The 115343-nt window shown below is 67.7% G+C and carries 99 protein-coding genes, 1 tRNA gene, 1 pseudogene and 2 riboswitches (1 of these 103 only partly in view); of the genes and pseudogenes, 65 read left to right on the plus strand and 36 right to left on the minus strand.

Translation table 11 applies throughout. The features are described from left to right. Positions 1-61: 61 nt before the first annotated feature. The 4 genes from paaG to GH266_RS22720 all read left to right on the plus strand — a co-directional run bounded on the left by paaG (position 62) and on the right by GH266_RS22720 (position 3477). On the plus strand, positions 62-931 hold the full coding sequence (gene paaG / locus GH266_RS22705) for a 2-(1,2-epoxy-1,2-dihydrophenyl)acetyl-CoA isomerase PaaG (RefSeq protein ID WP_158195877.1): 870 nt from the start codon (positions 62-64) through the stop codon (positions 929-931). A gap of 2 nt (positions 932-933) precedes the next feature. Then, on the plus strand, positions 934-1398 hold the full coding sequence (gene paaI / locus GH266_RS22710; protein WP_209001508.1) for a hydroxyphenylacetyl-CoA thioesterase PaaI: 465 nt from the start codon (positions 934-936) through the stop codon (positions 1396-1398). Between the two features lie 89 nt (positions 1399-1487). Further along, positions 1488-2798, plus strand: coding sequence for a phenylacetate--CoA ligase PaaK (gene paaK, locus GH266_RS22715; protein WP_158195878.1), 1311 nt, complete (start codon positions 1488-1490; stop codon positions 2796-2798). A gap of 76 nt (positions 2799-2874) precedes the next feature. Continuing rightward, positions 2875-3477: a TetR/AcrR family transcriptional regulator gene (locus GH266_RS22720; protein ID WP_158195879.1), complete on the plus strand. Its 603-nt coding sequence runs from the start codon at positions 2875-2877 to the stop codon at positions 3475-3477. Between the two features lie 42 nt (positions 3478-3519). On the opposite strand, the gene GH266_RS22725 is transcribed toward GH266_RS22720, so the two are convergent. Further along, positions 3520-5013, minus strand: a complete 1494-nt coding sequence (locus GH266_RS22725) for a LysM peptidoglycan-binding domain-containing protein (protein ID WP_158195880.1) — start codon at positions 5011-5013, stop codon at positions 3520-3522. A 210-nt stretch (positions 5014-5223) separates the two neighbouring features. Here GH266_RS22725 and GH266_RS22730 point away from each other — a divergent pair, with 210 nt between their 5' ends. Continuing rightward, positions 5224-5850 carry an LOG family protein gene (locus GH266_RS22730; RefSeq protein WP_158195881.1) on the plus strand — a complete coding sequence of 209 codons (627 nt, stop codon included), beginning with the start codon at positions 5224-5226 and terminating at the stop codon, positions 5848-5850. Between the two features lie 77 nt (positions 5851-5927). On the opposite strand, the gene GH266_RS23540 is transcribed toward GH266_RS22730, so the two are convergent. From GH266_RS23540 to GH266_RS22745, 3 genes are read right to left on the minus strand one after another with little or no spacing between them, the layout of a single operon-like run. Then, complete coding sequence (locus GH266_RS23540) at positions 5928-9539, minus strand: efflux RND transporter permease subunit (RefSeq protein WP_158195882.1); 3612 nt, start codon at positions 9537-9539, stop codon at positions 5928-5930. Further along, the gene (locus GH266_RS22740; RefSeq protein ID WP_158195883.1) at positions 9536-10639 is read right to left on the minus strand and encodes an efflux RND transporter periplasmic adaptor subunit; all 1104 of its coding nucleotides are present in this window, start codon (positions 10637-10639) and stop codon (positions 9536-9538) included. Before GH266_RS22740 ends, GH266_RS23540 begins: the two co-directional genes overlap by 4 nt. A gap of 26 nt (positions 10640-10665) precedes the next feature. Continuing rightward, positions 10666-11220: a PadR family transcriptional regulator gene (locus tag GH266_RS22745; RefSeq protein WP_158195884.1), complete on the minus strand. Its 555-nt coding sequence runs from the start codon at positions 11218-11220 to the stop codon at positions 10666-10668. A 445-nt stretch (positions 11221-11665) separates the two neighbouring features. Here GH266_RS22745 and GH266_RS22750 point away from each other — a divergent pair, with 445 nt between their 5' ends. The 9 genes and pseudogenes from GH266_RS22750 (at position 11666) to GH266_RS22790 (ending at position 18608) form a co-directional block, all read left to right on the plus strand. After that, positions 11666-12046, plus strand: coding sequence for a hypothetical protein (locus GH266_RS22750; RefSeq protein WP_158195885.1), 381 nt, complete (start codon positions 11666-11668; stop codon positions 12044-12046). A 95-nt stretch (positions 12047-12141) separates the two neighbouring features. Then, positions 12142-13041 (plus strand): annotated as a pseudogene (gene puuE / locus GH266_RS22755) (allantoinase PuuE); the annotation flags it as partial. After that, on the plus strand, positions 13031-13996 hold the full coding sequence (locus tag GH266_RS22760; protein WP_158195887.1) for a PaaX family transcriptional regulator: 966 nt from the start codon (positions 13031-13033) through the stop codon (positions 13994-13996). The pseudogene puuE and the gene GH266_RS22760, both read left to right, overlap by 11 nt. Before the next feature lie 164 nt (positions 13997-14160). Then, a complete protein-coding gene (gene paaA, locus GH266_RS22765; protein WP_158195888.1) occupies positions 14161-15162 on the plus strand; it encodes a 1,2-phenylacetyl-CoA epoxidase subunit PaaA in 1002 nt (333 codons plus the stop codon). Between the two features lie 108 nt (positions 15163-15270). After that, positions 15271-15558, plus strand: a complete 288-nt coding sequence (paaB, locus tag GH266_RS22770; RefSeq protein ID WP_067341684.1) for a 1,2-phenylacetyl-CoA epoxidase subunit PaaB — start codon at positions 15271-15273, stop codon at positions 15556-15558. A gap of 14 nt (positions 15559-15572) precedes the next feature. Continuing rightward, positions 15573-16340, plus strand: coding sequence for a 1,2-phenylacetyl-CoA epoxidase subunit PaaC (gene paaC / locus GH266_RS22775; protein ID WP_158195889.1), 768 nt, complete (start codon positions 15573-15575; stop codon positions 16338-16340). Positions 16341-16345: 5 nt separating this feature from the next. After that, positions 16346-16858 (plus strand): 1,2-phenylacetyl-CoA epoxidase subunit PaaD, encoded by a 513-nt coding sequence (paaD, locus tag GH266_RS22780; RefSeq protein ID WP_158196369.1) that lies wholly within the window; start codon positions 16346-16348, stop codon positions 16856-16858. Positions 16859-16917: 59 nt separating this feature from the next. Continuing rightward, positions 16918-17997, plus strand: coding sequence for a 1,2-phenylacetyl-CoA epoxidase subunit PaaE (paaE, locus tag GH266_RS22785; protein WP_158195890.1), 1080 nt, complete (start codon positions 16918-16920; stop codon positions 17995-17997). A 65-nt stretch (positions 17998-18062) separates the two neighbouring features. After that, positions 18063-18608 carry an AAA family ATPase gene (locus GH266_RS22790; protein ID WP_158195891.1) on the plus strand — a complete coding sequence of 182 codons (546 nt, stop codon included), beginning with the start codon at positions 18063-18065 and terminating at the stop codon, positions 18606-18608. Positions 18609-18618: 10 nt separating this feature from the next. On the opposite strand, the gene GH266_RS22795 is transcribed toward GH266_RS22790, so the two are convergent. Next, on the minus strand, positions 18619-19638 hold the full coding sequence (locus GH266_RS22795) for a zinc-dependent alcohol dehydrogenase (protein WP_158195892.1): 1020 nt from the start codon (positions 19636-19638) through the stop codon (positions 18619-18621). Between the two features lie 185 nt (positions 19639-19823). On the opposite strand from GH266_RS22795, the gene GH266_RS22800 reads away from it, so the two are divergent. After that, a complete protein-coding gene (locus GH266_RS22800; RefSeq protein ID WP_158195893.1) occupies positions 19824-21335 on the plus strand; it encodes a diguanylate cyclase domain-containing protein in 1512 nt (503 codons plus the stop codon). A gap of 223 nt (positions 21336-21558) precedes the next feature. Here GH266_RS22800 and GH266_RS22805 read toward each other — a convergent pair whose 3' ends face one another. Further along, positions 21559-21951, minus strand: coding sequence for a VOC family protein (locus tag GH266_RS22805; protein ID WP_158195894.1), 393 nt, complete (start codon positions 21949-21951; stop codon positions 21559-21561). 199 nt (positions 21952-22150) lie between these two features. On the opposite strand from GH266_RS22805, the gene GH266_RS22810 reads away from it, so the two are divergent. Then, positions 22151-23278, plus strand: a complete 1128-nt coding sequence (locus GH266_RS22810; RefSeq protein ID WP_158195895.1) for a Fic family protein — start codon at positions 22151-22153, stop codon at positions 23276-23278. A gap of 89 nt (positions 23279-23367) precedes the next feature. Continuing rightward, a complete protein-coding gene (locus GH266_RS22815) occupies positions 23368-24216 on the plus strand; it encodes a fumarylacetoacetate hydrolase family protein (RefSeq protein ID WP_158195896.1) in 849 nt (282 codons plus the stop codon). Positions 24217-24320: 104 nt separating this feature from the next. Here the strand turns inward: GH266_RS22815 and GH266_RS22820 are convergent, their stop codons facing one another. Further along, positions 24321-25754: a DEAD/DEAH box helicase gene (locus GH266_RS22820; protein ID WP_158195897.1), complete on the minus strand. Its 1434-nt coding sequence runs from the start codon at positions 25752-25754 to the stop codon at positions 24321-24323. Positions 25755-26454: 700 nt separating this feature from the next. Between GH266_RS22820 and GH266_RS22825 the strand changes: the two genes are divergently transcribed. Genes GH266_RS22825 through iolB form a run of 4 tightly spaced genes read left to right on the plus strand, consistent with a single transcriptional unit; the run spans position 26455 to position 32014 of the window. Next, positions 26455-28392, plus strand: a complete 1938-nt coding sequence (locus GH266_RS22825) for a bifunctional 5-dehydro-2-deoxygluconokinase/5-dehydro-2-deoxyphosphogluconate aldolase (RefSeq protein ID WP_158195898.1) — start codon at positions 26455-26457, stop codon at positions 28390-28392. Continuing rightward, positions 28389-30224, plus strand: a complete 1836-nt coding sequence (gene iolD / locus GH266_RS22830; protein ID WP_158195899.1) for a 3D-(3,5/4)-trihydroxycyclohexane-1,2-dione acylhydrolase (decyclizing) — start codon at positions 28389-28391, stop codon at positions 30222-30224. The genes GH266_RS22825 and iolD overlap by 4 nt, the downstream gene beginning before the upstream one ends. A 36-nt stretch (positions 30225-30260) precedes the next feature. Further along, positions 30261-31160, plus strand: a complete 900-nt coding sequence (gene iolE / locus GH266_RS22835) for a myo-inosose-2 dehydratase (protein ID WP_158195900.1) — start codon at positions 30261-30263, stop codon at positions 31158-31160. A gap of 47 nt (positions 31161-31207) precedes the next feature. Further along, positions 31208-32014: a 5-deoxy-glucuronate isomerase gene (iolB, locus tag GH266_RS22840; RefSeq protein WP_158195901.1), complete on the plus strand. Its 807-nt coding sequence runs from the start codon at positions 31208-31210 to the stop codon at positions 32012-32014. Positions 32015-32263: 249 nt separating this feature from the next. Here iolB and GH266_RS22845 read toward each other — a convergent pair whose 3' ends face one another. The 3 genes from GH266_RS22845 to GH266_RS22855 all read right to left on the minus strand — a co-directional run bounded on the left by GH266_RS22845 (position 32264) and on the right by GH266_RS22855 (position 36919). Then, positions 32264-32881: a HupE/UreJ family protein gene (locus tag GH266_RS22845; RefSeq protein ID WP_158195902.1), complete on the minus strand. Its 618-nt coding sequence runs from the start codon at positions 32879-32881 to the stop codon at positions 32264-32266. Positions 32882-33058: 177 nt separating this feature from the next. Next, entirely contained in the window at positions 33059-33742 is a 684-nt protein-coding gene (locus GH266_RS22850; protein ID WP_158195903.1) for an energy-coupling factor ABC transporter permease, read from the minus strand. A 58-nt stretch (positions 33743-33800) separates the two neighbouring features. Further along, positions 33801-34012: riboswitch (cobalamin riboswitch) on the minus strand. 1266 nt (positions 34013-35278) lie between these two features. Further along, positions 35279-36919, minus strand: a complete 1641-nt coding sequence (locus GH266_RS22855) for a BCCT family transporter (protein ID WP_158195904.1) — start codon at positions 36917-36919, stop codon at positions 35279-35281. Between the two features lie 545 nt (positions 36920-37464). Here GH266_RS22855 and GH266_RS22860 point away from each other — a divergent pair. The 9 genes from GH266_RS22860 to gph all read left to right on the plus strand — a co-directional run bounded on the left by GH266_RS22860 (position 37465) and on the right by gph (position 46776). After that, positions 37465-38208: an HAD family hydrolase gene (locus GH266_RS22860; RefSeq protein WP_209001509.1), complete on the plus strand. Its 744-nt coding sequence runs from the start codon at positions 37465-37467 to the stop codon at positions 38206-38208. Positions 38209-38213: 5 nt separating this feature from the next. Further along, on the plus strand, positions 38214-39170 hold the full coding sequence (locus tag GH266_RS22865; RefSeq protein ID WP_158195905.1) for a sugar-binding transcriptional regulator: 957 nt from the start codon (positions 38214-38216) through the stop codon (positions 39168-39170). 254 nt (positions 39171-39424) lie between these two features. Next, complete coding sequence (locus GH266_RS22870) at positions 39425-40738, plus strand: ABC transporter substrate-binding protein (RefSeq protein WP_158195906.1); 1314 nt, start codon at positions 39425-39427, stop codon at positions 40736-40738. Positions 40739-40828: 90 nt separating this feature from the next. Further along, entirely contained in the window at positions 40829-41701 is an 873-nt protein-coding gene (locus tag GH266_RS22875; RefSeq protein ID WP_158195907.1) for a carbohydrate ABC transporter permease, read from the plus strand. A 2-nt stretch (positions 41702-41703) separates the two neighbouring features. Then, positions 41704-42534: a carbohydrate ABC transporter permease gene (locus GH266_RS22880; RefSeq protein ID WP_158195908.1), complete on the plus strand. Its 831-nt coding sequence runs from the start codon at positions 41704-41706 to the stop codon at positions 42532-42534. A gap of 11 nt (positions 42535-42545) precedes the next feature. Further along, complete coding sequence (locus GH266_RS22885) at positions 42546-43547, plus strand: ABC transporter ATP-binding protein (RefSeq protein ID WP_158195909.1); 1002 nt, start codon at positions 42546-42548, stop codon at positions 43545-43547. Next, on the plus strand, positions 43544-44317 hold the full coding sequence (locus tag GH266_RS22890; RefSeq protein WP_158195910.1) for an L-iditol 2-dehydrogenase: 774 nt from the start codon (positions 43544-43546) through the stop codon (positions 44315-44317). Before GH266_RS22885 ends, GH266_RS22890 begins: the two co-directional genes overlap by 4 nt. Positions 44318-44426: 109 nt before the next feature. After that, positions 44427-45908, plus strand: a complete 1482-nt coding sequence (locus tag GH266_RS22895; protein ID WP_244953858.1) for a mannitol dehydrogenase family protein — start codon at positions 44427-44429, stop codon at positions 45906-45908. A gap of 163 nt (positions 45909-46071) precedes the next feature. Further along, a complete protein-coding gene (gph, locus tag GH266_RS22900) occupies positions 46072-46776 on the plus strand; it encodes a phosphoglycolate phosphatase (RefSeq protein WP_158195912.1) in 705 nt (234 codons plus the stop codon). A 75-nt stretch (positions 46777-46851) separates the two neighbouring features. Here gph and GH266_RS22905 read toward each other — a convergent pair whose 3' ends face one another. Then, entirely contained in the window at positions 46852-48372 is a 1521-nt protein-coding gene (locus GH266_RS22905) for an SH3 domain-containing protein (RefSeq protein ID WP_158195913.1), read from the minus strand. Between the two features lie 174 nt (positions 48373-48546). Between GH266_RS22905 and GH266_RS22910 the strand changes: the two genes are divergently transcribed. The 8 genes from GH266_RS22910 to GH266_RS22940 all read left to right on the plus strand — a co-directional run bounded on the left by GH266_RS22910 (position 48547) and on the right by GH266_RS22940 (position 58094). Continuing rightward, the gene (locus GH266_RS22910; RefSeq protein WP_158195914.1) at positions 48547-49866 is read left to right on the plus strand and encodes a ferredoxin reductase family protein; all 1320 of its coding nucleotides are present in this window, start codon (positions 48547-48549) and stop codon (positions 49864-49866) included. Continuing rightward, the gene (locus GH266_RS23640) at positions 49859-49981 is read left to right on the plus strand and encodes a hypothetical protein (protein WP_280524813.1); all 123 of its coding nucleotides are present in this window, start codon (positions 49859-49861) and stop codon (positions 49979-49981) included. Before GH266_RS22910 ends, GH266_RS23640 begins: the two co-directional genes overlap by 8 nt. A 212-nt stretch (positions 49982-50193) precedes the next feature. Then, positions 50194-50598 carry a hypothetical protein gene (locus GH266_RS22915; protein WP_199270406.1) on the plus strand — a complete coding sequence of 135 codons (405 nt, stop codon included), beginning with the start codon at positions 50194-50196 and terminating at the stop codon, positions 50596-50598. Beyond that, a complete protein-coding gene (locus tag GH266_RS22920) occupies positions 50599-51840 on the plus strand; it encodes an HlyD family secretion protein (protein ID WP_158195916.1) in 1242 nt (413 codons plus the stop codon). A 1044-nt stretch (positions 51841-52884) separates the two neighbouring features. Next, the gene (locus GH266_RS22925; protein ID WP_158195917.1) at positions 52885-53628 is read left to right on the plus strand and encodes an ectoine synthase; all 744 of its coding nucleotides are present in this window, start codon (positions 52885-52887) and stop codon (positions 53626-53628) included. A gap of 275 nt (positions 53629-53903) precedes the next feature. Continuing rightward, entirely contained in the window at positions 53904-55265 is a 1362-nt protein-coding gene (locus GH266_RS22930) for a lysine N(6)-hydroxylase/L-ornithine N(5)-oxygenase family protein (RefSeq protein ID WP_158195918.1), read from the plus strand. Positions 55266-55289: 24 nt separating this feature from the next. After that, positions 55290-57167, plus strand: coding sequence for an IucA/IucC family protein (locus GH266_RS22935; RefSeq protein WP_244953741.1), 1878 nt, complete (start codon positions 55290-55292; stop codon positions 57165-57167). A 153-nt stretch (positions 57168-57320) separates the two neighbouring features. Then, a complete protein-coding gene (locus GH266_RS22940) occupies positions 57321-58094 on the plus strand; it encodes a 2OG-Fe(II) oxygenase (protein ID WP_158195920.1) in 774 nt (257 codons plus the stop codon). A gap of 170 nt (positions 58095-58264) precedes the next feature. On the opposite strand, the gene GH266_RS22945 is transcribed toward GH266_RS22940, so the two are convergent. The 7 genes from GH266_RS22945 to GH266_RS22975 form a co-directional block, all read right to left on the minus strand. After that, positions 58265-59839, minus strand: a complete 1575-nt coding sequence (locus GH266_RS22945; RefSeq protein ID WP_158195921.1) for an MFS transporter — start codon at positions 59837-59839, stop codon at positions 58265-58267. A gap of 235 nt (positions 59840-60074) precedes the next feature. Continuing rightward, positions 60075-61154 (minus strand): enoyl-CoA hydratase/isomerase family protein, encoded by a 1080-nt coding sequence (locus GH266_RS22950; protein WP_280524814.1) that lies wholly within the window; start codon positions 61152-61154, stop codon positions 60075-60077. Continuing rightward, positions 61151-62161 carry a 3-oxoacyl-[acyl-carrier-protein] synthase III C-terminal domain-containing protein gene (locus GH266_RS22955; protein ID WP_158195923.1) on the minus strand — a complete coding sequence of 337 codons (1011 nt, stop codon included), beginning with the start codon at positions 62159-62161 and terminating at the stop codon, positions 61151-61153. The genes GH266_RS22950 and GH266_RS22955 overlap by 4 nt, the downstream gene beginning before the upstream one ends. A gap of 14 nt (positions 62162-62175) precedes the next feature. Then, positions 62176-63180 carry a 3-oxoacyl-ACP synthase III family protein gene (locus tag GH266_RS22960; protein WP_158195924.1) on the minus strand — a complete coding sequence of 335 codons (1005 nt, stop codon included), beginning with the start codon at positions 63178-63180 and terminating at the stop codon, positions 62176-62178. A 151-nt stretch (positions 63181-63331) separates the two neighbouring features. Further along, complete coding sequence (locus GH266_RS22965) at positions 63332-65053, minus strand: B12-binding domain-containing radical SAM protein (RefSeq protein ID WP_158195925.1); 1722 nt, start codon at positions 65051-65053, stop codon at positions 63332-63334. 47 nt (positions 65054-65100) lie between these two features. Further along, positions 65101-65373, minus strand: coding sequence for an acyl carrier protein (locus tag GH266_RS22970; protein WP_158195926.1), 273 nt, complete (start codon positions 65371-65373; stop codon positions 65101-65103). A gap of 320 nt (positions 65374-65693) precedes the next feature. After that, a complete protein-coding gene (locus GH266_RS22975) occupies positions 65694-66842 on the minus strand; it encodes an acyl-CoA dehydrogenase family protein (RefSeq protein ID WP_158195927.1) in 1149 nt (382 codons plus the stop codon). A 539-nt stretch (positions 66843-67381) separates the two neighbouring features. On the opposite strand from GH266_RS22975, the gene GH266_RS22980 reads away from it, so the two are divergent. The 8 genes from GH266_RS22980 to GH266_RS23015 all read left to right on the plus strand — a co-directional run bounded on the left by GH266_RS22980 (position 67382) and on the right by GH266_RS23015 (position 78014). After that, positions 67382-68428, plus strand: coding sequence for a LysR family transcriptional regulator (locus GH266_RS22980; RefSeq protein WP_158195928.1), 1047 nt, complete (start codon positions 67382-67384; stop codon positions 68426-68428). A gap of 379 nt (positions 68429-68807) precedes the next feature. Then, positions 68808-70481, plus strand: coding sequence for a dihydroxy-acid dehydratase (gene ilvD / locus GH266_RS22985; protein ID WP_158195929.1), 1674 nt, complete (start codon positions 68808-68810; stop codon positions 70479-70481). Between the two features lie 580 nt (positions 70482-71061). Beyond that, the gene (dctP, locus tag GH266_RS22990) at positions 71062-72102 is read left to right on the plus strand and encodes a TRAP transporter substrate-binding protein DctP (RefSeq protein WP_158195930.1); all 1041 of its coding nucleotides are present in this window, start codon (positions 71062-71064) and stop codon (positions 72100-72102) included. A 118-nt stretch (positions 72103-72220) separates the two neighbouring features. Next, the gene (locus tag GH266_RS22995) at positions 72221-72934 is read left to right on the plus strand and encodes a TRAP transporter small permease (protein ID WP_158195931.1); all 714 of its coding nucleotides are present in this window, start codon (positions 72221-72223) and stop codon (positions 72932-72934) included. After that, the gene (locus GH266_RS23000) at positions 72931-74214 is read left to right on the plus strand and encodes a TRAP transporter large permease (RefSeq protein ID WP_158195932.1); all 1284 of its coding nucleotides are present in this window, start codon (positions 72931-72933) and stop codon (positions 74212-74214) included. The genes GH266_RS22995 and GH266_RS23000 overlap by 4 nt, the downstream gene beginning before the upstream one ends. 43 nt (positions 74215-74257) lie before the next feature. Continuing rightward, positions 74258-74935 carry a YggS family pyridoxal phosphate-dependent enzyme gene (locus GH266_RS23005; protein WP_158195933.1) on the plus strand — a complete coding sequence of 226 codons (678 nt, stop codon included), beginning with the start codon at positions 74258-74260 and terminating at the stop codon, positions 74933-74935. Between the two features lie 36 nt (positions 74936-74971). Then, a complete protein-coding gene (locus GH266_RS23010) occupies positions 74972-76324 on the plus strand; it encodes an SET domain-containing protein (protein WP_158195934.1) in 1353 nt (450 codons plus the stop codon). A gap of 73 nt (positions 76325-76397) precedes the next feature. After that, positions 76398-78014 (plus strand): amino acid adenylation domain-containing protein, encoded by a 1617-nt coding sequence (locus tag GH266_RS23015; protein ID WP_158195935.1) that lies wholly within the window; start codon positions 76398-76400, stop codon positions 78012-78014. Between the two features lie 83 nt (positions 78015-78097). Here GH266_RS23015 and GH266_RS23020 read toward each other — a convergent pair. Then, positions 78098-78171: transfer RNA gene (locus GH266_RS23020), tRNA-Cys, on the minus strand. Between the two features lie 145 nt (positions 78172-78316). Beyond that, positions 78317-78778, minus strand: coding sequence for an Lrp/AsnC family transcriptional regulator (locus GH266_RS23025; RefSeq protein ID WP_067222522.1), 462 nt, complete (start codon positions 78776-78778; stop codon positions 78317-78319). A gap of 137 nt (positions 78779-78915) precedes the next feature. Here GH266_RS23025 and GH266_RS23030 point away from each other — a divergent pair, with 137 nt between their 5' ends. The 5 genes from GH266_RS23030 to GH266_RS23050 are packed head-to-tail and all read left to right on the plus strand — an operon-like array spanning position 78916 to position 83495. Next, complete coding sequence (locus GH266_RS23030) at positions 78916-80085, plus strand: acetyl-CoA acetyltransferase (RefSeq protein WP_158195936.1); 1170 nt, start codon at positions 78916-78918, stop codon at positions 80083-80085. Then, positions 80082-81692 carry an acyl-CoA synthetase gene (locus GH266_RS23035; RefSeq protein ID WP_158195937.1) on the plus strand — a complete coding sequence of 537 codons (1611 nt, stop codon included), beginning with the start codon at positions 80082-80084 and terminating at the stop codon, positions 81690-81692. The genes GH266_RS23030 and GH266_RS23035 overlap by 4 nt, the downstream gene beginning before the upstream one ends. Beyond that, complete coding sequence (locus GH266_RS23040) at positions 81689-82261, plus strand: PPC domain-containing DNA-binding protein (protein ID WP_158195938.1); 573 nt, start codon at positions 81689-81691, stop codon at positions 82259-82261. The genes GH266_RS23035 and GH266_RS23040 overlap by 4 nt, the downstream gene beginning before the upstream one ends. Next, positions 82258-82719 carry a PCC domain-containing protein gene (locus GH266_RS23045; RefSeq protein WP_158195939.1) on the plus strand — a complete coding sequence of 154 codons (462 nt, stop codon included), beginning with the start codon at positions 82258-82260 and terminating at the stop codon, positions 82717-82719. Before GH266_RS23040 ends, GH266_RS23045 begins: the two co-directional genes overlap by 4 nt. Beyond that, positions 82716-83495 (plus strand): SDR family NAD(P)-dependent oxidoreductase, encoded by a 780-nt coding sequence (locus GH266_RS23050; protein WP_158195940.1) that lies wholly within the window; start codon positions 82716-82718, stop codon positions 83493-83495. The genes GH266_RS23045 and GH266_RS23050 overlap by 4 nt, the downstream gene beginning before the upstream one ends. Before the next feature lie 216 nt (positions 83496-83711). Here the strand turns inward: GH266_RS23050 and lpdA are convergent, their stop codons facing one another. The 5 genes from lpdA to GH266_RS23075 form a co-directional block, all read right to left on the minus strand. Beyond that, positions 83712-85100 carry a dihydrolipoyl dehydrogenase gene (lpdA, locus tag GH266_RS23055; RefSeq protein WP_158195941.1) on the minus strand — a complete coding sequence of 463 codons (1389 nt, stop codon included), beginning with the start codon at positions 85098-85100 and terminating at the stop codon, positions 83712-83714. Positions 85101-85104: 4 nt separating this feature from the next. Further along, positions 85105-86457, minus strand: a complete 1353-nt coding sequence (locus GH266_RS23060; RefSeq protein WP_158195942.1) for a dihydrolipoamide acetyltransferase family protein — start codon at positions 86455-86457, stop codon at positions 85105-85107. A 5-nt stretch (positions 86458-86462) separates the two neighbouring features. Next, on the minus strand, positions 86463-87476 hold the full coding sequence (locus GH266_RS23065; RefSeq protein ID WP_158195943.1) for an alpha-ketoacid dehydrogenase subunit beta: 1014 nt from the start codon (positions 87474-87476) through the stop codon (positions 86463-86465). A 1-nt stretch (position 87477) separates the two neighbouring features. Beyond that, positions 87478-88710, minus strand: a complete 1233-nt coding sequence (locus tag GH266_RS23070) for a 3-methyl-2-oxobutanoate dehydrogenase (2-methylpropanoyl-transferring) subunit alpha (RefSeq protein ID WP_158195944.1) — start codon at positions 88708-88710, stop codon at positions 87478-87480. Positions 88711-88775: 65 nt separating this feature from the next. Next, positions 88776-89927, minus strand: coding sequence for an acyl-CoA dehydrogenase family protein (locus tag GH266_RS23075; protein WP_158195945.1), 1152 nt, complete (start codon positions 89925-89927; stop codon positions 88776-88778). Between the two features lie 208 nt (positions 89928-90135). On the opposite strand from GH266_RS23075, the gene GH266_RS23080 reads away from it, so the two are divergent. After that, positions 90136-90603 carry an Lrp/AsnC family transcriptional regulator gene (locus GH266_RS23080; RefSeq protein ID WP_158195946.1) on the plus strand — a complete coding sequence of 156 codons (468 nt, stop codon included), beginning with the start codon at positions 90136-90138 and terminating at the stop codon, positions 90601-90603. A gap of 6 nt (positions 90604-90609) precedes the next feature. On the opposite strand, the gene GH266_RS23085 is transcribed toward GH266_RS23080, so the two are convergent. The 6 genes from GH266_RS23085 to znuA all read right to left on the minus strand — a co-directional run bounded on the left by GH266_RS23085 (position 90610) and on the right by znuA (position 97446). Further along, positions 90610-91587 (minus strand): FecCD family ABC transporter permease, encoded by a 978-nt coding sequence (locus GH266_RS23085; RefSeq protein ID WP_158195947.1) that lies wholly within the window; start codon positions 91585-91587, stop codon positions 90610-90612. A gap of 3 nt (positions 91588-91590) precedes the next feature. Continuing rightward, positions 91591-92553, minus strand: a complete 963-nt coding sequence (locus GH266_RS23090) for an ABC transporter substrate-binding protein (RefSeq protein WP_244953742.1) — start codon at positions 92551-92553, stop codon at positions 91591-91593. A gap of 64 nt (positions 92554-92617) precedes the next feature. Beyond that, entirely contained in the window at positions 92618-93499 is an 882-nt protein-coding gene (locus tag GH266_RS23095) for an ABC transporter ATP-binding protein (RefSeq protein WP_158195948.1), read from the minus strand. Next, positions 93496-93942, minus strand: a complete 447-nt coding sequence (locus tag GH266_RS23100) for a DUF1636 family protein (protein WP_244953743.1) — start codon at positions 93940-93942, stop codon at positions 93496-93498. The genes GH266_RS23095 and GH266_RS23100 overlap by 4 nt, the downstream gene beginning before the upstream one ends. A gap of 116 nt (positions 93943-94058) precedes the next feature. After that, positions 94059-94307, minus strand: a riboswitch (cobalamin riboswitch). Between the two features lie 316 nt (positions 94308-94623). After that, positions 94624-95829, minus strand: coding sequence for a GTP-binding protein (locus GH266_RS23105; protein ID WP_158195949.1), 1206 nt, complete (start codon positions 95827-95829; stop codon positions 94624-94626). A 597-nt stretch (positions 95830-96426) separates the two neighbouring features. Continuing rightward, positions 96427-97446, minus strand: a complete 1020-nt coding sequence (gene znuA / locus GH266_RS23110) for a zinc ABC transporter substrate-binding protein ZnuA (RefSeq protein ID WP_158195950.1) — start codon at positions 97444-97446, stop codon at positions 96427-96429. Positions 97447-97634: 188 nt separating this feature from the next. Between znuA and GH266_RS23115 the strand changes: the two genes are divergently transcribed. The 3 genes from GH266_RS23115 to GH266_RS23125 are packed head-to-tail and all read left to right on the plus strand — an operon-like array spanning position 97635 to position 99790. Further along, positions 97635-98534: an ATP-binding cassette domain-containing protein gene (locus GH266_RS23115; protein ID WP_199270408.1), complete on the plus strand. Its 900-nt coding sequence runs from the start codon at positions 97635-97637 to the stop codon at positions 98532-98534. Beyond that, positions 98527-99369, plus strand: coding sequence for a metal ABC transporter permease (locus tag GH266_RS23120; RefSeq protein ID WP_158196373.1), 843 nt, complete (start codon positions 98527-98529; stop codon positions 99367-99369). The genes GH266_RS23115 and GH266_RS23120 overlap by 8 nt, the downstream gene beginning before the upstream one ends. Before the next feature lie 13 nt (positions 99370-99382). Continuing rightward, the gene (locus GH266_RS23125; protein WP_158195951.1) at positions 99383-99790 is read left to right on the plus strand and encodes a Fur family transcriptional regulator; all 408 of its coding nucleotides are present in this window, start codon (positions 99383-99385) and stop codon (positions 99788-99790) included. A 75-nt stretch (positions 99791-99865) separates the two neighbouring features. Here GH266_RS23125 and GH266_RS23130 read toward each other — a convergent pair whose 3' ends face one another. From GH266_RS23130 to GH266_RS23145, 4 genes are read right to left on the minus strand one after another with little or no spacing between them, the layout of a single operon-like run. Continuing rightward, positions 99866-100681, minus strand: a complete 816-nt coding sequence (locus GH266_RS23130; protein WP_209001686.1) for a heme ABC transporter ATP-binding protein — start codon at positions 100679-100681, stop codon at positions 99866-99868. Between the two features lie 2 nt (positions 100682-100683). After that, positions 100684-101799, minus strand: coding sequence for a FecCD family ABC transporter permease (locus GH266_RS23135; RefSeq protein ID WP_158195953.1), 1116 nt, complete (start codon positions 101797-101799; stop codon positions 100684-100686). Positions 101800-101813: 14 nt separating this feature from the next. Continuing rightward, positions 101814-102737: a heme/hemin ABC transporter substrate-binding protein gene (locus tag GH266_RS23140; protein WP_158195954.1), complete on the minus strand. Its 924-nt coding sequence runs from the start codon at positions 102735-102737 to the stop codon at positions 101814-101816. Positions 102738-102760: 23 nt separating this feature from the next. Then, positions 102761-103822, minus strand: coding sequence for a hemin-degrading factor (locus GH266_RS23145; protein WP_199270409.1), 1062 nt, complete (start codon positions 103820-103822; stop codon positions 102761-102763). Between the two features lie 395 nt (positions 103823-104217). On the opposite strand from GH266_RS23145, the gene GH266_RS23150 reads away from it, so the two are divergent. From GH266_RS23150 to GH266_RS23175, 6 genes are read left to right on the plus strand one after another with little or no spacing between them, the layout of a single operon-like run. Next, entirely contained in the window at positions 104218-106278 is a 2061-nt protein-coding gene (locus GH266_RS23150; protein WP_158195955.1) for a TonB-dependent receptor domain-containing protein, read from the plus strand. 18 nt (positions 106279-106296) lie between these two features. Beyond that, on the plus strand, positions 106297-106752 hold the full coding sequence (locus tag GH266_RS23155) for a hypothetical protein (RefSeq protein ID WP_158195956.1): 456 nt from the start codon (positions 106297-106299) through the stop codon (positions 106750-106752). A gap of 60 nt (positions 106753-106812) precedes the next feature. After that, a complete protein-coding gene (locus tag GH266_RS23160) occupies positions 106813-107520 on the plus strand; it encodes a MotA/TolQ/ExbB proton channel family protein (RefSeq protein ID WP_158195957.1) in 708 nt (235 codons plus the stop codon). Continuing rightward, positions 107510-107899, plus strand: coding sequence for a biopolymer transporter ExbD (locus GH266_RS23165; protein ID WP_120268149.1), 390 nt, complete (start codon positions 107510-107512; stop codon positions 107897-107899). The genes GH266_RS23160 and GH266_RS23165 overlap by 11 nt, the downstream gene beginning before the upstream one ends. Next, positions 107896-108351, plus strand: coding sequence for an ExbD/TolR family protein (locus tag GH266_RS23170; protein ID WP_158195958.1), 456 nt, complete (start codon positions 107896-107898; stop codon positions 108349-108351). The genes GH266_RS23165 and GH266_RS23170 overlap by 4 nt, the downstream gene beginning before the upstream one ends. Further along, positions 108351-109460 carry an energy transducer TonB family protein gene (locus GH266_RS23175; protein WP_158195959.1) on the plus strand — a complete coding sequence of 370 codons (1110 nt, stop codon included), beginning with the start codon at positions 108351-108353 and terminating at the stop codon, positions 109458-109460. Before GH266_RS23170 ends, GH266_RS23175 begins: the two co-directional genes overlap by 1 nt. 158 nt (positions 109461-109618) lie before the next feature. Here the strand turns inward: GH266_RS23175 and GH266_RS23180 are convergent, their stop codons facing one another. Beyond that, entirely contained in the window at positions 109619-110923 is a 1305-nt protein-coding gene (locus tag GH266_RS23180) for a DUF2254 domain-containing protein (protein WP_209001510.1), read from the minus strand. Between the two features lie 391 nt (positions 110924-111314). Here GH266_RS23180 and GH266_RS23185 point away from each other — a divergent pair, with 391 nt between their 5' ends. The 4 genes from GH266_RS23185 to GH266_RS23200 form a co-directional block, all read left to right on the plus strand. Then, on the plus strand, positions 111315-111854 hold the full coding sequence (locus tag GH266_RS23185; protein WP_158195960.1) for an extensin-like domain-containing protein: 540 nt from the start codon (positions 111315-111317) through the stop codon (positions 111852-111854). 117 nt (positions 111855-111971) lie between these two features. After that, entirely contained in the window at positions 111972-113801 is a 1830-nt protein-coding gene (locus GH266_RS23190) for a PHA/PHB synthase family protein (protein WP_158195961.1), read from the plus strand. A gap of 106 nt (positions 113802-113907) precedes the next feature. Then, on the plus strand, positions 113908-114927 hold the full coding sequence (locus GH266_RS23545) for an ABC transporter substrate-binding protein (protein WP_158195962.1): 1020 nt from the start codon (positions 113908-113910) through the stop codon (positions 114925-114927). 23 nt (positions 114928-114950) lie between these two features. Beyond that, a protein-coding gene (locus tag GH266_RS23200) for a FecCD family ABC transporter permease (protein WP_483409542.1) crosses the window boundary here: on the plus strand, positions 114951-115343 show its beginning. The gene runs 615 nt beyond the window's last position; 393 of the gene's 1008 nt are visible here — the first part of the coding sequence; its start codon is at positions 114951-114953; its stop codon lies off the right edge, out of view.

Here is a 115343-nt window from a genome sequence, read left to right on the forward strand (position 1 = left end):
GGAGGGCACCTTGAGGGTGGATCCACGTCGCGGCGGCGGCACCGGCGCAACGGGAGGGCGCATGCAAACCGAGACTTCTGCAGCTCACGGCGGGGCGGAGCCCGCGCCCGTTCTGGTCAAGCGCGAGGGCGGCGTTCTCGTCGTCACGCTGAACCGGCCGGACAAGCTCAATTCCTTCAACGAGGCGATGCACGCCGCGCTGCGCGAGGCGATGGACATTGCCGAGAGCGATGCCGAAATCCGCTGCGTGCTGCTGACCGGCGCCGGCCGCGGCTTCTGCGCCGGCCAGGACCTCAGCGACCGCGTCACCGCGCCGGGCGATGCCCCGCCGGACCTCACCCGCACCATCGAGGCGAACTACAATCCGCTGCTGCGCCGGCTGAAGGCGCTGCCGAAGCCGGTCGTCTGCGCCGTCAACGGCGTTGCCGCAGGCGCCGGCGCCAATATCGCGCTGGCCTGCGACATCGTCCTGGCCGCCGAAAGCGCCAAGTTCATCCAGGCCTTCTCGAAGATTGGTCTCGTGCCCGATTCCGGCGGCACCTGGTCGCTGCCGCGCCTCGTCGGCCTTGCCCGCGCCAAGGCGCTGGCGCTTCTCGCCACCCCGGTTCCCGCCCGCCAGGCGGAAGACTGGGGCATGATCTGGAAGGCCTTGCCGGATGGCGAGCTGATGGGCGAGGCGCGCCGCCTTGCCGGCGAGCTGGCCGCCGCGCCGACCTTCGGCCTCGGCCTCGTCAAGCAGGCGCTGGAAGCCTCCTTCGGCAACGATCTCGATACCCAGCTCGACCTGGAGCGCGACCTGCAGGGGCTGGCCGGCCGCTCGCCGGACTACGCGGAAGGCGTCGCCGCCTTCATGGCCAAGCGCGCGCCTGTCTTCACCGGCCGACCGCCGAAGGGCGCGGATACGGTCGCGGATACGGGCGGGGAGGCGTGACCATGACCGATACGGGCACCGCATCCACCGCCGGGGACATGACGCCTGAAGAGCTGGCCCGCGCCTGCGCCGATGCCATGTGGGCCGGCGACAAGGCGAGCCAGGGGCTCGGCATGGAGATCCTCGAGGTGGGACCCGGCCGCGCGGTCATCGCCATGGTCGTCAAGGACTCCATGGTCAACGGTCACGGCATCTGCCACGGCGGCTACATCTTCACGCTGGCGGATTCGGCCTTCGCCTTCGCCTGCAACAGCCACAACCAGAACACGGTGGCGAGCCACTGCGCGGTGAGCTTCCTGCGGCCCGGACGCCTCGGCGAACGGCTCGTCGCGACGGCTCTCGAGCGCTGGCGCGAGGGGCGCTCGGGCATCACCGACGTGACCGTGACCAACGCGTCCGGCGAGGTTCTCGCCGAGTTCCGCGGCAATTCCCGCACCATCAAGGGCACCCACCTGCCGGTCGAGTGATCGGCAGGAACGACGGATTTCAACAAGAGCGATGACCGCGCGGGGCAGAACCCCGTGACGGTACAGGACAATCCGGGAGGATTAGACGCATGTTCGATCTGGCGCCGAAGCCGGGCGATCTCGACCCCATCGAAACCGCTTCCCGCGACGAGATCGCGGCCCTGCAGCTCGACCGGCTGAAGTGGTCGCTGCGTCACGCCTACGAGAACGTGGCCCATTACCGCAAGAGCTTCGACGAGGCCGGCGTCCATCCGGACGACCTGAAGACCCTCGCCGATCTCGGCAAGTTCCCCTTCACCTACAAGCAGACCCTGCGCGACAACTACCCCTTCGGCATGTATGCCGTGCCGCGCGAGCAGGTGGCGCGCGTCCATGCCTCCTCCGGCACGACCGGCAAGCCGACCGTGGTCGGCTACACCCGCAACGACATCAAGACCTGGGCGACCGTGATGGCCCGCTCGCTGCGCGCCGCCGGCGCCCGGCCGGGCATGATCTGCCATGTCGCCTATGGCTACGGCCTGTTCACCGGCGGTCTCGGCGCCCACTACGGGGCCGAGGAACTGGGCATGACCGTCGTGCCGATTTCCGGCGGCATGACCGAGCGCCAGGTGTCCCTGATCGAGGACTTCCGTCCCGACGTCATCATGGTGACGCCGTCCTACATGCTGGCGATCCTCGACGAGTACCGCGCGCGCGGCATCGATCCGCGCGAATCCTCGCTGAAGGTCGGCGTCTTCGGTGCCGAGCCCTGGACCAACGCCATGCGCCAGGAGATCGAGGCGGCCTTCGACATGCACGCGGTCGACATCTACGGCCTGTCCGAGGTGATGGGGCCGGGCGTTGCCAACGAGTGCGTCGAGACCAAGGACGGCCTGCACATCTGGGAAGATCATTTCTATCCCGAGATCATCGACCCGGTGACGGGCGAAGTGCTGCCGGACGGTGAGATCGGCGAGCTCGTCTTCACCTCGCTGACCAAGGAGGCGATGCCGGTCATCCGTTACCGCACCCGCGACCTGACGCGTCTGCTGCCAGGCACGGCCCGGTCGATGCGGCGGATGGAGAAGGTGACGGGCCGTTCCGACGACATGATGATCCTGCGCGGCGTCAACGTCTTCCCGACGCAGATCGAGGAGCAGCTGCTGCGCGTCGAGGGACTTGCGCCGCACTACCAGGTGGAATTGACACGCTCGGGCCGGATGGACGAAATGACCGTCCACGTCGAGGCGCTTCCCACCCATGCCGACGATGCGCAGCGCGCGGCCTCCGCCGCCGAGCTGAAGACGCATATCAAGAACGTGATCGGCATCAGCACCCGTATCGCCGTTTCCGATCCGGGCGTGCTGGAGCGCTCCATGGGCAAGGCGAAGCGGGTGATCGACAACCGGCCGAAGGCCTGATAGGCCGGCGCCCGCACAACAGCAGCAACGGCCGCGGGACCTTCCGCGGCCGCACCACTCCGGGGGACTGGACGACATGGCACGCCCGCGCGCCGAGGACTACGACGACAAGCGCAAGGCGATCCTGAAGACCTCGGCCGAACTCTTTGCCGAGCACGGGTTCGACCGCGCCTCCATGAACCAGATCGCCCTCGGCTGCGGCGTCTCCAAGGCGCTGCTCTACCACTACTATGCCAACAAGGACGCGCTGCTCTTCGACATCATCCGCGACCATCTCGACGAGCTGATCGCGGCGGTGGAGGAGGGCGCCACGCCGGACATGACCGGCGAGGAAATGCTGCACGGCTATGTGCTGGCGCTGCTCGACGCCTATCGCGACGCCAATGCCGAGCACAAGATCCAGATCAACGAGATGAAGCGGCTGCCGGCCGAGCAGCAGGAAGAGCTGAAGGCGCGCGAACGCCGCCTCGTGCAGCTGTTCGCCGGTGCGCTGTCCCAGGCGGTGCCGCAGCTCGCCGAGCCCGGCTCGACCCTGCTGAAGCCGGTGACCATGAGCCTCTTCGGCATGGTCAACTGGCACTACCTGTGGTTCCGCGAGGGCGGCGTCGTCAGCCGTGCCGACTACGCCCGCATCGCCACCCGTCTCATCCTCGACGGTGCGCGCAGCCTCGCCGGCTGAACCGCCGCGGGCCTTCCGCTTTCGATAGTCTTGGTGTCCGGCTCAGCCGCCGGTCGCGCGCGGCGCCGGCCAATTGCGGTCGCCTTCGGGGATCATGAACACCTGGCCGGGATAGATCAGGTCCGGATTGCGGATCTGGTCCTTGTTGGCCTGGTAGATCGTCGTGTAGCGAACGCCTTCGCCATAGCGGCGCTGCGAGATGGTCCAGAGGTTGTCGCCGGTGCGGATGATCACGCTCGGGATCTGGCGCGTGCCGGCATCGCCGCTGGCGCCCGAGCCTGCGCCCGCTTCGCCGGACAGCGCCACGGGGCGCAGGATCACGGCCTCCTCCGCCGACTTCTCGAAGGTCACCTCGGCGCGGGCGGTCACCGCCCCGTCGCCGGTGGTCACCTGGTCTGCGCGCACGGACACTTCGCCGGGCTTCACCTCGCCTTGCGTTTCCAGCAGCCAGCGGCCCTTGGCGTCGGTCTTGGCCTCGCCGACCAGCTGATTGTCGAGATAGACGCGCACGTCGCTGTTGGGCTCGCCGGAGCCGGCGACGAAGACCTTCTCGTCTTCTGTTTCCACCGCTTCGACGGTTACCGTCGGCGTTGCCGCATCGGCTGCCGGCACGGTGTCGGAGGGGGCGTTACCGCCGGTCGCGGCCGGCTGGTCGCTGGAGGCCGGGGCCGCGCGGGTGCCGCCGGCCTGCGGGGCCGCGGCGACCTGCTGTTCCGCCGCCGGGGCATTGTCGCCGGTGGCCTGCGGCTCGGCTTGCGCCTGGGTCTGCGGGGCCGCGTCCGTCTGCTGGCCTGCTGCAGCGGCGTCCTGGGACGCCGCTGTGTCGGTCTCCGCGGTCGCGGTGCCGCCCTGCGTGTCCGCAGGGGCGTCTGGTGCGGCAGGTGCGCCGGCATCGGCCACCTGCTGCGGGGCCGGCTGGGTGTCGCCGGCCGTGCCCGCGTCCGCCACCTGCTGCGGCTTCTGGAGGATCTGCGAGGGTGCGCCGGGCTCGTTGAGCATCACCAGGACCTCGCCCTTCGCCGGGTCTTCCGGCACGGAGACGGCCATCGACTGCTGCGATTCGTTTAGCACCTTGCCCTCGGCGTCGCGCGTTTCCAGCGTCACCGCATGGGCGCCCGGCTTCAGCGGCTGGTCCAGCACGATGGCGAATTCGCCGGCGGCATTGGCGATGCCGCGGCCGATCACCTCGCCATTGGCGAGCAGCGCGATGATGGCGCCGGCTTCCGAACGGCCGGCGACGACGGCGGAGCCGTCCGGCTCGACGCGCATCAGGTCGAAGGCAGGGACGGCGGCCAGCCGCTCCTCGACGGACTTTCCGCCGATATCCGCAGTTTCCTGCGGTGTTTCGCTCGCCTTGGGGTCTTCGGTCTTCGCGGGTGTGTCGGTTTCCGCCGTCTGCGATGCCGCATCGCCGGCCTTCGGGGCCTCGGTGGTCTGCGCGGGACCATCGCCCTTCTGCGACAGGTAGTAGCCGGCCGCTCCCGCGCCGGCGAGGCCGAGCAGGACGAGAACCTGGATGATGAGTTTCTGCGACATGAAAACCCGCGCTCCCCGCGATTCGCGCCGTGCGGTTACCCCTGCGACACAATATGTGTCAGCGCCCCCGAAATTCCACCGAATGACTATACGCTAAAGCACGAGCCGGCAAGCAAGCCCGCTGCCTTGCTGTGCGCGCGAGCCGTTGCATCCTGCCGCTTGACCCCGCCGGCCGCTGACTGCACATCTAGCCCCATGAAACAGGATCTCATGTCACCGTGCGGCGAGGGTGAACCCCGCCGCCTGAAAACCGTTTGCGTCTATTGCGGCACCGGAGAGGGGGGCGACCCCGCCTATATGGCCGCGGCAGAAGAACTCGGCCGCATGCTCGCCGCCGAAGGCCTTGGCCTCGTCTATGGCGGCGGCTCCCTCGGCCTGATGGGCGCGGTCGCGCGCTCCGCACTGGAGGCCGGCGGCCATGTCACCGGCGTCATTCCCGCCTTCCTGGAGGAGCGCGAGGTGATGATGCAGACGGTCAGCGAACTCGTCGTCACCAAGGATATGCACGAGCGCAAGCGCACCATGTTCGAGCGCGCCGACGGGTTCGTCGCACTGCCCGGCGGCATCGGCACGCTGGAAGAGGTGGTCGAGATGCTGACCTGGGGACAGCTCGGCCAGCACTGCAAGCCGGTGGTGCTGGCCGATATCGGCGGCTTCTGGCGGCCGCTGGTCGACCTGCTCGCGCATATGCGGAGCGAAGGCTTCATCCGGTCCGGCTTCGAGGTCGACTACCGGGTGGCGAACAGCGTTGCCGAGATTCTTCCTGCCCTGCGCAGGCCGGCCGCAACGGACGAAGGGGCCTTCGAGGCCGGCGTCGCGGACCTCGAACAGCTCTGAAGGCCGCGCCGCCGGAGCCTCGAACATCGCCTTGCAAGAAGGCCCGCGGGAGGTGTCTCCCGCGGGCCCTTTTCATGTCATTCCGCTGCCTGGGGCAGGGTGCCCGGCGGGACCCTCGGCGGGTCCTTGCGCGGCCCGATCGAGGTGACGGTGGCGGAGCCCGGTGCGCCGAAGGCGGCCGAAGCCGGCGTTGCCGGAGCCTCCGATGCCGCAACGTGCTGTCTCTCCCCGAACGCCGTTTCTCCGGGCGTAGTGCCGTCCGCACCGGTGCCCGCATCCGCCTTGCGGTTGCGCCGGCTGGCGAACAGCCGCATCCACACCGTCGGCAATGCCAGCATGGTCGGGATGATGATCAGCGTCAGGATCGTCGCGAAGCCGAGGCCGAAGATGATCGCCGTGGAGAGCTGCACCCACCACACCGCGGTGATCGAGCCGAGCGCGATCACCCGGTTGACGAAGTCGAGGTTGAGCTGCGTCATCATCGGCACCAGGCCGGCAATGGTGGTGATGGTGGTCAGCAGCACCGGCCGGATGCGCTGCGCCGAGGTCTTCAGCACCGCCTCCACCGGTTCGATCCCGTCTTCCCGGAAGCGGTTGTAGGTGTCGATGAGCACGATGGCGTTGTTCACCACGATGCCGGCCAGCGCCACCACGCCCGTACCCGTCATGATGATCGAGAACTTCTGCCCCATCAGCGCCATGCCGAGCAGCACGCCGAAGACCGACATGATCACCGTCGAGAGCGTCAGGAAGGTCTGGTAGAAGCTGTTGAACTGGGTCACCAGGATGATGAACATCAGGAACAGCGAGCCCACCATCGCCTTCATCAGGAATTCGCCGGACTCCTTCTGGTCCTCGTCCGCGCCGCGGAACCGGAAGAACACGGTGTCCGGCCACTGCTGCGTGTCGAGCCAGGCCTGCAGCTCCGCCACCTTGTCGTTGGCGGTCAGCGGCCGGGTGACGCCGTCGGCGGTGGTGATCGTGTCGGTCATCACCACGTTGGCCTTCACGTCCATCGCATAGAGCCCGTCGCGGCGGGTGATCGTCGTCACCTTCTGCTGCGGCGCCCGGTCGATGAAGTTGGACAGCGGCACCTGGCCCAGTTCCGTCTGCAGGCGCAGGGAATCGAACCGGTCCAGCGTGCGCTCGGCTTCCGGCAGGCGCACGCGGATGTCCACCTCGTCCTCGGAATCGTCCGGGCGGTACTTGCCGATCAGCACGCCGTTGGTGACCAGCTGCACCATCGCGCCGACCGAGCCGATGCCGGCCTGGAAGCGGCCCGCCTGTTCGCGGTCGATGGTGATCTGCCACTCGATGCCGGGCAGGGGGCGGCTGTCCTCGCGGTCCTGCAGGCTCTCCATGCTGTCGACATGTTCGCGCACCTTGGCGACGGTTTCCGTCAGCTCCTTGTAGCTGGTCGAGGTGATCTGCAGTCGCACGTCCTTGCCGGTCGGCGGGCCGCCCTCGATCTCGCGCGTCTCGACGAAGATGCCCGGCAGGTCGGCCGTGCGTTCGCGGATCTCGGCGGCGATCTGCTTCCAGTTCCGCCGGCAGCAATAGTCGGAGAACTCGAGGTTGATCTGGGCGATCACGTCGGCCGGCTTGTCCTGCACGCCCATCATGCCGCCGCCGCCACCGCCTCCGGTGGACACCGACATCACGGCATTCTTGATGCCCTTGACGTCGATCACCTCGCGCTCGACGTCGAGCGCCAGGTCCAGCGCCTCACGGGCGGAGAAGTTGCCGCGCGCCGAGACCAGAACGATGGCCGAGTTCGGCTCCTCCTCCACGAAGAACTCGACGCCTTGCGAGTTGGCCATGAAGTAGAGGAAGATGCCGCCCGACAGGGCCACGAGCGCGACCAGCGTGACGACATTGCCGAACGGGGTGCCGGCGCAAAAGCTCAGCAGTCGGACATAGATGCCGGTGGCGCCGCGGATCTTCGAGGCATCGAACTGCTCGCCCGCCGACAGGAGCTTTGCAGCCTCCTGCTCTTTGGCTGCCGCACGCTGCGCGCGGCGCCGGGAGGCGGCGACCAGCGGCTTGAGACCGAAATAGGCGAGCACACCGACGGCTAGGCCGATGGCGGCCGCGATAGGCAGCAGCAACCACTGTGGTAGCGGCAGCAGTCCGGCGACCGCCGGATTGGCGAGCAGCATGGCGACGGCGGCGCCGATCAGCAGGGCCACCAGCCATTCGGCATGGCGCCCGATCCAGGAGATCGCGCCGGTCATCGCCGCACCCGTCACCGGCAGGAACACCAGCGCGGTCAGCAGCGAGGCGCTGAGCACGATGATCACCATGATCGGCAGGTAGCTCATGAATTCGCCCGCCACGCCCGGCCACAGCAGCATGGGCAGGAAGGCGGCCAGCGTCGTCGCCGTCGACGAGGTGATCGGCCAGAACATCAGCTTGGAGGCGCGGATATAGGCCTCCTGCGCGTCCATGCCCTCGGCCATCTTGCGGTCGGCATACTCGACCATGACGATGGCGCCGTCGACCAGCATGCCGACGGTGAGCACGAGGCCGAACATCACCATCGTGTTCACGGTCATGCCGACCGATTGCAGGATCAGGAAGCCGACCATGAAGGACGCGGGAATGGCGATGCCGACCAGCAGCGCGGACTTGAAGCCGAGCGCCCAGACGATCACCACCATCACCAGGAAGATCGCGGTCAGGATCGAGGATTCCAGCGAGCCGAGGATCTCGAAGATGTCCTCCGACTTGTCGAGGATGTAGTCGACGCGGATCGTCTCCGGCCAGTCCCTGGTCGCCGCTTCCACCACCTGACGCACGGCGGCGTTGTTCTCGATGATGTTGGTGCCCTTGCGCTTGACCACGTCGATGGAGATCGCCGGATGGCCGTTGACGCGGGTGTAGCTGGTCGGGTCCTTGAAGGTGCGGCGGATTTCGGCGATGTCGCCGAGCGTCACCACGCCTTCGCCGCTCTGCTTGATCGGCAGGGAATAGACGTCTTCCGCGGTTTCGACGAGGCCGGGAACCTTGACGTTGAAGCGGCCCTGGCCGTTGTCCAGGAAGCCGGCCGGCACGAGCTGGTTGTTGTTGGACAGCGAGGTCAGCAGTTCCTGCTGGGTGACCTGGTAGGACTCCAGCTTCATGCTGTCGATGACGACCTCGAGCAGTTCCTCCCGGTGGCCGGAAAGGTCTGCGTTCAGGACCGTCGGAACCGCTTCGATCTCGTCCTTCAGCCGCCGCGCATGGCGGTAGAGCGTGCGCTCCGGAACGTCGCCGGACAGCGTCACGAAGATCGTCGGCATCAGGGCGAAATTGGTTTCGGTGATGGTCGGTTCGTCGGCTTCCGCCGGAATGTCGGCCTTGGCCTGGTCGACCTTGTCGCGGACATCGGCCAGCGCCTTGTCCTTGTCGAAGTCGACGTTGAACTCCAGCACGACGCCGACATGGCCCTCGGCGGAGACCGTGGTGATCTCCTTGAGGCCGTCGAGGCCGCGCAGGGCGGTCTCCATCGGTCTTGCGATCAGCCGTTCCGCGTCGCCGGGCGAGACGCCCTGCTGGCTGATCGAGACGTAGAAGACCGGAATGTCGATATCGGGGTCGGCCTCTTTCGGCACGCTGATATAGGCCATGATGCCGGCCGCAACCATCACCACCATCAGGGTGAGAACGGTCTTCGGCCGCCGCAGGACCGTCTCGAGCATCGAGATCATTGCGCAGCTCCTGCCATGGTGGCCACCGGTTCGACGGTCTGGCCGTCGGTCACATAGTCCTGACCGGTCACGATCAGCCGAACCGTGTCCGGCAGCCCGCCAACCCAAAGTCCGTCCTCATCGCCGCCCAGAACCGTCACGGGGTGGAAGGCGACGCGGTTCTGCTCGTCCACGGCACGGATGCCGAGCGTGCCGGCATCATTCAGCGTCAGGACGCCGGAGCTGAGCAGATGCGCGCTCTCTTCGCGAAGCGGAACCCGTGCGGTGGTGGTGACGCCGTCGCGGATCGCACCGTCCTTGTTCTCGATCTCGATCTCCACGCGGAAGGTGCGGGTGGCCGGGTCGGAGGCCGTCCCGATGTAGCGGATCTTGCCCGTCGCGTTGCCGCCGGTCACCAGCTCCACGTCGGCGTTCTGGCCGATCTCCAGCTTGCTCACGTCGCGCTCCGACACCTGGCCGATCGCCAGCACCGGGTCCGCATCGATGATGGTGGCGCACACGCCGCCCACCGCCAGCACCGTGCCGGTACTGACCATCGGGCTCTCGATGATGCCCGGGATCGGCGCCTTGATGATCGTGCGCGACAGTTCCAGCTTCTCTTCTTCGAGCCGGGCGGTTGCCGCATCCATCGCCGCCTTCAGCGCGGCGACGCGGGTCTGGGCGGTGAACCCCTTCTCGTTGAGCTGCGTTGCGGCGGTAAAGTCGAGTTCCGCCTGGGCGAGCTGGGCCCTGGCGTCGAGAACCTTGGCCTCGCGCGCGCCCTTGTCGAGCACGCAGAGCACGTCGTCCTTGGCGACCCTGTCGCCCTCCTTGACCCGGCGCTCGGCCACCCGCCCGCTGGTCTCGGCCCGCACCTCGACCTTGGCGTCGGCCTCGGTGCGGCCGCGGATCACCAGGATCGAGCGACGCGGCTGTGCCGTGATCTCGCGAACGGCGACACGGAAGGGCTTTGCCGCGGCTTCCTCGGCGCGCTGCGAGGGGGGAGGCGTTGCGTTTTCCGAGTCGGCCATGCCGCCGGCCACAAAACTGCCCGTCCACATCCAGCCCGCAACGCCGGCAACGATGCCGACTGCGAGAACGTGGGAGAAGCGGATCTTCATTCGGGGTATCTCCGGGCTGTGTTCGCTTACTCGGCCGCCTGGGGGAGGGCGGGGCGGCCGTGCGCTATCTCTTCAAGTCGGTGTCGGTTCGCTTCCAGGAAGCGGATGTCCTCGGTCATGCAGTTGCGCCCGTACTCCAGGATGAAGCTCGCGGCCGGGCGCTGGTCGCAGGGTTCGGATCCGATCGCTTCCAGCTTGGCCAGTTCCTCGCGCAGGTGCGTCAGACGCCCGTCGATGGCCTTTGCGATCACCTCCGGCCCGACCATCTCCGCGCACATGGCGACCAGCAGGAACGGCGAGCGGTAGGAGTCGGGTGCCGGCGGCCGGCTGAGGTCGCGGACGAACTCGGCGCGGCCGGCCTCGGTGAGGGAATAGACTTTGCGCGACGGCTTGCCGCTCTGGGCCTCCTCGCGCACGGTGACGAGCCCTTCGGCCTCCAGCCGGGCGAGCGCAGGGTAGATCGAGCCGAAGCTGGCATCGACGAAATAGCTGTACTTGCCTTCGGTCGAGAGCTTGCGGATCTCATAACCCGTGGCGTCTCCGAAATTGAGGATTGCAAGGCACAGTGTTCTGACGCTCATTTTCGGTTTCCTTCCGCCCTCGCCGGGAGTGTCGGCCCGTCGTCCTGCCGGTGGCGGACGATCTTGTTGTCTGGCCGCACGGGTCGCCTTCGCGCTCCGGTTTTCCTCGCATGTCCGTCCCGACCGTGCTTGCGCTTTTCCCCTTTTGAGGAAACCTGCTGGCTGCGGACAATGCCGGTTCGATATATTCTCGATTGACGATATATCGGTTCGATATACTTCCGCCTTATATAGGCGGCGGGTCCTGCTGCACAAGCGGTTCTGAGCGGTTTTTCGCAGCCTGCAGCTTTTTTCATCAACTGGAAGCGCGACGCCCCGAGCCGCCTGCGGCAGTCGACCGCGTGGACATTTTCCGCGGCTGCGCCATCTTCTCGTGAGACTGGCTTACAAAGGCGCCGGATATATGGTCCGACAGCCTTTACGCCTCGAGCGAGGGTGCGGATCCATGACCAAGCTGCAAGACAAGCATTCCTCCCCTCGGCCCGGCGGCATCTCCCGCCTGCTGGCCCAGCCGTTTTTCCGTCTTTTGGCCATCAACTGGCTGATCGGCGCCTTTGCTGCCGGGCTCGTGCTCGGCGGGCTGATGTGGCTCGACACCGGCGGCCTGCGCAGCCTGATCCTTGCCTCCGACCAGCCCTGGCTGCCTGTCGCGGTGCTGCTTGCCGGGTTGATGATCACCCTGTGCTCGGCCGCCATGGGCGCGGCGATCATGGCACTGCCGTCCGAGCCGGGCGATCACGGCGGACGACGCGCGCGCGGCGAGACCCAAGTCGCGCTGGAGCCGGCACTTGTCCCGGTTCCCGTGCGGGTGCGCGAGCGCATCTGACGCGAAGGCCTTGCATCGGCGCACGCTTTTGGGTTTCCTCCGGCCTTGAGCAGCCCGCTTCGGGCCTGGTCCCCCTCGTGCAACGGACGGTCCCCATGAGCGACACCTATCCGCGCGATCTCGTCGGTTACGGACGCGAGACGCCCAATCCGCAGTGGCCGAACGACGCCAACGTCGCCGTCCAGTTCGTCATCAACTACGAGGAGGGCGGCGAGAACTGCCTCCTCCACGGCGACAGCCATTCCGAGGCCTTCCTGTCGGAGATCGTCGGCGCCGCACCCTGGCATCGCCAGCGGCACATGAACATGGAGTCCATCTACGAATACGGCTCGCGCGCCGGGTTCTGGCGTCTGTGGCGCATGTTCACCGAGCGCTCCATGCCCGTCACCGTTTACGGTGTCGCCACCGCCCTGCAGCGCAATCCGGAGGCGGTCGCGGCCATGAACGAGGCCGGCTGGGAGATTGCCTCGCACGGGCTGAAGTGGATCGATTACAAGGACTTCTCGCGCGAAGACGAGAAGCGCCACATGGCCGAGGCGATCCGCATCCACGAGGACGTCACCGGCTCGCGTCCGCTCGGCTGGTACACTGGCCGCTCGTCGGAATTCACCCGCGACCTCGTCATGGAGGAGGGCGGGTTCCTCTACGATTCCGACAGCTATGCCGACGATCTGCCCTATTGGGTCGAGGGACCGTCCGGCCCGCATCTCGTCATTCCCTACACGCTCGACGCCAACGACATGCGTTTCGCGACCGCGCAGGGGTTCAACTCGGGCGACCAGTTCTTCACCTACCTGAAGGACACGTTCGACACGCTCTATGCGGAAGGCGAGGCCGGCGCGCCGAAGATGATGAACATCGGCCTGCATTGCCGTCTGGTCGGCCGTCCGGGCCGCGCCGCGGCGCTCGCCCGCTTCCTCGACTATGTCGCCTCGCACGAGAAGGTCTGGGTCGCCCGGCGCATCGACATCGCCTGGCACTGGCATGCCCACCACGCCGCCGGCTGAGGCCGGCAAGGTTCCGGCGGAGGTCGAGGCGCTCGCCGGGGCCCTGCTGGACCGGCTGCACGAGACCCAGCCGCTGCGCGTCTGGTCGCTGATCGTCACGATCTTCGGCGATCTCGTCGCCCCGCGCGGCGGCGAGGTGTGGGCCGGCACGCTGTCCGATCTGCTCGGCCTCATGCGCATCGATGCAGCGGCGGTGCGCGCCGCGCTTTCGCGCCTTGCCCGCGACGGCTGGGTCGAGCGCGAGCGTCAGGGACGGCTGAGCTTCTACGCCCTGTCGGCGGCCGGGCGCGCGACCTTCACCCCGGCCTCGCAGCGCATCTACCGGCTTGCGCCGGACGCGGGCGAGACGCGGGCGGTCGAACTGCGCGTCGTCGTGCTGCCCGAAACGGACGGCCGCAACGGCTTGCGCGAGGCGGCCCGCAAGGCCGGCTACGGGCTGTTGGCGCCTGGCGTCCTGCTCGGCACGCCGGCCAGTCCGCCGCTCGGCGGCCCCGAATTCCCGCAAGGGGCTGCGGACGGCGCGGTGACGCTGGCGGCCTCCGTGCTGGCCGGCTCCGATGCCGATCTCGTTGCCCGCGCCTTCGATCTCGCCCCGCTGGCCGGCCGCTACCAGTCCTTCTGCCGCCGCTACGCGCCGCTGGCCGAGGCACTGGACGGCGGACGGGGCGGGGCAGGGCGTGCGCTGCTGTCGCCGGAGACGGCGATGGTCTGCCGCATCCTGCTGGTCCACGACTATCGCCGGCTGATCCTGCGCGATCCGATGCTGCCGCCTGCGCTGCTGCCTGCCGATTGGCCCGGCCTTGCCGCCAACCGGCTGGCGGCCCGTCTCTACGCTGCTTTGCGGGCACCGGCGGAGGCCTGGATCGCCGCCCATGCGCGCGGCCGCGACGGCCTGCTGCCGCCGCCCGATGCCAGCGAGGCCCGCCGCTTCTCCGCCGGCTGAGCCCGGGAATTCAGACAAATCAGCAACTTGCGCGAACCGGTTTGTCAGGGGTCAATGTGTGACAAAAAATACTTGAAACATAAAAATATCGTCACGTATAATGCGAGGCAGATACGGCGCGCTGCTTGCGCGTCCCGCATGGCAACCGAGGAGGGGTTGATCGCATGTACACCCAGGCCCTGAACGCCCGTGACGCATCGGACGAGCGCAGCGAGGATGCCGCGCTGCTCGCCGCCTTCCAGGCCCGCGTCGACGCGGAAGAGAAGATCGAGCCCAACGACTGGATGCCGGAGGCGTATCGCAAGACCCTCGTGCGCCAGATCTCCCAGCACGCCCATTCCGAGATCGTCGGCATGCTGCCCGAGGGCAACTGGATCAGCCGCGCCCCGACCCTGAAGCGCAAGGCGGCCCTGCTCGCCAAGGTGCAGGACGAGGGCGGCCACGGCCTCTACCTCTATTCCGCCGCCGAGACGCTGGGCGTGTCCCGCGAGGAGCTCACCGAGCAGCTTCTGTCCGGCAAGGCGAAATACTCCTCCATCTTCAACTATCCGACCCTGACCTGGGCCGATATCGGCGCCATCGGCTGGCTGGTCGACGGCGCGGCGATCATGAACCAGATCCCGCTCTGCCGCTGCTCCTTCGGGCCCTATTCGCGCGCCATGATCCGCGTGTGCAAGGAAGAGAGCTTCCACCAGCGCCAGGGCTACGAGCTGCTGCTGGAGATGTGCCGCTCGTCGGAAGAGCAAAAGGAGATGGTTCAGGACGCGCTGAACCGCTGGTGGTGGCCGTCGCTGATGATGTTCGGCCCCTCCGACACCGACTCCAAGCATTCCGCCCAGTCGATGGCCTGGAAGATCAAGCGCTTCACCAATGACGAGCTGCGTCAGAAGTTCGTCGACGCGACCGTGCCGCAGGCGCACTATCTCGGCCTGACGCTTCCCGATCCGGACCTGAAGTTCAACGAGGAAACCGGCCACTGGGAATACGGCGAGATCGACTGGGAGGAGTTCTCCCGCGTCGTCGCCGGCAACGGCCCGTGCAACCGCGAGCGTCTCGCCGCCCGCCGCAAGGCCTTCGACGAGGGCGCCTGGGTGCGCGAGGCGTCCCTTGCCTATGCCGAGAAGCGCCGCAACCGCCGCGAGGCGGCCCGCATCGCCGCCGAGTGAGCGACACCCCGGCGCGGGGCACGCGCCGGGGGCAAGGCATAACGACGTTCCTAAGGAACATGAGGCTTTCGCACCGGCCACGCGCCCGCGAGCCCGAGGGAGAAAACCATGACCGAGAAGAACACGCCGCTCTGGGAAGTCTTCATCCGTTCGCGCACCGGCATGGCGCATCGCCATTGCGGGTCGGTGCATGCGGCCGACGAGGAGATGGCGCTGCAGGCCGCGCGCGACGTCTACACCCGCCGCGGCGAAGGCGTCTCCATCTGGGTGGTGCCGTCCTCGGCGATCGTCGCCTCCGACCCGACCGAGAAGGACGTGATGTTCGAGCCGACCGCCTCGAAGATCTACCGGCATCCGACCTTCTACGAGATCCCCGAAGAAGTCGGCAACATGTGAGCGGGAGCGGCACCATGACCACGACCGACCGGACCGCCGATCTCTTTGCCTACACCCTGCGTCTTGCCGACGATGCGGCCATTCTCGGCCAGCGCCTCGGCGAGTGGTGCGGCCACGCGCCGACGCTGGAGGAGGATATCGGCCTTGCAAATGTCGCGCTCGACCATATCGGCCAGGCGCGCGCGCTCTATGCCTATGCCGGCGAGGTGGAAGGCGAGGGCCGCGACGAGGACCAGCTCTGCTTCCTGCGCCACGAACGCCAGTTCAACAACTGCCTGCTGGTGGAGCAGCCGAACGGCGACTTCGCGCAGACCATCCTGCGCCAGTTCTTCTTCTCCGCCTTCATGCTGCCGCTGTGGCGCGAGCTGAAGGCCTCGAAGGACGCAACGCTCGCTGCCATCGCCGCCAAGGCGGAGAAGGAAGCGGCCTATCACGTGCGCCATTCGGCCGAGTGGACCATCCGTCTCGGCGATGGAACCACCGAAAGCCATGAGCGCGCCCAGGCGGCCGTCGACCACCTGTGGCCCTATACGGGCGAGCTGTTCGAGGTCGACGGGTTGGTCGAGCGGCTGGTCGCCGCCGGCATCGCCGTCGATCCGGCGAGCCTGCGCGACGAGTGGCACGCCACCTTGCGCGAGGTGCTGGACGAGGCGACGCTGCGCCTGCCGCCCGACGGCTGGTCCCAGACCGGCGGCCGCTCGGGCCGCCATTCGGAGAGCTTCGGCCATCTCCTGTCCGAGATGCAGTACATGCAGCGGGCCTGGCCGGGTCACAGGTGGTGAGCGAGATGGGCTCGCGCCTGCACGACATTGCGGGGGAGAGTGCCCGCCGGCGGGCCTTCGAGGTCGCCGCGCAGGTGCCGGACCCGGAAGTCCCGGTGCTGACCATCGGCGATCTCGGCGTGCTGCGAGATGTGCGCATCGCGTCCGACGGCACGGTCGAGGTCGACATCACGCCGACCTATACCGGCTGTCCGGCCATGGCCGTCTTCACCATGGACATCGAGACCGCGCTGCTGGCGGAAGGCTTCGGCAAGGTGCGGGTCAACACCGTGCTGTCGCCGGCCTGGACCACCGACTGGCTGAGCGAGGAGGCGCGCGAGAAGCTGCGCGTCTATGGCATCGCCCCGCCGGCCGGCAAGGCCTCCCGCCGCGCCCTGTTCGGCGACGACGAGGTCGCCTGTCCGCGCTGCGGCTCGATCGACACCGAGAAGGTGTCGGAGTTCGGCTCCACCGCCTGCAAGGCGCTGTGGCGCTGCCGCTCCTGCGCCGAGCCGTTCGACTATTTCAAGTGCCACTGAGCTGGCGTCTTGTCCGGCAGGCAGCGGATGCCGCCGGAAGCTTTTGAGGGAGAAACCGCATGTCGCCGAGATTTCATGCGCTGAAGGTCCGCGAAGTGAGGCGCGAGACGCCCGAGGCCGTGTCGATTTCCTTCGACGTGCCGGAGACCCTGCGCGAGGCCTATCGCTTCGCCGCCGGCCAGTATCTCACCCTGCGCGCGGTGATCGGCGGCGAGGAAGTGCGCCGGTCCTATTCGATCTGCGCCGGCGAGGATGACGGCGAGCTGCGCGTCGCGGTGAAGAAGATCGACGGCGGCGTCTTTTCCGCCTTCGCCAACGAGAACGTGGCGGCCGGCGACGAGATCGACGTGATGACCCCGTCGGGCCGCTTCGTCCTGCCGGCGCATGAGGGCGGCCCGCGCCGTCTCGTGGCGGTGGCCGCCGGCTCCGGCATCACCCCGGTGCTGGCGATGATCCGCACCGTGCTGACGCGCGAGCCCGAGAGCGAGTTCTTCCTGTTCTACGGCAACCGCAGCGCCCAGACGATCATCTTCAAGGAAGAGATCGAGGACCTGAAGGACGTCTTCCCGACGCGCTTCGGCGTGTTCCATGTGCTCTCGCGCGAGACCCAGGACGTGGAGATCCTCTCCGGCCGGCTGGACGCGGAAAAGCTGGAGCGCCTGTTCACCCATGTGCTGCCGGTGGCGGAGGCCGACGGCGTGTTCCTCTGCGGTCCGGGCGAGATGATCGAGACCGCGAGCGAGGTCCTGTCGCGCCTCGGCGTGGCGGGCGATCGCATCCACCGCGAGTTCTTCACGCCGGCCGACGGCTCGGCCCCGCATGCGGCGAAGCCCGCGAAGAACATCTCCGAAACGGCCCACGAGGCGCGCGCGGAGCTGATCATCGACGGTGCGCGCGTCACCGTTCCGGTCGCGGCCGGCGAGACCATCATCGATGCCGCGATGCGCGCGGGCGTCGAGGTTCCCTATTCCTGCAAGGGCGGCATGTGCTGCACCTGCCGCGCCAAGGTCGAGGCCGGCGAGGTCGACATGGCGGTCAACTATTCGCTCGAGCCCTGGGAGATCGAGGCCGGCTTCGTCCTCACCTGCCAGTCGCGCCCGGTCTCCGACACGGTGGTGCTCGACTACGACGCGATGTAGGCTCAAGGGAGCGGGGCAGGGCGCTCGGCGCACCGCCCCGTTTCCCCCACAAAGAGAGCCTTCCCATGCATGAGCGTTTCGTGCTCGTCACCGGCTGTTCCGGTGGCGGCAAATCCACATTGATCGAAGAGCTTGCCCGTCGGGGCCACCGGACGGTGCAAGAGCCCGGCCGGCGCATCGTCCGCGAGGAACTGGCGGGAGAGGGCAGTGCGCTGCCCTGGATCGACCTTGCCGCCTTCGCCCGCCGGGCGATCCGCATGGCCGTTGCCGACTGGCGCCGCGCGCGGGAGTGCGGCGATGCCGATGGTTGGACCTTCTTCGACCGCGGCGTGATCGATGCGGCCTCGGCCTTCGAGGTCGCGACCGGGCGCAAGGTGCTTGCACCGCTTGCCCGCCGCTATCGCTATCGTCCCCTGGTCTTTCTTGCCCCGCCCTGGCCGGAGATCCACACGGGCGATGCCGAGCGCCGGCACGGGTTTGCCGCGGCGACCGAAGAATACGAGCGGCTTGCGGGTGTCTTGCCCGCGCTCGGCTACGAGACCCGGCTGCTGCCGAAAGTCCCGGTCGCCGAGTGCGCTGCCTTCGTGCTCGCCGCGCTGGAGCGCGGCTGAGCCGCTCTCGTCAGATCTCCATCACCACGCGGCCGTCGATCTTGCCGGCGCGCATCGTGTCGAAGATCGCGTTGACGTTCTCCAGCCGGTCCACCGAGTAATGCGCGGCGACCTTGCCTTCGGCGGCAAAGGCGAGCGACTCGGCAAGGTCGTTGCGCGTGCCGACGATGGAGCCTCGGATCGTCTTGCGGTTCAGCACCGTGTCGAAGATCGGCAGCGGAAAGTCGCCGGGCGGCAGGCCAACGAGGCTCATCGTGCCGCCGCGCGCCAGCATGCCAAAGCCCTGGCTGAACGACTTGGGCGACACCGCCGTCACCAGCACGCCTTCCGCGCCGCCGCCCTTCTGCACCTCGGCGGCAACATCGCCGCTGCGTGCGTCGAGGGTCATGTCGGCGCCGAGCGCGCGGGCCAGCGCCAGCTTCTCCTCGGAAATGTCGACGGCGATCACATGCATCCCCATCGCCTTGGCATATTGCACGGCCATGTGGCCGAGCCCGCCGATGCCGATGATGACGACGGTCTGGCCGGGCTTCGCCTCGGTCTCCTTCAGCCCCTTGTAGACAGTGACGCCGGCGCACAGCACCGGCGCTGCGGGGGCGAAGGCCAGCCCGTCCGGCAGGTGGCCGACATAGTCCGGGTCGGCCAGCACATAGTCGGCAAAGCCGCCATTGACGCTGTAGCCGGTGTTCTGCTGGTCGTGGCACAGGGTTTCCCAGCCGCCGACGCAATGCCGGCAATGGCCGCAGGCGGTGTGCAGCCACGGCACGCCCACCCGGTCGCCTTCCTTCACGCTGGTGACGCCGGCCCCGACCGCGGCGACCGTGCCGACGCCTTCATGGCCCGGAATGAAGGGCGGCTGCGGCTTGACCGGCCAGTCGCCCTCGGCCGCGTGCAGGTCGGTGTGGCAGACCCCGCTGGCGGCGATCTTCACCAGGATCTTGCCGGGCGCCACCTCGGGCCGCACCACTTCGCAAATGTCGAGTGGTGCGCCGAAGGCGCGCACCACGGCCGCTTTCATCGTCTTTCCCATCGGACTTCCCTGTTGCCGTTTTCCTGTCCAGCCCGGCGGCATTGTGGAGCGGCGATAAGCGGTCCGCGTTGCGCGAGATCAAGGTGCGGGCGCGACCGGTGGTTTTTCGGGAGGCGCTGTCGTTAATGGCATGGGAACCACATCGGTTAGCTGAAGATTCAAGTCTTTATGGCAGGTTGCCCGGCATGCAGCAGATCGGAACGAAATCGATGGGGCCCTGGCTGGACGGACGCAAGCGCAACCTGGCGCTGGCGATCTACCTCGTATGCGCCGCCGTCATCATGGCTTTTGCCCTGTCCAATACGCACATGCTCGGCAGCGCCGGCGGCATTGCCGACGAGGTGCGCGCACAGGACGAACGCCACCTGGTGCGCAACGAGCTCGACCGTCAGGTCGAGATCCTGGCGGACGATCAGGCAAGGGTCTCTCACTGGGACGAGGCGGTGCGTGCGCTGGTCGCCCATATCGACTGGACCTTCGTCCGCGAGGAGATTGCCAACTGGCACTGGGAGGACTTCGGCATCCAGGTGACCGTCATGGTCGGCCCGGACAACCGTCCGCGCCTGCTGATCTTCGAGGACGACATCCGTGCCGAAGAGGAGGCGGAGGCGCATGTGGCGCTGGCCGCCGATCTCGTCGAGGCGGCCCGCGAGGCCTATGCCTCCGCAAGGGAGAGGCAGGGGAGTGGCTTCCGTATCTCCCGGCATCCGGTGCGCTCGCAGGACCCGCTCTATGTTTCCGACGTGCGCGAGATCAACGGCGAGATCAACATGATCGTCGCCCAGGCCATCGTGCCCGACGACGATGCGCGCCTGCCGGACGGGGCGCCCAACGTTCTCCTGACCTTCAAGCCGCTGCTGCCGTCGATCATGACCGAGATCGGCCGCAAGCTCGGCCTGCGCGATTTCGCCATCCGTCCCGTCGATGCGGTGCCGCCGGACAGCGACGTCATCCCGCTGGGGCGCGGGTCGCCGCGCTTCGTCGCCACCTGGGTCCGCAGCCATCCCTCCGCGGTGATCTGGCGCGAGGCGCTGCCGCTGCTGCTCGGCGTTCTGGTTCTGGCGGCCATCGCGCTCGGCTTCGTCGCGCTGCGCTTTGCCCGCAGCCTCCGCCGCCTGCAGCAGAGCGAGGAGCGCAACCGCTTCCTCGCCAATCACGACGCGCTGACGGGCCTGCCCAACCGTCTGCAGTTCGAGCAGGAGATGGAACGTGTCCTGCAGCGCAGCGAGCAGGACCGCTGCGCGGTCCTTTGCATCGATCTCGACCGCTTCAAGCAGGTCAATGACAGCTGGGGCCATGCCATCGGCGACCTGGTGATACGCACCGTGTCCGCCCGTATCCTGGATGTCGTCGGCGATCGCGGCATGTCCGCGCGGGTCGGCGGCGACGAGTTCATCGTGCTGCTGCGCGAAGGGCTGGACCGCAGCTCCGTGCTCGCCCTGTGCGACCGGATCGTCGCCAGCGTCTGCTCGGAGATCGTGTTCGACGGCGGTCGCGCCTCGGTCGGGGCCAGCATCGGCGTTGCCTGGTGGCCGGACGACGCGCTGACCGCCAAGTCGGTGATCCGCAGCGCCGACGAGGCGCTCTACCGTGCCAAGCAGGACGGCCGCGGCCGCACCTTCCTTGCGGCCGGCATCGCCCATCCGCCGGTGCCGCCGACACCCGGCAGGGGCGCAGATCCGTCTCCTGCCGTCTGACGCCGGCCGTGCCGGCGCGGCGTTCAGCGTTGCGCTGGCTTGGCCGTTTCCAGTCGTGACGCGTCGATCAGGTGGCACTCTGCCAGTCCGTTCGGTGTTTCCTCGCAGACATGCGTTTTGCGCGGATCGCCGGGCGCGCAGGCCGCGGCCATTAACGGCAGGATCGCAGCGAGACAGCGCAATCGGGTTTTCGTGGTGCGGGACCCCTTTCGCATCGCCGGTCTCACATCGGCAAGGACAGCTGCCAGGACAGGCCGAACCGGTCCGTCAGCCAGCCGAAACGCGGGCTGAAGCCGTAATTGTCGGGCGGCATCAACACCTTGCCCCCTTCGGAAAGCCGGGCGAAGGCCGCGTCCAGCGTTTCCGCACCGCCCATCTCGACGAAGAGCGACATCGACGGCGTGAAGTCGAAATCGTGCGGGATAGGGCTGTCGATCACGATCAGGCTCTGGCCGGCAAAGGACGCCTTCGCCATGCGCACCGTGCCGGGCGCGGCCGTGTCGTCGCCGTTGAGCTCCAGCATGTCGATGGTAAAGTCGGGAAACACCGCCTCGTAGGTCTCCAGCGCAGCCCGCGCGTTGCCCTGGAACATCAGGTGTGTGAACGCTCTGCTCATGTGCTTTCGGCCCTGTCGCTGTTGGCGGTTCCTTGTCCTTGACCACAATGCAGGTTGCAGTCCTTGCACGCAAGGGTGGTGCCGGCCCGTCAGGCGGCAGTGCGTGCGGCGATTGGGCGATGCAATCTCCGCAGTCTGTGCGGCGATTATTTGCGGATGCGGCGAATGAGAGCTATATTCTCCGCAAAGGATGCGGAGAATGACGGCCTATATCCATCAACTGGGCGACTGGCCGAAGGTCCGCTTCGACCATGCGGCGGTCTCCGGCCCGCTGGCGGCCGTGCGTCACCGGCAGGGGCGGCTGGCCGGACGCATGGACGCGCTCGGCTTCGAGACGCGCGCCGAGGCGGTCCTGGAGACCCTGACGGCTGATGTCGTCAAGTCGAGCGAGATCGAGGGCGAGATCCTGGAGCGTAGCCAGGTGCGCTCCTCCATCGCCAGACGCCTCGGCATGGATATCGGCGGCCTGCCGCCGGTCGACCGCAATGTCGAGGGCGTCGTCGAGATGACGCTCGATGCCGTCGGCGCGTTCGAGGCGCCTTTGACCGCAGAGCGCCTGTTCGCCTGGCACGCGGCGCTGTTCCCGACGGGCCGCAGCGGCATGCTGCGCATCGCCGTCGGCCGCTGGCGCGACGAAGCGGCCGGGCCCATGCAGGTCGTCTCGGGCCCCTTCGGCCGCGAGAAGGTCCATTTCGAGGCCCCGCCCGCCGACCGCATCGCGGCGGAGATGACGATCTTCCTCGACTGGTTCGAGAGCCCGGACCCGCTCGATCCCGTCTTGCGGGCCGCGCTCGCGCATCTGTGGTTCGTCACCATCCACCCTTTCGAGGATGGCAACGGCCGCATCGCGCGCGCCATCGGCGACATGGCGCTCGCCCGCTCCGAAGGCAGCGGCCAGCGCTTCTACAGCCTGTCCTCGCAGATCCGGCAGGACCGCAAGGGCTATTACGAGATCCTCGAGTGCACCCAGAAGGGCGACCTCGACATCACGCCCTGGCTGCTGTGGTTTCTCGCCTGCCTCGACCGCGCGCTCGACGATTCCGCCCGCATTCTGGAAGACGTGCTGCGCAAGGCGGCGTTCTGGCAGGGTCTGGCCGGCGAACCGCTCGGCGAACGCCAGCGCAAGGTGCTCAACCGCCTGCTCGACGGCTTCGACGGCAAGCTCACCTCGTCGAAATGGGCGAAGCTGACGAAGACCTCGCCCGATACGGCGCTGCGCGACATCAACGACCTCGTCGCCCGCGGCATCCTTGTGCGCGATCCCGGCGGCGGCCGCTCGACCAGCTATTCGCTGGTGCTGCCGGATGCCTTGCCGGGGCGCCCCTGAGATCCCGCCCGTGCGACGATTGCCGTTTTGCCTCAACCGCCTATGATCGCGCGACCCGTTTGCACGCTCGCTTGTGAGGAGATCTTTTCATGAAACTCGTCCGTTTCGGACCTGCCGGCACTGAGCGCCCCGGCCTTGTCGATGCGCGCGGGCGCATCCGCGATCTTTCCGCCCATGTCGACGATATCGCCGGCAAGGCCCTCTCCGACGAGGGGTTCGCCCGCATTGCCGCGCTCGACCCTGCTTCGCTGCCGCTGGTGGAGGAGGGCACGCGCATCGGTCCCTGCGTCGGCCAGGTCGGCAAGTTCGTCTGTATCGGCCTCAATTATTCCGACCATGCGGCCGAAGCCGGCCTCGACGTGCCGCCCGAGCCCATCGTCTTCATGAAGGCGACCTCGGCGATCTGCGGTCCCGACGACGGCATCGAGCTGCCGCGCGGCTCTGTCGCCACCGACTGGGAGGTGGAGCTTGCCGTCGTCATCGGCCGTCACGCCAAATACGTGTCCGAGGCCGATGCGCTCTCCCATGTCGCGGGTTACTGCGTCGCCAACGACGTGTCCGAGCGCGATTTCCAGACCAAGCGTGCCGGCCAGTGGACCAAGGGCAAGTCGGCCGACACGTTCGGCCCGCTCGGCCCCTGGCTCGTCACCCGCGACGAGGTGAGCGACCCGCAGGCGCTGTCCCTGTGGCTCGATCTCAACGGCAAGCGCATGCAGACCGGCTCCACCGCCACCATGATCTTCGGCGTGGCGAAGGTGATTTCCTACCTGTCGCAGATGATGAGCCTGCATCCGGGCGACGTCATCTCCACCGGCACGCCGCCGGGCGTCGGCATGGGCATCAAGCCGGCCCCGGTCTATCTGAAGCCGGGCGACCGGCTGGCGCTCGGCATCGACGGTCTCGGCACGCAGACCCAGCTGGTGCGCGCCGCCGACTGAGCGCGGCGGAACGGGGCGGGGAGCCTCGATCAGAAACGAAAAACGCCGGCGCGGGGTGACCCCGCGCCGGCGTTCGTTTTCAAGCGTGTTTCGGCGTTGCCGCGTTAAGCGGGCTGGAACGAGCGGACACGTCCGCGCTCGCCGCTGTGATCGCGCGGCTTGGCGCTCTGCGGGCGGCTGTTGCGCTGCTGCTGGCCGGCGCGGAAGCCGTCGGTGCGGCCTTCATGCTGGCCATGGCCGGCCGGCTTGTCCTTGCGTGCGCCGCCGTTGCCGTTGGCAGCGCCGCGGAAGCCGCGAGCCTCGCCGCGACCTTCATCGCGTGCGCCACCTTCGACGCGCGGGCGGAAGGGCTTGCGCTGCTGCTGCTGCTGGCCGCGGCCACCGCCGCCGCGCGACTGCTTGCGCGGTGCCGGGCCGTCGTCCTCGCGCTCGACCAGCACCTTGCCGATCAGCTTCTCGATGTCGCGCAGGAACGGACGCTCCTCGCGGTCGCAGAACGAGACGGCGATGCCGCTCTTGCCGGCGCGCGCGGTACGGCCGATGCGGTGCACATAGGCCTCCGGCACGTTCGGCAGCTCGTAGTTGACGACATGCGACACGCCGTCGACGTCGATGCCGCGTGCGGCGATGTCGGTCGCCACCAGCACCGGGGTGCGGCCGGAGCGGAAGTTGTCGAGCGCCTTCTGGCGCTGGCTCTGGCTCTTGTTGCCGTGGATCGCCGCGGCGGACAGGCCGGCCTGCTCCAGCTGCTTGGTCACCTTGTCGGCGCCGTGCTTGGTGCGGGTGAAGACGATCGCGCGGTCCATGTCCTCGCTGCGCAGCACGTCGACAAGCGCCTGGCGCTTGGCATCGCGCTCGATCAGGAGAACCTTCTGCTCGATGCGGTCGATCGGCTTGGAGGCCGGAGCCACCGCGATTTCCTGCGGGTTGGTCAGGAAGTCCTCGGCCAGCGCGCGGATCGGCTTCGGCATGGTTGCCGACAGCAGCACCGTCTGGCGGTCGCGCGGCAGGCTCGCCAGGATCTGGCGGATCGCCGGCAGGAAGCCGAGGTCGAGCATGTGGTCGGCCTCGTCCAGCACCACGGTCGTGGTCTTGTCGAGGCGGATCGCGCCGCCCTGCATGTGGTCGATCAGGCGGCCCGGCGTTGCGACGAGAATGTCGACGCCGCGTGCCATGGCGCGCACCTGCGGGAAGGGACGGACGCCGCCGACGACGACGGTGGCCGAATGGCGCACTTTCTGGCCGTAGGCGCGGATGCTGTCGGCGATCTGGGCGGCGAGCTCGCGCGTCGGGGCGAGGATCAGCGCGCCGCAGGTCTTCGGCTCGGGCCGGTTGTTCTGCTCGACGATGCGGTTGAGCAGCGGCAGAACGAAGGATGCGGTCTTGCCGGTGCCGGTCTGGGCGAGGCCCAGCACGTCGGCGCCAGACATGATTGCGGGAATGCCCTGCGCCTGGATCGGCGTCGGGGAAGTATAGCCCTCGGCCGCAAGGGCCTGGAGGATCGGCTCGGCGAGGCCGAGGTCGTTGAACGTGGTCAAGCGGACTCCTTGCTCGCGCCGACACGCCATCATGGGCGAGCGGTCGCGGTCCGTGTCAGTCGTGAAGGGAGCTTGCGCAGATCAGCTGCCTTGGGGGCGCGCCGGCACCGGGAACGGACCGTGTTTTGTCCGTCGCTCGGGTAGCAGCGCTTCATATCGGCAACGATCGGGAGGAAGGTTGCGTCTGGGCGCCGGTCACGAAAGGCTCGTGTCTCCACGCGGACGCCGTTGGCAGGCATAGACCACGTTTGATGTTGCGATGCAATGAAAATCGCTTGTGCAGCCCTTTCCGCCAATTTGGAACAAAAATTCCATATGCTGTTTATGCACGGCTGTGCAATACGCCGCACCGGCCATCTTCGCTGCCGGAGGAGGTGGGTGGGGGTCCCGGTTGGGCCCCGTCGGGCCGGCGCGGGCAGGCACTGCGACCGGGTGTGGCGATTGCTCCGCGACCGGTGTCCACGGTGGAAAGATCGGCTGTTGCGTGATTCTCTAGGGGCTTGATAACAGGCCGAAACCGGCCAATCCGCAGGGTGCTGCCCGTGGTTTCAGCCTTGCCTGCCTGCGTTGCCTCTCATCCGGTTATCCACCATGCGCGGGCGATAAAGCGGTTGCAGTCGGTCAAAATGGAATTTATGTTCCGTTTTGTGGCGCCTGCGCGGGCGTCTCGGCGGTTCCGCGAGGTCGGGGAGAGGTTGTCATGGGTTCGCAGCAGGGTCGGGACGCGCGGCCGCTCGATGTCATCACCATCGGCCGCGCCTCGGTCGATCTCTACGGTTCCCAGGTCGGCGGCCGGCTGGAGGACATGCGCGGCTTTGCCAAGTATATCGGCGGCTCGCCCACCAACATGGCTGCCGGCACCGCCCGGCTCGGCCTGCGCTCCGCGCTGATCACCCGTGTCGGCGACGAGCACATGGGCCGCTTCATCCGCGAAGAGCTGGTGCGCGAGGGCGTCGACGTGCGCGGCGTCAGGACCGATCCGGAGCGGCTGACGGCACTGGTGCTCCTCGGCATTCGCGACCGCGAGCAGTTTCCGCTGATCTTCTACCGCGAGAACTGCGCCGACATGGCGCTGGACGAGGGCGACATCGACCCGGACTTCATCGCCGAGGCCGGCTGCGTCACCGTCACCGGCACCCACCTGTCGAACCCGCGTACCGAGGCGGCGGTGCTGAAGGCCCTGCGCCTTGCCCGCGAATGCGGCGCCCGCACCGCGCTCGATATCGACTATCGGCCCAATCTCTGGGGCCTTGCCGGGCACGATGCCGGCGAAAGCCGCTTCATCGCGTCCCGCGCCGTGACCGCCAAGCTGCAGTCGCATCTTCATCTCTTCGACCTGATCGTCGGTACGGAGGAGGAGTTCCACATCGCCGGCGGGACCACCGATACGCTGGCGGCCCTCGGCGCCGTGCGCGCGGTTTCGGCCGCAACGCTCGTGTGCAAGCGCGGGCCGATGGGCGCAGTCGCCTTCGAGGGCGAGATTCCCGGCGACCTCGACCAGGGCATCTCCGGCCCCGGCTTTCCCATCGAGGTGTTCAATGTGCTCGGCGCCGGCGACGGTTTCATGTCCGGGCTCTTGCGCGGCTGGCTGCGCGAGGAGGGCTGGGAGCGGGCGCTCACCTATGCCAATGCCTGCGGCGCGCTCGCCGTCTCGCGGCACGGCTGCACGCCGTCCTATCCGAGCTGGGAGGAGCTGTGCTTCTTCCTGGAGCGCGGCGTGCGCGTGCCGGCGCTGCGCAAGGACGCGGAGCTGGAGCAGATCCACTGGTCGACCACCCGCAAGGGCGACTGGCCGCAAATGCGCGTCTTCGCCTTCGACCACCGCAAACAGCTCGAGGATCTCGCCGCCGAGCTCGGCGCCGACGCGTCCCGCATTCCCGCCTTCAAGACGCTCTGCCTTGCCGCCGCCCGCCGGGTGCAGGCCGGCCGGCCCGGCTACGGCATCCTCAGCGACGGCCGGCTCGGCGAGGAGGCGCTGTTTGCCGCCGCCGGCACCGGCCTTTGGATTGGCCGTCCGGTGGAGCTGCCCGGCTCGCGGCCGCTGGAGCTGGAGATCGGCCCGGACTACGGCAGCGGCCTTGCCGAATGGCCAGCCGACCATGTGGTCAAGGTCCTGTGCTTCTGCCATCCGGACGACGACGAGGCAATGCGCGCGAACCAGGAAGCGACGGTGCTGCGGCTGGCGCGGGCGGCCCGCGCCAACGGGCTGGAACTGCTGCTGGAGGTGATCCCGTCCAAGGTCGGACCGGTCGGCGACGACACCACGGCGACGCTGATCCGCCGCTTCTACGAGATCGGCGTCTATCCCGACTGGTGGAAGCTGGAGCCCTCCGTCTCCGCCGCCGCCTGGGCGCAGACCTGCGCCGCGATTTCCGAGAACGATCCGCACGTGCGGGGCATTGTCGTGCTCGGTCTCGACGCGCCGATGGAGGAGCTGGAGGCCAGTTTCGCGGAGGCCGCCCGCTTCCCGCTGGTCAAGGGCTTCGCCGTCGGGCGCACCATCTTCTTCGAGGCGGCGCGCGGCTGGCTCGATGGCACGCTTGACGAGGAGGGCGCGATCGCGCTCATGGCGTCGAAATACGAAACGCTTTGCGCGGCCTGGGACCGGGCGCGGGCGGCAGACGGGAGAGCGGCATGACGACGACCATCCGGCTGACGGCGGCACAGGCCGTCACGCGCTATCTCTGCCGGCAGATGAACGAGGACGGGGTGCCCTTCATCGCCGGCGTCTGGGCGATCTTCGGGCATGGCAATGTCGCCGGCCTCGGCGAGGCGCTCTACGGCGTGCGCGATGAGCTGCCGACCTGGCGCGGCCACAACGAGCAGGGCATGGCCCATGCGGCCATCGCCTATGCCAAGCAGCTCGGCCGTCGCCGGGCGATGGCCGTGACCTCGTCGATCGGCCCCGGCGCCACCAACATGCTGACCGCCGCGGCGATGGCCCATGTCGACCGGCTGCCGGTCCTGTTCCTGCCCGGCGACGTCTTCGCGGGCCGCGCGCCCGACCCGGTGCTGCAGCAGCTGGAGGACTTCGGCGACGGCACGGTCAGCGTCAACGACTGCTTCCGCCCCGTCTCGCGCTATTTCGACCGCATCACCCGGCCCGAGCAGCTGCTGACCGCGCTGCCGCGCGCTTTCCGGGTGATGACCGATCCGGCCGAATGCGGCCCGGTCACGCTGGCCTTCTGCCAGGACGTGCAGACCGAGGCCTTCGACTGGCCGGAGAGCTTCTTTGCGCCGAAGGTCTGGCGCATGCGCCGGCCGCAGCCGGACCCGGTCGAGCTCGATGAGGTGGCGCGGCTCCTCGCCAATGCCGAGCGGCCCGTCATCGTTGCCGGCGGCGGCATCCATTATTCCTTTGCGCATCAGGCTCTTGTGCGCTTCGCGGAAGGCCATGGCATCCCGGTCGTCGAGACCCAGGCCGGCAAGTCGGCGCTCGCCTGGGACCATCCGCTCAACCTCGGCTCGGTCGGCGTCACCGGCTCCTCGGCCGCCAATGCGGTCGCCGCCGAGGCCGACGTGGTGCTCGGCGTCGGCACCCGCTTCCAGGACTTCACCACCGGCTCCTGGTCGCTGTTCGCACGGCCGGGCCGCAAGCTCGTCAGCCTCAACGTCTCGCCCTACGATGCGGCCAAGCATGGCGCCGTGCCGCTTTGCGCCGATGCGCGCGACGGGCTGGAGGCGCTGGGGCGGGCGCTTGGAGAGCGGCGTTTCGCGCCCCCGCCGGCCGATCTGAAGCGCGAGTGGATCGCGGCTGTGGATGCGGCGACGGCCCCGCCGCCCGACGGCAACGCGCTGCCGAGCGATGCCCAGGTGATCGGCGCCGTCCAGCGCAATGTCGATGAAAACGCTGTGGTTTTTTGCGCTGCCGGCGGCCTGCCGGGCGAGTTGCACAAGCTCTGGAAGGCCGCCCGGCCGATGGGCTACCACATGGAATACGGCTTCTCCTGCATGGGCTACGAGATCGCCGGCGGGCTCGGCGCCAAGATGGCGCAGCCCGAGCGCGAGGTCGTCGTCATGGTCGGCGACGGCTCCTACATGATGATGAACTCCGAGCTCGCGACCTCCGTGATGCTGGGCCGCAAGCTCATTGTCGTATTGCTCGACAATCGCGGCTTCGGCTGCATCAACCGCCTGCAACGGGCGACCGGCGGCGAGAGCTTCAACAACCTGCTCGACACCGCCCGCCATGTGGTGCCGAGCGACATCGACTTCGCCGCCCATGCCGCCTCGATGGGCGCGATCTCGGAGAAGGTCGACGACATCGCGGGTCTCGAGGCGGCCTTGGTCCGGGCGAGGGCGTCGGAGCGCAGCCACGTCATCGTCATCGACACCGATCCGCTGGCGACGACCGAGGCCGGCGGCCACTGGTGGGACGTTGCCGTGCCGGAGGTCTCGACCCGCGAGGAGGTCCGCTCCGCCCGCGCGTCTTACGAAAATGCCCTGAAGAAACAGAGCCTTGTCGACTAGTCTTCACTCCGCTTCGACCCATTGAAGGCGCAACAGATGATCCTCTACGGCACCAATCCGATTGCCTGGTCCAACGACGACGACCAGAGCCTCGGCGCCCATATTCCGCTCGCAACCTGCCTGTCGCAGGCCGCCGAGATCGGCTTCGACGGCATCGAGAACGGCCACAAGTTTCCGACCGATCCAGCCGAGCTCGCGCAAACGCTGGCGCCGCACGGGCTGAAGTTCGTCTCGGCCTGGTACTCGCTGCATCTGCTGACCCGCTCGGCCGAGACCGAGATCGAGGCCATCGGCGAGCATCTGGCGCGGCTGAAGGCGATGGGCTCGCCGGTGCTGATCGCCTGCGAGACCTCCAACGCTATCCACGGCAATGACGGGGTTGCGGTCAACGACCGACCGCGTCTCGACAGGGACCGGTTCGCCGCCTTTTGCGCCGATCTGGAGAAGGTCGCGGCCCATTGCGCGGCGCAAGGCGTGCCGCTGGTCTACCACCATCACATGGGCACCATCATTGAAAGCGAAGAGGAAATCGACGCGCTGATGGAGCTGACCGGCCCGGCGACGCGGCTGCTGCTCGACACCGGCCACGCGTATTTCGGCGGCGGCGATCCGGCGCGGCTTGCCGCAAAGCACATGGGCCGTGTTTCACATATCCACGCCAAGAACGTGCGTCCGGATGTGATGGCGCAGGTTCGCGAGGAGGGGCTGAGCTTCCTGGAAGGCGTACGCCGGGGCGTGTTCACCGTGCCGGGCGATCCCGAAGGCGGGGTCGATTTCGCGCCGGTGCTGCAGACCGCCGCGGAGCACGACTATTCGGGCTGGCTGGTCATCGAGGCGGAGCAGGACCCGGAGGTTCGCGATCCCGTCACCTACCAGTCGATGGGCCTCAAGGCGCTGAAGGCGCTCGCCCGCGAGACCGGCCTCGACCGGGGATAAGCCGGGGCCGCAAAGCCCGGGCGCAGACAATCAGGGAGAGCGATGCCATGGCCGATCTGCTGGTGAAACCAAAGGGTAAGCACGGCAAGGTGCACGACATCACGCCGCAGAGCGCCGGCTGGTCCTATGTGGGGTTCACGCTCTACCGGCTGGCGCCGGGCGAGAGCGCGAGCGAGGCGACGGGCGAGCGCGAGGCGATCCTGGTGCTGGTCGAGGGACGGGCCGAGCTGAGCGCCGGCGGGGTCTCCTTCGGCGAGCGGGGCGATCGGTTGAGCGTCTTCGAGCGCAAGCCGCCGCACTGCCTCTATGTGCCGAACGGCTCGACCTGGGAGGCTAGGGCGACGACCGAGCTGACGCTGGCCGTGTGTACCGCGCCGGGCAGCGGCGGGCACGAGGCCGGCATGATCGAGAACATCGGTTTCGAGGAGCGCGGCAAGGGCACCAATACCCGCTACATCCATCCCATCGCGATGGAGGACAAGGACGTCGCCGACAGCCTGCTGGTGACCGAGGTTTTCACGCCGCAGGGCCATTGGTCGTCCTATCCGCCGCACCGGCACGACGAGGACAACTATCCCGACATGACCTATCTGGAAGAGACCTATTACCACCGTCTCGACCCGTCGACGGGCTTCGGCATCCAGCGCGTCTTCACCGAGGACGGCAGCCTCGACCAGACGATGGCGGTGTCGGACGGCGACGTCGTGCTGGTCCCGAAAGGCCACCATCCGTGCGGCGCGCCCTACGGCTACCAGATGTACTATCTGAACGTGATGGCCGGCCCCTTGCGCAAATGGCGCTTCAAGAACCACCCAGACCACGACTGGATCGCGCAGCGAGACGCGAAGGCCTAGGTTTAAGAGGCTGATATTCAAACGAAAAACGCCCGGACGAGGTCTCGCTCGCCCGGGCGTTTTCATGCGTGTTCCCGGCCTCGCAAATTTCGAGACGGATTTTGCAAAATTCCGATGCAAACGGCGCGAATTTCGAGAATGCGCTCTCAATCTCGCGAAAACCTGCCTCCGGACCGGGTCACGGGCCGAAAAGCACCCGCTCGAGCGGGTTATCCCCGCTCGGGCTGAGGGCGGTAAAGTGGTGGCCGCTCACCCACCGATGAGCAGGGCGGCACCAGCGAGCGCCGTCAGGCCGCCGAGCACCCGGGTCAGGGCGTGGCCGCGCGAGGAGGCGAGCTTGCCGAGGCCATTGCCGAGCGCGATGCCGGCGGCATGCAGCAGGGCGGTGGCGAGGGCGAAGCCGGCGCCGTAGGCGAACTGGGTTGCCGCGCCGATCTCGCCGCCATGGGCATGGCCGTGGAACAGGGCGAAGGCGGCGACGACGGCGGCCGAGCCGGCAACCGGCAGCCGGACGGCCAGCGCCACGAGCAGGCCGAGCGCCACGACCGAGGCGAGGATCGCCGGCTCGACGAAGGGCAGGGAGACGCCGGCAAGCGCGAGGGCGAAGCCGAGCAGCATGGTGCCGACGAAGGCGGCCGGCACGAGGGCGACAGCGCGGCCGCCGATCTGCCAGGCCCACAGGCCGACGGCGATCATCGCCAGGATGTGGTCGGCGCCGAACAGCGGGTGGCTGAAGCCGGCGGCGAAGGAGCCGTGCTCGCCGGGATTGAGATGGGCAAGGGCCGGCGTCGCGGTAAGCGCCAGGGCGGCGGAGGTCGCGGCGAAGGCGGCGGCGCGGGCGCGCCGGGAAAGGGTGAACCTCGTCATGCAGTCGATCCTTTTCTCAAGTCGATCAGGACGCCCCGGAATGGGTCGCGCCAGTGCTTCGGGTCCTGTCAGGCTTCTCTTTCTTTCAGGCTGTTTTTCAGGTCGCCGGTTCCAAGGTGTTGGAGGCGTGGCCCCGAAAGGAAACCGGCCGCAACGTGCGGCCGGCAAGGCGTGCCGTCAGGCGGCAGCGTGGTAGAGGCGCTGCTGGAAGACGAGGCCGGTGCGGGCCTTGTCGAACAGCTTGGCGCCGGCGAGCACGGCAAGGTCGACCACCGGCTCGACGATGATCACCGTCAGGTAGGCGAGGCCGAAGCTGCCGACATTGGCAAGGTTCTCGGCGCTGAAGCCGCCGCCATAGAGCGCCCAGAAGGCGACCCAGACGACGATGCCGCCCTGGTAGCTGGTCGACAAGGCCAGCGCCTGCTTGTAGCTGACGTCCTTGTAGGCGGTCTTCGCCGGGATGATGTTGCGCGCCAGCAGGCTCATGGCGAAGAGCGGCACGATCAGCGTCGTCAGGTTCATGCCGTATTGCGGCAGGTCGGCCGGCGCGAAGAACAGGCCCTGGGTGAGCAGGCCGAGCGCAAGGCCGATGCCGGCCGGACCGGCGCCCAAAATCAGATAGAGCGTCGAGCCGAGAATGACGTGGACCTCGGACACGCCGACCGGCTTGGTCGGCAGCACCTCGAAGAAACAGAAGACCAGCGCGGTCGCGATCACCGAGCGGACCACCAGGGCGGCAAAGCCCCCGTCGCGGCGTATCGTATCGATCGCCATCTTGCCGATCAGGCCGACGGAGGCGGCAGCGGTCGCCACGCTGAGAAGGATCTTGGCGCCGTCGACGACGCCGGGTTCGATATGCATGTTCAGCCTCCTTGGCGCACCCACCGTGCGCGGAGCTATGGGAAAGACGCGAGAAAGGCTCGCGCCGCGGCCGATGGCAGGTCTCCTGGCTCGCGGTTCATTGCGCCTGTCCACCTTCCCGGCTTGGGGCCAGTGGCATTCGGACAGCGCTCGCCGCTCACAGTTGCGGGGGCAGCCACGGATTCGGTCCCTGTTGGGTACGCCTCGCCGTGTTCCCTTTTCACCCGCGTCCGGCTTTGCCTCGCGGGTACCATCGATCTGCAATGCTAGAGGGCGGGGCGTCGGTGTGACAAGATCAATTTTCGTCCGATCCTGTTCGCAATACGGCGTTTCCCGCCGGGAAATCAGGCAGAGGCGGAAACCATCGGCATCCGCAGCGGGTGCTTGTGGCACTCGACCGTTCCCCGCGTCTTCCCGGACGAGGCCGAAGGCCGACGATCCGGGACCGGGGAGCCGGGGGCGCTTGCGGACGCGCTCGGGCATGGGGGCGGGCACCGTGCCTCTCCGGTTCCGGGTCGCGCTTCGCTTGCCCGGAATGACGCCAGGGGAGGTTGGAGCGAAGAACACCTGCCGGGGTTGCCAATGGTTCCCGGCTCTCCGGCTTCGCCTGCGGCCGGGATGACCTCGGAGGAGATGCAAGGTCATGCCTCCGCCGTCACCCCACCCACCCCACCGAGGTCACCCCGGGCAAGCGTAGCGCGACCCGGGGTCTATTGGTTTCCAGAGCGGACGTGAGGCGGGCGGCACTCGTTCCACCCTCCGCTGTCACGCCTGCGCAGGCAGGCGTCCAGTATCCGCCGGGGCTGATGGCAGCGCGAAGCTAGCCACCACCGGCGTTCCTGCGGCAGCGCTGAGGCCTCGCCCGAACCGTTCGGGGGTACTGGTTCCCGGTCTTCGGCTTCGCCGAAACCGGGACGACAGCCCTTGGGTGAGGCGGACGACGTGCTTTCCTCGCCGAGTTGCGAAAGATCGTCGTCGTCTTCACTGCCGGACTGAGAGACCACCTCAACGATCTGAGTTGATGACAGCCTGAGAAAGTGGCGCGGCCCTGGCTTCCCCTCTGCCGTCACCCCGGCCAAGCGAAGCGCGCGCCGGGGCCTATTGGCTGCCAGAGCGGTTGCGAGGACGCATCGGCGTGGGCGCATCCCCTTTTTGTGCGAGACCACGCGCAAGCCCCTCCGGCGTCTTCCCGGACGGCGCGCAAGCGCCGAGCCGGGACCGGGGAGCCGGGGGCGCTTGCGGACGCGCTCGGGCATGGGGGCGGGCACCGTGCCTCTCCGGTTCCGGCTCGCGCTTCGCTTGCCCGGAATGACGAGAGGAGAGGGAGGAGCGCGGGAGCCGGCGAAACGAAATGCAGGCCGGCGCAGTTCACCCCCCTCTGTCGGCTGTGCCGACATCTCCCCCTCAAGGGGGGAGAGGGGTGCGTGGGGCGGCGGAAAATCAGGCAGAACGACCCGCAGGCGGGCATGAAAAAGGGCGCGGCCCGTCAAGGCCGCGCCCGTTCCCCCTGTGCCCCGAGAAGCGAGGCGCTGTGCGTCAACGCTCCTCGGTCTGCAGACCCTTGAAGATCGCCACGCACATGAGCAGCAGCACGAGCGTGAAGGGAAGACCGGTCGAGATGACCATCGCCTGAAGCGAGCCCAGGCCGCCGCCGATCAGCAGCACGATGGCCACCAGCCCCTCGAAGGTGCACCAGAACACGCGCTGCGGCACCGGCGCGTCGACCTTGCCGCCGGCGGTGATCGTGTCGATCACCAGCGAGCCCGAGTCGGACGAGGTGACGAAGAACACGATGACCAGCACGATGGCGATGGTCGAGGTGATGGAGGCGAGCGGCAGGCCCTCGAGCATCGCGAAGAGCGACAGTTCCGGGCTGTAGCTGTCGATCACGTTGGCCTTGACCGCGCTGGTCGCCGGGTCGGAGAGGACCTGGTCGATGGCAACGCCGCCGAACACCGCCATCCACAGCACGCAGACGAGCGAGGGGATGATCAGCACGCAGGTGATGAACTCGCGCACCGTGCGGCCGCGGCTGACCCGGGCGATGAACATGCCGACGAAGGGCGACCAGGAGATCCACCACGCCCAGTAGAAGGCCGTCCAGCCCTGGCGGTAGTCGTCGTCGGTACGGCCGATCGGGTTCGACAGGCTGGGGAGGTCGGCGCCATAGGCCACGAGACCGGTGACGAAATCGCCGAGGATCGCGACCGTCGGGCCGGCGAACAGCACGAACAGCAGCAGCACCGCGGCGATCACCATGTTGATCTCCGACAGCACCTTGACGCCGCCGTCGAGCCCGCGCAGCACCGAGACCAGCGCGATGGAGGTGATGGCGACGATCAGGATCACCTGCACGGTGATCGTGTTCGGGATGCCGTAGATGTGCTCCAGGCCCGCATTGGCCTGCTGGGCGCCGAGGCCGAGCGAGGTGGCAAGGCCGAACAGCGTCGCGAACACGGCCAGCGTGTCGATGATATGGCCGGTCCAGCCCCACACGCGCTCGCCGAAGATCGGATAGAAGGCCGAGCGGATCGACAGCGGCAGGCCCTTGTTGAAGCTGAACAGCGCCAGCGCCAGCGCCACCACGGCGTAGATCGCCCAGGGGTGCAGGCCCCAGTGGTAGATGGTCGCCGCAAGGCCCATCTGCTTGGCCGCCTCGACGTTCTCCGGGATGATCGAGCCGTCGGCCGCAAACGGCGAGGGCACGCCGAGCGGCGACGAAATCGCCATGTGATAGACGGGCTCGAGCACGCCGAAGAACATCAGGCCGATGCCCATGCCGGCCGCGAACAGCATCGCGAACCAGCCGGTATAGCTGTAGTCGGGGCTCGCCTCCTTGCCGCCGAGCCGGACGCTGCCCCAGGGGCTGACGACCAGGAACAGGCAGAACAACACGAAGACGTTGGCCGCGCTCATGAAGAACCAGTCGAAGGTGCTGGTCAGCGCCGGCCGCAGCCAGCCGAAGAACGAGGCCGCCTGCTCGGGCGCCAGCAGCGCGTAGAGCACGAAGGCGACGATCGACAGGCCGGAAATCAGGAAGACAGGATTGTGGATGTCGAAGCCGAAGGGGCCGAGCTGCCCCTCCAGATTGTGCTGACCGATCTCGAAATCGGTGTCGATGATGTCGGACGCACCTTCCGGCTCGGGAATGCCGGTGGCGCTTGTCTGGTCACTCATCTTTTGTCCCTGTTGTTGCGACAAGGCTGGCGCACGGCAAAGCCGCTTGCCGGACATGTCTGCTTTATTGCGGGCCTGGCGGCCCGGTCGGATTGTATTTGCGAGAGACCACACCAAGAGGTGTCAGGAGCGGCATCTGCCGGTGTTCCGGCGACATTGCACGCTGGCCAGTCTCGCACCCGCACAGGCTTGGACCGTGGTCCGGCGGAGGAACCGGCAGGCTGGCCGGTGTGCGGGCTTCGTTGCGACCGCCCGGATGGCCCGGGCGAGCGAAAGGGGGCTGGGGGATCCGGGCGGACCGGACCTCATCCTCGCCCCAAAAGGCAGAACCGGGCATGCAGTGCATCCCCGGTCGACGGCGTGCAATGTGGCATATTTGCGGCAAAATCGCAAACATGTATGTATTTCAACTACTTGACTATCGAATTTGGATTCGTTCGGCCGCTTCGAACGGCCGCCGGCACTTGACTTGGGCAGCCTGCCATCGTCAGGAAGAACGGGTAGGGGCCGCGCGGGTGCGGCCGCGCAACAGGACGCCGCGCCGCGTGCAGACGCTCGACACTTCCTCATCCGGCCTTCGCGACGCGCTCGCGGGACGCGACATCGCTCTCGTGATCTTCGACTGCGACGGCGTGCTGGTCGACAGCGAGCCGATCAGCGAGCGGGTGCTGCTGGCCGCGCTCGAGGAGGCGGGCGTTGCGGTCGACCACGCCTATTTCAAGGCGCATTTCCTCGGCCGCAGCTTTCCGCGCGTTGCCCAGAGCATCCGCGACGACTTCCGGCTCGCCTTGCCCGAGACCTTCGAGAGCGACTACCGCGAGCGGCTGCTCCTCGCCTTCGAGGCGGAGCTGAAGCCGGTCGCCGGCGTGTTCGACGTGCTGGACCGGCTGGCGGTGAGGGCTTGCGTTGCCACCAGCAGCAGCCCGCCGCGGGTGCGCCGCTCGCTGCAGCTGGCCGGGCTCGACGGCTATTTCGGCGAGGCCGTGTTCACCGCCTCGCAGGTGGCGCGCGGCAAGCCGGCGCCCGATCTCTTTCTCCATGCGGCCGCGCAATGCGGCGTTGAGCCTGAGCGCTGCCTCGTGATCGAGGACAGCCTGCCGGGGCTGGAGGCGGCGCGCGCGGCCAAGATGGCCGTGTGGCACTTCATCGGCGGCAGCCACCTGGATGCGGGCGATGCCGCGCCCGGCGAGCCGCCGCTGCCGGTGTTCGACCGGTGGGACGCGTTTTTCGAGATGGCGCCGCAGCTGGTGCGCGATTTGGGCGGCCGCGCGGCCGGAGAGGGGAGCTGAGGCGAATGGCGGGCAAGGGCGATGCGGATGTGAGCCGTCTCGACGAGGCGGCCCGGGCCGGGTGGCTCTACTATGTCGCCGGCAACACCCAGGACGAGATCGCCCGCAAGCTCGGCGTCTCGCGCCAGTCGGCGCAGCGGCTCGTTTCGCTGGCGGTGACCGAGCGGCTGATCAAGGTGCGGCTCGACCACCCGATCGCCCGCTGCATGGAGCTGGAGCGCAATCTCGCCGAGCGCTTTGCCTTGCGCTCCTGCGAGGTGGTGCCGAGCGATCCGGGAACGCCGTCCTCCATCGTCGGCCTCGCCCAGGCGGCGGCGGGCGAGATGGAGCGGCACCTGAAGTCGAACGAGCCGAAGATCATCGCCTTCGGCACGGGACGCGCGCTGCGTGCCTCGGTCGACCAGCTGCCGACCATGGACTGCCCGCAGCACAAGGTCGTGTCGCTGCTCGGCAACATGATGTCGGACGGGTCGGCCTCGGCCTACAACGTCATCATCCGCATGGCCGACCGGGTCAACGCCCGCCACTATCCGATGCCGCTGCCGGTCTTCGCGCGGTCGAAGCGCGAGCGGGCGCTGCTGCACAATCAGGAGCCGGTACACAACATCCTGGAACTGGCCAAGGACGCGGACGTGACCTTCGTCGGCGTCGGCAACATGGGCGAGAGCGCGCCGCTGTTCGTCGACGGCTTCATCAGCCGCGACGAGATGTCGGCGCTGACGGCGGCCGGCGCCATCGGCGAGATCACCAGCTGGGTCTACGACCGGAACGGCGAGCTGATCCAGGGCCTGACCAACGATCTCGTCGCCAGTGCCCCGCTCGGCAAGGCGCGCGACAAGCCGGTGATCGGCATCGCCGCCGGTGAGGCCAAGGTCGACGCGATCCTCGGCGCGCTGCGCGGGGAATTGCTGAACGGGCTGATCACCAACGAGCTGACCGCCGAGCGCCTGCTGGCGCGCTGAGGGCGGCGTCAGATCCTCACCTCTTCTGCCAGGAACACGAGCACGCGGCGCCAGGTTGCAGCCCGCGGAGGGCTTCGCGCGCGCTTCGTGCCCCAGCGGAAGCGCGATCCAATCCCCTGAAACAAAATGATTTTTTGCGGCGCAGCAACGAATGTTGGGGCGGGAGACGCTGCGCCAGCTTGACGGCATCTGCCTGTTTTGTGAGTATTTGCCCGCAATCATAGCAAATGCCCAAGGGCATCCGGGAGGACTTCATGACCACATTCATCCGTGCCCTGCTGGGCGCGACGGCCATTTCGCTTGCCGTGTCCCCGGCGCTGGCCGAGAAGCTGACCATCGCCACCGTCAACAACGGCGACATGATCCGCATGCAGAAGCTGACGGATGATTTCGCCGCCAAGAACCCGGACATCGAGCTGGAGTGGGTGACGCTGGAAGAGAACGTGCTGCGCCAGCGCGTGACCACCGACATCGCCACCAAGGGCGGCCAGTACGACGTGATGACCATCGGCACCTACGAGGCGCCGATCTGGGCCAAGCAGGGCTGGCTGGTCGCGCTCGACGACCTCGGCGCCGACTACGACGTCGACGACCTGCTGCCGGCGATCCGCGGCGGCCTGACCGTCGACGGCAAGCTCTACGCCGCGCCGTTCTACGGCGAGAGCTCCATGGTGATGTACCGCAAGGACCTGATGGAGAAGGCCGGCCTGACCATGCCGGACGCCCCGACCTGGGACTTCATCAAGGAAGCCGCCGCGGCGATGACGGACAAGGAGGGCGAGGTCTACGGCATCTGCCTGCGCGGCAAGGCCGGCTGGGGCGAGAACATGGCCTTCCTCAGCGCCATGGCCAATTCCTACGGCGCCCGCTGGTTCGACATGGACTGGAAGCCGCAGTTCGACAGCGAGGCCTGGAAGGCGACGCTGACCGACTATCTCGACCTGATGAACAATTACGGCCCTCCGGGCGCCTCCAGCAACGGCTTCAACGAGAACCTGGCGCTGTTCCAGACCGGCAAGTGCGGCATGTGGATCGACGCCACGGTCGCGGCGTCCTTCGTGACCAACCCGAACGACAGCCAGGTCGCCGAGCATGTCGGCTTCGCGCTGGCCCCCGACAAGGGCCTGGGCAAGCGCGGCAACTGGCTGTGGGCCTGGAACCTGGCGATCCCGGCCGGCTCGCAGAAGACCGAGGCCGCCAAGAAGTTCATCGCCTGGGCGACCTCCAAGGAATACCTGGAGCTGGTCGCCGCCAAGGAAGGCTGGGCCAACGTGCCCCCCGGCACGCGCACCTCGCTCTACGAGAACGCGAAGTACCTGGAGGCCGCGCCCTTCGCCAAGATGACGCTGGACAGCATCAACGCCGCCGACCCGCAGAAGCCGACGGTCGACGAGGTGCCGTATGTCGGCGTGCAGTTCGTGGCGATCCCCGAGTTCCAGGGCATCGGCACGGCCGTCGGCCAGCAGTTCTCCGCCGCCCTTGCCGGCTCGGTCTCGGCCGAGCAGGCGCTGCAGAACGCCCAGCAGGCGACCGAGCGCACCATGCGCCGCGCCGGCTACATCAAGTAAGCCTGCGCCGCCAAGGACGAGGACCGGCGCGCTGCATGCGGGCCGGTCCGCCCTTCCCAAGACCCGACCACCTGACCCGGGGCTGAACCGATGGCTACCGCCCACTCGCGTGCCGCCGCCCGCGTGATGATCTCGCCGGCCGTGATCCTGTTGCTCGGCTGGATGATCGTCCCGCTGTCGATGACGGTCTACTTCTCCTTCCTCAGCTACAATCTCCTGATGCCGGGGATGGAGGAGTTCATCGGCTTCGGCAATTACGAGTACTTCCTGACCGATCCCGCCTTCATGGAGGCGCTGGTCAACACGCTGCTGCTGGTCGGCGGAGTGCTGGCGATCACCATCGTCGGCGGCGTCGGCCTCGCCCTGCTGCTCGACCAGCCGATGTGGGGGCAGGGGATCGTCCGGGTGCTGGTGATCGCGCCGTTCTTCGTCATGCCGACGGTTTCCGCCCTGGTGTGGAAGAACATGTTCATGAACCCGGTCAACGGGCTCTTCGCCCACATGGCCAAGGCGCTGGGGCTGCCGCCCTTCGACTTTCTCGCCCATGCCCCGCTCATGTCGATCATCCTGATCGTCGCCTGGCAGTGGCTGCCTTTCGCGACCCTGATCCTGCTGACCGCGCTGCAGTCGCTCGACAAGGAGCAGATCGAGGCGGCGGAAATGGACGGGGCGAGCGCGTTCGACCGCTTCCGCTTCATCGTGCTGCCGCACATGTCGCGGGCGATCACCGTGGTGATCCTGATCCAGACCATCTTCCTGCTGTCGGTCTTCGCCGAGATCCTGGTGACCACCAATGGCGGGCCGGGCTACGCCTCGACCAACATCACCTATCTCGTCTACGCCCAGTCGCTGCTGCAGTTCGACGTGGGCGGCGGCTCCGCCGGCGGCATCGTTGCCGTGATCCTCGCCAACATCGTCGCGATCTTCCTGATGCGGATGATCGGCAAGAACCTGGAGGCCTGACCATGGCGCGTCGTGCCACCGGACCCCGCAAGCTCGTCGTCACGCTGGCTGCCTGGGCCATCGGCCTCGCGATCTTCTTCCCGATCCTCTGGACGATCCTGACCAGCTTCAAGACGGAGGCCGAGGCGATTGCCTCACCCCCCTCGTTCCTCGCCTTCGAGTGGACGCTGGAGAACTATGTCGAGGTCAACTCGCGCTCGGATTACTTCCTGCATTTCATGAATTCGGTGGTGATCTCGCTCGGCTCGACGCTGCTCGGCCTGCTCATCGCCATTCCGGCCGCCTGGTCGATGGCCTTCGTGCCGGCCAAGCGGACCAAGGACATATTGATGTGGATGCTCTCCACCAAGATGCTGCCGCCGGTCGGCGTGCTGGTGCCGATCTACCTGATGTTCCGCGACTTCGGCCTGCTGGACACCCGTATCGGCCTGATCGTCGTGCTGACCCTGATCAACCTGCCGATCATCGTCTGGATGCTGTTCACCTACTTCAAGGAGATCCCCGGCGAGATCCTGGAGGCCGCGCGCATGGACGGGGCCTCGCTCTGGGACGAGGTTGTCTATGTGCTGACGCCGATGGCGGTGCCGGGCATCGCCTCGACGCTGCTGCTCAACATCATCCTGGCGTGGAACGAGGCCTTCTGGACGCTGAACCTGACGGCGGCCAAGGCGGCCCCGCTGACCGCCTTCATCGCCAGCTATTCGAGCCCGGAAGGGCTGTTCTACGCCAAGCTTTCCGCCGCCTCGACGCTCGCCATCGCCCCGATCCTGATTCTCGGCTGGTTCAGCCAGAAGCAGCTGGTGCGCGGCCTCACCTTCGGCGCAGTCAAGTAAGGACCCGAACGATGGGCAGGATTACCCTTTCCAAGGTGACCAAGACCTTCGGCGACGTGGAGGTGATCCCGCCGCTGGACCTTGAGATCGAGGACGGCGAGTTCGTCGTCTTCGTCGGACCGTCCGGCTGCGGCAAGTCGACCCTTCTGCGGCTGATCGCCGGCCTTGAAGATGTCAGTTCCGGCGAGATCGAGATCGACGGACGGCCGGCCACCGACCTGCCGCCGGCCCGGCGCGGGCTTGCCATGGTGTTCCAGTCCTACGCGCTCTATCCGCATATGAGCGTGCGCAAGAACATCGCCTTCCCGCTGAAGATGGCCAAGATGGACGCGGCCGAGCAGGAGCGGCGGGTGCTGGCGGCGGCGAAGACGCTGAACCTCTCCGACTATCTCGACCGCCGGCCGGGGCAGCTGTCCGGCGGCCAGCGCCAGCGCGTCGCCATCGGCCGCGCCATCGTGCGCGAGCCGGAAGCCTTCCTGTTCGACGAGCCGCTGTCCAATCTCGATGCGGCCTTGCGCGTCAACATGCGGCTGGAGATCTCCGAGCTGCACCAGTCGCTGAAGACGACGATGATCTACGTGACCCACGACCAGGTCGAGGCCATGACCATGGCCGACAAGATCGTGGTGCTGCGGGCGGGTCATATCGAGCAGGTCGGCTCGCCGCTGGAGCTCTACCGCAGCCCGGCCAACCTCTTCGTCGCCGGCTTCATCGGCTCGCCGAAGATGAACTTCATCACCGGCGAGGAAGCGGCGAAGCATGGCGCCCGCACCATCGGCATCCGCCCCGAGCATCTGGCGATCGCGCAGGACGGCGGCAGCTGGCAAGGCCGGGTCGGCGTTGCCGAGCATCTGGGCTCCGACACGTTCCTGCATGTGCATGTGGAGGGGCAGGAGCCGCTGACCGTGCGCGTGCCGGGCGAGGCGGGCTATCGCCACGGCGATACGGTCTCGCTGACGCCGAACCTGGAGCACCTGCACCGCTTCGACGAGACGGGGCTGGCCCTGCGATGAGGCGGCTGGAAGGGCGCAGCGCCCTGATCACCGGGGCAGCGCGCGGCATCGGCCGTGCCTTCGGCGAGGCCTATGCCCGCGAGGGCGCTCGGGTCGCCATCGCCGACATCAACCTGGAGGGGGCACGGCAGGCGGCCGAGGCCATCGGCAACGGTGCCATCGCCGTGCAGCTCGACGTCACCGACCAGGCCTCCATCGAGCGCGCTGTAACCGAGGCCGATGCGGCGCTCGGCGGCATCGACATCCTGGTCAACAATGCGGCGCTGTTCGACATGGCGCCCATCGTCGAGATCACCCGCGAGAGCTTCGACCGGCTGTTCTCGGTCAATGTGGCCGGGTGCCTGTTCACCATGCAGGCGGTGGCGCGGGCGATGATCGCGCGCGGGCGCGGCGGCAAGATCATCAACATGGCGAGCCAGGCCGGCCGGCGCGGCGAGCCGCTGGTCGCCGTCTACTGCGCCACCAAGGCGGCGGTGATCAGCCTGACCCAGTCGGCGGGGCTCGACCTGATCCGCCACGGCATCAACGTCAACGCCATCGCGCCCGGCGTCGTCGACGGCGAGCACTGGGACGGGGTGGACGCGCTTTTCGCGAAATACGAGGGCAGGGCGCCGGGCGAGAAGAAGCGCCTCGTCGGCGCGGCCGTGCCGTACGGACGGATGGGCACGGCGGAGGACCTGACCGGCATGGCGATCTTCCTCGCCGGGCCGGAGAGCGACTACGTCGTGGCGCAGACCTACAATGTCGACGGCGGCAACTGGATGAGCTGAGCCGGCAAACGTACGACGAGCGATGAGCGAACACGCAGCGCCGCGCGCCCTCCCGCGCGCCGGCACCAGAGAGCATGACCCAGAGGCCCCAGTGAGCGCAGTGACTCCAGTGACCACCAGCCTGTCCCTTTCGACCCTTTCCCAGATTACCGGCGCGGACGTGCCGGCCTATGCCCGCACGGACCTGAGCGCCGGCATCGTGCATCTGGGCGTCGGCAACTTCCACCGCGCGCACCAGATCGTTTATCTCGACCGGCTGTTCAACCGCGGGCTCGACCGCGACTTTGCGGTGATCGGCGCCGGCGTGAAGCCCTACGACGCGGCGATGCGCGAGCGGCTGAAGCGGCAGGACTGGCTCTCCACCGTGGTGGAGCTGGATCCGGGCGGGCTGACGGCCCGCGTCACCGGTGCGATGATCGATTTCGCGGAAGTGGAGCCCGACGCCATCGTCGCGGTGCTGGAGCGGCCCGAGATCCGCATCGTCTCGCTGACGATCACGGAAGGCGGCTACTATGTGGACGCCACCACCGGCGGGTTCGACGCGGGCCATGCCGATATGGCCGCGGATGCGGCCCATCCGGATGCGCCGGCCTCCAGCTTCGGCCTCCTGCTGAAGGCGCTGCGCCGCCGCCGGGCGGCCGGGATCGCGCCCTTCACCGTCATGTCCTGCGACAACCTGCCGGAAAACGGCCATGTCGCGCGCAACACCATGCTGGGCCTTGCCCGGATGAGCGATCCCGACTTCGCCGACTGGGTGGCGGAGAATGTCGCCTTCCCCAGCAGCATGGTCGACTGCATCACCCCGGCGACCTCGGAGCGCGAGAAGACCCTGCTGCGCGAGCGCTTCGGCATCGAGGATGCAGCGCCGGTCGCCTGCGAGCCGTTCCGCCAATGGGTGATGGAGGACACGTTTCCCGCCGGCCGGCCAAGGCTGGAGGAGGTGGGCGTCCAGTTCGTGAAGGACGTTGCGCCTTACGAGTTGATGAAGCTCAGGATCCTCAACGGCGGCCATGCGGCGATTGCCTATCCGTCGGCGCTGCTCGGCTATCATTTCGTCCATGACGCGATGGCCGACCCGCTGATCGCCGGCTTCTTGAGAAAGCTCGCCCATGCGGAGGTCATCCCGACGGTTCCGCCGATTGCCGGCGTCGACTTCGCCGCCTATTTCGAGCTGATCGCCTCGCGGTTTTCCAACCCTGAAGTCGGCGACACCATCCCGCGCCTGTGCCTCGACGGGTCGAACCGGCAGCCGAAATTCATCCTGCCGACCGTGCAGGCGCGGCTGGAGGCAAATGCGGATCTCGCCGGTCTGGCGCTGGAAGTGGCGCTGTGGTGCCGCTATTGCGCCGGCACGGCGGAGGACGGCAGCGCTATCGGGATCGTCGACGAGCGTGCGGCCGAGCTGACCCGGCGGGCGCTGGCGGCGCGCCAGACGCCGCAGGCCTTCCTCGATTTCACGCCCGTCTTCGGCGATCTCGGCCGCAGGCAGCCCTTTGCCGATGCCTTTGCGCGCGTCCTCGGCGCGCTGTGGGCGGACGGCGTGCGCGCGGTGCTGACCCGCTACATCGAAAGCGGCGCAGCGGGACGCTGAGCGCAGGTTTGTCCGCCCCATCAAGGCGGCGCGGCGGAGATCCTCCCTCCGCCGCGCCGCTTTTCTTTGCCGTCTTTCCTGTTGAGGGGAGGCCGGCGCTCTCGACCCTGCCGCCGCTTCGTGCTTGTCTCGGCAGCTTGAAAAACCGACAGGGAGGAGTGCCTTGGGCATTCAGGATGCATCGGGGCTGAAGGCCCTGCTTTTCGATCTCGACGGCACGCTGGTCGACAGCGTTCCCGACATCGCGGCGGCGACCAACCAGCTGCTGGACAGCGAGGGGCACGCGCCGCTGGAGGTCGACGAGGTCCGGCGGATGATCGGCCACGGCATCCCCAAGCTGGTGGAGCGGGCGATGGCCGCGCGCGGCCGCGTGCTGGACGCCGAGGCGCTGGCGCCGCTGGTGGCGCGGATGATGGCGTTCTACGGCGACAACCTGACGGGGCGCACGGCGCTGCTGCCGGGCGCCAGGGAGGCGCTGGAGGAAGGCGCGCGGGCCGGCCTCGGCCTTGCCGTCGTCACCAACAAGCCGGAAGGCTTTTCCCGGACGATCGTCGCGCATTTCGGCCTGGATGACCTGGTGCCGGTGGTGGTCGGCGGCGACACCTGCGCCACCCGCAAGCCGGCGCCGGAGATGCTGCTGCATGCGGCGGCAAAGCTCGGTGCGACGCCGGCAACGGCGGTGATGGTGGGCGACAGCGGCGCGGATGTCGACAGCGCGCGGGCCGCCGGAATGAAGGTGGTGGTGGTGCGCGGCGGTTATGGCGGCGTTGCGGCGGAGGATCTCGGCGCCGATATCGTCATCGACACGCTGGCAGACCTCTTCGATGCGCTGAAGCGCCTGGCCGAAACGGCCGACGCCCGGGCGTGAGGCCCGGGCGCCGAGATTTGCAAGGCACTGTTCGGTTGGCGGCTTACCGCCAGCCCTGACTTGCCGCTTGGCGGATCACCGCCAGCCGCCGCGACCCGGCCGGTAGCGCGTCTGGCGGACATAGTTGGCCGAGACCCAGCCGCTTTCCTCGCCGCCGAGCAGCTGGATGCGGCACCAGGTCTGGCTGCCGACCGCACGGCAGCCCCGGTCGATCAGCACATCGCCATTGGCGACCCGGCCGATCACCGAATAGCCGGTGCCGGGGCCGCTGCGCACGTTCAGCAGGCCGTTGGCGCTGAGGCCAGTCACCTCGAAATAGCTGGCGCGCGGGTCCGGACCGGGGATCGGATCGGGCCGCGAAGGCCGGTCGGGACGACCGGGGCGTCCGACGCCGGGACGATCATCGCCGGGGCGCCAATCGCCGGGACGGTCGTCACCCGGACGGCCGGGGCGACCCGGACGGGTGGGGCGCTCGTCCACGGGCGGCACCGGACGCGAGCTCGCCTCGCGCAGGAAGTCGCCGGCAACCCAGCCCTTGTCCTGGCCGTTGCGACGTTCGACCTCGCACCAGCGCTGGCGGTCTCCGACAAGCCGGCCGCAGCCGAGATTGCGCAGCACCTCGCCGTCGGAGAGGCGCGCGGTGATCGGGAAGCCGGTGCCCGGCCCGGTGCGCACGTTGAGATAGTCGCGCCCGCTGATGCCGGTGACCCGCCAGAAGTCCGGGCCGCCGTCGTCCATGATCATGCGGGGACGCTCGGGACGATCCGGGCGGCCGGGACGGTCGCCGCCGGGACGATCAGGACGGTCGGGGCGACCGGTTCCGGGGCGGTCCGGACGGTTGCTGCCTTCGCGCAGATAGGTGGCCGAGACCCAGCCGTTGTCGCGCCCGTTCGGCCGCTCGACCTGGCACCAGCGCTGGCCGGTGACCATGTGGCAGCCGAGATTGCGGAGCACCTCGCCATTGGCGAGCCGCGCCACGACCGGGTTGCTGGTGTTCGGCCCCGAGCGCAGGTTGAGGAAATCGCCGGAGCCGACGCCCGTCACCTGCCAGAATTCCGGGGTGCCGGCATTGCCGCCGCCCTGATTGCCGCCGCCCTGGTTTCCACCCCCCTGGTTTCCACCCGGCGGGCGGCCGCCGCCGGTGCCGGGCTGCGGGTCGGGGCGCTGCGGCCGGCTCTGCCCCGGACGCGCGGAGGCGACGGTCAGCACGTAGCGGGCCGTCTCGTTGCGGGCGACGCCGTCGACCGACAGGCGCACGCGGATGCGGAACTCGCCCGCCTCGCTCGCCCGGCCGGTATATTTCGTGCCCTGGCGCGCGCCGTCGAAGACTTCGCGGCGGCTGCCCGGCTCGGCAACGCCCATATGCACGTAGCGGTTGGAGGAGGAGAGCGAGAGGCTGACCTGCTGGCCGGTCGTCGCCGGCAGCAGGTACTCGACGAATTCCTCGCCCTTGATCATGCCGGCGACTTCGGTGCCGGCCGCCCCGCGCGGAATGTCGATGCGCTCGGTGCGGATCTCCATGGCAAGGGCTGCCGGCGCTGCAAGGGCGACGGACGCCGCGACAGCAAGCGTGGCAAGGGAGCGGAAAAGCGTCATGCCTCAAATCTCCTGAATGAATCTGCCGAAAAGGCAGTGTCAGGATGAGTGTTCGCCCGGCAATGTGTCGAGGTCTTGACGCCCATACGATGATTTGCGGCAGTGCTATAGCGGTTTTCGCGCATTGCCGGACGGGCGAGGGGCCTTATCATCGGGACCCAAGGGGGAACCGCAATGCCTGCCGCCGCGCTGATCCTGCTCTATCTTCTTGTCGCGCTGGCGCCGCTGGCCCTGGCTGCCGCCAGCGGGCGGCCGCCGCGCCCGGTGATGGACGAGATCGCCAGCGGCATGGCGATGGTGGCCTTCGCGATCCTGCTGATGGAATTCGTGCTGTCGGGCCGCTTCCGCTCGATCTCCGGCCGCGTCGGCCTCGACGTCACCATGCGCTTCCACCAGCTGCTCGCCCGCACGGCGCTGGCGCTCGCCTTGGCTCATCCGTTCCTCTACACGCTGCCCTTCGCCCGGCCGCTGCCCTTCGATCCCACCCGCCAGCTGACGCTGACCTTCGCGGCGGAAGGTCTGGTGACCGGCGTCCTCGCCTTCGTGCTGCTGCCGGCTTTCGTGGTCCTGTCGATTGCCCGCGACCGCATCGGCTGGCGCTACGAGACCTGGCGGCTCGCCCATGGGCTCGGCGCGCTGGCCATCGCCGTGCTGGTGCTGGTCCATGCCCGGCACGCGGGCCGCTACAGCGCCGACCCGCAGCTTGCCGGCCTGTGGGGGGTGCTGACGGCGGCGGCGGTCCTGTCCCTGCTGCATGTCTACCTGGTGAAGCCGCTGCTGGCGCGGCGGCGTCCCTGGGAGGTGACTGCCTTGCGCAAGCTCGCCGAGCGCACATGGGAGGTGGTGCTGAGCCCGAAGGGGCATGACGGGATCGCCTACCGCGCCGGCCAGTTCGCCTGGATCCGCATCGGCGCGCCGGTCTTCTCGCTGCGCGAGAACCCGTTCTCCATCGCCTCGGCGCCGGGCGAGGGCCGGGACTTGCGCTTCGTCATCAAGGAGCTCGGCGACTTCACCGCGACACTCGGTGGCATCCCGCTCGGCACCACGGCCCATGTCGACGGGCCGCACGGCAACCTGGTGCTGGAGGGGCGGCAGGGCAGCGGCATCGCCTTCATTGCCGGCGGCGTCGGCATCGCGCCGATGCTGGGGCTGCTGCGGCAACTGGAGATCGACGCGGACCCGCGCCCGACGATGCTGGTCTACGGCAACCGCCATGCCGGCCAGATCGCCTGCAGCGAGGATCTCGCCCGCATGCGCCGGCAGCACCGCACAACCGTGGTGCAGGTGCTGTCCGAACCGCCGGACGGCTGGGAGGGCGAGCGCGGCATGGTCGATGCGGCGCTGATCGCCCGGCTGTTCGCCGATCCCCGCCATCGCGACTGGCTCTATGTCCTGTGCGGCCCGCCGGCGATGATGGAGGCGGCGGAGGAGGCGCTGCTCGGCCTCGGCGTGGCACCCCGGCGGATCATTTCGGAAAGGTTCCAGCATGACTGAGCCACGCCGCCTGCCGGTAATGCGTCCGCACACCGCCCGTTTGCGGCGGCTCGCCCTGTTCTGGATCCTCAACGGGGTGCTCGCCGCCGGCATCCTCGTCTTTGCGCTGCGGTAGAGCCCCTTCGGCCGGTACAAACCTTGCTGCTGATGGTGTTTTTTCTACTCCGCGTACCGGATTTCATTCTAGTGTAAAGCCGCCGGGCTGGAGGCGTTCGGGGCGCAGGCCGCAGGCAAACCGGGGGGCTTGGAATGGCTGCCGCTACACATGAACTTGCACCCCATCATCTGCCGTCGTTCATACCGTCGGCGGATGGTGGCGATCCGCTGATGACGATCATGCTGGCCGTGCTCCTCATCGGTGTGGTGCTGTTGGGGACGTTCTACCTGCATCTTCACTCCCTGCCGGAGCGCCTCGCGCACAAGCATGGCAGGATGCAGTTCGAACTCGTCGCCGTGCTCGGCCTGTTGGCGCTGTTCACGCACAACAATCTCTTCTGGGTCGCAGCGCTCCTGCTCGCATTCGTGCAGCTCCCGGATTTCATGACACCGCTCGGGTCTATCGCGAATTCCCTGAGCCGAATGGCCAACCCGGCCGACATGCGGCACGACAGCGAGCCGGAGCCGCCACGCGAGGCAACGGAGCCGGACGCCCCTGCGGAACCGCAAACCATCGCAGCGGCAAGCGAGCCGACGCCCGCGCCTCGGCAGGCCGCAGACAGGCAGGAGGGGTAAATGTTCGAACTTCTGTTCTGTTCCATCCTGACGATCCTGCCGGACTATCTTTTTCGCCGTTATGGCCAGGGCAAGCGGATCGGCCGGGAGATCACGCTCTACTCGGTCTGGTACGAGCTGCGCTATGGCATTGTCACCTGCCTGATCCTTACGATTTCGCTGATAACACTTGTCTTCTACTACCATCCGACGGCAACGACGGCGGTGGCGTCGTTCCGTACGATTGCGATCCTGCCGGAAGTGTCGGGCCGTGTGTCGGAAACCTATGTTCCGGTCAGCCTCGAGTTCGAAGTCAAGGCGGGTGATCCGGTCTTCAAGCTGGACAGCCATCGCCAGGAGGCTGCCGTCGAGACGGCGCGGCAACATGTGGGGGATGTCCAGGCCGAGATCGCGCTGGCAAGGGGCGAACTTGCCGTCGCCAGCGCGCAGGTCGAGCAGGCGCAGGCCTCCTTGAAGCAGGCGCAGGACGAGTTGGACACCAGGCAGGAGCTGTTCGACCGCAATGCCAACGTCGTGAGCGTGCGGGATGTCGAGAAGTTGCAGAACACCGTGAGCGCCATGGCGGGGGCTGCAAAGGCCGCGCAGGCGAACAAGGACCTGATCGACACCAAGATCAGCGTGTTCCTGCCCCAGAAGTTGAAGAGCGCGCAGGCGCGGCTGGACGAAGCGGAGGTGGAACTGGCGAAGACCACCGTTTACGCCGGCGTCGACGGGACCGTCAGCCAATTCGTGCTGCGGCCGGGCGACATCGTCAATCCGATGATGCGTCCTGCAGGGATCCTGATCCCGAAGGACGCCCAGAAGCAGCGCCTGATCGCGGGGTTCGGCCAGATCGAAGCCCAGGTCCTGAAGGTCGGCATGGTGGCCGAGGCCTTTTGCGGCGCGCTGCCTTTCACGATCATTCCGCTGGTGATCACGGAAGTGCAGACCCAGATCGCCTCCGGACAGGTGGGCGTGGGCGGTCAGATGGTCGATGCCAGTCAGACCGTGCGGCCGGCATCGATCACCACCGTGCTGGAGCCCATCTACCAGGACGGCCTGCAGGAGCTTCCGCCCGGCGCGGTGTGCAAGGTGAACGCCTATACCAGCAACCACGACCGGCTGTCCTCCGGGGAACCGCTCGGAACAGGGGAGTTCATCTACCTGCATGCGGTCGATGCGGTCGGGCTCGTTCACGCCATGCTGCTTCGTCTCCAGGCTCTGCTGTTCCCCGTGCAGACGCTTGTGCTGACCGGGCACTGACAACCCGCGCGGCCGCTGTTGGCCCCAAGGGGCTGCGGGAGCGACCGGGAGTGTGGAGCCACGGCGGCTGCGGTGTTTTGCGGCAGTGCCTCCGACAGGCCCCCGGCTCCCCGGTCCCGGCTCGGCGCTGGCGCGCCGTCCGGGAGGACGAAGGAGGGGGCGGCGTCCGGGAGGACGCGGGGTGGGGCGCCCCGTCGCGGGCGCTGCTCACCCCCCTCTGTCGGCTGCGCCGACATCTCCCCCTCAAGGGGGGAGAAGAGTGCGTGGGGCATGGCCGGTGTGTTTCGTCGCCGCTCTGGAAGCCAATAGGCCCCGGCTCTGCGCTGCGCTTGGCCGGGGTGACGGCAGAGGGGATGCGAGGTCGTGCTTCTTTCTCAGGACGTCATCCCGGCCGCAGGCAAAGCCGGAGAGCCGGGATCCATTGGCGCCCTCGGCGGGTGTGAGGCGCGCATGCCTTTCCCTGCGTCATTCCGGGCGAGCATCGCGAGACCCGGAACCGGCGAGCCGCGGCGGTTGCGGTGTTTTGCGGGAGTGCCTTCGACAGGCCCTCGGCTCCCCGGTCCCGGCTCGGCGCTTGCGCGCCGTCCGGGAGGACGAAGGAGGGGGCGCCGTCCGGGAGGACGCGGGGTGGGGCGCCCCGTCGCGGGCGCTGCTCACCCCCCTCTGTCGGCTGCGCCGACATCTCCCCCTCAAGGGGGGAGAAGAGTGCGTGGGGCATGGCCGGTGTGTTTCGTCGCCGCTCTGGAAGCCAATAGGCCCCGGGTCGCGCTTGCGCTTGCCCGGGGTGACCTCGGAGGTGGGGCGATGGCGGTGGAATGGCGGTTAGCTTTCGCCCCTTTCGATATCGCAAGCTGTGCCCATGAATATATTTTGCGAATTATTGCAGTTTATACTTAAGGGGGCCGTGTGCTCGATATCTTCGCAAGCGCAAACTAAGACAAAACAAGATTTATACCTTTGACGGTGCGCGGGGTAGCCTTTGCGGACACGTCCGGCAGCGGCCCGGCAGACGGGCCGGCCGGATCGATCCGGGAGGGCTCAAACGTGATCGTCCGTACCTTCAAGGCCGCCGGCGATGCGCCGGTTTTCCGTTATGCCGTGTCTCGCGAGGTGGTCTCGCGCACCGACCAGGTGGGCCACGCGCTCTACGACACGACGCTGGCCGCCGGCGCTGCCGACACGGTCGCGCGCGATGCCGCCGGCGAGTTTCCCGCGCAGGCGCATTTCTGCCTCTCCGGCAGCGGCACGGTGACCGTCGACGGGCGCAGCGAGCGCGCCTCGCCCGGAACGCTGGTCGCCGCGCGGGCCGGCGCGGAGGTGAGCTTCATCGCCGAGACCGAGATGCGCATCTGCACCGTCTTCGGCGGCGAGGGGCCGCAGGAGGCGATCCGCGCGGACGCGCTGATCCGCCATGTCGACGAGTTCATCGGCACCGAGCGCGACGTCTTCTGGGGCAACGGCCAGAGCCGGCGGCTGCTGGTCAAGGCCGACGGCTTCGGCTTCGCCCTGTGCCAGACGCTCGGCAATGCCAATACGGACTCGCCGCTGCAGTACCGGCACCATTTCGAGAGCTGCTACTACGTCTCGGGCAGCGGCGAATATGTCTGGGAGAGCGGCAGCCACCCGATCGACACCAACGGGGCGCGGGCGACCGCCTTCATCATGAACCGCAACGACGCCCACCGCATGGTGGTGCACGATCCCTCGATCTGCCTCAGCGTCTTCAGCCCGCCCATCGAAGGCACCGAGGCGCACGACTTTTCCGGCAAGCGGCCGTCGTCCTACTGAGAGACGCCCTCCAGCGGCCGCCTGACGCGATTTTCTGCGCTTCCGGTGCTCACGTACCCGAATGTACGCTGCGCTCCGGGTCTCGCAAATCACGCCATCCGGCCGCCGGAGACCGTCTCATCGAGGCGGAGCGGGGCTTGGCGGCAAATCAGTCGCCAAGCCACCGAATGGGCCGAATATAATATATTTCAACTGCTTTTGCCGGATCGCTAAGGTTTTCCCGTCCGCCGCGGATGCCGTCCGCGTCCCGGTTGGCGTCGCCGGAAGGAGTTTCAATGACGTCGCAATCCGTGCAAAGCGCCGAAGGCCATGTCTTCGACATCATCGGCATCGGCATCGGTCCGTTCAACCTCGGGCTCGCCTGCCTGACCCAGCCGATCCGCGATCTCGACTGCCTGTTCCTGGAACGCAAGGACCAGTTCAACTGGCACGAGGGTACCTTGCTGGAAACGGCGACGCTGCAGACGCCCTTCCTGTGCGATCTGGTGACGCTGGCCGATCCGACCAGCGAGTTCAGCTTTCTCAATTACCTGAAGCAGACCGGCCGCATCTATGCCTTCTATGCGTTCCTGCTGGACACGGAAAACTTCTTCCTGCTGCGCAACGAATTCAACAAGTATTACCGTTGGGCCGCTAGCCGTCTCGACAATGTGGTGTTCAACCGCGAGGTGGAGGCCGTCGAGTACGACGACAAGGCCGGCGTCTACCGGGTGACCAGCTTCAACACCAAGATGGGCCAGCGCAAGGTGCTGCTCGCCCGCCGCATCGTGCTCGGCTCGGGCATGTCGCCGGCGCTGCCCGCCCCGTGCGAGCCGCTGCGCGGCACGCTGCTGCACAGCGCCGACTACCTGCGCAATCGCGAAGCGGTGCGGCAGAGGAAGTCGATCACCGTGGTCGGCTCGGGCCAGAGCGCGGCGGAGGTCTATCACGACCTGCTCAGCGACATCGACCGCTACGGCTACCGGCTGAACTGGGTGACGCGCTCCTCGCGCCTCGTGCCGCGGGAGCTGACCAAGTTCACCCTGCAGATGACGACGCCGGACTATGCCGACTACTTCTTCTCGCTCTCGCGGCCCAAGCGCGAGGACCTGGTGCGGGCGATGCAGGCGATCTTCAAGGGCGTCAACCCGTCCCTGATCAACGACATCTACGACCTGCGCTACCGCAAGCTGCTCGGCGGCGATGTCGACATGATGCTGATCTCCAACACGGAGGTGGAGGCCTGCACCCATGATGCGGCGAGCGACAGCTTCCGCGTCACCTTCCGCCAGGTGGAGGAGGAGAAGTCCTTCGAGCTGGAGACCGACGTGCTGATCATGGGCACCGGCTACCGGTTCCGCATGCCGGACTATCTGAAGCCGATCTCGGATCGCATCAACTGGTGCGGGGAGGGGCGCTTCGCCGTGGCGCGCAACTGCAGCATCGACAAGGAGGGCAGCGAGATCTTCGTCCAGAACGCGGAAATCCACGCCGACAGCTACCTGCCGCCGGATCTCGGCCAGTCCTGCTACCGCAACTCGGTCATCATCCGCGAGGTGCTGGGCAAGGAATACTATCCGGTGGAGCGCAGCCTTGCCTTCCAGCGCTTTTCTTCGCTCGCGGACGGCATCGCTGCCGCCGTCTCGGCCGGCGGCTGACGGGGCAAGACGACGATGGATGCGATGACCGCCGCCCTGCAGACCATGCCGCCGCACGAGCGTGCGACCGCGCATCTGGAAAGCGACCGCTGGCTGTGGGCCAACCGGCTGCTGGTGCGCAAGGCGATCTCCGAATTCGCCCACGAGCTGCTGCTCGCGCCCCGTGAGAAGGGTGGCGAAGCGGGCCACTACGTGCTGGAGCAGCCGGCGCTCGGCATCGAGTACACGTTCCGCGCAAGGCGCATGCGCCTCGACCACTGGCAGGTGGATGCCCACTCAATCAAGAAGCGGATCAAGGGCGAGCCGGCGCCGCTCGACGCGCTGAAATTCATCATCGAGTTCAAAAAGGAGCTGGGCATTCGCGATGCGATGATGCCGGTCTATCTCGACGAGATCAGCAGCATTCTCTACGGCAGCGCCTACAAGGCGGCGACCAAGCCGCACCGGGCATCCGACCTTGCCGGCGCCGACTTCCAGGCCATCGAGACGGGCATGACCGAGGGCCATCCCTCCTTCGTTGCCAACAACGGCCGGCTCGGCTTCGACACGGCCGATTATCCGCTCTACGCGCCGGAGGCGGCGGGCCCGCTGTCCATCGTCTGGATCGCGGTCTCCCGCGAGCACTCGCGCTTCACCGCGATGTCCGGCATCGACCACGACCGCTTGATGGCGGAGGAGCTGGGCGAGGACACGGTCGCCGATTACCGGGCGCAGCTGACGGGCGAGGGGCTCGATCCCGACCGCTACCACTTCATGCCGGTGCATCCCTGGCAGTGGTTCAACCGCATCTCGATGAGCTTTGCCCCGGAGATCGCCCGGCGCAACATCGTCTATCTCGGCCTGTCGCGGGACCTCTACCAGCCGCAGCAGTCGATCCGCACCTTCTTCAATGCCTCTGCGCCGTCGAAGCGCTACGTCAAGATGGCGCTGTCGATCCTCAACATGGGCTTCATGCTGCAGCGCGGCCTGTCGCCGGAGGACATGCAGACGACGCCGGAGATCAACGAGTGGCTGCGCAACCTGCTGGCGCGCGACCGCTACCTGCAGGACAACGGCTTCTGCCTGATCTGCGAGCAGGCGACGATCAGCTACCGCAATCCCTATTACGAGGAAGGGCTGGCGGCGGATTCTCCCTACAAGCACGTGCTGGCCGCCCTGTGGCGGGAAAGCCCGGTCAACCTGATCCGGCCCGGCGAGCGGCTGATGACCATGGCCGCGCTGCTGCATCTCGATCCGCAAGGGGATGCGCTGACCGCCTGCCTGATCGAGCGTTCGCGGCTGGGGGCGGAGGAGTGGATCCGCCGCTATCTCAAGGCGTATCTGGCGCCGGTGCTGCACTGCTACTACGCCTATGACATCATCTTCATGCCGCATGGCGAGAACGTCATTCTCATTCTGGAGAACGACGCGCCGACGCGCATCGTCATGAAGGACCTGGCGGAGGAAATGCGCATCCTCAACAGCGGCGCGACGCTGCCGCCGGTGGTGCGGCGCAACTGCGTGGTGCTGGACGATGCGGTGCGGCTGGACGGCATCTTCACCGATGTCTTCGACTGCTACTTCCGCCATCTGGCGGCGATCCTCGACGAGCGGCAGGTGCTGCCCGAGGCGCGGTTCTGGGCGCTGGTCGGCGAGTGCGTGCGCGAGTATCAGGCGGCGCAGCCGCAATATGCGGACAAGTTCGCCCGCCACGACGTCTTCGTGCCGGAGTTCCCGCGCAACTGCATCAACCGCCTGCAGCTGCGCGACAACCGGCAGCTTCTCGATCCCAACGACCCCGACAAGGGGTTCGAATATGCCGGCACGCTGCCCAACCCGCTGACGGGCGGGACGGACGGATCGCCGGGCGTGCTGCGCCGGGCGATGGGGCATATCGGGACCTATTTCCTCGGCCCGGGCTGAGGCCGTTTCCCTCTGTCTTGCGCTGGTCGCGCAGATATGAAAACGGACTTTGTGGCAAGAAACCCTCTCTGGAATACTGGAGGCGCGCCGTCTTTCGATGGTTTTCGAAAGCAAACGGCTCGTCATTTTTGCCTATCCGGGAAGGGAAATACGATGTTGAAGGCCATCGAGATTTCGAAGGAGCTTAACGCGGACAGCCTCCGCAAGCTCATTGCGAAGAACATCGACGCGATCCATGTGCCGGGTTTCTACCCGAAGGACCTGTCGGCCACCTTCGCCGACTGCATCGCCGGGCATTCGGAGCTGGAAGCCTACAAGGTGCAGAACGCGCTGAAGCGGCTCGGCATGGGCTATGTCGATGTCGGCAAGGACGCGGACAACGCCGAGCGCTACCACAGCGAGGCGATGCGCTCGATCTGGGGCATCCGCGACATGATCTATCCCAGGCTTACGCCGCTCGACCATTTCCGCCTGCTGCTGGAGGAGGTCTGGCCGGCGGGCGCGACCATCCAGACCATCGACGGGCGCAAGAGCTTCGTCGGCACCTGCCGGGTGATCGATCCGGGCGCCAAGATGCTGCCGCATAACGACCGGCTGGCGCGGATGCTGTCGAACGGCGCGTCGGACCTGACCGGCCAGCTGGCGGTCAACGTCTATCTCGACATGCCGCCGGAAGGGGGCGAGCTGGAGCTGTGGCTGAGCGAGCCGACGCCGGAGCAGGACAAGGAGCAGGAGACCCGCGACGGGCTCGACCGCGAGGTGCTGGGCGAACCGCGGCTGCTGATCCGGCCGGAGAACGGCGACCTGGTGCTGTTCAACTCGCAGCTGATCCACGGGGTGACGCCGGGCGTCGGCGGGCGCCGGGTGACGATGTCCTGCTTCGTCGGCCATCGCGGCGACGACCAGCCGCTGACCTACTGGAGCTGACGCTCCCGCCGCATCGCCTTGCCGGAACGAAAAGGGGCCGGAACGAAAAGGGGCGCGCCTTCGGGATGAGGGCGCGCCCTAGTTTTTTAGGGAGGAACCTTCCGCCGCCAACCCGGCCCGCCTCCTGGAAAGCGGGCCGGATTCCGCTGATGCGGCGGCCGGTCTTCCGGTTACTCGCCCGCCGCCGCGGCTGCCTGGGCCTCCGGGCCCGAGAGCAGGTCGCGCCGCCGGATCATCAGACCAGAGATGACGATGGCAAGAACCGAAAGCAGGGCGACGATCCACATCAGCACCGAGAAGGCGGAGGCGAAGCTCGCCCGGCCGAATTCGGTGACTGCCGGCTGGACCTCGATCGGCGCGCTGGCAACGGCGCCGGCGAAGTCGCCGCGGGCGATGAAGTTCGCCGTATTGGTGAGGCCTTCGCCGAGCGCGGTCGCCAGATCGCCCGAGCCGCCGAGCTGCAGCGTGATGCTGGACAGCAGGATGGCGCCGAACACCGAGATCGACAGGGTGAAGGAGCCGTGGCGGAAGGTGATGTTGACGCCCGAGGCGACGCCGGCCTTCTCCGGCGGGACGACGGCGGTGGCAACGTTGGAGAGCTCGCCGTTGATCAGGCCCGTGCCGAGACCCAGCAGCAGGAAGGCGACCACCCACACGACCACCTCGGCCGGGGGAGCGATGGCGAGCCACAGGAAGCCGACGGCGACCAGCGCGCAGCCGAAGGCGATGAGACCGCGCACGCCGAGACGCTCGGGCGAGGCGAGCCGCGCGCCGAGCGGGGCGACGAGCAGCAAGGGGATCGTCATCGGCAGCAGCATCAGGCCGGCCGAGGACGCGGACATCTCGTGCACCACCTGGAAGTAGATCGGCAGGTAGACCAGCATGACCCAGAAGGTGATGCTGTTGAGCACGCAGACCAGCTGCACCCCGGTGAAGGTGGGGATACGGAACAGGCGCAGGTCGAAGGCCGGCTTCTTGACGCTGGTTTCGATCCACACGAACAGCAGGAACAGCACCACGGCCCCGGCAATGGCCGCCAGGATGGTGTCGCTGCCCCAGCCGCGCTCACCGCCCTCGATCACCGCATAGGACAGACACCCCAGCGCGCCGGTGAAGGTGAGGATGCCCGGCCAGTCGAGGCCGCCGGCATTGTCGTCGGAGGATTCCTCCACGCGCCAGTAGCACAGCGCGATCAGCACCGCGACGATCGGCACGTTGAGCAGGAAGATCCAGCGCCAGCTGAGCAAGTCGACGAGAATGCCGCCGACGATGGGCCCGAAGGCCGCGCCGCAGCCGATCGACACGCCCCACAGCGCGAAGGCCTGGGCCCGGTCGGAGCCCTGGAAGGCGTTGGAGATCAGCGCGACGCCGAGGATCAGCATGGCGGAGGCCGACAGGCCCTGGGCGACGCGCGCCCAGATCAGCGCCGTCGGCGTGTCGGCAAGGCCGACGATCAGCGAGGTGACGCCGAACAGGGCAAGGCCGATGACCATCACCCGCCTGCGGCCGAACCAGTCGGCAAGGGCGCCGACGGCGATCAGCACCGAGGTATAGGCGATGTTGTAGGCGTTGATGATCCACTGGAGCTCGGCGAAGCTCGCCTTCAACTCCCGCTCGATGGACGGCAGCGCGATGGCCACCACCGTCACGTCGAGAATGACGAGGAATGAGCCGAGCGCGGCGACCGCCAGCGTCGGCCAGTTGCCCATCAGCGAAGAGCGTGGTGTCGATTGGACTGAGGTCATTGTCTGTTTCCCGAATGCGTTTGCGGAAACGGTCGCCGGGTGGCGAAGCCTCCGACGGCGATCTGCCGTGAAACGACTGCAAGGCGGGAAAGGGGCGGTTCTCCTCCCGCAAGCGCTGCGCGCGAACGATGGCGATCCGGGTGCAACCCCGCATCGTTGTTGATCTTTTCTGCGCCTTGCACGGGAAAATCTAAAGGCGCCCCGGAAGCGGGGGAAATATATAATTCCGCGGGGTTCAGGTGCCTTTGCGACTGACGTTTCGCGGTCCGGCAAGGGCCGGAAGCAGCGTGCCGGGCGCAGGCAGGAACGGCGCGAGATCGGCCGGCGTGAAGCGGTGCGTGTGGGCTAGCGTCCAGGCCGGGCGGCGGTCGCGGTCGATCATCGCGGCGCGGATGCCCTCAGTGAAATCCGGGTGGATCAGGAGCTGCGAGACCACGGCATATTCGAACCCGAGCGCGGCCTCCAGGCTGCCCTGCCGGCGGGCATGGGCGAGCGCCCCCAAGGTCAGGGCGAGCGCCAGCGGCGAGGCCTTGAGGAGGGAGCGGGCCGCACGCGCGCAAGCCTCGCCGCCGCTATCCAACCGGGCGAGGATCTCCGGCACGTCGGGGGCGGCGAAGGCGTGTTCCAGCTCCGGCGCGAAACCGGGCAGGGCGGGGGCAGCAGTGCTTTCCGGCAGGGAGGCGGGCAGGGCGGCGATGCCTTGCGCGCACAGCGCCTCCGTCAGCTCCGGCAGGTCGGCCGAGGCGATGCGCCGCCGCAGGAGCCCCAGCGAGACGGCGGCCTCCGCGCCGAGTTTTTCGCCGGTGAGCGCGATGAAGGCGGCGAGCGGAGCGGGAAGGTCGGAGAGAAGATGCGAGGCGCCCGAATCCGGGATCCAGCCGATGCCGCATTCCGGCATGGCGAAGCTCGCCCGCTCGCTGGCGACCGGGTGGCTGGCGTGGAGCGCCAGACCCAGCCCGCCGCCCATGGCGACGCCGTCGATCAGCGCGACGACGGGTTTCGGGTAGCGCGCCAGGGCAAGGTCGAGACGGTATTCGGCAAGGCAGTGGCCGCGCGCGCCGTCGATATCGCCCTGAACCATTCGGCCATGCACGGCGGCAATGTCGCCGCCGGCGCAAAAGGCCCGCCCGCCGACCGCATCCATGACGACGAGCTCAATGGCCGGATCGGCGCGCCAGTCGTGAAGGGCCGAGGCGATGCCGGAGAGCATCGCCTCGCTCAGCATGTTGAGGGCGCGGGGACGGTTCAGCGTGATCCGCCCGGCGCGGCCTTGTCGCCGCACGAGGAATTCGCCGTCCGGCGACGCGGCGCTCAATGGTGGATGAGGGCCGCCGACCAGGCGAAGCCCGCGCCATTGGAGACGACCATCACCTTGTCGCCGGTGCGGATCAGGTTCTGCTCCACCGCTTCCGCATAGTTGATGACCATGTCGCTTTCCTGCACATGGCCGCGATGCTTCAGCGCGCTGGTGTAGACCTTCTCCGGGGAGAGGCCGAACTTCTTCATGAAATAGGCCTGATCCCAGGTCGAGAAGGTCGGATAGACGTAATAGTCGACGTCGTCGAAGCTGAGGTTCAGCTTGTCGAGCAGCTGGGTCATCACCTTGCCGAACATGCGGAAATTGATCGGGATGACGCCCTCGTTGAACTTGTCCATCTTGGCGTACATGTGCAGCAGCCGCTCGGTGACTTCCTCGTTCGGCTGGCGGTTCTGCAGGCCCGGCACGTACCACACGTCGTGCAGCCGGCCGATGGAGATGGTCTCCACGCCGAGGATGCGGGCGCGGGCCGCGTTCTTGCGCAGCACCAGGGCGCTGCCGCCGTCGCTCGCCACCGTGATCGGGTAGTAGGTCTTGTTGAGATCCGGCGTGCGGTCGCCGGCGAAGAGCAGCGCCGTCGTGACGTCGTCGTCGGCCAGCATCAAGGAGACGACGGTCTTCAGCGCCAGGTGGTAGCTGGCGCAGCCGCCGGTGTTGACGGCGGTGGCGAAGGCATTTTCCAACCCCAGCTCCTGCTGCACCAGGCCGGCGGCCGACCAGGTCGGCCCGACATAATCCTCCGGGATCGAGGTGAAGTCGACGACGAGGTCGACCTCGCCGGGTGCGACGCCGGCCTGGTCGAGGGCGCGGCGCGCGGCCGCGATGGCCAGCACTGAAGGCAGCTCGTCGGTGACATGGATGTCGTGAATGCCGATGTCGCGCTGGAAGTCGATGTTCTTCGACAAGGTGCCGAAGGGCACGTCCTCGTCGCGGAACACGTCCGCCACCAGCTTCTTGCCGGGCGGAAGGTAGAAGGCTTCGGAAAGGATGCCGACGTGGTCCATCTGGATCTCCCCTGTCAGTATTGCAGCAAGGTGGCGCCGTAGAGGAAGCCGTGGCCATGGGTGGCCAGCAGCACATGGGTGCCGGCGGGCGGTGCCTCTTCCTCCAGCTCCAGCATGTTGAGGACGAGGTCCGAGGCATGCAGGTGCCCGCGCGCGGCAAAGCCCGCCGGCACCAGCCGCTCGCCGGCGCCAAGGCTGTCGCCGACCGCCTGCGCGTCCGAGGCGGAGATGTTGGCGGTGATGGTGCGGGAAATGTCGCCGGCCGAGAGCCCGTGCCGGGCGAGCAGCTTGTCGACCAGTCCCTTGAGCTCACTGGTGCGGTCGGCGCGCGCGTGCTTGGCCGCATCCAGCGTCAGCCGGTAGAGGTCGAGCCGGGTCGGGTGCTTCATGCCGCCGCCGGGAATGTTGAGGACGTCGTGCAGCGCGCCGTTGGAGCGCATGGCGGTGCCGAGGATCCGGGCGCGGCCCGCGCCGCGCGCGACGATGACGGCGCTGGCGCCGTCGCCCAGCACGGTGAGCGGGGCGTCCTTGCCGGCGATCACCCGGTTGCCGGAAATCGCCTGGTCGGAGGCCACCAGCAGCACCCGGTGCACGTCGTCATTGGCGAGGATCAGCGCGCGGGCGAACTTGATCGCCGCATGCAGGTTCGACGAATGGCCGCCGCTATAGCCGAGGGTGAAGGCGCGCTTGGCGCCGAGTTCGGCCTGCAGCTCGTTGCTCATCGACCAGGCCGGCTCGACATAGCGCTGCGGCATCATCGAGAAGTCGATGATGGCATCGAGGTCGAGCGGGGTGAGGCCCGCCGTCTCCAGCACCTTGCGCGACACGGCAACGGCCATGTCCGTCGGGCTCTCGCCTTCGAAGACATGGACGCTGTCGATGCCGAGCCGCCCGGCGGCGGTGACGTCGACGGGTCCCGTCTCGCGGGCGATGATCTCGTCGAGCGGGCTGGTGCGCTCGGGCAGGTAATGGGCGGCCGCAAGCAGACCGACGGGTTCCGTAACGCTTTCGCGGGTCATGGGATCCGGCTCCTGGCTGGGAGAGAAGGGCGCGCCGCCCGGTCTCCCGCTTGCCCGCCGGCCGTGAGGGCCAAGCGGGCAAGGTCGGGCAGGGCGGCGCGGCCGATAGGGGGTGCCGAGCCGCTCAGGCGGCCCTTCGGAAGTGCACCGCTCAGGCGGCGCGTGCCGCCCCGGTGCAGGCCTCGATGATCTCCGCCGGCACCGTGTGGTCGTCGTACCAGCGGCCCGACAGCGGCTTCTTCACCAGCGCGACATCGGCCGCGTAGGAGAGGATCTCGTCGTTGTGCCGGCCGATCTCCTGGCGCAGCGAGGCGGACAGGCCGCCGTCGAGCTCGTAGGCCCGGTCGACGGAGCCCGTGAGGTAGCGCAGGTGGTCGATGCGGTCGTTGACGATTCCGATCGAGCGCTTGGTCATGCGGCCGAACTCCGCCTTGTCGTTGGCCATGACCTGCATCGCCTCGTACATGCTGGGCAGGAACTCGTCGCGCTTCATCCACTTGGTCTCGTAGTTCATCGCATCGCGCCAGCGCGGCTGGGTGAGCGACTTGCGATGGGACTCAAGATCGCGGTGGAACACCGTGTAGCCGTGCTCCTCCGGCTGCTCGAACCACTGGCAGCCCGGGTCGAGGAACGGCACCATGCCGAAGATCGTCGGGATCACCTTGTCGTTGGGGAAGCGCTGCATCAGCCGGCGCGAATAGGCGACGGTCTCCATCACCGAGGCATGGGTCTGCTTCGGCATGCCGATCGTGTACCAGAGGTAGAAGCCCTTGATGCCGACATCGAGCGCGGCGGCGATCCAGTCCTCCATCTCCTCGTTGGTATAGGTGCCGCGCCCGGTCAGCCGGCTGATCTCCACGTCGTGCGACTGCGGCGACAGGTTGATGTAGATGTCGAGATCGGGTGCGACCTCGGCCATCTGCTTGAGCACGGAGGGCTTGGTCAGGCGGAACTGCTCGAAGGAGACCGAGCTGACGACGCCGCTGTCGTTGACCGCCTCCAGGTAGGAGAGCAGGCGCGGGGCGGATTCCGAATAGGCCTGCAGCGTGTAGACGCTGAGCGGGGACTCGGTCTTGGGGAAGGTGGTGATCTCCCGCGCCAGCTGCTCCGAGCGGCGGTGGAAGACGGTCTTCTTCTCCACGTTCATCATCCGCTGATAGGCCCAGCGCGAGCCCGAGCACCAGCCGCAGCTCTGCTGGCAGCCGGTGTTCGGCAGCACCATCAGGTTGGGCATGTTCAGCAGGTTGTCGGTCTTGGGGAACATCTTCGACCAGTCGATCGCCACGTCGTTGAGCACGTCGGGCGTGTAGGAATGGCCGTTGTCGACGACCTCCCCCTTGTCCTTGTAGACCATGTTCTCGACGTCGAGGCGCCCGCGCACGCCGCGCTTCAGCTGGCCGACGAGGTCCGCCAGCGGCTCCAGCGTGTCGTAGCCGCGGATGACGCCGTCGATCTGCGGGTACTGCATCATCTCGCGGGCATAATAGGTGGAGACGATGCCGCCGAAGACGACGAAGCTCTCCGGGTGCACCTTCTTCAGCACCCCGGCTACCTCGATGGAGCCCTGGCAGTGGGGCAGCCAGTGCAGGTCGATGCCGAAGGCCGGCGCGTCGAGATACTGGAACAGCTTCTCCACGTCGAGCGTGGGGTGCTTCAGCATCAGCGATGCCAGGTTGACGATCTTCACGTCCAGCCCGCGCTCGGCAAGAAAGCTCTTGATCGACAGGAAGCCGAGCGGGTGCATCTCGAAGATCGGGGTGACGTTGCTGCTCTCCTGGCTGGAATACCAGCCGAGCACGAAGTCGTCCCGGTTGCGGAAGTCGAAGATCGCCGGTGCATGGACCAGGATCAGGTCGGCCTTGATGCGTGTCATGGTATCGCCATCCCTCGGGTATCTGGACGGACGAAGGGCCGGGGCCCTTACGCCGCCGCCGACGTGATCTTGCTGTGACAGAAACCGGAGAGCGCGTTCAGCGTCTTGTAGTTCTGCGAGGTGATCTCGTCCTCGTCGATGGCGATGCCGAATTCCTTTTCCATGTATTCGGTGACCTCGGCGATGCCGAGGGAGTCGAGAATGCCGCTGTCCAGCAGGTTCTCTTCCGGGTCGATGCCGCCCGAGACGTTCACGCCGGAGTTTTCGATCAGGTAGGCGAGCAGGTTCTTCTGTACGCTCATCAGGTCGGGTGCACTCACGGGCCTTCTCCTCCATCAGGCTGTCGCGGTCCTGTCTGCGCAGGGCCGGACGGTTGCAGTCCGTTCGGGCGAAGGGTTCTGCCCTCTCGCTCCCTGTCATTCGCACAGTGAATGAGTGGATAGTCTTGTTGTTTTTAGAAAATATCCAATGTAAACAACTTATTGCGCAATTGTTTCAAGTCAATATCGTCGGTCTGACTGAATTTCTATCGATTGATATGTATTTCATTTCTGAAGTATACGTAGAAATGCCAGAGTTATTGCTGGGGGAGGGCGTCCGGCGGCGGCCGCCGGACGCAAGCGTTGCCGGAGGGGACGGACTACAGGCCGAGGGCGCGCGCGGCGATGGTGCGCTGGATGTCCGACGTGCCGGAATAGAGCAGGCTGCCGACCGCATCGCGGAAGTCACGCTCCACCTCGTAGTCGGCCATGTAGCCGTAGCCGCCATGGATGACGACGGAGTTCTGGCACGAGGCGACCCAGGCCTCGCTGAGATACAGCTTGGCGAGCGCGGCCTCCATCGGGCAGCTGCCCTTGGTCTTCTTCAGCCAGGCGACCTTGTAGAGCAGCAGCCGCGAGGTCTCGTGCCGCAGCTTCATGTCGACGATGCGGTTGGAGACCGACTGGAACTTGCCGATCGGCTTGCGGAACTGGGTACGCTTGTTGGCATGGGCGACGCACTGCTCAACCTGGTGCTCCATGGCGCCGACCAGGTTGGCGAGGATCGAGCTGCGCTCCCACTCCATCGAGTTGTTGAAGATGCGCCCGCCCTGGCCCTCCTTGCCGATGCGCGCGGTGACCGGTACCCGGCAGTCCTCCAGCGTCAGCCAGGCCATCGGCGAGGTGCGCAGGCCCATCTTGCGGCGGTTCGGGCTGATGGTGAGGCCCGGCGTGTCGCGGTCGACGATGAAGCCGGTGAGGCCGAGCGAACCGGCACTCTTGTCCACCGTCGCGAAGATGACGAAGACGTCCGCGACCGGCCCGTTGGTGCAGAACACCTTGGCGCCGTTGAGCACGTAGTGGTCGCCGTCGCGGGTCGCCGTGGTGCCGAGGCTCATCACGTCGGAGCCGGCCTCGGCCTCGGTGATGCCGTGGGCGCCGATCAGCTCGCCGGCAATCAGCCCGCGCAGGTACTTGTCCTTCTGCTCCGGCGTGCCGAACTGGGCGATCGGCATCTGCACGGTCCACATCTGGCCGTTCATGCTGAACAGCAGGCCGTTGTCGCGGCAGCCGTAGCCGAGCGCCTCCATGGCCAGCACCGTGGTGATGATGTCCTGTTCGGCGCCGCCATAGGCCTTCTCGAAGGGAAGGCCGAGGATGCCGAAGCCGGCGATCTTGCGCCACAGGTCGCGGGACAGGATGCACTCGGCATCGCGCTGCTTGAGGTCGCCCTCGTTGAGCTCGTCCTTGGCGAAGCGGACGACCTTCTCCTTGAAGGCCTCCTGCTCGGGAGTGAAGCTGAAGTCCATCTGCGCTCCTCGTGGTCAGGTCATGGGTCTGGCGGCGGCGTCGGTCCGTCGGGCGGACGAAGGCCGCAGGCTCGGATCACCGGCCGGACGAGGCTTGCGGGATTTGCGCGGACGTCCGGCTGGTGGTTGGATGGCGGGGGCAGGTTTCGCCGGGCGGGACGGCGGCATCGGACGGTGGGCGAAGGCATGGCTTCGCCGCTGTCCGGGGCCGGAAACATCCCCTGACGAAAAATTCATTGATAATAGTGACAGTGATCTTGTAGGGAGGTTTATTCTTTGGCGGAGCTCAAATTCGAACTCTTCGCGTCATTGATACGAAATACATATGCCATAAGGTCCTCCCGTTTTCGTGATCTCTGCATTGGAACTCGATTTCGTTTATTGCATGGACTCCTGAAACGAGAAACTAATTTTAATTACAACCACAATACAACTTTCCGTTCGTGTCGAGAAATATATATTTTTGCCATATAAAGGTTTGCGTTCGAATTTTTGGGGACAGCAAAAATCGGCCAATCCTAGGGAGCAGAAGGCAAGCAATGAATCTGAGAAGGCTCAAGTTCTTTGTAACGGTTGCGGAGGAGTTGCATTTCGGCAGGGCCGCGGAGCGGCTCTGTATGACGCAGCCTCCGCTCAGTCAGGCCATTCTGGCGTTGGAGGAGGAACTGTCCGTCACGCTGTTCAAGCGGACGAAGCGGAATGTGGCGCTGACCCCGGTCGGCGAGCACCTTCTGTCCCATGTGAGCAAGCTGCTGCAGGAGGTGGAGGCCCTGCCGGGGCTGGCGCGCCAGCTGGCCCGCGGCGAGATCGGCTCGCTCAAGCTCGGCTTCGTCACGACGGCCGACTACAACCTGCTGCCCGAGCTGATCAGCCATTACGGCGCCACCTTTCCGGAGGTGAAGGTGACGCTGAAGGAGATGACCAGCGACCTGCAGGTCGAGGCATTGATGCAGGGCGACATCAATGCCGGGCTGATCATTCCGCTGCACCAGACCCTGCACACTTCGCTGTCCTACCTGCCGCTGCTGCACGAGCCGCTGGTGGCGGCCGTGCCGGAGGAGTGGGTGCGAGCCGGGCGCGTGGAGATCGTCAACGGCCGGCTGAAGATCCAGGACGTCGCCGAGGAGCCTTTGGTGCTGTTCCCGCGGCGCTCGGCCCCGGCCTTCCACGACATCATCACCACCTATTTCGCCTCCAACGGCATCGAGCCCGTCATCGGCCAGGAAGCGATCCAGATGCAGACCATCATCAGCCTGGTCTCGGCCGGGATGGGCTTTGCGCTGGTGCCCGGCTCGCTGCGCCGGCTGGGGCGCATGGGCGTGCGCTATGTCGGCCTGGAGGGCAAGCCGCCGGTGATCGAGACCGGCCTCGTGTGGCGCAAGGAAGATCCTTCGCCGACGGTGCTGCGCCTGGTGGAGATCGCCCGCGGCCTCGGCGAACAGACCGGCGAAGAGGGCGGCGGCACGGGCGAAGGGCTGGACGGAGGACTGGGCGGAGGGGCGCCCGGCGTCGGTCTGCCCGAGGCGGCGTTGGTGCATGCCCGCCGCGACCTGAACGGCCACGGCCACGCCGGCCGGCTCGACTGACGCGGGGACGTCCCTTTCCGCATCATCGAACGCAAACACGAGGATCGGCGCCGGCTTGGGAGGGCTGGCGCCGCTGCCGTCCCGGCATGTCCGGGACCCCGTCCTGCGGCAGCGATTAAGTCATAAAACGACCTAATACCGCATGACAAATATATTTCTGAAATGAAAGGCGAGGCGATACCGTCGCCGGAAAGCTGACGGGCACACCTTCTGCGGACACGAAACAGCGTGGGATTTTAGGCGGTTGCGCCACTCTCCCGAGGCTGCTCGCGAACGTCCGGAAAGGCCGGCCGTGTCCGTCTGGATCGGGAGGCGGCCTGCGTGACGGGCCGGACAGGCGGCGGACCGGCGCCGCGCGCGTTTCCAGGGAGGACTGCGGGTGCCATACAACGAGCGTTCGAAGACGATTTCGCAAGGGATCGAGCGTTCGCCGAACAGGGCCATGTTCTATGGTCTCGGCTACACCAAGGAAGATTTCGACAACCCGATGATCGGCATTGCCAACGGGCATTCGACGATCACGCCGTGCAATGCCGGCCTGCAGCCGCTCGCCGATGTGGCGGTGAAGGCGATCAAGGAGGCGGGCGCCAATCCGCAGCTCTTCGGCGTGCCCACCATTTCCGACGGCATGTCGATGGGCACGGAAGGCATGAAATACTCGCTGATCTCCCGCGAGGTCATCGCCGACTGCGTCGAGATGACGGTGCAGGGCCAGTGGATGGACGGCGTGCTGGTGCTCGGCGGCTGCGACAAGAACAAGCCCGGCGGCATGATCGGCATTGTCCGCGCCAATGTCCCGGCGATCTATGTCTATGGCGGCACCATCAAGCCGGGCAAGTGGAAGGGCCAGGACCTGTCGGTCATCTCCGCCTTCGAGGCGGTCGGCGCCATCAAGGCCGGCCGGATGAGCGAGGAGGATTTCGAGGGCATCGAGCGCAATGCCTGTCCGACCACCGGCGCGTGCGGCGGCATGTACACCGCCAACACGATGGCCTCGTCCTTCGAGGCGCTCGGCATGGCGCTGCTCTATTCCTCGACCATGGCCAATATCGACCAGGAGAAGTTCGAATCGACCGCCGAGTCCGCCCGCGTCCTCGTCGAGGCGGTGAAGAAGGGGCTGAAGGCGCGCGACATCGTCACCCGCAAGAGCGTCGAGAACGCGATCACCCTGGTGATGGCGACCGGCGGCTCCACCAACGCGGTGCTGCACTACCTCGCCATCTGCCACGCGGCCGAGGTCCAGTGGACGCTGGACGACTTCGAGCGGATCCGCCGCAAGGTCCCGGTGATCTGCGACCTCAAGCCCTCGGGCAAGTACATGGCGGTCGACCTGCACAAGGCCGGCGGCGTGCCGCAGATCCTCAAGATCCTGCTGAATGCCGGCCTGCTGCACGGCGACTGCATCACCATCACCGGCCGGACGCTGGCCGAGGAACTGGCCCATGTGCCGGATGCCCCGGCCGCCGACCAGGACGTGATCCGGCCGATCGAGCAGGCGCTCTATCCGGAAGGCCATCTGGCCATCCTGCGCGGCAACCTGGCCGAGGACGGCGCGGTCGCCAAGATCACCGGCCTCAAGTCGACCTCGATCACCGGCCCGGCACGCGTCTTCGACGACGAGCAGTCGGCGATGGATGCGATCCAGTCCGACCGCATCCGCCCCGGCGACGTCCTGGTGCTGCGCTATCTCGGTCCGCGCGGCGGTCCGGGCATGCCGGAGATGCTGGCGCCGACCTCGGCGATCATCGGCCGGGGCCTCGGCGCCGATGTCGGCCTGATCACCGACGGCCGCTTCTCGGGCGGCTCCTGGGGCATGCTGGTCGGCCACGTCACGCCGGAAGCCTATGAGGGCGGCACCATCGCCCTGGTGGAGGAGGGCGACACGATCACCATCGACGCCTCGCGCCAGCTGCTGCAGCTGGAGGTGGACGACGAGGAACTCGCCCGGCGCCGCGCCAACTGGCGCCAGCCCGAGCCGCGCTATCGCAGCGGCGTGCTCGGCAAGTTCTCCCAGCTCGCCCTGCCGGCCAACAAGGGCGCGGTGACGGGCTGACGGCGCCTCGGTCGCCTCACGGCGGGACGGCGGGCGGGCCTTGCCCGTCCCGCGTGGGGCAAGGCGCAATGAGACGAGATAGGGCGGAACGGCGATCCGGTCGGAACGCAGCCCGCTCTATGCCCGTCCGGCAGCCAGCACCATCCGGTTGATGGGGGGACGGTGCCGGAGGCTGGACGGGCAGGCTTTTCGACCCGCCGGAGCGGGCCGGCGAGACTCGTTCGGGATCAGGATCAGCGAGGTCTGGCCAGGATGCCAGACTGTCAGCCGGGATCGGAAGATCCCGGCCGCTGGCGTTTGTGCGTACCGCTTTCCAACTCCCAAGATCCGCGTCGCAATAGTCACAAGAAATAGAAAAATAGAATTAGACCGGCTCAAGGCCGTTTCCTATCCTCGACTTACAATCGAATAGAATAATATTCGCTTGAGGAGGGGAATTATGTCGGCTGGAGAGTGTTGTTGTTGCTTCCATGGCGTAAGTAACGAAACGGAGGGGCCGGCAGTTTCCCTGCGCGCGAAAAAGAAATCGTCGCACGGCGCCCGGCAGGGGCGTGCGCGGTCGCTGCTGCTGGCCGGTGCCATGGCGCTGGCGCTGGTTCCCGGCCTTGCTGCCCCGGCAGAGGCCGCCAGCTACACCATGACGATCGCGCATCTCTATCCGGACGATCTCACCAACAACGAGACCGCGCCGGCCCTCAAGCATTTCGAACAGCTGGTCGAGAGCGCCACGGGCGGCGACATCGACGTGCAGATCTTCGGCAACGGCGCCCTCGGCGGCGAAGTTGAGGCCGCGCAGCAGACCCGCGCCGGCAAGACCATCCAGTCGGTCATGCTGGGCTCGGGGACGCAGGCCTCCTTCTACCGCAATTACGAGATGATCACCTCGCCGTTCCTGTTCCCCGACTACCGGACGGCCTGGACCTTCTTCGACAGCCCCTGGTTCGCCGAGTTCATGAAGCCGATGGTCCAGGAAAGCGGCTTGCGCTACCTCGGCACGCTGGACGATGGCGGCGGCTTCGTCGCCTTTGCCAACAACAAGCGGCTGATCACCAAGGTCGAGGACCTGAAGGGTCTGCGCATCCGCGTGGAGGAAAACCAGGCGCACATGACGATCATGCGCGCGCTCGGCGCCTCGCCGACGCCGCTGCCCTGGGGCGAGCTGCAGACCGGCCTCGCCACCGGCCTCGTCGACGGCCATTTCCATGCGCCGGGCGTCAACGACATCTTCAAGTTCTACGACGTGACCGATTTCACCACCTGGAGCGGCCACGTCTACAACACCATCACCTGGAGCGTCAGCGAGGCCTGGTTCTCGCAGCTGCCCGACGAGTACAAGAAGATCATCATCACCTCCGCCCGCGAGGCGGTGGCGATGGCGCATGGCATCGCCGCGCAGATCACCGTCATCGGCTGGGTGAACTCCTGCAAGAAGTTCGAGCAGTGCCACATCCTCTCCGACGACCAGAAGCAGCGCATGCGCGACATCTCGCAGCCGATCTATCGCGAATGGCTGGTGGCGGAGTTCGGCGAGAAGGCCGCGCTCTACGACGACCTGCGCGCCGAAGTCTCGCGCATTCATGACGAGCTGAACCGTTCCGCCGTCGAGCTCTATCTCGACTGACGCGGATGGCAGGCGGCGACGGGGCGTGTCCGGCCGCCGCCTGCCTCTCGCGGACGCGCGCAAGCCCCGTTCAAGACATCGCCCCAGGACATCGCCCCAGCCGACCGGGACCGAACCCATGAGCACGATTACCTCCATCGGGCCGGGAGCGCTGCTTGGCGCCCTGCGCCGGGTCAGCGACACGGTCAACCGTGCGACCATCGTCGTCTGCGCGGTCCTGCTTGCCGTGATGCTGCTCGTCTCGGCGGCCGGCATCGTGCTGGAGCTGGGCCTGGCGCTGGCGGCGCGGTTTGGCCATGCCTCGCTGTTCGACAGCGGGCCGCTCGCCTTCGCCTATGCCAACACCCGTCCGTCGCTGTTCCGCCTGTTCCTGCCCTGGCTCGGCATGCTCAGCATCACCGTGGCGTTCAAGTATGGCGAGCACATCGCCATCCTCGCCGTGGCGCGGCGGCTGCCCCGCTGGGCCGCGCGCCTGGCGCAGGCGGTGAACCTTGCCGCCATCGGCCTCTTCGCCCTGGCGCTGCTGTGGTACGGCTTCGGCTTCTTCCGCGAGGCGACCAACCTCTACATCATCTCCCCCAGCCTGCAGGTGGCGCATCACTGGACGGCGGCCTCCGTGCCGGTGGCCGGCGCGATCCTGTGCCTGCACCTCGTCGACGGCATGGCCCTGCTGGAAGAGCGCGGCGCGATCAGCGCGGCTGCCGAGGAGGTCGAGGCGGCGGAAGCGGAGCTGGAGTTCGGCGACGGGCCGCCGACGGTCGCGGGCGATCCGGGCACAACCGACACGGCCGGACCGGCGCCGGCGCGCCGCATCGCGGAGGCCGCGGGATGAGCGCCTCCATCGCCTTCATCGTGCTGATGTTCATCGGCCTGCCGCTCGGCCTGGTGCTGACGGCCGCCGGCATGGTCGGCGCCTATTCCATCGGCGGGGCGGATTTCCTCGGCATCCTCGCCGACCGCTTCTACTCCGGCGTGTCGGGCTACGTGCTGATCGCCGTGCCCTATTTCATCATCACCGCCGAGATCATGAACCGCGCCGGGCTGACCGAGCGGTTGATCGCCTTCGCCAGCTCGCTGTTCGGCCGGGTGCCGGGCGCGCTGTCCCATGTCAACGTCACCACCTGCCTGATGTTCGCCGGGCTGACGGGCGCTGCGGTGACCGAGACGGCGGCGATCGGGCGCACGCTCATCCCCTCCATGCGCAAGGAGGGCTACAGCGCCGCCTATTGCGCCGCCGTCACCGCCTGCTCGGCCATCGTCGGGCCGATCATCCCGCCCAGCATCATCATGATCGCCTATGCGGCGACGCTGCGCGATATCTCGATCCTCGGCCTGTTCGCCGCCGGCATCGTGCCGGGGCTGATGATGGGCTTCGCCATGCTGGTCGTCAGCGGCATCATCTCGTGGAAGCGCGGCTATGCCAGCCACCAGCGGGTGATGCTCTCGGTGATCGTCTCGACCGGCCTCAGCGCGCTGGCGGCGATGGGCATTCCGCTGGTCATCCTCGGCGGCGTGCTGAGCGGCGTGACCACGGTGACCGAGGCCTCGGTGATCGCCTGCATCTACGCGCTGGTGCTCGGGGGCTTTGCCTATCGCCGGCTCAGCCGGCAGGACCTGTGGGAGTCGCTCGTCTCCACCGTCAGCTTCAGCGGCGTGGTGTTCCTGCTGCTCGGCGCGTCCAACGTGCTCGGCTGGTTCGTCACCCGCTCCGGTATCGCCCGCCATGCGGCCGAGACCATCGCCAGCATGAGCGACAATCCGGTGGTGCAGATCCTCGCGGTCGCAGCGCTGCTCATCGTCATCGGCATGTTCATCGACGTGCTGCCGGCGATCATCATCGCCGTGCCGGTGCTCGCCCCGGCCCTGGTCGAGCTCGGCTTCCACCCGCTGCATGCGGGCATGGTGATGCTGCTGGCGCTCAACCTCGGCAACATCACCCCGCCCGTCGGCCTGACCCTGATGACGGCGGCGCGAATAGCCAACGCCCCATACGAAAGCGCGGTGCGCGAGTCGCTGCCCTTCGCCGCCGCCCATGTGGTGATCGTGGTGCTGTGCGCGCTGTTCCCCGCCATCACGCTCATGGTGCCGCGCATGTTCGCAGTCGGCATGTAGGCGCCGTTCCCTTTCGACAACCGTCACACAGAGAGTGAAGACCATGACCAAGGATCAATCGGTGGAGCGGCTCACGGCAGTGCTGCAGAAGATCGCGGCGGCGGAGGAAGTGCGCGAGGGCAATCCCGGCCCGGTGACGCTGGTCGCCGTCTCCAAGACCTTCGACGCGGACGCGATCCGCCCGGTGATTGCCGCAGGGGCCCGCGTGTTCGGCGAGAACAAGGTGCAGGAGGCGCAGGAGAAGTGGCCGGCGCTGAAGGCCGAGTATCCCGACATCGAGCTGCGCCTGCTGGGGCCGCTGCAGTCCAACAAGGCGAAGGACGCGGTCGCGCTGTTCGACGTGATTGAGTCCGTCGACCGGGAGAAGATCGCCGCCGAGATCTCGCGCGAGATCGCCCGCCAGGGCCGCAGCCCGCGCCTCTATGTGCAGGTGAACACCGGCCGCGAGCCGCAGAAGGCCGGCATCGACCCCGACGAGGCCATCGCCTTCGTCGAGCGCTGCCGCGACGTGCACGGGCTGACCATCGAGGGGCTGATGTGCATTCCCCCCGCAGGCGAGGACCCCGCGCCGCATTTCGAGCTGCTGGCCGCGCTCGCCGACAAGGCGGGCCTTGCCCGCCGCTCCATGGGCATGTCCGGCGACTACGAGAAGGCGGTGATCTACGGCGCCACCAGCGTGCGCGTCGGCTCGGCCATCTTCGGCGCCCGGACCTATGCCTGACCCGGATTTTCCTTTTTGAATTCAGGATCCTACCAGATGAACATCAACGCTCACCAGAAGCTGGACTACCGGATCACCCACCAGTTCGACGGTCTGACCATCTCGGATGGCGAGTTCCAGCGCCTGCTCGACATCGCCAGTTGGAACGGCCACGTGCCGACCTTCACCCGGCGCGGCCGCGGCTCGTGGGAGAGCCTGAACGAGCCCATCGCGCTCAAGGACGATCCCACCGTCACCTTCCACGCGGCCAAGCTCAAGGGCGTCGGCCTGTGGAACCCGATCCTGCCGGGCGACGCGGAATATTCCAACAAGTTGCATGACGATGCCGGCAACGATCCGGTGCCGCCGCTGACGGACCTCCTGGAATATCTCGTCACCTATCCGCATTTCGGCATCTCGAACGAGGGAGAGTACAAGTACGCCTACAGCTCGCCGAGCCCGATCGGCGGCATCGTCCACGAGCGGGCGCATCGCGAGTTCTGGTCGGCCGAGCGGCTGGTGCGCCACGGCGTGCCGACCATCGCGCCGCTGGCGGTGATCGAATACGGCGGCAACCTGACCTTCCAGGGCCAGCCGATGGGCGCGGTGCTGACGCTCTCGCCCGGCTCCGCCTCCTACCGCATCTCGGAGATCCTGTTCGGCGCCGGCATGGTGCGCGGCAGCGATCCCGTCTTCGACGCCCATTACGACGGCATCCGCGAGGCGCTCGGCGTGGAGGGCGATCCCGACGACGAGCGCGTCCGCCTCACGGTGATCTGCAAGCTCGCCCGCGAGGCCGGCAAGCTGCTGCACGACTTCTCGCTGGCCGAGCTCTACCGCTATTCCGGCGACTGGGGCAATTTCGTCTACTCGGTCGAGAGCAAGCGGCTGTTCCTGATCGACCTCGATTCCGTGCAGGACATCAACAATCTGCCGCCGACGGCGAAAGCGATGCAGTCCTGGCGCGACCTGGCCAGCGCCATCTACCGGATGGTCGGCAAGATCGGCTACCCGACCGCGCTCGGCAAATACACGATCGACAACCTGATGGAGTTCGATCCGATCGCGGCGAAGATCGCCGGCTATTTCCCGGACGTGCCGGAGGCCGAGATCCGCGCCATCTCCCGCCGCCTGTGGGGCTACTTCATCCCGCATCTGGCGCTGCTCAACAAGCACCGGGACGACATTCTCGGCGGCTGGGACGGCGACCGGCGCAAGTCCTACAAGATGGACCACGACCTCTTCTACATCCTGGCGCTGACCCTGCTGCGGCCGCTGTTCGAGCGCAGCGCAGTCGGGCGCAAGTATCCCAGCGACATCACCGACGACGAGATGTGGGGCAAGGCCGAGCGCTTCCTCGGCAACCGCTTCCAGTATTTCGCCTGGCTGATGGGCCGGTACGATCTCTGAAGCAATTCCAGGAAAAGTGGGAACCGGTTTTCCGTCCGAAATTGCGTGAAAACAAAGGGACAGGAGTACGACGATGGCGCGCATCATTCCGCGGCTGCTCGAGGCGATGGCACGGCAGGCACCGGAGGCTGCCGCCATCGTCTTCGAGGACACGACCTGGACGCGGGCGGAGCTGCAGGATTTCGCCGCCCGCGTTGCCCGCACCCTGCATGCCGGCGGCGTGCGCCGCGACGACCGGGTCGCGGTGTGGCTCGACAAGTCGCCGGAGGCGGTCGGCGCGCTGCTCGGCGTGATGATGGCCGACGCGATCTGCGTGCCGCTCGACCCGACCGGGCCGGCGCCGCGCCTTGCCGGCATCCTCAAGGACTGCGAGCCGTCGATGCTCGTCTCCTCGGCCAACAAGGCGAAGCGGCTGGAGGCGCTGGTGGCGGAGGGCTGCGAGCTGCCGCCGGTGCTGGTAACGGGCGGCGTGCCGCTGGCGCTGTCGCCGGAGGCGCGCGGCATCGCCCCGGTGATGCTGGAGCCCAAAGCTGAGAGCATGGGAGAGGAGAGGGGCGAGGGGACCGCTCCGCCGCCCTCGCAGGTGATCGACGAGGACCTTGCCTACATCCTCTACACCTCCGGCTCGACCGGAAAGCCGAAGGGCGTGATGATCAGCCACCGGGCCATCGTCGCCTTCTCCGACTGGGCGGGGGAGTATTTCGCGCTTCACGCGCAGGACCGGGTCGCCTCGCATTCGCCGCTGCATTTCGACCTGTCGCTGTTCGACGTGTGGACGACGCTGGCGCACGGGGCCTGTGTGCACCTGGTGCCGCAGGGCATCTCCTTCATGGCGACGGACCTGGTGCGCTTCCTCGCCGAAAGCCGCGTGACGGTGTGGCAGTCGGTCCCGTCCGTGCTACGGATGATCACCCGCCAGCTCGGCGATCCGGGACCGGAGTTCGATCACCTGCGGCTGATCTTCTTTGCCGGCGAGCCCTATCCGCCGGCGGAGCTGCGCGACCTGATGACCCGCCTGCCGAAGGCGCGCTATCACAACATCTACGGCGCGACGGAGATCAACGACGTCACCTGCCACGCGCTGACTGGTCTGCCGGACGACGGCCCGCTGCCCATCGGCGTGCCTTGCGCCCATATGGAGGTGCTGGTGCTGGGCGAGGAGGGCGAGGTCCTGTCGGGGCAAGGCGCCATCGGCGAGCTCTGCGCCCGCGGGCCGACATTGGCGAAGGGCTATTGGGGCGATCCGGCGATGACGGCGGCGAAGTTCGTGCAGGACCCGCGCCACGACCTCTACCCCGATCCGCTCTACCGCACCGGCGACCTGGTGCGCATCGGTGAGGGCGGCACGCTGCACTATGTCGGAAGGCGGGATTCCCAGGTGAAGATCCGCGGCTTCCGCGTCAATATCGGCGAGGTCGAGGAGGCCCTGCTGCGCCACGAGGGCGTCAGCGAGGTGGCGGTGATCGACGAACTGGACGCGGACGGGACCCGCACGCTGGCCGCCTGCTTCATCGCGCCTGGAGAGGTGCCGGATGCGCGCGCGCTGAAGCGGCACTGCCTGGGCTTTCTGCCGAACTACATGGTGCCGGAGCGCTTCGTGCCGGTCGATACCCTGCCGCGCACCTCCACCGGCAAGATCGACCGCCAGGCCCTGCGCCGGCAGCAGGAGGTGGCGGCACAGCCGGCCTGAGGCGTGCGCCGGGCCTTTTGCGAACACGCAAAAACGGGCGGGAAATCCCGCCCGGCCGCCGCCGCGAAAAAGGAAGAAGGGAATGGAGGCCTCGCCTGGAGTCGAACCAGGATTAAGGGAGTTGCAATCCCTTGCGTAGCCATTCCGCCACGAGGCCGCAGGTTTTCGGGGCGTCTGTTTGCCCCGTCTTCCTGTAGAGAGACCTTATTGTCTCGATGTCTTGCGATCAATTATAATAATGATATCGATATATATAATATTAAATGTGGGAATCCGGTCGTATAGTGATGGATATTCGGGACTCATATCGGGAGGTGCGTGGTGTATTTGGTCTCTTCCAGGATCACCGTGCTCTGGATCTCGTGCAGGCCCGGCAGCATCACCAGCTTCTCGCGCAAGAGGGTCTGGAAGTGATCCATGTCCCGCACGACGACGCGCAGGTTGAAGTCGAATTCGCCGAGCATCAGCTGCACCACCTGGATTTCCGGGATCTTCAGCGCCGCTTCCTGGAACACCGAGATCGACTGGCGCCCGTGGCCCGACAGCTTGATGCGCACCAGGATGGTGGCGTCGAAGCCGAGCTTGCGACGGTCGAGGATGATCGAGCGGCCGAGAATCACCTTGTCCTCGATCATCCGGTTGATGCGGCGCGAGCAGGGCGACTGCGACAGGCCGACTCGCTCGGCCACTTCGGTGACGGAGAGTGAGCCGTCCTGTTGCAGGACGCGCAGGATCTTCAGATCGGTTTCGTCGAGTGGCTGCATGTTTCAGCTCCGTCTAAGCGCTGGCGCGCTGGTTTCATGCGCGCTAGTCTATTCGGGCGCCTCGAAAAGACAAGATTAGCCGGAATGCCGGCTTTATAGTGACGGCGCTGATGGTGTAAGTCGCAGGGAGGAACGCGATGGGAGCCTGCATGATCGGCTGGGCCCATTCCAGGTTCGGCAAATCGGAAGCGGCGGGGGCGGAGGAGCTGATCGCCGAAGTGGTCGGCGAGTGCCTCAGGCATGCCGATGTCGGTCCGCAGGAGATCGACGCGATCTTCCTCGGCACCTTCAACAATGGTTTTTCCAGACAGGATTTCCAGGCCTCGCTCGTTGCCCTTGCGGTGCCCGAGCTGCGCTTCACGCCGGCAACGCGCGTGGAAAACGCCTGCGCCACCGGGTCGGCCGCGATCCATGCGGGCATCCGCCAGATCGAGAGCGGGCGCGCCCGACGCGTGCTGGTCGTCGGCGTGGAGAAGATGACCGCGACGCCGACGCCGGAGGTCGGCGACATCCTGCTCGGCGCCTCCTACCGCAAGGAGGAGGCCGAGGTGGAGGGCGGGTTCGCCGGCGTCTTCGCCAACATCGCCCAGGCCTATTTCCAGGCCCATGGCGACCGGCGCGAGAGCCTGGCGCGGATCGCCGCCAAGAACCACGCCAACGGCATGGCCAACCCGTATGCGCATATGCGCAAGCCTTTCGACTTCGACTTCTGCAACGAGGTCTCGGAGAAGAACCCGATCGTCGCCGGCCCGCTGCGCCGCACCGACTGCTCGCTGATCTCCGACGGGGCAGCGGCGATGGTGATCGCCGACACGGATACCGCGCTGACCACCGCGCCGCGCGCGGTGTATTTCCGCGCCGCCGAGCATGTGAACGACTTCCTGCCGCTCAGTCGCCGCTCGAAGACATCCTTCGAAGGCGCTGCAAGGGCTTGGAATTCGGCCTATGAGCGCGCCAAGGTCGGCGTCGCCGATCTCTCCTTCGTCGAGACCCACGACTGCTTCACCATCGCCGAGCTGCTGGAATACGAGGCCATGGGCCTTGCCCGCGAAGGCGAGGGGCACCGCATCATCGACGAGGGCATTTCCGCCTTCGGCGGGCGCCTGCCGGTGAACCCGTCCGGCGGGCTGAAGTCCAAGGGCCATCCCATCGGCGCCACCGGCGTCTCGCAGCATGTGATGGCGGCGATGCAGCTGTGCGGCGATGCCGGCGACATGCAGCTGCCGCGCGCCGAGCTTGCCGGCGTCTTCAACATGGGCGGGGCGGCGGTCGCCAATTACGTCTCGATCCTGGAGCGGCTGAAATGAGGGTGGAAGGCGCCGAGCGCATGTCCAACCGGGTGATGAATCTCGGTGACCTGCTCACCGATGCCGCCCGCCGCCATCCGGACCGGCCCGCAGTCGTGCATGGCGAGCGGGTCGTCAGCTGGGCGCAGATGAACGCCCGCGTCGACGCCTTCGCCCATGCGATGGCCGGCCTCGGCATCGGGCCAGGCGACAAGGTCATCGTCCAGTCGCGCAACTCGGTCGAGATGTTCGAGACCATGTTCGCGGTCTACAAGCTCGGCGCCGTCTGGGTGCCGACCAATTTCCGCATCCTGCCGGACGACGTCTCGCATGTCGCCAGCTCCTCGCAGGCGAAGGCCATCATCTACGAGCCGGAATTCGCCGCCCATGCCGATGCGGCGCGCGATGCCGGGGCGCAGAACGTCGTCTGCATCGGCGCAGCGCGCGCTGGCGAGCATGTCCATGCCGATCTGGTGGCGGCGGAGCTGGGCAAGCCCTTCCGTGCAGCCCCCGTCGAGCGGGACGATCCCTGCTGGTTCTTCTTCACCTCGGGCAGCACCGGCAAGCCGAAGGCGGCGGTGCTCAGCCACGGGCAGATGGCCTTCGTCATCACCAATCACCTCGCCGACCTGATGCCGGGCACCACCTCGGACGATGCCTCGCTGGTCGTCGCGCCGCTGTCGCACGGGGCGGGCATCCACCAGCTGATCCAGGTGGCGCGCTGCGTCACCACCGTGCTGACGGTCTCGCGCAGCCTCGATGCCGACGAGGCGTTCCGCCTGATCGAGCGCCACCGCGTCTCCAACATGTTCACCGTGCCGAGCATCCTGACCGCGCTGGTCGGCGACCCGGCGGTGGACCGCTACGACCATTCCTCGCTGCGCCATGTCATCTATGCCGGCGCGCCGATGCTGCGCGAGCACCAGAAGACGGCGCTGCGCAAGCTCGGCCGCTGCCTGGTGCAGTATTTCGGCCTCGGCGAGGTGACCGGCAACATCACCGTTCTGCCGCCGCATCTGCACGATCCCGAAGACGGGCCGGGCGTGCGCGTCGGCACCTGCGGCTATGCCCGCACCGGCATGCAGATCGAGATCCAGGACGACGAGGGCAACCGGCTGCCGCCGTTGGAAAACGGCGAGATCTGCGTCATCGGCCCGGCGGTGTTCAACGGCTATTACCGCAACGAGAAGGCCAATGCGGAGTCCTTCCGAAACGGCTGGTTCCGCACCGGCGACATCGGCCATTTCGACGAGAACGGCTTCCTGTTCATCACCGGGCGCGCCTCTGACATGTTCATCTCCGGCGGCTCCAACATCTATCCGCTGGAGGTGGAGGAGAAGATCGTCGCCCATCCGGCGGTGGCCGAGGCCTGCGTCGTCGGCATGCCGGACGAGAAGTGGGGCGAGATCGGCGTTGCCGCCATCGTCCTGCAGCCGGGCGCCGAGATCACGCCGGAGCAGCTGAAGGCGGATCTCGCCACGCGCATCGCCGGCTACAAGATCCCCAAGCGCTTCGTCGTGTTCGACGAGCTGCCGCGCTCGGGCTACGGCAAGATCACCAAGAAGGCGGTTCGCGAGCTGCTGGAAAGCCGCCTTGCCGAAGAGCCCGTACTGGAGGGGGTAAGGTGAGGGGCCCTGGCGGCCTGCCAGCCGCCTCGCGGCTGCTGCGTCAGCCCGGCCCGGTCGCCCGCGACCGGATCACCCTCGGCATGGATATCTGCGAGGACGTGCGCTCGGGCCTGGTGCGGCTCGTCCCCGGCACGCCGCTGGTGGAGGCCTTCGGCGCCGCCGTGCGCGCGGCGACCGGCGGCGAGTGGCGGCCAGCCGCCTTCGAGATCCTGTCGGGCGGGTTCGAGCCCTGCATCTACTGCCTTGCCGCGCCCGATCCCGGCGGCGAGCGGGTGGTGACCTACACGCCGATGACGAATGCCGGCACCGTGCGCGCCTTCGGCGGCTCGGCGACGCTGGGGATCGGCGCCGACGGCGCGCCGCTGCTGCATTGCCATGCCTGGTTCGCCGAGCCGCATGAGGGCCGGGTGCTGGGCGGCCATCTCGACACGTTCGCCAGCCGCATCAGTGGCGAGGGTTTGCGGGTCCGCATGACGGTGTTCGACAGCTTCGACATCCGGCAGATGCCCGATGCGGAGACCAACCACACCGTCTTCCGGCCTCTGGAGCGTTCAGGAGGGGTGCAATGAGCGAAGAGGTGAAGCTTGTCAGCGGCCGCACCGGCCGGACCGTCTATGCCCGCGTCCACCCCAACGAGGACCTGGTCCAGGCGGTGGAGAAGATCTGCCTGCGCGAGGGGCTGGAACAGTGCTTCCTGCGCGCCGGGCTCGGAAGCCTGACCGACGCCTGCGTCGCCTTTTCCTCCGGCAGCGTCAAGGTGGTGCGCGGCCCGGCGGTGGAGGTGATCGGCATGACCGGAATGGTGGAAGCGGACGAGGCCGGCAATCCGGTCGCGGTGCTGCACGGCGTTCTGGCCGAGCCGAACGGCACGATCAGCGGCGGCCGTTTCCTGCCCGGTCAGAACCCGGTCTGCGTGACCTTCGAGATCGTGCTGGAGGAATGGCTGCCCGATGCGGTACCGGCCGGCACCATTGCCGGGGCGCACTCCGCCCCGGTGTCCGATGCAATGGGGAGCGCACGCGCATGACCGATCTCAACCGCACGCTCGAGGAGCGCTGCCACATCGTCACGGGCGGGGCGTCCGGCATCGGCCTTGCCACCGCGCGCTGGCTGCTGGCCCGCGGCGCGGAAGTGGCGCTGCTCGACATGTCGCGCGAGGCGCTCGACAAGGCGATCGCCGACCTCTCGGCCGAGTTCGAAGGCGGGTCCGACCGCCTGTTCGGCGCCCGCGCCGACATTCGCGACGAGGGCAGCCTGCAACTCGCCTTCGAGGGCATCCAGGAGCGCTTCGGCCGGCCGCTCGCGGGGCTGGTCAACTCTGCCGGCATCGCCCGCGCGGTGCCGTTCCGCGAGACCGACGCGGAGCTGATGCGCACCGTGCTCGACGTCAACGTGGTCGGCACCTTCCTTGCCGTGCGCGCCTTCGTGGCGGCCGAGCGCGAGCCGGACGCCGCCGTCGTCAACATCGCCTCCGTGTCGGGCCTGATCGGCAATTCGCTGCGCACCGCCTATGGCGCCTCCAAGGGCGCGGTGGTGACGATGACCAAGGTGATGGCGGGCGAACTCGCCCCGCTCGGCGTGCGCGTCAACGCGGTCGCGCCGGGGCCGATCAGCACGCCGCTGCTCGACGGGCTGCACAGCGATGCCGCCCGCAACGCCTGGATCAGCCGCATCCCGCAGCGCCGCTACGGCGCGCCGGAAGAGGTGGCCGAGGCCATCGGCTTCATGCTGTCGCCGGCCGCCAGCTTCGTCACCGGCGAGATCCTGGTGGTCGATGGAGGATTTCTGTCGGCCGGTATTTAGACCGCCGACACACGAGCTCCCCCGCCGGCTTTCGCAAGATGCGGTCCGGCGGATCGCGACGAGCCGGGAGGGGGCGTTACGGAACCGCGCCGCAGGTTCCTTGCCGCTCCGCCCGTCCCGCCGCAACAAAGGCCCGCGTCCCGAGAGGGGCGCGGGCCATTTTGATTTCAAGGACACTGGAGGTGGGGCGTTCGACCGGACAGCCCCGCCGTCTCGTCAGATGTGCAGCGCGTGGCCGAGCGCGGCAAGACACGCTTCCTGCAGCCCCTCGCTCTGGGTCGGGTGAGCGTGGATCACCGCGCCGATATCGTCGATCCGCGCGCCCATCTCGATGGCGATGGAGAACGCCGCGGACAGTTCCGAAACGCCCCGGCCGACCGCCTGCAGCCCGAGGATCAGCCCGTCCTCCTTGCGCGCGACGACGCGCACGAAGCCGTCCTCGGCCTCCATCGTCATGGCGCGGCCGTTGGCGGCGAAGGGGAACTGCCCCGTCGTCACCGCGCCGCCCTGCGCCTTCGCCTCGTCCGGGGACAGGCCGCAGGTGACGATCTCCGGATCGGTGAAGCACACCGCCGGGATGCAGCGCTTGTCCCAGCTGCGCTTGTGGCCGGCGATGATCTCGGCCACCATCTCGCCCTGCGCCATGGCGCGGTGCGCCAGCATCGGCTCGCCGGTGACGTCGCCGACGGCGAAGACGCCCTGCATCGAGGTGCGGCAGCGGTCGTCGACGCGCAGGAACGGCCCGTCGGTGGCCAGCCCCAGGCTGGCGATATTGGCGCTGTCGGAGCGCGGCCGGCGGCCGACGGTGACCAGCACCTTGTCGGCGGCGATCTCCCGTTCGCTGCCCTCGGCAGTCTCCACTTTGAGGCCCTTGTCGCCGAGCCCCTTCGCCTTGGTCGCCAGCATCACCTCGATGCCGAGCGCCTGCAGCGACTTGAGGACGGGGCGGGTGAGGGCGCTGTCGTATTGCGGCAGGATCCGCTCAGCCGCCTCGACCACGGTCACCCTGGCGCCGAGCTTGGCAAAAGCGGTGCCGATCTCCAGGCCGATATAGCCGCCGCCGACGACGCAGAGCCTGTCCGGCACGGCGCGCAGCGCCAGCGCCTCGCTGGAGCCGATCACCTTGCCGCCGAAGGGCAGGAAGGGCAGTTCGACCGGCGCCGATCCGGTGGCGATCACCACCTGTTCGGCGCGGATCTGCACCGAAGTGTCGCCGGTCGTCACCTTGACGGTCTTGCCGTCCTGGAAGGTCGCCTTGCCGGCGATCAGCCGCACGCCGGACTTCTTCAGAAGGCCCGCGACGCCGGCATTCAGCCGGGCGACAATGCCGTTCTTCCAGTCGATGGTGGCGGACAGGTCGATCTGCGGCGAGGCGAGCGTGATGCCGAGCGGCGAGCTGCCGTTGAAATGCGACAGCTTGTGGAACTCCTCGGCCGCGTGGATCAGGGCCTTGGAGGGGATGCAGCCGACATTCAGGCAGGTGCCGCCGGGCTTCTGCTCGTCGACGATGATCGTGTCGATGCCGAGCTGGCCGGCGCGGATGCCGCAAACATAGCCGCCGGGACCGGCGCCGATGATCAGCAGCTTGCAGGTCATGTCGCTCATGGGCTCAGTCCTCGACGAACATCAGGGCAGGGGTTTCCAGCAGCGATTTCAGCTTCTGGACGAAGACGGCGGCATCCCAGCCGTCGATCACGCGGTGATCGAAGGAGCAGGAGATGTTCATCACCTTGCGCGGCTGGAACTCCTTGCCGTCCCACAAGGGGCGTACCGCCATCTTGTTGATGCCGACGATCGCCACCTCCGGGTGGTTGATGATCGGCGTCGTGGCGATGGCGCCGAGCGGCCCGAGCGAGGTGATGGTGATGGTCGAGCCGGACAGTTCCTCGCGGCTCGCCTTGCCCTCGCGGGCAGCCTCGGCCAGGCGCACCACCTCGGCCGCGCAGTCCCACACCGAGCGCGCCTCCGTGTGGCGGGCGACCGGGACGGTCAGCCCTGCCGGCGTCTGCGTGGCGATGCCGATATGCACGCCGTCGTACTGGCGCACCACGCCGCCCTCGTCGTCGTAGAGCGCGTTCATCTCCGGCTGCTCGCGCACCGCCATGACGATGGCGCGCATGACGAAGGGCAAGAGGGTCAGCTTGCCGCGGCTCGCCGCATGCACGGTGTTCAGCTGGCCGCGCAATTCCTCCACCGCGGTAACGTCGACTTCCTCGACGATGGTGATGTGCGGGATGCGCGACTTCGACAGCGCCATCTTTTCGGCGATGCGCCGGCGCATGCCCACCACCTTGACGTCGCGGGTGCCGAGCGCCGGCATGCGCCCGCTCTGGCGCGCGGTCGGCGGCCCGTGCTCGATATAGGCGTCGAGATCCTCGTGCAGGATGCGGCCCGCAGGGCCCGATCCGCCGACCCGGCGCAGGTCGATACCCGCTTCCTCGGCGCGCCGGCGCACGGCCGGCGAGGCCAGCGGCTTCTCGCCGGCGGCGAGCGGGCGATGCGCGGCCGCGGGCCGTGCCGCCTGGGATGGTTGGGGTTTCGCACCAGACTTCGCGTCCGGCTTGGCATCGGACTTGGCATCAGACTTGGGCGCAGGCTTTTCTGCTGATTTTTCCGGGGCGGGCGCTGCGGCCTCCGACGTGTCTGCCTTGTCCTCGTCCTTGTCCCCGGTCGCTGCCTTGGGCGCGGTCGCTTCGGGCTCGGCAGAGCCGTTGCCTTCGCCCTCGACTTCGATCTGGATGAACTTCGCGCCGATGGCGACCACGTCGCCCGGCTCGCCGCACAGCCACACGACCTTGCCGGAGACGGTGGAGGGAACCTCGACCGCCGCCTTGTCGGTCATCACGGTGCCGAGCACGTCCTCCTCCTGGACCTCGTCGCCGACGGCAACGCTCCATTCGGTCAGCTCGGCCTCGGCGATGCCTTCGCCGATATCGGGCAGGGTGATGGTGAAAATGCCCATGGGAATCAGCCCTCCAGAACCTGCGCGAAGGCGCGCTTGATCCGCTCGGGACCCGGGAAATAGGTCCATTCCTGCGCATGCGGGTAGGGCGTGTCCCAGCCCGTCACGCGGACGATCGGCGCTTCCAGGTGATAGAAGCAGCTCTCCTGCACCACCGCGCTCAGCTCCGCGCCGAAGCCGGAGGTCTTGGTCGCCTCGTGGATGACGACGCAGCGCCCGGTCTTCTTCACCGAGGCCTCGATGGTCTCCAGGTCCAGCGGCAGCAGCGTGCGCAGGTCGATGATTTCCGCATCGACGCCCGCTTCCTCCGCCGCCGCCTGGGCGACGAAGACCATGGTGCCGTAGGCCAGAACGGTCAGCGCCGATCCCTCGCGGCGGATCTTCGCCTTGCCCAGCGGCACGGTGAAATAATCCTCGCTGACATCGCCGAGCTCGTGGTTCTTCCACGAGACGACGGGCCGGTCGTGATGGCCGTCGAAGGGACCGTTGTAGAGCCGCTTCGGCTCCAGGAAGATCACCGGATCCGGGTCCTCGATGGAGGCGAGCAGCAGGCCCTTGGCATCGCGCGGGTTGGACGGCACCACCACCTTCAGGCCGGCGACATGGGTGAACAGCGCCTCCGGGCTCTGGCTGTGGGTCTGGCCGCCGAAGATGCCGCCGCCGGTCGGCATGCGGATCACCATCGGGCAGGTGAACTGCCCGGCGGAGCGGTGGCGCATGCGCGCCGCCTCGCTGACGATCTGGTCGTAGGCCGGGTACATGTAGTCGGCGAACTGGATCTCGACGACCGGCTTCAAGCCGTAGGCGCACATGCCGACGGCGGCGCCGACGATGCCGTTCTCGCTGATCGGCGCGTCGAAGCAGCGGTTGCTGCCGTATTTCTTCTGCAGGCCGGCGGTGCAGCGGAACACGCCGCCGAAATATCCGACATCCTCGCCGAACACGACGACCTGCCGGTCCCGGTCCATGGCGAGGTCATGGGCGTTGCGGATCGCCTCGATCATGCTCATCCGTGCCATGTCAGAACCCCGCTTCCTGGCGCTGGCGCTGGAGATGCGGCGGCATCTCCGCATAGACGTCGTCGAACATCGCCCGCGGCGAGGGCTTCGGCCCGGAGATCAGCGTGCCGTTGGCCTCCGCCTTCTTCTGGCAGGCGCGCACCTCGTCGGTGATCTCGGCCAGCGCCTGGGTGTGGCGCTCCTCCGACCATTCGCCGATGGTGATGAGATGCCGTTTCAGCCGGTCGATGGGCTCGCCGAGCGGCCAGGCGCTGAACTCCTCCTTCGAGCGGTAGGCGGACGGGTCGTCCGAGGTCGAGTGCCCGCCGGCGCGGTAGGTGACGTGCTCGATCAAGGTCGGGCCGAGGCTGGTGCGTGCGCGCTCCGCCGCCCAGCTCGCCACCGCATGGACGGCGAGATAGTCGTTGCCGTCGACGCGGATCGAGGGAATGCCGAAGCCATGGCCGCGCGCGGCGAAGGTGACGGCGCCGCCCCTCGCCATGCCCTGGAAGGTGGAGATCGCCCACTGGTTGTTGACGATGTTGAGGATCACCGGCGCCTTGTAGCTGGAGGCGAAGACCATCGCGGCGTGGAAGTCGCTCTCCGAGGTCGAGCCGTCGCCGATCCAGCCGGCGGCGATCTTGGTGTCGTTGGAGATCGCCGAGGCCATCGCCCAGCCCACCGCCTGGATGAACTGCGTGCCGAGATTGCCCGAGATGGTGAAGAAGCCGTGGTCGCGCGCCGAGTACATCACCGGCAGCTGGCGGCCTTTCAGCGGGTCGGCAGCGTTGGAGTAGATCTGGTTCATCATGTCGGTCATGGGATAACCGCTGGCGATGAGCAGACCGGCCTGCCGATAGGTGGGGAAGTGCATGTCGCCGTCCTGCAGCGCCATGTGGAAGGCGCAGGACACGGCCTCCTCACCCAGATGCTGCATGTAGAAGCTGGTCTTGCCCTGGCGCTGCGCCTTCAGCATGCGCTCGTCGAACTGGCGCAGGGTCAGCATGTGGCGCAGGCCCGTGCGCAGCGCCTCGGCGTCGAGCAGCCCCGCCCAGGGGCCGACCGCTTCGCCGGCCTTGTTCAGCACGCGCACGACCGAAAAGGCCATGTCGCGCATGTCCTCCGGCGCTTCATCGATGGCCGGCCGGCGCACCGCACCGGCGCGCGGGATCTCGAAATCGGAGAAGTCCGGCGTGTCGCCCGGCCGGCAGCCGGGCTCGGGTACGTGAAGGGAAAGCGGTCGTGGAGCGGTCATGAAAACTCCTTCGTCGACAAGTGTGCAAGTCCGTCCGGCGCGCACCCGGCGCACCGCGGGGCAATTCAGGAACGGTCGCGCTCGGCCAGCATGGCACGGGCGACGATCACGCGCATGATCTCGTTGGTGCCTTCCAGGATCTGGTGCACGCGCAGGTCGCGGACGATCTTCTCGATGCCGTAATCCTCGAGATAGCCGTAGCCGCCCAGCATCTGCAGCGCGTCGTTGGCGACGCGGAACGCGGTGTCGGTGACGAAGCGCTTGGCCATGGCGCAATGCTTGGTCGCATCCGCGGCGCCCTGGTCGAGCTTCCACGCCGCCTGGCGCAGGAACACGCGCGCGGCCTGCAGCTCGATCTCCATGTCGGCGAGGCGGAACTGCAGCCCCTGGAACTGGTCGATCGTCTTGCCGAAGGCCTTGCGCTCGCCCATGTAGCGGGTCGCCGCGGTCAGCGCCCCTTGCGCGCCGCCGAGCGCACAGGCGGCGATGTTCAGCCGGCCGCCGTCGAGGCCCTTCATGGCATAGGCGAAGCCCTTGCCTTCCTCGCCGAGCAGGTTCGCCGCCGGCACCGCGCAGTCGTCGAACTGCACCTGGGCGGTCGGCTGCGCCTTCCAGCCCATCTTGTGTTCCGCAGCGCCGAAGGACAGGCCCTCGCTGCCGTCCTCGACCACCAGCGTCGAGATGCCCTTGGGGCCGTCTTCGCCGGTCCGGCACATCACCACATAGACGTCGGAATAGCCGCCGCCGGAGATGAAGGCCTTGCTGCCGTTCAGCACGTAGCCCTCGTTCGAGCGCGCCGCGCGGGTGCGCAGGGCCGCCGCGTCCGAGCCCGAGCCCGGCTCGGTCAGGCAGTAGGAGGCGATGCTGTCCATGCTCGCGAGCGGGGCGAGGTAGCGCTCGCGCAGCGCCTCGCTGCCGTAATTGGCGATCATGCCGGCGCACATGTTGTGGATCGAGATGAAGGCCGCGACGGAGGGGCAAGCCTCCGACAGCGCCTCGAAGACCAGCGCCGCGTCCAGCCGGGTCAGGCCGGTGCCGCCATACTCTTCCGGCACGTAGAGCGCGCCGAAGCCGAGTTCGCCCGCCTGGCGCAGCACCTCGCGCGGAATGGTGCCGGCCTTTTCCCAGGCATAGGCATGGGGCGCGATGGCCTCCCGGCCGAAGTCGCGGGCCATGTCGAAAATGAGGGTCTGCTCCTCGGACAGCGCAAAATCCATGTACGGCGCCTCCTCGCCTGAAATGCGCCCGGTTCCTGACGATGGCATGAGTTGCGGGCCCGTGCACCGGGGGTGTCGGGCGGTCAGGTCTCGGGTGTTTCCAATACTATTGCCCGCTATGCGTGAAATTTCATGCTGAATTTGCTTCGATTTTACCCATGTGTGAAATATCCTTCTGCAATGACGCGATATGAAGGAGGAACGTGTTGTGGCGCGACAGCTTGATGACATCGACCGCCGCATCCTCAAGGCGCTGGTCGCCAACGGCCGCCTGTCCAACACGGAGCTGGCGCGCGAGGTCGGCCTGTCGCCGAGCCCGTGCTGGCAGCGGGTGCGGCGGCTGGAGGAGGAGGGCGTGATCTCCGGTTACACGGCGGTGCTCGACCACGAGGCGCTCGGCGTCGGCGAGACGGTGATGATCGAGGTCTCGCTGGAGCGGCACGACCCGGAAGCGCTGGAGGGCTTCGGCAAGGCGATGGCGGAGATCCCGGAGGTGCTGGAGGTCTATCTGATGGCCGGCGACTGCGATTATTTCGTCAAGGTCGCGGCGAGCGGCACCAAGGGCGTGGAGGAATTCCTGCGCGAGCGGCTGTTCCCGATCCCGGGCCTGCGCCATTCCAAGTCGAGCTTCTCGCTGCGCTGCCTGAAGAAGGTGACGTCCTGCGTGCCCGGTTGATCAGCCCTATGGCTCGCGGGTCAGCAGGGCCAGCACGAAGACCGCGCCCAGCGACGTGGTGACGATGCCGATGGGCAGTTCCTGCGGCGCCAGCAGGGTGCGCGCGGCGATGTCGCTGACCAGCAGCAGCGCGGCGCCGGTGAGCGCGGCCACCGGCACGAAGCGCCCGTGCATCGGCCCGGCAAGCGCGCGGGCGATATGCGGCACCATCAGCCCGACGAAGCCGATGACGCCGCTGATCGACACGAAGGCGGCCGTTGCGAAGGCGCACACCAGAAAGGTCGTCCGTCGCAGCGCCACCACGTCGACGCCGAGCGTGCGCGCGGTGTCCTCGCCGGCCAGCAGCGCGTCGAAATTGCGGTGGCGAAAGAAGGCGAAGGCGAGGATCGCGGCAAGGCCGAGGGCCGCGATCGGCAACAGGTCCCAGCGGGCAAGGCCGAGCCCGCCCAGCGTCCAGAACAGCACGGAATGGGCGGCCCGCTGGTCGCCGGCAAAGACCAGGTAGTTGGTCAGCGCCATGAACAGGAACGAGACCGCAAGCCCCGCCAGCACCAGCCGTGCCGGCCCCCGGTCGCCGAGCCGGGCGATCAGCGCCAGCACGATCACCGAGGCGGCCATGCCGCCGGCAAAGGCGGCGAGCGGCAGCGTCCACAGGCCGAGAAGATCGCCGGTGACGGTGATCACCAGCACCGCCCCGGCCGCCGCGCCCGAGGACAGGCCGAACAGGAACGGATCGGCCAGGTCGTTGCGCGTCGTCGTCTGCAGCAGGCAGCCGACCGTGCCGAGCCCGGCCCCAACCAGCAGCGCCAGCAGCGCCCGCGGCAGGCGCAGGTCCATGACGATGCGCGCCGTCGGCCCGTCGCCGCCGGCCAGCGCGTCGATCACCGCGCGCACCGGCAGCGGCGTCGAGCCGATGGCAACGGCGGCCACCAGCAGCGCGATGACCGCGAGCAGGCTTACCGTCAGGACCAGCGCCAGCCGCATGGCTCAGAACGCCTCCGGATGCATCGCTCGGGCGAGCCGCTCGATGCCCTCGATGTTCGCCGGTCCCGGCGTCAGTTCCTCATAGCGCAGAGGCAGATAGCGGGCGTTCTTCACAGCTTCGGTCTGGCTCATCACCGGATGGGCTTCCAGGAAGGCGCGCAGCTTGTCCGCCCCGCCGCCGTCCTGGTAGTCGAGCAGGATGATGAACTGCGGGTCGGCCGCCGCCACCGCCTCCCACGAGGTGGTGCCCCAGCTGGTCTCCATTTCGGCGGTGACGTTGCGCCCGCCGGCCGCCTCGATCATTGCCGTCGGCATGGCGAAGCGCCCGGCGGTGAAGGGCTTGTCCTCGCCGGAATCGTAGAGGAACACCTTCATCTCGCGGTTCTCGCCGATGCGCGCGGCGAGCTCCGCCATCCGCGCTTTCCAGCCGTCCACCAGCGCCTGCGCCTCGGTCTCCTTGCCGAAGATCGTGCCGAGCCGCAGCATGTCGCCATAGAGCAGGTCGAGCGAGGCTTTGGGCCGCGCCTTGTCCAGATGGACGCAGCTTTCGGTGAGGATCAGCGTCTTGATGCCGTGCGGCGCCAGCGTGTCGGGGGTAACGTCGCCGCCCGGCTTCATGCCGTAATACCAGCCGGCGAAGAACAGATCCGGATCGGCGGCAACGAGATTTTCCAGCGTCGGATATTTCGGCGCGATCTCGGGGATGTCGCCGCGCTTGCGGTCGAACGCCTCGCTGGTCTTGTACCAGCCGCTGATGCCGCTGACGCCGACCATGCGGTCCTGCAGGCCGAGCGCGAAGGCCATCTCGCTCATGTTGATGTCCTGCACCACGATGCGTTCGGGCGCCGCCTCGAAGGTCAGCGGCGTCCCGCAATTGTCGACGGTGACGGGAAAGGCGAGGGCCGGCGCGGCGAAGGCCATCGCGGCGGCGAACAGGGACAGGCGCTTGAGGCCGGAACGGGTCATGGGGGACAGACTCCTGGTGAGGATGAAAAACCGTGAAAACTCTGGAAAAAGGTGAGGGCGCGGCTCAGCCGCGCGTTGCCACCGCACGCAGATGCGGAGCACCGGGTGCGGCTGGTCGGGGTGCCTCTCCCGGCAGGGTTGCGGCGCCGAACCGCCCTTCGATCGGGATGTCCAGCACGCTGATCTGGCGGGCCTCGACCGGATGCTGCATCCGGTGCATGTCGACGCTGAAGACCGCGCGCACCCGCTCGCTCGACAGCACCTCGACCGGGTGGCCGTGGGCGACCAGCCGTCCGTCCTGGATCAGCGCCACATGGCTGGCGAAGGCTTCGATCAGGGTGAGGTCGTGCAGGGCCGCCACCACGGTGATGCCGAGGCCGGAGACGAGGCTGAGCAGCTCGCCGCGCGCCAGCGGATCGAGATGGTTGGTCGGCTCGTCCAGCACCAGGATGCGCGGGCGCTGGCAGACGGCGCGGGCGATCTTCGCCCGCTGGCGTTCGCCGCCGGAGATCTCGCCCATGCGCCGGCCGGCAAACCGCGTCAGGTCGGCCAGCGCCAGCGCCTCGTCGGTCGCCCTGGTGCTCGCCTCGCGCCCGCCGGTGCGGTGATGCGGCAGCTGGCCGAGCGAGACATATTGCGAGACGGTCAGCCGGTCGCAGCTTTCCTCGCTCTGGCCGACATAGGCGATGATGCGGGCGCGCTCGGTGATAGGCACGTCGCGATACGGCTTGCCGCCGAGCCGCATCTCGCCGCCGGTCGGTTCGCTCAGCCCGGCGATCAGCCGGATCAGCGTCGACTTGCCGGCACCATTGGGCCCGGCGACGACGAGGATCTCGCCGTCATGCACATGCAGCGTCAGGTCGGAGAGGAGCGCATCCGCGCCGCGCGGCCGGTAGCCGACCTTTTGCAGCTCCAGCACCACCGGGGTTCCGCTGTGATGGCTCATGCGCTGTCCCTCCGCCCCGGCACTCCGGGGGCGAAAGCGGGCAGGGCGGGCATGCGCGCCAGCGTCTTGCCCTTCAGCCCGTCCGGGCGCTGCAGCGAGGAGCACCAGCCGTCCTCGAGCTCGGCATATTGCCGGGCGAAGGCGACAAGCGTCTCCACGTCGCGCGCCGGCTCGATGTCGCCAAAGAGATAGCTCGCCTTGCACTCGGCCTGATAGGCGACCGTGCAGGGGCGCGAGCAGCCGGCCATGCAGGCCGCGCCCTCAACGCTCACATGCGCCAGACCGTTTTCGGCAAGCGCCGCGTTCAGGGTCTCGATGAGGTCCGCACCCGGGCGCGCGCGCGTTTCCGGGTCCCGGCAGGTGGTGCATACGGTGATGCAGTGCCGGCGCATTTCAGGCGCTGCCTCCATGCGGCGTTCGCCGAGCGCGAGATCATGCGCCATGGCGCTGCCCCGCGCGTTCGGCCGCAAGGTTCGGCAGGCTGCGGACAAAGACCCTGGATGGGCGGAAGATGGAATCGTTGCGTGTCATGGCTACCTTCCCGGAACACCCCGTCCGGTCGTCGTTGCGGGAGATGGCAGGTCTCCTGGCTCGCGGGTCCGGCCCGGCCGCGCCTTCCCGCCCGGCTTCGGGCAGTGGCATCGTGCGGCTGGGCCTGGGCCATTCGTCCGGTAAAGGACGTCGGCCCCGGCCGCTTACAGTTGCGGGGGCAGCCACGGTCTCGGCCCCTGATGGGTACGCCTCACCGTGTTCCCTTTTCATGCCTCTGGCGGTTCGGCCGTCGGCAACCATCGCCGCCAAACTGGCAGATGACGGGGACCGCTTCAAGGCCAATCACCCAAAGCCATCGTCGCTGGTTCAGGTCGTGGACTCATAATTGTGCCGGAAACGGCGTCCGGTCGGGCAAAGATATGCCAGGAGGATCGCGAGGGCCGGGGCAGGTCCCCCGGCCGAGCGGTCCGACGCCGCAGATCGCAGCTCGACCGACGCCCTTCGGGTATGCCGGAACCCGCCGGCAACAGCGTCGCAAACCCTTGAAAACCTGATGGTTTCCTGCGGTCTTGCTTCTTGTATCCGATCGGGTTCGGGCATACCGTTTCTCGTCAGAATTATGAGTTCACGACCTAGGCCGCCGCGCTGCCCCAGGCGGGGAAGGGGTCGTCGAGCCCGGTCCAGCGCTCCGGATGGAAGCCGGTGTCGGCGACCAGTGCCGCGTCGAGCTCGGCCCGGATCGCCGCTTCATCCATGCCGGCGGTGCCGATGAAGACGATCTCCTGCCGCCGGTCGCCCCACACGGGATGCATGTAGGGCTCCATCGCCCGCCGCCAGTCGGGCGACTCGGGCCAGTGCTGGCGCGGCACCGCCGACCACCACAATCCGCGCTTTTCGGTGGTGACGAAGGCGCCGGCCTGGCTGATCTCGCCGACGAACTGCGGCCGCGTCGCCAGCCAGAAGAAGCCCTTGGCGCGGATCACCCCCGGCCAGCTCTTGTGCACGAAGCGGCTCAGCGCGCGCGGGGCGAAGGGCCGGCGCGCCCGGTAGACGAAGGAGCGGATGCCGTATTCCTCCGTTTCCGGCACATGGTCGGCAAAGCCGTTCAGCTCCTTGAACCACAGCGGATGTTCATGCGCCTTTTCGAAGTCGAAACGGCCGGTGCCCAGCACGTCGCGCAAGGGGACCGCCGAGCGGTCGGTTTCCATCACCACCGCGTCCGGGTTCAGACCGCGCACGATCTGGCGCGCGGCTGCAAGGTCCTGCGGGCGGGCATCGCTCACCTTGTTGAGGATGATCGTGTCGGCGAACTCGATCTGGTCGACGAGCAGGTCGACCAGCGTGCGCTCGTCCTCCTCGCCGAGCGATTCTCCCCGCTCTGTGAGGAAGTCGGTGGAGCCGTAGTCCTTCAGGAGGCTTGCCGCATCCACCACCGTCACCATCGAGTCGAGCCGCGCCACGTCGCTCAGGCTCTCGCCCTCCTCGTCACGGAACTCGAAGGTCGAGGCGACCGGCAGCGGCTCGGAAATGCCGGTGGATTCGATCACCAGGTGGTCGAAGCGGCCTTCTGTCGCCAGCGCCTGCACCTCGCGCAACAGGTCCTCGCGCAGCGTGCAGCAGATGCAGCCATTGGTCATCTCCACCAGCCGCTCCTGGGTTCGCGAGACGTTGCCGCCGCCCTCGCGCACCAGGCTGGCATCGATGTTCACCTCGCTCATGTCGTTGACGATGACGGCGACCCGCAGCCCCTCGCGATTGTTGAGGATGTGGTTGAGCAGGGTCGTCTTGCCGGCGCCCAGAAAGCCGGACAGGACGGTGACGGGGAGGCGATTGTCCATCGCGAAAACTCCTGGTTGACGGCGGGCAGGCGGAGGCTGCCAGCGCCGGATTGGCTTATTATGTTATTACATAACATTGCTTGACCGAAAGAATGGCGGCCGGAACCGCCACGATCTTCTATTCCCACGGCCGTACCCTTGGGCACGCGGAGCGCGCGCCGGAATGACAACCTGAGAGAAGGGCACGGCCTCGCATCCTCTCTGCCGTCACCCCGGACGAGCATCGCGAGATCCGGGGCCCATTCGTTCCCAGAGCGGTTGCGAGGACACGCCGACGCGCGCCCACGCTCCGCCTGTCGTCCCGGTTTCGGCGCAGCCGAAGACCGGGATCCAGTAACCCCAGGTCGTGCGGCCCGAGCCGTGACGTCGCCGCGAGCGCCCCTCGCCGAGGCTGGGGAACTGCTTGCGCAAACCTGCCCATCCCGGCGGATACTGGATACCTGCCTTCGCAGGTATGACAGCCGGGGAGACCGCCAACGCCCTCCGCCTCACGCTTGCTGCGGGTGCCAATGGTTCCCGGTTCTGCGCTTTGCTTGACCGGGATGACATCCTGAGAGAAGGGCACGGCCTCCCATCCCCTTGGGGGAGGGGAAAGCCTCAGCCGTTGCTGCCAAGGCACTGTTCCATCGAGCTGGCGAGCCCGTCGATCAGGCCGAAATAGAGGTCCGGCCCGTCGGCAAGCTCCGCGCCCAGCGGGTCGAGCACGCCCGAGCGGGCCTTGGTGCCCTCGGTCACCACCTGGATCAGCTTCGGCTCGAACTGCGGCTCGGCGAAGACGCAGGTCGCGCCCAGCTCGCCGATGCGTGCCTTGATCTCGGTGACGCGCTCCGCGCCCGGCATCACTTCCGGGCTGACGGTGATCGAGCCGGAGGCGGTCACGCCGAAGCGCTTCTCGAAATACTGGTAGCCGTCGTGGAAGACGATGAAGCCCTTGCCGCGCAGCGGCGCCAGCCGCGCGTCGATGTCGGTGCGCATCGTCTCGATCCGCTCGACGGTCTTGGCCGCATTGGCCTCATAGGCAGCGGCGTTGTCCGGATCGGCTGCCGACAGCGCCTCGGCGATCTCGCTCACCATGGCCTTGGCGTTTTCCGGATCGAGCCAGATATGCGCGTCGAAGGCGCCATGGGCATGCCCGTGCCCGTCGTCATGCCCATGCGTCTCGTCATGGTCGTGGCCGGCATGGTCGTCGTGCTTGTCCTCGTCATGGTCGGCATGTCCATGCTCCCCCCCGTGCTCCCCATGATCATGGCCCTCGAACGCGCCGCCCTCGCGGAAGGGCAGCTTGACGAGGCCGTGCGCGTCGATCAGCTCGATGGACTTCGCGCCGGTGCCGATGGTCTCGACCGGCTTTTCAAGGAAGGCCTCCAGCTCATGGCCGATCCAGAAGATCAGGTCGGCCTCCTGCAGCGCCCGCGCCTGCGAGGGGCGCAGGCTGTAGGTGTGCGGCGATCCGGCGCCCTCGATGATCAGCTGCGGCTCGGCCACACCCTGCATCACCGAGGCGACGAGCGAATGGACCGGCTTGATCGAGGCCACCACCTTCGGTGCGGCATGCCCTGCGGCACTCGTCGCAACCAGCAGCGAGGCGGACAGCAGCAGTGTGCGGGCAAGCGTCATGATCGTCTCCGTATCGGCTGACATGTTATAAGATTACATTGTTGCGTTACGCTATAACGTGTGAGATACAGACGGGCAAGCCCCTGTCGGACCCTCTGTCGAAAAAACTCCCGCACTGCGAAACGCGCGGGACTTGCCCGCCGCGCGGGAGCATTGGAGGATGGCCGCGTGAATCAGGACCCAGCCCCATGTTGACGACCCCATCGAGGCCCGCCGGAGAGGATCTCGTCCGCCTTACCTCGGCCGGCGTGTTCCGCGACGGCCGCTGGCTGGTGCGCGGCGTCGACCTGGCCGTGCGCCGGGGCGAGATCGTCACCCTGATCGGGCCGAACGGCTCGGGCAAGTCCACCACGGCCAAGACCGCGCTCGGGCTCATCGCCCCGAGCGAGGGCAGGGCGGAGCGCTGCCCCGGCCTTGCCGTCGGCTATGTGCCGCAGAAGCTCAGCATCGACTGGACGCTGCCGCTCACCGTCGAGCGGTTCCTCTCGCTCACCGGCCGCATTTCCTCGCGCGAGACCGACCGCGTGCTGGAGGCGACGGGCATTCCGCACCTGCGCCGCGCCGAGATGCGCAACCTGTCGGGCGGCGAGTTCCAGCGCGCGCTGCTCGCCCGCGCCATGGCCCGCAAGCCGGACCTTCTCGTCCTCGACGAGCCGGTGCAGGGCGTCGACTTTTCCGGCGAGGTCGCGCTCTACGATCTCATCCGCCGCATCCGCGACGACATCGGCTGCGGCATCCTCTTGATCTCGCACGACCTGCATGTGGTGATGGCGGCAACCGATCATGTCGTCTGCCTCAACGGCCATGTCTGCTGTCAGGGCGCGCCGAAGGCGGTCGCCTCGAGCGAGGCCTACCGGCAGCTGTTCGGCGCCCGCGCCGATGCGACGCTCGCCGTCTACGAGCATCATCACGACCACACCCATCTGGCGGACGGGCGGGTGATGCATGCCGACGGCAGCATCACCGAGCATTGCCACCCGGACGACGGCCACCACCATCACCACGACCACGATCATGATCACGACCATGACCATGATCACGGGGCAGGGGGCGCTGCCGCATCCCCGGCCGGAGGGCGCCATGCTTGACGACTTCTTCCTGCGCGCCCTGATTGCCGGCGTCGGCGTCGCGCTCGTTGCCGGGCCGCTCGGCTGCTTCGTCGTGTGGCGGCGGCTCGCCTATTTCGGCGACACGCTTTCGCATGCCGCGCTCCTCGGCGTGGCGCTGGCCTTCCTGATGCAGGTCAACATCACGCTCTCGGTCTTCACCGTCTCGGTGCTGGTCTCGCTGGCGCTGCTCGGCCTGCAGCGCCGGGCCTCGCTCTCGTCGGACGCGCTGCTCGGCCTGCTCGCCCATTCCTCGCTGGCGCTCGGCCTCGTCGCGCTCGCCTTCATGAGCTGGGTGCGCATCGACCTGATGGGCTTCCTCTTCGGCGACATCCTCGCCGTGTCGAAATTCGACATTCTCGCCGTCTATGTCGGCGGTGCTGCGGTGCTGGCCGTGCTGGTCATGATCTGGACGCCGCTCTTTGCGGCGACGATCAGCCGGGAACTGGCCGAGGCGGAGGGCTTGCACCCCGACCGGGCCAACCTCATCTTCATGATCCTGCTGGCGACCGTCATCGCCATCTCGATGAAGATCGTCGGCGTCTTGCTGATCACGGCGATGCTGATCATTCCGGCCGCCACCGCGCGCCGCCTGTCCGGCGGACCGGAGCAGATGGCCGTCATTGCGGCCCTTGTCGGCGCCATTGCCGTCGTCGGCGGCTTGTTCGCCTCGCTGGAGTGGGATACGCCGTCGGGGCCGTCCATCGTCGTCGCGGCGCTGGTGCTGTTTCTCGCCAGCCTGTCGCCGGTCGCCGGATGGTTGCCGAAGCTGTTCGGCAGGGACGAAAAGGGCTCGCGCCCGGGGGAAGCCAAGTGATGAGGACCAGTCGATGAGCGGAGAAACCCTGTCTGGCCTGACGCGCAACCAGACCCTGGTCCTGTCGGCGCTGGAACGCGCCGGCGCGCCCTTGAGCGCCTACACCATCCTCGACCAGCTGCGCGAGGAGGGCTTCCGCGCCCCGCCGCAGGTCTACCGCGCGCTCGACAAGCTGGTGGAAATGGGCGCCGTGCACCGGCTGGAAAGCATCAACGCCTTCGTCGCCTGCCGTCATCCCGACTGCGAGGGGCACGAGACCGCCGCCTTCGCCATCTGCGAGACCTGCGGACAGGTGCGCGAGCTCAACGACGCGCATCTCGCCCATCACCTGCGCGACCTTGCCGGCAAGTACGGGTTCGTCGTGCGCAAGTCGACGGTGGAACTGCGCGGCACCTGTGCAACCTGTCAGGCTGCTGCCTAAGACAGGCAGGAATGCCTGGCTGTTGCCTAAGACAGGCAAAAAATCTCAAGCGGCAGCCTGACAGGGCGACAAATTTCAGCGCACCGCCGCGGCCGGTCCCGCCGCCTGCGGCAGGATGAAGGGAACCTCGCCCGCCGGCACCGCCGACACCCGCAACGGGTGGTCGAACGCCTCCGACACCAGCCGGTCGGTGATCACTTGCTTCGGCGTTCCCTGCGACAGCAGCCGGCCGGTCTTCATCACCAGGATATGGTCGGCATAGAGCGCCGTCAGGTTGAGGTCGTGCAGCACCGCGACCACGCCGCCGCCGGCCCGCGCATAGTCGGCGGCGACATCCATGATCAGGATCTGGTGGCGGATATCGAGGCTGGAGATCGGCTCGTCGAGGAACAGCCAGCGCGGCACGCCGTCCGGGCAGGGCTCCCAGACCTGGCACAGCACCCGGGCGAGCTGCACCCGCTGCTGCTCGCCGCCCGACAGCGAGTGGTAGTCGCGCGCGGCAAAGCCGTCGAGATCGACCCGCTCCAGCGCTTCGGCGATGCGCCGGTGCGGCGAGCCGGCGATCAGCGCGCCGCGGCGGATGCCGAGCCGCACCACCTCGGCGACGGTCAGCGGAAAGGTCAGGCTCGCCTGCTGCGGCAGCACCGCGCGCAGGCCCGCCAGCGCTTCCGGCGGCAGGCCGCCGACGTCCGTGCCGTTGAGCCGCACCCGCCCGCCATGCGGCAGCTCGCCGGTCACCGCCTTCAGCGTCGTGCTCTTGCCCGAGCCGTTCGGCCCGACGATCACCGTCACCTGGCCGGCCTTCGCGGTGAAGGAGACATCGCGCACGATGGGCGTGCCGCCCAGCGAGACGTGCAGCGCCTCGATCTCGAGAGTGGGGGTCGCAGGCATGCTCATGAGGTGACCAGCCCTTTCCGCCGAAGCAGGATCCACAGGAAGAACGGCGCGCCGGCGAGCGCAGTGAGAATGCCGATGGGCAGCTCTGCCGGGGCGACGATGGTGCGGCTCACCGTGTCGGCGAGGATCAAGAGGCTGCCGCCCAGCAGCGCGCAGGCCGGCAGCAGGAACCGGTGGTCCGGGCCGATGGTCAGCCGCAGCAGATGCGGCACGACGATGCCGACGAAACCGATGCCGCCGCTGACCGCAACCGAGGCGCCGGTCGCCGCCGCCACCGCGACGATGGCGATCCGCTTCAGCCGCTGCACGCGGATGCCCAGATGCCCGGCCGCGGCCTCGCCCAGCACCAGCGCGTTGAGCCCGTTCGCCAGGAACGGCACGCCGACCAGCACGATGGCAATGATCGGCCCGGCTGCCAGGATCTTTTCCCAGTTGGCGCCGGCCAGCGAGCCGAGCCCCCAGAAGTTGAGATCGCGCAGCTGCTGGTCGTCGGCGATGAAGACCAGGAGGCCCGTCGCAGCCCCCGCCAGCGCCGCCAGCGCGATGCCTGCCAGCAGCATCGTCGCGACCGAGGTCATGCCGCCGCGCGTGCCGATCCGGTAGAGCGCGAAGGTGGTGACGAGACCGCCGAGGAACGCCGCCAGCGGCAGCGCGTAGATGCCGAGCACGGCGACCACCGGCGACAGCGCCGTGGTGCCGAGCACGATCATCGAGGCAGCGCCGAGGCCTGCGCCTGCCGACACGCCGACGATGCCGGGGTCGGCGAGCGGGTTGCGGAACAGGCCCTGCATCACCGCACCCGAAACCGCCAGAGCCGCGCCGATCAGTGCGCCGAGCAGGACGCGCGGCAGCCGCACGTCCATCAGCACGATCCGGTCGCGCAGATCCGACGGGCTGGCCGCCTCGCCCTGGCCGAACAGCCCGTTGACGACGGCCGACAGGCTGATCTGCAGCGCGCCGGTGGTCAGCGAGAACAGCATCACCGCAACGAGCAGCACGGCGAGCCCGGCGATCACCAGCCGCGCCAGCGGCTCGCGGTCGCCGAGGCGCGCCCGGGCGACCACATGCTCGGGCAGCAGCCGTTCGGACAGGGACGAGGAGGTCAGGCTCATCGGGCGCGCCTCCTTTAAAGGCCCATGCCGGCGAGCGCTGCCGACAGGTCGCGCACGGCAGCGCCGGTGCGCGGGCCGAAGCCGATCAGGTAGAGCCCGTCCATCTGGATCAGCCGCTTGTTCTGCCCGGCCGGCGTCTGCGCCAGCGAGGCATTGGCGAACACCTGCTCGGCGGAGGCGGTGTGGCCCTCGCCGCGGCTGATCATCAGGATCACGTCGGGGGCCGCGGCGATCAGCGCCTCGTCGTTGATCTGCTTGTAGCCCTCGAACACGCCCATGGCGTTGGTCGCGCCGGCCAGCTCGATCATGCCGTTGGCGGCCGTTCCCGTACCGGAAGCAAGGATCCGCCCGCCGTTCATCGACAGGATGAAGAGCACGCGCGCCTCGCGGCCGAGCGCCTTCGCTTCCGTGACGGCGGCATCGAGTTCCGCGCCCACCTGCTCGGCGAGCTTTGCGGCCTTGTCGCCCGCGCCGATCGCTTCGCCCACTTTCTCGATCTTGCCGAGAATGCCGGCACGGTCGAAGGTCTCGGGCACCGAAACGTAAGGCACGCCTGCCTCGCGCAGCACGGCGAGCGCTTCCGGCGGGCCGCTGCCCTCCAGCATCAGGATGGCGTCGGGCTTCACCGACAAGACGCCCTCGGGCGAGAGCGCGCGCATGTAGCCGACATCGGGCAGTTCGGTCGCGGCCTGCGGGAAGCCGCTGGTGGAATCGCGCGCCACCAGCCGGCCTTCCTCGCCGAGCGCATAGACGATCTCGGTCACCGAACCGCCGATGGCGACGATGCGCTGCGCGCCCGAAATGTCGGCGGCCTCCTCGGCAAAGGCCGGGGAGGCGGGCAGGGTGAGCACCGCCGCAAGGGCGATGCGGCGGAGCGTGCGGCCAAGCGGCCAAATTGCAAGCATGCGGCCAAGCGGCCGCGGGGAAAGCAGGGTCATGGTCCGTCCAGACTTGTGTTGGGTCACTCGGCGGCGACGGTCTCAGGGCGCGCCAGCCCCTCGACCAGCTCGCGCCAGTCGGCACGCTCGACCTTGCCTTCCTTGCGCACGCCGAAGAACTGGATGATCAGCGTGCCGTCGGCGTCGTAGGCCTCGATGGAGGTCACGTGGCCGTCGCTGGTCGGCTTGCGCACGGCCCAGGCCTCGGTGATGTGGTCGGTGCGCAGGTGCAGGTGGAAGCCTGGATCCATCACGTTGATCCAGGGGCCCATCGGCGCGATCTTGGCGATGGGTCCGGAATGGATCTGGATGCAGCCGCGATTGCCGACGAAGCACATGATCGGCTGGCCGCTGTCGGCCGCCGCCTGCATCATCGCCGGCACCGCGCCTTCGGCCAGCGGCCAGGCATAGTCGTCGCCGGCAAGGTTGAGCGCGTTCAGCCGGTGCAGGTCGAGATCGCGCAGCATGCCGTGGAACTGGTGCGTGTCGGTCAGCGCCTGCCAGCGCTCGCGCAGCGCGTCTTCCTTGTCGCGCTCCAGCGCCGGGCGCGCGGAGATCTCGGCCGGCGTGACCTCGGTCAGGAGGCCCGGCTCCTGGTCGTCGGCGAGCAGGCTCTCCACCAGCGCGGTCCAGGCGGCCATGTCCGTGCCGGGGCGCGTATGCACCTTGTGCACCGCATCGCCGTGGACGTCGAAGAACTGCAGGCTGTGGCGCTCCACGCCGTCCTCGCCGGTCTTGGCGACCGCGAAGCCGTGCACCCAGGCGGTGGGGAACATGCGCGTGTCGATGTCCGCGCCCAGCATCATCGCCGCGCGCTTGCCCGGCACGAAGCGGTCGTAGACGCCGATCTTCTCGTGCACCGCGCTTTCGTTGCGGGTCAGCGCCATGACCTCGCCGACGCCGCCCAGCCCCTTGAAGATCTCGTCGAAGCGGATCTCGATGCGGCCGACGCCCAGCCCGCAGAAGGCGGAGACGAATTCCGCCTCGCTCAGCTCCAGCATGCGGGCGAGGTCGCGCTCGCGCATCTTCGGGTTCTCGGCGCGCATGCGGCGGACGTGTTCGTAATCGGTAGTTTCGCGAGTCATGGGGTCACCTTGTTGCAAGCGGCCGTGCCGCGATCCGCGCCTGGCGGGCTCGCGTCCATGCGGGCCGGTCGGGTTCGACCTGGGCTTGCACCTTTCCGGGGAAGGCGGTGTCCGGCGCGGCTCATGCGCGCTACCGCGGGTTTCCGGCGGAAAGGCTGTGCTGGCTAAGGTGCCGAACGGGTTGCCTGTGATCGGAATGCCGATCTCATACTTGACTCAATTACTCATGTTTTGTAACGACATCAATACCTGAGCAAGTTTCTCAAGTTTTATCAACATTCGACGAGCAAGCAAGCGCATGCCAGCGAGCGATCGAGCACGATTGGAGATGTCAAATGGGGCTGGCAGGCTCGTACAGGACTGAAAGGACGGCGGCGGGCAGGGCTGCTGTCTTGATGAGCGGCGTCGCGCTTTGCGCGCTGAGCGGCGTTTCGGGCGCCCTGGCGCAGGACGTGGCGGCCGAGGGCGATCCCGGCCGCGCGACCATGCTGCAGCGCATCGTCGTCGGCGCGGGCGCCGAGAAGGTGGCGATCGACACGCCGCAGGCGGTGACCGTCCTCGACCAGGAGGACATCGACGCCGAGCAGGCGATGACCATCGGCGAGCTGTTCCGCCAGGTGCCGGGCGTCACCATCGTCGGCAGCGACCGCATCGGCGGCCAGTCCTTCAACATCCGCGGCATCGGCGATCTCGGCTCGTCGGACGAATCGAAGATCATCGTCGCGGTCGACGGCGCGGTGAAGTTCTACGAGCAGTACCGCATGGGCTCGTTCTTCTCCGATCCCGAGCTCTACAAGCAGGTCGAAGTGCTGCGCGGCCCGGCCTCGTCCACCCTTTACGGGGCGGGCGCCATCGGCGGCGTGATCAACTTCACCACCAAGGATCCGGAAGACTTCATCAAGCCGGGCCAGACCGCCGCCGTGCGTCTCAAGACAATGTACGATTCCAACAAGGACGGCGCGATGGCGTCGGTCACCGCGGCCTACGCCTTTTCCGACCAGACCTCGATGCTGCTCAACGGCAACTTCCGCCGCTCCGGCGAGTACGAGAACGGCCTCGGCCAGCCGGTCCCCGGCTCCGACTTCGACTCCTTCTCCGGCCTTGCCAAGATCGTCCACCGCTTCGGCGACAACAACGAGCAGTCGGTCCGCCTGTCCTACGAGCGCTGGCAGAGCGATGCGGACGACACGGCCTACTCGCAGACCGGCACTCTGCCCTTCGGCACCATCGACCGCGAGATCACCGACCAGACGGTGGTCTTCGCCTACGAGAACCCGGCCAGCGACAATCGCTGGCTCGATCTGAAGCTGAACCTGTCCTTCTCGGACACTCAGGTGAACCAGAGCAACGCCTCGGCGCCGATTCCCTCGCCGCTGTTCTTCGACAGCGAGTACGCCTACCGCACCTGGTCGGGCCGGCTGCAGAACACCTTCGACTACGAAGGCGACGCCATCCGCAACTACTTCACCTTCGGCACCCAGGTCAGCTACCAGGAGCGCGTGGCCGACACCGTGCTCGGCAAGGTCTCGTTCCACCCCGAGGGCACGGACACCAAGTTCGGCTTCTTCGCCCAGAACGAATTGATCTGGAACGACCGGCTGACCCTCATCCCGGGCGTGCGCGTCGACTTCGTCAACCTCGATCCGTCCGGCAGCGTCATCGGCGGCAACCAGCGGAACGAGACGGCGTTCTCGCCCAAGCTCGCGGTGATGTACAAGCTGAACGACACGTTCTCGCTGTTCGGCTCGCTCGCCCATACCGAGCGCGTGCCGACGCTGGACGAGCTCTACTCGACCAACCCGGGCGATGCCAGCTATCCGGGCGGGCGGACCGTCAGCCCGAACCTGACCAAGGAGAGCTCGAACGCGGTCGAGGTCGGCTTCACCATGCAGGCGTTCGACCTGTTCACCTCCGGCGACGGCCTGCAGGTCAAGACCACCGGCTTCTACAACGACCTGAAGGACATGATCGCCCCGAACCCGGCGCGCGGTCTGGCGACCCCGGTCTCGTACTATGTCAACATCAACGCCGCCGAGATCATGGGCGTCGAGGTGGAAGCGGCCTACGATTCGGAGTTCTTCTTCGGCAGCCTGGCCTTCAGCCACATCCACGGCGAGGACAAGGCGACCGGCGCCACGCTGACCACCATCCCGGCCGACACGCTGGCCGTGACGCTCGGCGGCCGCCTGCCGGACTACGACCTGTCCTTCGGCTGGCGCGGCCTCTTTGCCGGCTCCATCGGCACCGGCGCCACCGCGCGTGCGGGCGGGTTCGGCGGCTACTCCGTGCATGACCTGTTCGCCGACTGGAAGCCGGACGAGGGCATGATGGCCGGCTTCGAGGTCCGCGGCGCTGTGGAAAACCTCTTCGACAAGCAGTATCGCAACAACCTCGCCGGCGACGACGGCAAGGGGCGCACGTTCAAGTTGACTCTGGCCAAGACCCTTGGATGGTAGGCCGACAGGGAGAGACGAATGGGACGCAGACTTGAAATCGCGGCTGCGGCGGCTTTGACCGCCGCGGCCCTGTGGGCCGGCCAGGCGCGGGCCGCAGAGGACGCCTCGAAGGACGGGGCGTCCTCGTCCGGTCTTCACATCGAGCTGAACCGGGTCACGGACAATGGCGGCGGCGGGTGCCGCCTGACCTTCGTCGTGCGCAACGCGACCGGTGGCGAGGTGCCGCAGCCGCGATTCGAGTTCGTGCTGTTCGACAGCGACGGCCTGGTCGACCGGCTCACCACCTTCGACTTCGGCGCGCTTGCGCCGGAAAAGACCTCGGTGCGCCAGTTCGATCTGGCGGGCGTCGCCTGCGGCAAGCTCGGCCGCATCCTCGTCAACGGACCGGCCCAGTGCGGCGAGGGCGGTGCCGCCGCCCATTGCCAGGCGCAGCTGTCGCTCGCCAGCCGGGCCGACATTCCCCTCAGCCGCTAGGCTGGTATGACACAAGGGCCGAACGGCCCCGGAATTCCATGAGCTGTTAGGAACGCACCCATGTCTTTCGCCGACATTCTCGCCTCGATCTCGGGCTTCCTGGAGCTCGGCGGCCCCGTCGTCGCCGTGCTCGCCGGCCTGTCCGTGATCGCCCTGACGGTGGTGATCCTCAAGCTCGCGCAGTTCTGGACGCAGCGGGTCGGACGTCCCGGCCGGGCCGAGGCCGCCGTGCGCCTGTGGGGCCATGGCCGCCGCCGCGAGGCCTGGCAGGCGCTCGGCGACATCCGCAGCGCCTCGGAGGAGGCCGTGGCCATCGCCATGCAGTCGGGCGAGGGCGGCAAGACCCTCGACAAGGCGCTGGTCGAGGAAGACATCGCCCGCGCCGCGACCCGCCGCCTGCACCGCTACAATGCCGGCATGAAGGCGCTCGACGCCATCGCCCAGATCGCTCCGCTGCTCGGCCTGTTCGGCACCGTGCTCGGCATGATCGAGGCTTTCCAGAACCTCCAGTCGGCGGGCAATGCCGTCGACCCGTCGCTGCTTGCCGGCGGCATCTGGGTGGCGCTGCTGACCACCGCCGTCGGCCTTGCGGTCGCCATGCCGGTCTCGCTCGTCGTCACCTATCTGGAAGGCCAGATCGAGAACGAGAAGGTCGCCATCGAGACGCTCGCCTCCGCCGTGCTGCTGGAGCAGGCGCGCGGCGGTGCCCGTGCACCGTTCGAGGAGGTCGAGGCGGGGGGCTACGAACAGGTGGCCAATGCGCATTGATTTCGCCAGTCCGCGAAGGCGCCGCCTGTCGCTGACATCGCTGATCGACGTGATCTTCCTGCTGCTGCTGTTCTTCATGCTGTCCTCGACCTTCACGCGCTTCGCGCAGGTCGATCTGGCGGCTCCCGGCGGCGGCACGGGCGGGGCCGTCACAAGGCCGGACATCTTCGCCACAGTCGATGCGAACGGCCTCACCGTGAACGGCACGCTTGTCGATCCGGAAGCACCCGGCACTGCCGTCTCCTCGCTGGTCGAGGCCGGCGCCAAGACCGCGTTGCTCGTCCCGCGCGAGGGTGCCCGCGCCCAGGATCTGGTCAGCGCGCTCGAGCTGCTGCGCGGCGGCGGCGAGCTCAAGGTCATCGTCGCGAGGCCGAAATGATCAAGGTTCGCCAGGCACCGCCCAAGCGTCAGGCGGAAAGCACCATCTCCTTGATCAACATCGTCTTCCTGATGCTGATCTTCTTCCTCATCGCCGGCCAGCTCGCCCCGCCCGTCGACCCGGACGTGACGCTTGCCGAGACGACCGAGGCGCCGCCGCTCGCCCCGCCGGACGCGCTCTTTGCCGACAGCGAGGGGCGCCTGTCCCATCGCGGCCAGCCGGTCGAGATTGCAGCCTATCTCGCGGCCCTCGGTGCGGATGGCCCAGCATCGGGCCTCGCACCGGGCCCCGCACCGGGCCCCGTTCCCGGCGAAGACGCCGGCACTGGCGGCCCCGCCGTCCTGCTGGCCGTCGACCGCGATCTCGACGCGGCGCGCATGCTGGAGATCGCCGACCAGCTCTACCGGGCCGGCGCCGGCAAGGTATCGCTCGTAACCAGGGGAGCAGAATGATGAAGCTGAGACCGCATCATGTCGCCGCGGCTCTCATGATCTCGACGGCGGTGCACGCCTCGGCGGTCGCCGTCATCATGCACGAGAGTTCCGGCGTCCAGATCGAGGGCGGCGGCTCTGTCCTGTCGGCCGAGCTCGGCGATGCCTTTGTCGATGCGCTGCAGGCCGGCGCCGATGGCGAGCACACCGAAGTGACGAGCGAAACGTCGGAAGTCGTTACGCCCATCGACGCGCCGGAGGGCGAGAAGCCCGTCGAGCACGCCACCGCGCTGGAAGAGTCCCTGAGCGAGGAAGCGACTGCGCCCGACGTGCCGCACAGCGAGGCCGTGCCGCCGGAAGAGGTGGTGGAGGCTGTCGAGCCGCCGGCCGAGCCGACCCCGGTCGCCAGCGAGACCGCCGAGCCCCTGTCGCAGACCGCCGAGACCACGCCGGCCGAGGAGACCGTCGAGGCGCTGCCGATGGAGATGGCGGCCCTTGCGCCGGGGATCGTCGCGACCGCCGTGCCCACCGCCGTCGAGCAGGCGGCCGAGGTTGCCGAGGCAGCTCCCGTCCAGGCCAGCGTCTCGCCGGTCGAGGCGCAGCCCACGCCCTCGACCGAGCGGCTGGAGGCGGTCGCCGCCGTGCCGATGCCGCAGGCCCGGCCGAAGGACCTGAAGATCGCCGAGGTCCGCCGCGAAGCCCCGGCCCGCAAGGCCGACACCGTCAAGCGGCAGAAGGAGAAGGCCGCCAGCGTCCGCTCGAAGAAGACCACCAGCGGCCATGGCGGCAACTCGAACGCCACCGCCAAGGCCGGCGGCTCCCGCAATGTCGGCAAGTCGAAGGAGTTCGGCAACGCCGACGCCTCCAACTACATGGGCAAGGTGCAAAGCAGGCTCGAGCGCGCGAAGCGGCGCGGCAGGGTCGGCCGACAGCGGGGTATGGCGGTGGTAACTTTCGTCGTCGCCAGCAATGGCAGTCTTGCCGGCGCGCGTCTGGTCAAGAGCTCCGGCAACGAGACCATCGACCGGGCGGCGCTGAGCACGGTGCAGCGGGCGCAGCCTTTCCCCCCGATCCCGCCGGAGGCACGGCGCAAGAACTGGAGTTTCACCTCGGAGATCAAGTTCGAGTGATCTTGAGACGCCGTTCTCGAAATCCGGCGATTTCGATACGGAATTTTGCAAAATTCGTCTCAAGGCGTTTCAAGCCGGATATGCCCGGGCGGGACCACCGCCCGGGCCTTCGCTTTTTCGGGGCTTGTCCCCGTTCGGCCGGTCCGGACTGACCGGTGTCAGCGCCGCCCGTCGGCCCTCTTCAGGTTGCGATGCGCCTTGTAGAGCTCATGCGCCACTTCCGCCCGGTCGTCGCGGTTGCGCACGGCGATGTTGGCGTCGGTGGCGATCAGGCGAAGATGCGTGCGCAGGATGGTCGCGTGGTCGCCCCGGCACACGAGGGCCATGCGGCCGATGGCCTGTGCGAGCCGCAGCACCACCATGACGTTGCCGCTCGCTGCCCGCCGCAGCGGATGGAGCGCGGTGCCGACGATCTCCTTCACCTCGATCAGCTCCAGCCAGACGCGCGGCTTGTCCTCCTCGTCGCAGATCAGCGAGGACGGCGCGCCGCGCTGCAGGATGATCGCCAGCGAGGCCGACAGCTGGTCCACGGCGCTGATCGCCGTATAGGAATCGTTGATGCCCGGCGACAGCGCCCGCAGCGCGATCTCGACGTTGAGATGGACGTTGAACAGGATATCCCCGTCGGCGGAGCGCGCGTCGGCCAGCAAGATCGAGCGATGTACTGCCCCGGCCAGCGCCTTTTCGTCGCCGCCGACCTGGCGCAGGATCGCGATCGGCGTCCCGGCGATGATGAAATGGCCCGGCCGCGCCACCACCTGGACGAACCCGTCCTGCTCGACGGCGTGGTGCAGCAGGGCTTCCGCCTGCACGGCCGTGACATAGCCGGAGGAGTGCGCGGGCACCGCGGTTCCCTCGCCATCCGGGATGGCGTCGCGGTCGTCGGGCTCCTCCTTCGGCTCGTCGGCCAGCAGCCGGTCGATGGCCGCGCGCAGCGAGCGCTGGGTCCGGGCGATCTCGTTATCCACCATCACCCGGCGGGCCGTGTCATGGACGAAATACACGACCCAGAAGAAGCTCGTGGTAGCCAGGGCGATGGCAATCGCGACCGAAAGGCGCGGCACCTCGTTTTCGCCGACCACATAGAGGACAAAGAGGGAATAGAGAAAGGTGGCGCCGAGCAGCCCGATGGTCGATTGATTGACACGATTGTCGGTAAACGTCTCCAGCAGCCGTGGTCCGATATTGCCCGCCGCCAGCGTGAACACCACCAGGGTCAGGGAATAGACGAGGCTGATGACGGTCATCATCGCGCCCGCGATCGTGCCCAGCACGGAACGGGCGCCGCTGGTGGAAATGTTGAGGAAGGGCAGCGCCTCGAAGACGGGGTCGAACAGATCCGAACGGTCGATGGACACCGCCAGACCGGCCAGAAGCAGGCCGCAGATCGCCAGCACCGCCGGCACGAAGAGGAACCCCCGCACCATGCGCTGCAACCGAAGCAGGGAAAGGCTCTTGAACACGTGGTCTCCTGTGGAACAACCGTACCGGGCGCGGGCGCTGCCGCCCCTTGACCTTGCGAGCCTATACGCTTGTTGCGGGGCGAGGCGAGCGGGGATTGCGATTGCCGCGGGTCTGCTGCTGTCCGCCATGACGGCCGGAGCCGGTGCGAAGACGCCGCTGCCGCAGCCAAGGCCGGCACTTTCGGTCCCCCAGGCCGAAGCGCGGGGACAGGCGGAGGATATCCCGGCCGAAAACCCCTTTCGGGAAACGGCCGGAGAGATCTCGATCCTGCCCCGCCGCAAGCCGGTTGTCCCCGCTTCGGAGCTCGCGCACCGCGCGGCCGAGGCCGGGAACAACCGGGTCGCGAACGTTTCCCGGGACGTGGATAGTCGTGCGCCGGACAGCGAGGCCGTGACGGGGTGCATCGCGGCGCTGCGCCAGCTCGGCGCCGTTTTCGAGCGGTTGCCTCCGGTCGAGGCGCCCGGTGCCTGCGGCATCGAGGATGCCGTCTCCGTTTCGGCGGTCGGCGGCATGGCGCTGGTTCCCGAAGCGGTGCTGTCCTGCGATACGGCGGCCGTCGCGGCGCGCTTTGCCGCGCAGGTTGTCGCCCCGCTGGCAAGCTCCACGCTCGGCTCCGACGTTGCCCAGATCCGCGTCGCCGCCTCCTATCATTGCCGGGGCCGCAACCGCATTGCCGGCGCAAGGCTCAGCGAGCATTCCTTCGGCCGGGCCATCGATATCCGCGGGCTCGTTCTGAAGGACGGGCGGGAGTTCGCCGTTGCCCCGCGCCAGACCGGCAGCGATGCCGGCGAGGCGATGCGGCTGCAAAAAGCGCTGAGATCTGCGGCATGCGGGCCCTTCACCACCGTGCTGGGACCGGGCTCTGACGCCTATCACGACGACCACTTCCACCTCGACACGAAGCCGCGCCGCTCGCCTTATTGCCGCTAGCGTAGGGGGATAGGGTGTCGTCCAAGGTGACACAGATCAAGGTCAGGCCTGTCTGTCTCTGGCAAGATCGATATGCGGCCGTCGAGCCGCGCCCCACCGAACGTTATCGAGGCTGCCATGACCAGGCGCGCGCAAGACAAAGCCGAACTCCTTGCCGGCACCGCCCTTGCGGGGGCCGGTGCCCCGCCAGCTAACGCGCAGGTCGGGTCGCCGGGCGCGCCGGCACCTGCCCATCACCTGCACGAGACGATGGACCGCGGCGTCCGCGCGGCCGCCGCGCGGGTGACCGGGGGCCTCTCGCCGCATGCCTTCATCGAGGCCTGGAGCGACTGGGCGCTGCATATGAGCCGGGCGCCCGGACGCCAGTTGGAACTGTTCGAGCGCGCGCAGGAAAATGCGCTGAAACTGGCAGCAGCCTGCCTGCCGGGCGCCGAGGGCGAGGCCAGCGCTCCCTTCGCGCCCAAGGCTTTCGACCACCGTTTCGAGCATCCGGGCTGGGAAACGCTGCCGTTCCGCACCTGGAAACAGGGCTTTCTCGCCGTTCAGGACTGGTGGGACCATGCGACCGACCGCCTGCGCGGGCTGGAGGAGCAGGACGCCAACCGGACCCGCTTCATGGCGCGGCAGGCGCTCGACCTGGTCTCGCCCTCCAACTTCCCCTTGACCAATCCGGAGATCATCGAGGCGACGATCCGCCAGGGTGGGCGCAATTTCGTGGAAGGGGCGGGGCATTTCTCGCAGGACCTCGTCAAGACGCTGACCCAGCGCCACGACCCGCCGCCCGAGGGCTTCAGGCTCGGAACCGATCTTGCCTGCACCCCCGGCAGCGTCGTCTACCGCAATGATATCCTTGAGCTTATCCAGTACGCGCCGACGACCGAAAAGGTGCAGGCCGAGCCGATCCTGATCGTTCCGGCCTGGATCATGAAGTACTACATTCTCGACCTGTCGCCGCAGAACTCGATGGTGAAATACCTCGTCGATCAAGGCTTTACGGTCTTCATGATCTCCTGGGTGAACCCGACCGCCGCGCAGGCCGATCTGTCGCTGGAGGACTATCGCAAGCGCGGTGTCATGGCAGCGCTGGACGCCGTATCCGCCATCGTCCCGGACCAGCGCATCCATGCCGTCGGCTATTGTCTCGGCGGCACGATGCTGGCGATTGCCGCGGCCACCATGGCGCGGGACTGCGACGAGCGCCTCGCTTCGGTCACGCTGATGGCCGCGCAGGTGGATTTTGTCGAGGCCGGGGAGTTGCTGCTCTTTCTCGACGAAAGCCAGGTGGCGTTCCTGGAGGATATGATGTGGGACCAGGGCTATCTCGACCGCCCGCAAATGGCCCGCACCTTCGCCGCGATCCGCGCCGAGGACCTGATCTATACCCGTGCCGTGCGCCGCTATCTGCTCGGCCAGGACGATCTCCCCACCGACATCGGCGTCTGGAACGGGGATACGACCCGCATGCCGGCACGCATGCACTCGCAGTATCTGCGCGGCCTTTTCCTGGAAAACCGGCTGACGGCCGGCCGCTTCGCGGTCGAGGGGCGCGTCATCGCCTTGAAGGACATCTCCGCGCCGATGTTCGTCGTGGCGACCGAGACCGATCACATCGCGCCGTGGACATCCGTCTACAAGACCCAGCTTTTCACGGACAACGACCTGACTTTCGTGCTGACCAAGGGCGGGCATAACGGCGGCATTCTGAGCGAGCCGGGGCATCCGCGCCGGCATTATCGCCTGTCTCATCGCCCGGCCGGCGCCCATTATTCCGGCCCCGACGGCTGGCTGGACCGGCACCGGCCGCGCACCGGCTCCTGGTGGCCGGAATGGTCCGCCTGGCTCCTCGCGCGCAGCAGCGCAGAGGGGATACCTCCGGCCGTCGGCGCACCTGACAAGGGGTTACCCCCGCTGGAGCCGGCCCCCGGCAGCTACATTCATCTGATGTGAGCGGCACGTGTGGAGGGGATAAAAAACATGAGTGAAATACTCTTGAATTGACCGTCCCATCGGAGTAGCTCTCGCGCATCCCCCTCAGATGCGCGGACTAATCCTCATGTCTTCCAGCTTCTCTCTCGCCGCCGCCACGCTCGCGCTGGCCACCCTTGCCCTTGCGTCCGCCGCCCGGGCCGAGCCGACCAGCTACCCGCTGACGATCGAAAACTGCGGTGCGACGGTCACGTTCGAGAAGGCGCCGCAGCGCGCGGTTGCACTCGGCCAGAACAGCGCCGAAATCCTGCTGCTGCTCGGGCTGGAGGACCGTCTTGCCGCGTCCGCCTTCTGGCCGACCAAGGTGCTGCCGGAGCTTGCCGAAGCGAACGGGAAGGTGAAGCTGCTCACCGTGGAGCTGCCGACGCTGGAATCGATCCTGGCCGAGGAGCCCGACTTCGTCGCCGCCCAGTTGCCGCTGCTGCTCGGGCCCGACAGCAAGGTGTCCAAGCGCGAGGATTTCGAGGCGCTCGACATCCCCAGTTACCTGGCGCCGGGCATCTGCAACACCCGCAAGGACACCGGCGACTTCTATGGCAGCCGCCAGCAGCTGTGGAACATGGATCTCCTGTACCAGGAGATCGACGAGCTTTCGCGGATCTTCGACGTCGCCGACCGCGGCCAGAAGCTGATCGCGGAGTTCAAGAAGCGCGAGGCGGACCTGCGCGCCCGTCTCGGGGACAACCCGGACCTGACCTTCCTGTTCTGGTTCTCCAGCCCGTCCGTTGCGGACGATGCCTATCTCGGCGGCAAGAACGGCGCCTCCGGCTTCATCGCCGACGTGCTGGGCGGCCGCAACGCCATCACCACCGAGGCCGAATGGCCGACGGTCGGCTGGGAAGGCATCATCGCCGCCAATCCGACGGTGATCGTCGCCGCCTCCCTCGACCGCAACCGCTGGGACCTCGACAAGGCGGAAAACAAGATCGCCTTCCTGAAGGGCGATCCGACCGTCAGCCAGATGGAGGCGGTGCAGAAGGGCTATATCGTCACCATGAACGGGGCGGCGATGAACCCGACCATCCGCACCATCTACGGCGCGGAGGAAGTCGCCGCGCAGCTCGAGGCGCTCGGGCTCCTGAAGTGACGATATCCCCGTCGAGGGCGAGCCTGCAGTTCGCCGCATTGGTGGTCGGATCGCTGGCCGTCCTGGTGCTGGCGGTCGCCACGGCGGTGGGGATAGGCGAGATGCATATCCCGCTGCGCACCGTGGCGCTCGCCGTGACCAACCAGTTCGGCTGGACATCCGCCGACATCAGCCGGATCCAGGCCAGCGTGATCTGGGACCTGCGGCTCAGCCGCGCGCTCGTCGCCGCGCTCTGCGGCGCGGGCCTGGCTATGTGCGGTGCTATCCTCCAGTCGCTGCTGCGCAATGCCCTGGCCGAGCCCTATGTGCTCGGCATCTCGGCCGGCGCTTCGACGGGGGCCGTCGCGGTCATTATCCTCGGCGTCGGCGCCGGAGCGGTGACGCTGTCCATGGGCGCCTTCGCCGGGGCGTTGTCG

The organism is Stappia indica (assembly GCF_009789575.1).
Taxonomy (GTDB): Bacteria; Pseudomonadota; Alphaproteobacteria; order Rhizobiales; family Stappiaceae; genus Stappia; species Stappia indica_A.

Coding starts and splice junctions, on each gene's coding strand:
- paaG (WP_158195877.1), top strand. CDS start 62: ATGCAAACCGAGACTTCTGCAGCTCACGGCGGGGCGGAGCCCGCGCCC.
- paaI (WP_209001508.1), top strand. CDS start 934: ATGACCGATACGGGCACCGCATCCACCGCCGGGGACATGACGCCTGAA.
- paaK (WP_158195878.1), top strand. CDS start 1,488: ATGTTCGATCTGGCGCCGAAGCCGGGCGATCTCGACCCCATCGAAACC.
- GH266_RS22720 (WP_158195879.1), top strand. CDS start 2,875: ATGGCACGCCCGCGCGCCGAGGACTACGACGACAAGCGCAAGGCGATC.
- GH266_RS22725 (WP_158195880.1), bottom strand. CDS start 5,013: ATGTCGCAGAAACTCATCATCCAGGTTCTCGTCCTGCTCGGCCTCGCC.
- GH266_RS22730 (WP_158195881.1), top strand. CDS start 5,224: ATGTCACCGTGCGGCGAGGGTGAACCCCGCCGCCTGAAAACCGTTTGC.
- GH266_RS23540 (WP_158195882.1), bottom strand. CDS start 9,539: ATGATCTCGATGCTCGAGACGGTCCTGCGGCGGCCGAAGACCGTTCTC.
- GH266_RS22740 (WP_158195883.1), bottom strand. CDS start 10,639: ATGAAGATCCGCTTCTCCCACGTTCTCGCAGTCGGCATCGTTGCCGGC.
- GH266_RS22745 (WP_158195884.1), bottom strand. CDS start 11,220: ATGAGCGTCAGAACACTGTGCCTTGCAATCCTCAATTTCGGAGACGCC.
- GH266_RS22750 (WP_158195885.1), top strand. CDS start 11,666: ATGACCAAGCTGCAAGACAAGCATTCCTCCCCTCGGCCCGGCGGCATC.
- GH266_RS22760 (WP_158195887.1), top strand. CDS start 13,031: ATGCCCACCACGCCGCCGGCTGAGGCCGGCAAGGTTCCGGCGGAGGTC.
- paaA (WP_158195888.1), top strand. CDS start 14,161: ATGTACACCCAGGCCCTGAACGCCCGTGACGCATCGGACGAGCGCAGC.
- paaB (WP_067341684.1), top strand. CDS start 15,271: ATGACCGAGAAGAACACGCCGCTCTGGGAAGTCTTCATCCGTTCGCGC.
- paaC (WP_158195889.1), top strand. CDS start 15,573: ATGACCACGACCGACCGGACCGCCGATCTCTTTGCCTACACCCTGCGT.
- paaD (WP_158196369.1), top strand. CDS start 16,346: ATGGGCTCGCGCCTGCACGACATTGCGGGGGAGAGTGCCCGCCGGCGG.
- paaE (WP_158195890.1), top strand. CDS start 16,918: ATGTCGCCGAGATTTCATGCGCTGAAGGTCCGCGAAGTGAGGCGCGAG.
- GH266_RS22790 (WP_158195891.1), top strand. CDS start 18,063: ATGCATGAGCGTTTCGTGCTCGTCACCGGCTGTTCCGGTGGCGGCAAA.
- GH266_RS22795 (WP_158195892.1), bottom strand. CDS start 19,638: ATGGGAAAGACGATGAAAGCGGCCGTGGTGCGCGCCTTCGGCGCACCA.
- GH266_RS22800 (WP_158195893.1), top strand. CDS start 19,824: ATGCAGCAGATCGGAACGAAATCGATGGGGCCCTGGCTGGACGGACGC.
- GH266_RS22805 (WP_158195894.1), bottom strand. CDS start 21,951: ATGAGCAGAGCGTTCACACACCTGATGTTCCAGGGCAACGCGCGGGCT.
- GH266_RS22810 (WP_158195895.1), top strand. CDS start 22,151: ATGACGGCCTATATCCATCAACTGGGCGACTGGCCGAAGGTCCGCTTC.
- GH266_RS22815 (WP_158195896.1), top strand. CDS start 23,368: ATGAAACTCGTCCGTTTCGGACCTGCCGGCACTGAGCGCCCCGGCCTT.
- GH266_RS22825 (WP_158195898.1), top strand. CDS start 26,455: ATGGGTTCGCAGCAGGGTCGGGACGCGCGGCCGCTCGATGTCATCACC.
- iolD (WP_158195899.1), top strand. CDS start 28,389: ATGACGACGACCATCCGGCTGACGGCGGCACAGGCCGTCACGCGCTAT.
- iolE (WP_158195900.1), top strand. CDS start 30,261: ATGATCCTCTACGGCACCAATCCGATTGCCTGGTCCAACGACGACGAC.
- iolB (WP_158195901.1), top strand. CDS start 31,208: ATGGCCGATCTGCTGGTGAAACCAAAGGGTAAGCACGGCAAGGTGCAC.
- GH266_RS22845 (WP_158195902.1), bottom strand. CDS start 32,881: ATGACGAGGTTCACCCTTTCCCGGCGCGCCCGCGCCGCCGCCTTCGCC.
- GH266_RS22850 (WP_158195903.1), bottom strand. CDS start 33,742: ATGCATATCGAACCCGGCGTCGTCGACGGCGCCAAGATCCTTCTCAGC.
- GH266_RS22855 (WP_158195904.1), bottom strand. CDS start 36,919: ATGAGTGACCAGACAAGCGCCACCGGCATTCCCGAGCCGGAAGGTGCG.
- GH266_RS22865 (WP_158195905.1), top strand. CDS start 38,214: ATGGCGGGCAAGGGCGATGCGGATGTGAGCCGTCTCGACGAGGCGGCC.
- GH266_RS22870 (WP_158195906.1), top strand. CDS start 39,425: ATGACCACATTCATCCGTGCCCTGCTGGGCGCGACGGCCATTTCGCTT.
- GH266_RS22875 (WP_158195907.1), top strand. CDS start 40,829: ATGGCTACCGCCCACTCGCGTGCCGCCGCCCGCGTGATGATCTCGCCG.
- GH266_RS22880 (WP_158195908.1), top strand. CDS start 41,704: ATGGCGCGTCGTGCCACCGGACCCCGCAAGCTCGTCGTCACGCTGGCT.
- GH266_RS22885 (WP_158195909.1), top strand. CDS start 42,546: ATGGGCAGGATTACCCTTTCCAAGGTGACCAAGACCTTCGGCGACGTG.
- GH266_RS22890 (WP_158195910.1), top strand. CDS start 43,544: ATGAGGCGGCTGGAAGGGCGCAGCGCCCTGATCACCGGGGCAGCGCGC.
- GH266_RS22905 (WP_158195913.1), bottom strand. CDS start 48,372: ATGACGCTTTTCCGCTCCCTTGCCACGCTTGCTGTCGCGGCGTCCGTC.
- GH266_RS22910 (WP_158195914.1), top strand. CDS start 48,547: ATGCCTGCCGCCGCGCTGATCCTGCTCTATCTTCTTGTCGCGCTGGCG.
- GH266_RS23640 (WP_280524813.1), top strand. CDS start 49,859: ATGACTGAGCCACGCCGCCTGCCGGTAATGCGTCCGCACACCGCCCGT.
- GH266_RS22915 (WP_199270406.1), top strand. CDS start 50,194: ATGACGATCATGCTGGCCGTGCTCCTCATCGGTGTGGTGCTGTTGGGG.
- GH266_RS22920 (WP_158195916.1), top strand. CDS start 50,599: ATGTTCGAACTTCTGTTCTGTTCCATCCTGACGATCCTGCCGGACTAT.
- GH266_RS22930 (WP_158195918.1), top strand. CDS start 53,904: ATGACGTCGCAATCCGTGCAAAGCGCCGAAGGCCATGTCTTCGACATC.
- GH266_RS22935 (WP_244953741.1), top strand. CDS start 55,290: ATGACCGCCGCCCTGCAGACCATGCCGCCGCACGAGCGTGCGACCGCG.
- GH266_RS22940 (WP_158195920.1), top strand. CDS start 57,321: ATGTTGAAGGCCATCGAGATTTCGAAGGAGCTTAACGCGGACAGCCTC.
- GH266_RS22945 (WP_158195921.1), bottom strand. CDS start 59,839: ATGACCTCAGTCCAATCGACACCACGCTCTTCGCTGATGGGCAACTGG.
- GH266_RS22955 (WP_158195923.1), bottom strand. CDS start 62,161: ATGGACCACGTCGGCATCCTTTCCGAAGCCTTCTACCTTCCGCCCGGC.
- GH266_RS22960 (WP_158195924.1), bottom strand. CDS start 63,180: ATGACCCGCGAAAGCGTTACGGAACCCGTCGGTCTGCTTGCGGCCGCC.
- GH266_RS22965 (WP_158195925.1), bottom strand. CDS start 65,053: ATGACACGCATCAAGGCCGACCTGATCCTGGTCCATGCACCGGCGATC.
- GH266_RS22975 (WP_158195927.1), bottom strand. CDS start 66,842: ATGGACTTCAGCTTCACTCCCGAGCAGGAGGCCTTCAAGGAGAAGGTC.
- GH266_RS22980 (WP_158195928.1), top strand. CDS start 67,382: ATGAATCTGAGAAGGCTCAAGTTCTTTGTAACGGTTGCGGAGGAGTTG.
- dctP (WP_158195930.1), top strand. CDS start 71,062: ATGGCGCTGGCGCTGGTTCCCGGCCTTGCTGCCCCGGCAGAGGCCGCC.
- GH266_RS22995 (WP_158195931.1), top strand. CDS start 72,221: ATGAGCACGATTACCTCCATCGGGCCGGGAGCGCTGCTTGGCGCCCTG.
- GH266_RS23000 (WP_158195932.1), top strand. CDS start 72,931: ATGAGCGCCTCCATCGCCTTCATCGTGCTGATGTTCATCGGCCTGCCG.
- GH266_RS23005 (WP_158195933.1), top strand. CDS start 74,258: ATGACCAAGGATCAATCGGTGGAGCGGCTCACGGCAGTGCTGCAGAAG.
- GH266_RS23010 (WP_158195934.1), top strand. CDS start 74,972: ATGAACATCAACGCTCACCAGAAGCTGGACTACCGGATCACCCACCAG.
- GH266_RS23015 (WP_158195935.1), top strand. CDS start 76,398: ATGGCGCGCATCATTCCGCGGCTGCTCGAGGCGATGGCACGGCAGGCA.
- GH266_RS23025 (WP_067222522.1), bottom strand. CDS start 78,778: ATGCAGCCACTCGACGAAACCGATCTGAAGATCCTGCGCGTCCTGCAA.
- GH266_RS23030 (WP_158195936.1), top strand. CDS start 78,916: ATGGGAGCCTGCATGATCGGCTGGGCCCATTCCAGGTTCGGCAAATCG.
- GH266_RS23035 (WP_158195937.1), top strand. CDS start 80,082: ATGAGGGTGGAAGGCGCCGAGCGCATGTCCAACCGGGTGATGAATCTC.
- GH266_RS23045 (WP_158195939.1), top strand. CDS start 82,258: ATGAGCGAAGAGGTGAAGCTTGTCAGCGGCCGCACCGGCCGGACCGTC.
- GH266_RS23050 (WP_158195940.1), top strand. CDS start 82,716: ATGACCGATCTCAACCGCACGCTCGAGGAGCGCTGCCACATCGTCACG.
- lpdA (WP_158195941.1), bottom strand. CDS start 85,100: ATGAGCGACATGACCTGCAAGCTGCTGATCATCGGCGCCGGTCCCGGC.
- GH266_RS23060 (WP_158195942.1), bottom strand. CDS start 86,457: ATGGGCATTTTCACCATCACCCTGCCCGATATCGGCGAAGGCATCGCC.
- GH266_RS23065 (WP_158195943.1), bottom strand. CDS start 87,476: ATGGCACGGATGAGCATGATCGAGGCGATCCGCAACGCCCATGACCTC.
- GH266_RS23070 (WP_158195944.1), bottom strand. CDS start 88,710: ATGACCGCTCCACGACCGCTTTCCCTTCACGTACCCGAGCCCGGCTGC.
- GH266_RS23075 (WP_158195945.1), bottom strand. CDS start 89,927: ATGGATTTTGCGCTGTCCGAGGAGCAGACCCTCATTTTCGACATGGCC.
- GH266_RS23085 (WP_158195947.1), bottom strand. CDS start 91,587: ATGCGGCTGGCGCTGGTCCTGACGGTAAGCCTGCTCGCGGTCATCGCG.
- GH266_RS23090 (WP_244953742.1), bottom strand. CDS start 92,553: ATGACCCGTTCCGGCCTCAAGCGCCTGTCCCTGTTCGCCGCCGCGATG.
- GH266_RS23095 (WP_158195948.1), bottom strand. CDS start 93,499: ATGAGCCATCACAGCGGAACCCCGGTGGTGCTGGAGCTGCAAAAGGTC.
- GH266_RS23100 (WP_244953743.1), bottom strand. CDS start 93,942: ATGGCGCATGATCTCGCGCTCGGCGAACGCCGCATGGAGGCAGCGCCT.
- GH266_RS23105 (WP_158195949.1), bottom strand. CDS start 95,829: ATGGACAATCGCCTCCCCGTCACCGTCCTGTCCGGCTTTCTGGGCGCC.
- znuA (WP_158195950.1), bottom strand. CDS start 97,446: ATGACGCTTGCCCGCACACTGCTGCTGTCCGCCTCGCTGCTGGTTGCG.
- GH266_RS23115 (WP_199270408.1), top strand. CDS start 97,635: ATGTTGACGACCCCATCGAGGCCCGCCGGAGAGGATCTCGTCCGCCTT.
- GH266_RS23120 (WP_158196373.1), top strand. CDS start 98,527: ATGCTTGACGACTTCTTCCTGCGCGCCCTGATTGCCGGCGTCGGCGTC.
- GH266_RS23125 (WP_158195951.1), top strand. CDS start 99,383: ATGAGCGGAGAAACCCTGTCTGGCCTGACGCGCAACCAGACCCTGGTC.
- GH266_RS23130 (WP_209001686.1), bottom strand. CDS start 100,681: ATGCCTGCGACCCCCACTCTCGAGATCGAGGCGCTGCACGTCTCGCTG.
- GH266_RS23135 (WP_158195953.1), bottom strand. CDS start 101,799: ATGAGCCTGACCTCCTCGTCCCTGTCCGAACGGCTGCTGCCCGAGCAT.
- GH266_RS23140 (WP_158195954.1), bottom strand. CDS start 102,737: ATGACCCTGCTTTCCCCGCGGCCGCTTGGCCGCATGCTTGCAATTTGG.
- GH266_RS23145 (WP_199270409.1), bottom strand. CDS start 103,822: ATGACTCGCGAAACTACCGATTACGAACACGTCCGCCGCATGCGCGCC.
- GH266_RS23150 (WP_158195955.1), top strand. CDS start 104,218: ATGAGCGGCGTCGCGCTTTGCGCGCTGAGCGGCGTTTCGGGCGCCCTG.
- GH266_RS23155 (WP_158195956.1), top strand. CDS start 106,297: ATGGGACGCAGACTTGAAATCGCGGCTGCGGCGGCTTTGACCGCCGCG.
- GH266_RS23160 (WP_158195957.1), top strand. CDS start 106,813: ATGTCTTTCGCCGACATTCTCGCCTCGATCTCGGGCTTCCTGGAGCTC.
- GH266_RS23165 (WP_120268149.1), top strand. CDS start 107,510: ATGCGCATTGATTTCGCCAGTCCGCGAAGGCGCCGCCTGTCGCTGACA.
- GH266_RS23170 (WP_158195958.1), top strand. CDS start 107,896: ATGATCAAGGTTCGCCAGGCACCGCCCAAGCGTCAGGCGGAAAGCACC.
- GH266_RS23175 (WP_158195959.1), top strand. CDS start 108,351: ATGAAGCTGAGACCGCATCATGTCGCCGCGGCTCTCATGATCTCGACG.
- GH266_RS23190 (WP_158195961.1), top strand. CDS start 111,972: ATGACCAGGCGCGCGCAAGACAAAGCCGAACTCCTTGCCGGCACCGCC.
- GH266_RS23545 (WP_158195962.1), top strand. CDS start 113,908: ATGTCTTCCAGCTTCTCTCTCGCCGCCGCCACGCTCGCGCTGGCCACC.